The following is a 115,343-nucleotide window of genomic DNA, read 5'->3' on the forward strand; positions in this document are numbered from 1 at the left end:
GGAAGTGGTACCTGAGCTGGATATTCTCTATATGACCCGTGTACAGAAAGAGCGCCTGGATCCTTCCGAATACGCCAATGTCAAAGCGCAGTTTATCTTGCGCGTCTCGGACTTGGCTCGCGCCCGTGACAACTTGAAAGTGTTACACCCACTGCCGCGTATTGATGAAATTGCTATCGAAGTGGATAAAACGCCCTACGCGCACTATTTCCAGCAGGCGGGTAACGGTATTTTCGCCCGCCAGGCGTTGTTGGCTCTGGTATTAAACGCAGATTTGGCTCTTTAAGGGGGAACCGCCATGACTCATGATAATAAACTCCAGGTTGAAGCAATCAAATGCGGTACGGTGATCGACCATATTCCCGCACAAATCGGTTTTAAACTGCTTACACTGTTCAAACTGACGGCTACCGACCAGCGCATCACCATTGGGTTAAACCTGCCCTCTAGAGAGTTGGGGCGCAAGGATTTGATCAAAATTGAGAATACCTTCCTGACGGAACAGCAGGCTAACCAACTGGCGATGTATGCCCCCAAGGCGACAGTCAACCGCATCGATAACTATGAAGTGGTGCGTAAGTTGACCCTCAGTCTGCCAGACCATATCGATGGGGTGTTGACCTGCCCGAACAGCAATTGCATTAGTCGCAGTGAGCCGGTGACCTCCAGCTTTAGTGTGAAATCTCATGCTGGTGAGGTACACCTGAAGTGCCGTTACTGTGAAAAAGAGTTTGAACATCAAGTGGTATTGCAGGCCGATTAAAATCGTCTGTTTTGCCGGGAGTGGTGCTGTTAATATTGTCACCACTCTTTATAATGGTATTTCAAAAATAACGCTACTCAATGGGGTGCCAGCCACTGTTGGTAACGCCAAAAGGGTATCAGGAGAAAAAATGTCACGTAATATTAGTACTGAACTCGCCCCTGCTGCTATTGGTCCTTATGTGCAAGGTGTTGATCTAGGTAGCATGATCATTACCTCTGGCCAAATTCCGGTTGATCCTAAAACCGGCACTGTTGCCGATGACGTTTCTGCTCAGGCTCGTCAATCACTGGAAAACGTGAAAGCGATTGTTGAAGCTGCCGGGCTGAAAGTGGCCGATATCGTTAAAACTACGGTTTTTGTGAAAGATCTTAATGATTTCGCCACCGTTAATGCGACCTACGAAGCTTTCTTTACTGAACACCATGCTCCCTTCCCAGCACGTTCTTGCGTTGAAGTGGCACGTTTACCAAAAGATGTGAAAATCGAAATCGAAGCAATTGCAGTTCGCCGTTAATTCTCATTCGGTGAGATCCAAGATTGTGCAAGCTGCAGCTAACATACCGCAGCTTGCATGATGAATGGGTTACGCCGGATCCCTCCTGTAGGGTACCCGTATTAATGATCTCGGTGAACCCATTAATCTCTACAGCGCCTCCCTTTCTACAACTCGTTATAGGCTGCTTCAACTTTCAACATATAGCGTGGAGCCTGGGGAAAAGGGTGGTGCTTGCGCACATGCCAGTGAAATGCCTCCGGGGAGAGGTTGTTGATCATACTTATGGCTTTTTTACGGTCATTAGAGAAGGTGCGTAATAGCGTTCCTGCGCCATTGGCGTAGGCGACCTCCGTGGCGTAGCGCCGGGTTACCGGGTTTTCAATCCATTTCAGTTGTTGATGTTGCAGGGCACTGATGTAGGCCGCACCCAAATCGATATTGACTTGAGGGTCCCGCAGGTCACTCTCATCTGGGCAACCCCGTTTACCTTTAAAACGGTAGGCATCACAGCCGGCGGTATCTGCTTTTATCTGCATCAGGCCAATAGCGTTTGAGCGGCTGACTGCATCGGGGTTAAAGCCAGACTCGACCTGAATAATGGCCGTGATTAGCTTTTGGTCGACACCATATTCTTTGGCTGCATCTTCAATTTGATAATTATAGGTGTGCTTATTGTGCCCAGAGGTTTGGCTAGAGTTGCCAGTATGCGGAGAGTTTCTGGAACAGCCAGCCAGTACCAACAGCGTCAGCACCAGGGTGAAGCGCGACAAATAAGTTTGTGATCGAGTCATAGAGCTCCATACCACCTGGGTATAAACCCATCAAGTTGAAACGATATCTTTCAATTATATACCCAAATTTATCCAGTGGCAGCTGGGCAATGAAGCGAAAAAAACCGGCCATCAAGGCCGGTTCAAACAAGGTTAATCAACGGAGGTGTCAGTCAGCCGATTAGCGTGCTGCCTGATAAATACGTTCGCTGACTTCCGGTGTGATGTCCTGATGTTCACCCAGGGCGGTCATACCGTGTTCGCGCAATTTGTCGAGGAGAGCCGGGATGGAACTGCCATCGATTTGGTAGTCGGATAAGCGGGTAGGGATCCCCATTTTCTCAAAGAAAGCACGCGTAGCTGCAATGGCACCATCGATACGCTGATCTTCCGAACCGCCATGCAGACCCCAAACGCGCTCTGCGTATTGCAGCAGTTTTTCACGTTTCTGTGCTTTTTTCTCGACTAACAGCGCAGGCATGATAATCGCCAAGGTTTGCCCATGGTCCAGACCGTGCATAGCAGTTAACTCATGACCCAACATATGTGTTGCCCAGTCTTGAGGTACTCCGGCACCGATCAGGCCATTTAAGGCCAGTGTGGCGCACCACATCACGTTGGCACGGACTTGGTAGTTCTCTGGCTCAAGCAGTGCGCGTGGACCTTCTTCCACCAGCGTTAGCAGCAGGCCTTCAGCAAAGCGATCTTGTACTTTGGCATCCACCGGATAAGTCAGATATTGCTCTAGGATATGGATAAACGCATCAACCACACCGTTAGCGATCTGACGTGGAGGAAGTGTATAAGTGACGAGCGGATCGAGGATGGCAAAGCGCGGTTGCACGTAGGATGAGTGGAAGTGCTGTTTGTCACCACTGCTTTTACGGGTGATTACCGCACCACTGTTGGATTCAGAGCCAGTGGCAGGTAAGGTCAGTACACAACCGAGCGGGATGGCATTGGTGACATCAGACCCTACGGTTTTCAGAATATGCCAAGGATCGCTATCGGCCTGATAGTGGGCGGCGGCAGCGATAAATTTGGTGCCATCGGCTACAGAACCACCACCGACGGCCAACAGGAAGTCGATTTTTTCCGCCCGCACGATTTCAACCGCTTTCATCAGCGTTTCATAGGTTGGGTTAGGTTCAATACCAGAGAATTCCTGCACATTGCGGCCAGCCAGCGCACGATAGACTTGGTCCAGTACGCCATTCTTTTTCACACTGCCACCGCCATAAGTGATCAGGATGCGGGCATCTGCAGGGATCTGTTTACCCAGTTCGGCGATCTGGCCTTGACCGAACAGGATCTTGGTTGGGGTATGAAGAATAAAGTTTTGCATGGTTGGATTCTCTCAAGTCTCAGGGAAGCGCTAGCGGCGCAAAAACAGTCGTTGGCTATTGTTAGTCACTTAGCCTGCTCAGGCAATGCATATTTCTCTCAATGTCTTGCCTATTTCTCTTAAACATTGTAGAAAAGGCCTGCTTTTTACGATGTTCTTTGCTGGATTGTTTGGGTGGCAAGAGAAGGGTGATGACTGAAATTGATGAGCGGCGTGGCCGTATGGCGCGCCAGGCAATGGGTTTTGTTCGAGGGAAAGGCTTTATCCCCTCGCCAGTAGCCAAGGTGACAATTCTGTATGCTGACGAGCATTGGCCCCGCCAACCGGTAATGTATGAACCCTGTATTGTGATTATCTTTCAGGGGCATAAGGTGGGGTACTGTGGTGACAAAGTTTTTCAGTACGACCCCCGCAATTATCTGCTGATGACGGTACCGTTGCCATTTGAATGCGAGACTTTTGCCAGCCCGCAGCGTCCGATGGTGGGGCTGGGGATAAGTATTGATGTCCAAATGTTGCAGGACCTGCTGTTTGACATCGGGGACCAGGATTACCTGCTAAAACCACCGGTAGAAAGCAACTGCGTCAATCTTTCTCCGCTGACTGAGGAAATGCTGTGTGCGACCCAGCGCCTGCTGGACGTGATGGAAACACCACTTGATGCTCAGGTACTGGGGCCACAGATTGTGCGCGAGCTGTTGTATTACGTGTTACGTGGTAGTTGTGGTGCATCATTGCAGGAATTGGTTAATCGCCATACTCACTTTAGCCAGATAGCCAAGGCGTTGCGGCGTATTGAAAGCCAGTACGCCGAAAATCTCAATGTGGAACAGTTAGCGAACGAAGTGAATATGAGCGTCTCGGCTTTCCACCATAATTTCAAAGCGGTAACCAACACTTCCCCATTGCAATATGTGAAATCTTACCGCCTGCACAAGGCGCGTTTGTTGATGGTGCATGATGGGTTGAAGGCCAGTACAGCAGCCATTCGTGTAGGGTACGAAAGCGCTTCACAGTTCAGCCGTGAGTTTAAACGCTTGTTCGGGATTACGCCGAGCGATGAGCTCGCTCGGCTGCGGGACAGTAATATCATGGTGGCACAGGGGTAAAGGCACAGGTACCGATAGACTATCAGGAAGCGCTTTTTTTGCGCCAAATGACCATGATGACACCCAATAAACCCAATACCAGTAGCACGATTGGCAGGAGCATGAGTACCGTCATTACCTGATCTTCGTGGAGTTTAACCCAAGGTATCTGACTAAAGGCATAGCCCAGTGAGACCACGAGCCCTACCCAGACCAAACCGCTTAACCAGTTAAAAAACTGAAAACGTGAGTTGCTCAGGCCTGATATTCCAGCGATGGTAGGCAGTAGCGTGCGGACGAAAGCCAGGAAACGGCCAATCAGTAAGGCGGCCAGACCATGGTTGTTAAACAGCATATAGGCGCGTTGGTGGTATTGCGCTGGTAATTGTAATAACCAACCTTTCACCAACTTAGTATGACCCAGCCACCGCCCCTGCAGGTAGCTAAGCCAGCACCCCAGACTGGCGGCGACAGTCAGAATGATCAGTGTCGGGATAAAACTCATCACGCCTTTGGCAATTAATGCGCCAGCCAATAACAGCAAACTGTCACCGGGCAGAAAGGAGGCGGGGAGCAATCCGTTTTCCAGGAACAGGGTGGTGAAAACAACAGCATAAACCACCCAGATTACCTTAGGGTCAGCAAGTGCAGCGAAGTCCTGCGTCCACAGTGCGTGAACAATCTCTCTTAACACATCCATTTTTTGTCCTGTGGTGCTTGGCTTTTTATCATTTAGCCTGCTTTGATACCCTGGTTTATTCAAACAACAGCCAACGTTGAGTAGTTTGAGTCATGACGGAAACAATCATGTGTCTCAGGCTTGGCTTGTAGTGTAACCCGATTAACCTAAGTGGACATTAGACAGAGTGTAATAATATGCTATCCCCGGGTTTTTTAAATTACAAAGGGTTGGCAGCAAGGCAACCAGCATAAACCCAGGGGGCGTTTTTTGATGGCATGACGGTCAATTCACGGCACTGTTTAATCAGCGATACGTGCAAAACCGGCGGCCAGATCGTCAATCAGGTCTTGCACATTCTCTAACCCGATATGTACGCGTACCAGCGTACCAGAGAAATCGACACCACCCGCAGGGCGAATTGCCTTGAGTTCTTCCGGTTGGTTGGCCAGGATCAGTGACTCATAACCTCCCCAGGAGTAAGCCATGCTGAAGTGGCTGAAATTATCCAGATAATTGGCTAATTGTTCACTACTAAGCCGTTTTTTGAGTACAAAAGAGAACAAGCCGTTACACCCGCTGAAGTCGCGGCGATAAAATTCGTGTCCTTTACAACTGGGCAGTGCCGGGTGATTGACCACCGCCACCTCGGGCCGCTGCTGTAACCAGTTCGCAACGGTAATACTGCTTTGTTCATGCTGTTTGAGGCGTACATTGAGCGTGCGTAGGCCACGGCTGGCCATATAGGCGGTATCGGCGTCAACCATTTGCCCCATCAAGTAGGAATACTCACGCAAGCGCTCCCAGCAACGGGCATTGGCTACCGCGGTGCCCAGCATATAATCGGAATGGCCGATGATGTACTTGGTACCTGCCTGAATAGAAATATCAATATCAAACTCCAAGGCTTTAAACAGAACGCCGGCGGCCCAGGTATTGTCGAGCATAATGACGATTTCCGGGTTTACGTCACGAATGGCTTTGACGATAGCCGGGATATCCTGCACTTCCATGGTGATGGAACCAGGGGATTCAAGAAAGACCACGCGGGTGTTCGGTTGGATCAACGCCGCGATGCCGGCACCAATCAGTGGATCAAAATATTGGGTGGTAACGTTCATGCGACCAAGAATGTGGTGGCAGAAGTCTTGGGTAGGCTCATAGGCCGAGCCGGTGACCAAGAGATGATCGCCAGCGCCCACAAAAGAGAGAATGGCATTGGCGACCGCCGCAGCGCCGCAAGGGTAGAGAACACATCCCGCGCCACCTTCCAACTCGGTCATGGCATCCTGAAAAGCAAAGTGGGTCAAGGTGCCGCGACGGCCATAAAACAGTTCACCCTGTGCACGTTTGGCAGTGGCATATTTTTTGGCAGCTACTGACTCAAAGACTAATGAAGAGGCACGTTGCGTTACCGGGTTGACGGAACCTTGGGTATAACGTTTGTTACGTCCCGCGCCGATTAATAGGGTGTCCAGCTTTTTTGACGACATCGTGGTTTTCCTTGTTTTGTCCTGTCCATAGGTTATAACCTTTGCTATATCAGTTAACAAGTGAACCAAACAGCATACCCACCCCCGATGAGACTCCCATCGCCAGAGTGCTCCAGAACGTGATGCGAATAATACCTGGAAGTACAGGCGCTCCGCCGGTTTTTGCCGCAACCCCCCCTAAAATAGCCAGTGAAATCAATGTCGAGAGCGCGATTGCCGTAATGGCCCAATCACTGCTGACCATAAAAGCCACCAAGAGAGGAAGTATCGCTCCGACAGCAAAACTCATTGCAGACGTCCAGGCCGCCTGTAATGGACGAGCGGTGGTGATTTCGGAGATCCCCAGCTCATCCCGGGCATGTGCACCTAACGCATCATGACTCATCAATTTTTCTGCCACTTGTTTTGCCAAGGCCAAATCAAGCCCACGGTGGACATAAATTGAGGTTAATTCACGGTGTTCACCCGGATAATCGGCATGTAACTCCGCTTGTTCTTCCGCCAGTGCGGCTTTTTCAGTATCGGCTTGTGAAGAGACCGAGACATACTCCCCGGCTGCCATCGACATCGCACCTGCAACCAGGCCGGCAATGCCGGTTAACAGAATGGTTTGGTGTGTGGCGTTGGCTGAGGCGACGCCCAATAACAAACTGGCGGTAGAAACAATGCCATCATTAGCGCCAAGCACAGCGGCACGAAGCCAACCAATTTTCTCTATGCTGTGTTTTTCTCTGTGCATGCGGTGACTTCCTTATTAATTACGCTATCCATGGTGATTGAAATTGCCGGAACGACAGGATGACGTGCAAGCTATTTTCTTGAGCATGATAAACACAAAATTCTTCGAATAGCGATAGAACCCCAGGAGCATAGCCCACTATAGAACCAGGACCATTAATTTGGCACGAAACGGCGCAGCACTTGAGATTTCGCCAACCACCAAAGGAAAAGCAATGAAGCACAATGGACCAAGGTATTTCTCAACCAGTGGTATTCAAGGAGATTAAATTTTACAAAGAAGCTAGCAATTAATACGATATAAACATGCAGTATAAATGTATAAAGGGAGTTCTGCCCTAAGGGGACCAGGAACCAACTGAATAGATAGTTCATCGGCCGCCAGAAATAGCTTAAAAAGACATACATGGTGACGAGTAAGGCAATGTCATTGAGTACCCGCAGTGGACCAAGCGCATTTTTTGCAGCCAAGTTATCATACATCCAGTTAACTTGATTGATAGGAATGATATGAAGGAAAAATGATTTCGGTAGAAAGGGGTTAAGACGGTTTTGTGCAATAAAGAGCAAAATAAAGAAAATGACTATCAACAGGCCAATCACAAAAACGCCGAACTTATTTTTTGCCAAAGACATCAGTTCATCTTTATACCAACCACAGCATAAGCCAAGCACATAAATTAATTGCCATGAAAGAATCGGGAAGGCGAACTCAAATTGTGCACTGGTTAAAATAATCCTATTATCTTGATAAATAACATATAGAGCTAAAGATACACCCAGCAGTAACAACGCTTTTTTATGGTAAAGGAGATAGAACATCACTGGGGTGATTAATAATAGATAAAAATAAAGTCCCAGTATCTGTGTCTGGTGAGGGCCTATTTGCAAAAATAAAATGTTATTCAACCAGGATTCTAATGAACCACCGTCAGTGGGATACATTGAGTATGCTGTACCAGAAAATCTTTCCACAAAATGGGTAGTCTCATAGGTGTTGACCCCCATTTTGGTTAGTACCAGGATCGAGAGAATAATCGTGATATTAATAAAATAAAGTGTGACTGCTCTACGTAAAATCGAGTAGGCAACCGTAAGAAAATGATCTCTTTCCAGCTGTTGCTTTTTGAGAAAACCCAGGACAAAACCTGACAAGATGACGAAACCTTCCGCCCCGGTGGTTAACCCAAAACGCTCCCAGGTGAAAATGTTAACCACAGAGGTGATCTCGATATGTGCAGCGACCATCATAATCAGGGCAATACCACGCAGGAAGTCAATCCGCAGATCACGTTTACCCGCTGCTTGGGGAGAGGCGTGATAGGCGAGTGACATCCCTTTAATCGATAACCCTGCTGACAATGACATACATCTCCTAAAGAAAATGTTCATACTCGCCGTTATTCAAGCGCCAGGGGCTGCGCCTGAGTATTAGGTCCATTGCGGGAACGAGATCACCGTATCCAAATCTGTTTAGGCTGATCTGTCGTACTCATCACATGGTTTATTGATGCTCTTGGCAATTCTCACACTTGTTGTGGCAACTCGCCAATTAAGGATTGAGACTCGCATGATGTGTTGTTCACAAACACATTATGTTTTTGCCATGTCATTCAAACCAGCCAGATAGAGTATAACGAGAATTATCACTTATTTAAAAAGAATCTTTAAACATTGGCTGGGGCCTAGGGGGCACGGGCATTGTTGGCGTTATTTGAGTTTGAGATTCAAAAGGCGCAGCTCACAACGAGTAACCATGCCGTTAGATGACCGGAGACAGCTCACATTGTGCATGTTTACTACATGCTGGTTTTTGCTTTTTTTTCAATCAATTGTTAGTTAATCATTTGATTAAAAATGATTTTATATTTTTTTTGCCTGGTTTGCCAACCACAGGTGGCTCAACTATATTTAATCGTTGATTAGCACTTTTTAAGTGATTGAAGTATTTGACATCGCCAGTGAGCGGTGGGCAAGTGAATACTCATTATTTGAAATAAACGGGGCGCTAACTCCTTTTGTTCATGCGAAAAATTTATGTGACAAGGGGGCCCAAGTTTATTCAAGTTGCAGCCAACACCGCTGTAGCTTGAAAGATGAAGGGGATAGACCGTACCCGGGATAGGACATTGGCTTATATGGGATTTTACTTTTCAGCGTTTGAGAAACGGACCCCTCCTGCACCTTTGCGTCACCGCAAGGGGATTGAGTGTGTTTGGCAAATCCTGTCGGTCACCGCGCTGGTGTGTGGTGCAAATTATATCCGCTGGCGCTGGATGGAGTCGTTAAACTATGACGCCCTCTGGTATTCGGTTCCTTTGCTACTTGCTGAAACCTGTGCCTATGTTGGCACCATTTTTTTTACCATCAACCTGTGGAAGTTACAGGACTATAAACGCCAACAACCCCCTGCCACCATAAATCAGTGTCTGGAGCCCTCGGCTCAACATGGTGATGACCGACCAATTAGTGTGGATCTGTTTATTGCCACTTATTCCGAGGATGTTGAACTGGTCCGGTTATCCATCATCGATGCCAATAAGGTGACTGTACCCAACGCGATTAGCTATAAAATCTATGTGCTTGATGATGGGCGGCGAGCAGAAATGCGCCAGGTGGCAGAGGAGGAAGGGGTCAATTATATTACGCGAGACCAAAACACCGGCTTTAAAGCTGGTAACTTGCGTAATGGCATGGAACTCACCGATGGTGATTTTATTATTATCTGTGATGCGGATACGCGCGTTTTTCCTTCGATTCTCTGCGATACATTGGGTTATTTTCGTGACCCAGATGTGGCTTGGGTCCAGACGCCTCAATGGTTTTATGATATTCCAGCAGGCAAACCCTTACCGAAGAAGTTACAACAGCGGTTTGGTAAAGGGGGATATTATTTAGGTAAGGCGGTGGAATCCTGTATTGGGCCTATTACCATTGGGCATGATCCTTTTGCCAATGATCCTCAGATGTTCTACGACATTATTTTAAGACGGCGTAATTGGGCCAATGCGGCGTTTTGTTGTGGTGCGGCATCGATACACCGTCGTGAAGCGGTGATGCAGACAGCGCTGCGAAGATATCATCATGATATTGAAGCTGAAATTGATAAGTACACTGACGATATCGAACATGAAGAATTTAAAACCTCATTGCGCGGGGCGATGCTGAGGCAGGTGGCTAATGAAACAGAATTGATGCCGTATAAGTTTCATGTTTCCGAAGATATTTATACCTCGTTGATGTTGCATGGTGATCATGAACGTCGTTGGCGTTCAGTGATGCATCCCGAGGTTGAATCGAAGATGTTATCACCACAAGACCTGCTTTCCTGGATGATTCAGCGCTTTAAATATGCGGCCGGTTCAGTGGATATCCTGTTCCATGACCGACTGTTCAAACGTGGCAATCTTAACCTTAGTGTGCCGCAGAAACTGATGTATGGTTCGACGTTTATCTCTTATATGGCCTGTATCTGGAATACGATTTTCCTGATTGCCCCGATGATCTATCTTTTTACCGGCATTCCTCCTTTGTCAGTCTATTCGACGCCTTTTTACCTCCATTTTGTGCCTTTCTTTCTGTTGTCGGAGGTGGCTTTTATGTTTGGCACCTGGGGAATTTCAGCCTGGGATGGTAAAGCCTCTTATCTGGGGCTGTTTTCCATGAACTTGCGTGCCATCGATACCGTATTGCGCGGGGAGAAAATCAAGTTTCATGTGACACCGAAAGAGCGGCAACAAGGTAATTTTCTTGGTTTGGTCAAGCCGCAACTGGCGATTGTTGGCGTCACCTTATTGGCCTTGATAGCGGGGGGATTGCAACTTTACTGGGGGAGAATTGAAGATCCCTCTGGTTTTTTAATTAATATTTTTTGGTGCTCGCTGAATATCGCTGCGATGATCCCGATGATCCGTGCGGCACTTTGGCAACCAGAGCCATCCGAAGAGGAGATGCCGGTGCCGGAGGAGATATCCAATGTCAATTAAGCAGGATCTGCTGAAAGCGAGAAGCTATCTTACGGTGATTATTGGTTTTATGTTGGCCTTTAGTATTGTTTTCTATGTTGAAAAGCATACCAATCCGGCGAATATGAAATTGCCGCAACTACAGTTAAGTGAGAACTTCCCCACGCTCCCCACAACGCGCGGGTTGGATTATCAGGAAGCGGTCTGGGCAAGAGTGGCCTGGCAATACTTTGTCAATAATACTCAAGAGAGTGGTTTGGTTAATTCCGCTGACGGTTTGACTTATACCAGCCTATGGGATTGCGGGAGCTATCTATTAGCCCTGATCTCTGCTCATCAACTCAATGTTATCGATGATAAAGAACTTGATGCGCGTATGCAGAAGGCATTAATGGCCTTGAGTTCATTACCCTTGCATCAGGGGAATGTGCCTTATCTCTACTACAGCACAACAGATTTAAAACCGCTTTCGACCGCTTATGATGTTGATTATTCGTTGGTGGATCTCGGGCGGTTGTTGGTCGCGTTCAAGGTGATTATCTGGCGTTATCCGCAATACAATGCCTTAGTTCAGCAAACGGTGAAACATTGGGATCTGGCCGCTTTATTCGATATGGTGAAAGATAATGCCTCACTGAAAAGCCGTCATAAGCAAGCCCATTTTAAGCCCAATAATTATCGCAGCGGTTACGGTTATTCGCTGTATGCCATTAACGGTTTGTCATTAATTAATACTTGGGCTGGAATCGTATTGACGAATAGCCGGCAACAATTTGATTTTATTACCGTCAATGGCATAGACATCCCTGATGATGGTAAGGCGACAATAAGGGGTAAGCCGTATCCTGTTATCAATAGCTTACCTTATATTCTCAGTGGCCTGGAAAATGGTTTTAATACCGAGTCAGCCGAGATTTCATGGCGCATTATTCAGGTTCAGAAGATGATTAACCAGAGTAGTGACAGGCACAGTTACGTTAATATGGGGCTCACGAATATTTTTCCTGTTGTCGGAAAAAAACAACCTAATAGCGGGCAGTTACCATCAACCCAAGATAGTGCGTTACCTCGTAATAAGGTTGCGCTTTCTCTTTCAACGCAAGCCGCCTTTGGCTGGAATGCCTTATTCAGTACTACCTGGACCCAACAGGTCAGGCAGCAAGCAGCAACGCTGTTTGTACCGGGCAGAGGTTGGATTGAGGGAGTGGAGGCACAGAGCCAACAACCCAGCAAGTTAATTACGGCGACAACCAATGCAGTCATTCTGGAAAGTCTGATGTATACGGCTCAAGGAAAGATGGTCTGCTTTGCCTGTCAGAATACAGAAACCGCCTCTGCGGAACAATCTTCAGGATCTCATTAAGGAGCACTCATGCGTTTGCTACCCTTTTATTTGTCACCGCTGAGGTTTTTCAGTCATTTAGTGGTGAGTATGTTGGCAGTGACCACCTTATTAGTGGGGAGTTCGTTCTGCGCACTGGCAGAACAGCAGCTTCCTGCTAAAGATTATCCTGTGCGTCAAGGTGAATTGACTGAGCGTGAAAGAGCCATGGCTAACCGCGCCTGGGAGTATTTCGTCACTAACTATCAACCCACCACTGGGTTGGTGAATGCGGTGGACGGTTACCCTTCTACGACGATGTGGGATACAGCCTCTTACATTGCCGCTGTGGTTGCAGCTCGAGAGTTAGGCATTATAGATAAAGCTGAATTCGACAAACGGATGATCAAGTTGCTGGGGACGCTCAATAGTATCTCGCTATTTCAAAACGAGATGCCGAATAAAGCCTATAACACTATTTCTGCAGAAAAAGTGAACTATATGAATAAGCCAGGCGAGATCGGTTTTTCACCGTTGGATGCTGGCCGCCTGCTGATCTGGCTACGGATCATTAAAGAGCTTTATCCTGAATATGCCAACGGTGTTGATAATGTGGTGCTCAGATGGGATTTCACCAATGCGATAGATGGCTGTGGGACCATGTATGGCGCCATCGTTGGTGGTGATAAGAAGACTATTTATGTGCAAGAAGGGCGGCTTGGTTATGAGGAGTATTCGGCGCGGGGTTTCCAACTTTGGGGGTTTAACACCTGTCAAGCTTCACGCCCTGAACCCTATCAGCTGAAAGATATTTATTGTGTGATGGTGCCTTATGATTCGCGTGATCCTCGTGAACATGAGCAACATAACTATGTGGTGATGGAACCTTTTTTCCTGCAAGGCATGGAGTTTGGTTGGGGTGAAAAGAGAACCGATGTGCAGGAAAAGGCCGCCATTCTTCCTGAATGGGTACATGACTTTGGCGATCGAGTTTACCAAGCGCAGGAAAATCGTTATTTGATCACCGGGATGGTGACCGCCCGTACAGAACACCAGCTAGACCGTGCCCCTTACTTTGTTTATGACACTATCTTTTCAGATGGTTTCGACTGGAACACCATCACGGATAAAGGCAAGTTTGTGCCTGAGTTCTCTGCAGTCTCATTGAAGGCAGCTTTGGGGATGTGGGCGTTATGGCAGTCTTCTTATACTGACCATCTGTTTAATATGATTGAAAATGCCAGTGAGAAAGGCAAAGGATTTTATGAGGGACTTTACGAAAACGGAAGTGGACCAATTAAAACCTTCACCGCGAATAATAACGGCATTATGTTGGAAGCGCTGTTATTCAAAACACAAGGCAGCATCCTGAAATTGAGAGTACAAGATTCGCAAGCGAAAGATTTTGTGCCGTCAATTTGGAACCAAAGGCTATTGAACGTTTTTGAAGAAGATAATAAACGTTTGAATCGGCCCTTTATTTCACCGGATAAAGGTACGCGCAGTTGGTGTGAACGGACCGGGGTGGCATTGCGTGAGGCACCAACTTGCACGGCATGCCAGTGTGCGCAGTGTAGCGAGGATTTGCCCGTTAAACTTCCACCGGCGCTCTCATCATGTACCAAAAAATAACAGGCAAAATACTCCTTTGGCTGCTGTTTGTATTGGTCGTTGCGCTGGTACTGTTTCCAGCGCGCATCCAGCAAGGATGGCAGTATCTTTATCAAGGCGGTTGGCAGTCGCAGGGGCGGCTAGGGCCGCTGACGGCGGAAGAGCGTCAATGGGCAACTATCGCCTGGCGTTATATAGAGAACAATACTCAACCCACAACTGGGCTGGTAAATGGGAGTGACAATTACCCGCTGACGACGGTAGGTCAGATTGGCGACAGCATGATGGCGGTGCTTGCTGCCAAACAACTGGGGGTAATTGAGCCGGCAGAGTATGACCGGCGGATAACCACCTTGCTTGCCACACTACAAGCGTTGCCATTGAAGGATGGCATCGTCAACCGCCATTACCGCACTACCGATGCGGCCATGGTAGATTCAACGGTAAAACCTGCGGCAACAGGGTGGTCAGCGCAGGATATTGGTCGCTTGCTGGTTGCTTTGCGCCTGGTTCGTAATTTATCGCCTGATTATGCTTATTATGTCGATAAAACCGTCGTGAACTGGAACTTTTGCCCACTGTTTGATTCGCAGGGTACCTTGTTGAGTGGCAGGCGCCAGAACGGCAAACTGTCTACCCAAGATGATTTGCGCTTGGGTTACAGCGAATATACCGCCCTGGGATTCCAATTATGGGGTTTTTCTGCCGCCAATAACCTCGCCTTACCGTACAAAAATATTCAGATATATGGCATCCCCTTAGCGATAGATGAGCGTGACCCGCGGACTACTGGGGTGAGTGATGCACTGACTTCAACTCCCTATATCCTGGCTGGGATGGAGTTTCAATGGCAGATACCGGGGAATGCGACGCAGAGCGAGGCGTTGCGCCGCCAGGCACTAAACATGCTTAATGTGCAGCAATTACGTGCCGAAAAAGAGGGAATATTGACTGCACGTGCCGACTTCTCACTGAATGCAGCCCCTTGGACCATTAGCGATACCGTTTTTGCCAGTGGTTTTCCCTGGAATACACTGGATAGTAAAGGGAATTTTCGGCCTGAGTATGCTCAGCTTTCAACAAAAGCACTGTTCGGTATGTGGGCATTGTGGAATACCCCCTATACCGACCAATTGATGCGTCTGGGGCAATGGCATAATGATCCGCAACGGGGCTGGTTTGAGGGGCGTTCCGAGCGGTCGGGTAAATTAAATAAGGCGTTGACGTTGTCAACCAACGCGCTGGTATTGGAGTCCTTATGGTACAAAAGCGCTTATGGTGTGTTGGTACGTGACAACCCTGCTGGTGCCTTTGAACGCATGCGTCAGGAAGTCTTTAATCGCCCAAAAACCTGCTTGCCATTCGAACCGCCAGGTACGATGTGATGACACTGCTGGGGATAACATTCAACACCGTGATTATCACCAGCCGGGATATTTGTTGAGGTATAGAAATGAACCGTCTTAACTTGCTGTTCCCGTTACTGTTGATTGCCGGCTGTGTCCAACAGGCACCTTCAAGTGTGCCACCCTTGGCCGATATCTCACTAAATGGTACTTGGTGTATCAAATTGCCGCCGCCTGCTAGCGCAGATGCACTGCCGTTGTTCAACGACAAAATATGTCAACCGATGCAGGTACCGGCAAATTGGTTCACACAGGGCGTTGATCGCCACGGTGTCGTCTGGTACCAGACGAACTTTTTGTTGCCAACGCTCACCTCGGATCAAATGGCAACGCTGATATTCAATGGCGTTGACTATTCTGCTGATATCACGCTCAATCAACAACCGCTTGGGCAACATAAAGGTTATTTCCAGCGATTTGCCTTCGATATCACGCCAACTGTTGGGGCTCATAACCAGCTATTGGTTAAAGTTGACAGCCCAATTGAAAAGCCTGGTCCCCATTGGTATATGCACAAAACGCTGATCAAGGGGGTACTTGCTCACCATGATACTCGCCCCGGAGGGGCATGGTCGGAGCGTGGACAAGAAGCTAATTCTGGGGGGATATGGCAATCCGTAATGGTACATGTCAGTCGTGGGGCGGTCATCGACAATTTGCTGACTTCTGTGGATTGGCAGGACGGGCTTACCCAGCCTCAAGTCAAGGTTGAGGTTGATTACCGAGCCAATGCTGCGCGTCACGGGGAGCTCGTTATTGAACTGACCCCTGATAATTTTACTGGGCGTTCTTATCGCTTTAGCTATCCGGTTGCCCTTAAACGTTCCCCTGACAAGACACAACAACTGTCATTCAGCCAGAGGGTGCCAAACCCAGCGCTTTGGTGGCCTGCGGGTTATGGTGAGCAGAATCGTTATCAACTCCGAGTCTCACTAAGAGATAGTGATGGCTTGCTTGACCAGCAAACCATTAAGACCGGGTTACGTAAAATCAGCCAGGATAACCTGAATAACAGTTTGTTAGTCAATGATAAGCGGATGTTTGTTCGTGGTACTAACTACATTGGTTCTGTCTGGCTGGGGAGCATGGATGGTGAAAAATACCATCGTGACCTGCAACTGATGCGTGAGGCGAATATCAATACGGTACGTATACATGCACATATTGCGGGTCAGGCGTTGTATGAGCAGGCGGATCGTATGGGCATACTATTGTGGCAGGATTTCCCGCTACAGTGGGCTTATGACGACAGTCCGTCCATTGTTGATGAGGCGAAGCGTCAAGCTAACGACCTGTTACGGCAATGGGGTAACCACCCTTCCATCATCGTCTGGTCTGGGCAGAATGAGCCGCCGTTCGATTCCCCATGGATGAAATCACGTAAGGGGTGGACACCCACACTGAATAAAACGCTGACTGAGCAGGTTGCCCAGGTCTTGAGCCAAGACGATGGGCGGATCGCGCATGCTTGGTCTTCGGTTAATGAGCACCCATGGTTAGGGTGGTACTCCGGTAAGATGCAGGATTATCTCAAGCCAACTCGTAGTCGATATGTGACTGAGTTTGGGGCGCAAGCCCTGCCTAATATAGAGACGCTACGTACCATTATTCCAGCAGATAAGTTATGGCCTGGTACCACCAATGATAAGGCGCCTGGCTGGGATATCTGGCGTTACCATAATTTCCAGCCCAAAAATACATTTGTCATGGCTAAAGTGCCAATGGGCAAAGATATTGAAGAGCTGATTGCCAATACACAAAAATATCAGGCAGACCTGATCCAACTGGCGGCAGAGAGTTACCGTAGGCAACGTTATCAGCCAGTGAACATGCTGTTTCAGTTTATGTTTTCTGAAACCTGGCCTTCCATAAACTGGGCTGTCGTCGATTATCTACGGCAACCCAAGCGGGGATATTACGCACTGCAACGTGCCTATCAGCCAGTGCTACCTTCCATTCAACCGATAACGCAGAACTGGATAGTAGGGCAATGGGGGCAGATTGGTTTGTGGGCGATTAATGATCGTTGGCAGACTTATCCTGATGCAACGCTGCATTGGCGTGTACAGCAGGCAGGTCATGTTATTAGTCAAGGGGCAGAGCGGGTTGATCTGGCGGCAGATAGTGGCCAAAAAGTGATTGAGCTGAAGGTGCGCCCTCGGGGTCAGCAAACCATGGTGGTTGAGGCAGAATTACGTGATAAAGCTGGGAACGTGTTGGGGAAAAACCAATTCTCTTTCAGTAATATCAAGGCGCAATCAGCAAAGGTGAAGTGATCGTTTTCCCAGCAGCTTGAATGACAACGGGGTAGGTTGCCGGGTTATTCAAGTTGCTTACCAGGGAAGCGTCCAGCTAATACTCACCGTTCCAGACCTGAAATTGGCGGTTGAATTACTTTTCCAAGGGTAACGTGTACCACTGTAGTTATCATAACGTATCGAGATAGCACCAGGTTTATAACCGGAATTATAACCGAAGCTGTAGGTGTAGTCAGAGTTCCAAGGCTGTTGTTGGTTTTTATCCGGGTAATAGAAACTAGAAAGCCGCAAAAAATAGTGACCTTTAAGGGTATAACCGCAACTTGCCAATAAAACGTTTTTATGGCGCTTGGTGGCATCACTGACGCTGTCATAATAGCGATAGGAGTAGGTATAACCAACCTGACACCCTATGTTGTCATCTTTATTAATCAACAGATGTTTTTCAATGCCTTCAGGTAGCTCGAATTTATAGGCAGAAGTAAATGACCCAGTCTCAAACTCAGTAATTTGCGAGCCTTTTTGTGGGAAAAAATGGTTATCTTCCGCATAGTTGCTGTATATAAAGCTAAAGGTATTAGGACGCCAGTCATCATAGCCAAAACTGTAAGAAAAACGGGTAGCGTATTTATTCACTTCCTGCAATGGGACATTCACCGTGGTGTTAGCAAAAAAGTTACTTAAGGGTGAATATTGCATGCTGAACAGAGCGCGATGATTCAGCATCTCCCGGGTTTCAGAAGTTTCTCTGCCGGTCGGAAGCGTGATGTCTGATCTTTCTAAGGGAACACTGTAGGTGAGTGCAGTAGAAAATGAAGCTTCACTGCCTGCGAACAGGCGTGACCAGGGGTTAGTAAATACGTTGACTAGCGGCTTTTGAGGGGGGTTGGCTGCTTGTGCCATAGGAAGCCCAAGTGTCGTCAGCAGGCACAAAGTAGATAGCTTATAGACAACGGGAATCAACCGATCATGAGGACAAAATCGATTAATTTTGTGCTTGGCGCTATTCGGCATTCCGGCATACCTGCTGTGACCTATTCTCTGCTCCTATCCTAAGAAAATTTGGTCATATTGTCACACTAAAACAGGCCTATCTTCAAAAATAGCTATTGTCATAACAGGAATGGTGCTTCTTTTGACGCTATTGTGACAATTGCAAGTCAAAATGCTGTTATTTCAGATGCTCGCTATACCAAATAATTTGATTTACCGATCAATTGTAATGCCAGAGACATTTGAAATATCACTAAACGCAGTGAGGGAGGCAATCTTTGGGGGAGAGGGGGCAGAAACCAGAGTCGATGGGTATTGCACCAAAATGAGGCTGTAACGGTAATTTTCCGCACTATAGTGGCCGACAAAATGAGGCACAATAAGGTGCCAATCAATTATCTGAATGGTATTTTTTATTTCCATTTATCAAGAGTCATAAAATAATAGAAATCTAGTGATCTGGATCACATTTTTAGCGGTGGGTCGGAGGACATAAAGGCGCACCCTGAGTTCACTATTATAATTAATGCATAGCAAAATTATAATGAGTTTAAGCATGTGGAAGTTATTCACCAAATATGGTGTTGTTGGTATTTTGAACACGTTGATACATTGGATGGTATTCCTGTATCTGTACTATGATTTACTGCAAAAACAAGCTATTAGTAACTTGGTGGCGTTTGCTATTGCGGTCACTTTCTCATTTTTTGTCAATGCACGATTCACGTTTAAAAGTTACGTGTCGTTGAAGCGCTATGTGCTGTATGTGGCTTTTATGGGGGCCATGAGTTGGTTGGTGGGCGCTTTAGCTGATAATCAGAAGATAAATCCGATACTAACGATGATTATTTTCTCCGCAATAAGTTTAGTGCTCGGTTTCATTTACTCGAAATATATCGTTTTCAGGATAAAGTCCCAATGATAATATCGCTTGTAGTGCCTGTTTTTAATGAGGAAAAGGCAATTCCTATCTTCTATCAGGCTGTACGTAATCAGCCGGAGTTATCGCCGTTTGATATTGAGATCGTGTTTGTCAATGACGGTAGCCAAGACAAGACAGAAGTCGTCGTTAATGAGTTAATTAAGACCGATCCGCTGGTATTGCTGGTCGATCTTTCACGCAATTTTGGCAAAGAACCAGCCTTGTATGCCGGATTGAAGTACTCCACTGGCGATGCCGTTATCCCTATTGATGTCGATTTGCAGGATCCTATCGATATTATCCCTAAATTAATCGAATCTTGGCAGAATGGTGCAGATGTGGTGCTGGCAAAACGGACCGACCGCCAATCAGACAGTCGATTGAAACGGCTCAGCGCCGCCTGGTTTTACCGGATACATAATATCGTTTCCAACCCGGAGATTGAGGAGAATGTGGGGGATTTCCGCCTGATGAGCCGCCAGGTGGTTGATGCAGTCATGATGCTCAATGAACGCAATCTTTTTATGAAAGGTTTGCTCAGTTGGGTCGGGTTTAAAACAGAAGTGGTCACTTATGCTAGAGCTGAACGTGTTAGTGGTACTAGCAAGTTTGGTTTCTGGAAGCTATGGAACCTCGCTTTAGAAGGAATCACCTCGTTTAGCACCATTCCTTTGCGTTTTTGGACCTATATCGGTATGAGCATCGCTTCGTTGTCGTTTTTTTATGCTCTCTATATGGTTATCGATAAAATTGTTAATGACAACCCGGTGGCAGGTTATCCCTCTTTGATCTCTATTGTGTTGTTTTTGGGCGGGATCCAGCTTATCGGGATTGGGGTTCTCGGGGAGTATATTGGCCGCATCTATGTTGAGACCAAACATAGACCACGTTTTATCGTCAAGAGCTTAAAGGGGAAAAAATGAGCCATCTAATGAATAAGCAAATTTCTGCAAGGAATGCCTTTGTCTTTGTTTTAACTTGCTGCTTGCTCTATGCTTTCCCGATTATTTTGGCAGATGTCTATTATCGTGATGACTTTGAAAGGGTGCTAAACCCAGCCGCAGGGTGGTATACGCTCGGGCGCCCCACCGCTGACCTGCTGATGCGGTTATTTTCGTTTAATATTTTTGAGCTTACCGATACCGCACCTTTTACTCTGTTGCTGGGGATTCTGTTTATCTCTTGGGTCCTCTGGACGGTAGCAAAGCGAAATGAAACTCTTTTAACCATCGGTTCTCTTTGCCCCTATATTTTGTTGCTGATTAGTCCATTCTTTTTACAAAACATCTCCTACAAGTATGACAGCCTCCCGATGATTGCTGCACTTGCCATCTCGATACTGGCTTATTTTTATCCGCGAGATAGAGGCGTTAAAAGCTATCTTATTCCCATTGCCTATCTTTTTTTAGCGTTGACGATGTACCAGCCGTGTACCAATATTTTTATTGGTTTATATGGTGTTAACCTATTAGTTGGTTTTAATAAAAATAGCCGTTCACCATTACAAGAGACACTATGGGCAGGTGTAGTGTTATTATCGGCTTATATTTTATATTTTGTTATTATCAATAAAATGCTGGGAATGAGTGGTGGTCGTGATGCCATGGTCCCCTTGCCAGAGTTGGCTGATTATCTTATTAAACATACTAAGATTTTAATTCACTATATTAAGTCTGCTATTACCCGTGAATTGAAAATTATTCTTTATGTTACTTCTTTGTGTGTTGTTTATGCGTTTTTCCTGAATGTTTATAACTTTCTGCAAGATAAACAATGGAGTGTGAGTACGCTGTTATCTTTACTGCTGATGGTGTTGTCGCCGATAGTGATCTTCCTTGCTTTTCTTGGGCCATTGTTTTTGCTTAGGGAAGGGATGACGGATGTTCGGGTGTTATCTGGGGTTTCTGCGACACTATTTCTGCATGGCTATTCTCTCGTTGTGGTTTTGAGAAAGCTAAAACCTAAATGGATGTTGTTAAGTCTGGTTCCGGTATTTTATTTTACTGCGGTGAGTTTCCAATATGCGAATGCGGTAAAAAATCAGCACATGTATGAGGACCGTATTTTCTCGTGGTTGATCTATGACTTGATGGCAGTCAATGCCAATAACCACGGAAAGATTTTTATCAATAACTACCCCGGTACTGCACCTATCACCCAAACTATTATCAACCATCAGGCAATTATCGATTTGATGTATACCCCATCTTATGGCTGGATCTCGAGGCGCACCCTCTATTCTATGGGGCTCAATAATGTCGATTTGGGGTGGGGGGATAACTATGCCGATATGTTGCAAACGGTTTGCAGTGCGTCATCAACACCGCTAAAAGATAATAAGTTTTATACGATTTATGCCGTGGGTGATAATACCTTGGTTTGGTTCAAGAATAAGTTTAAAACCTTGTGCGGTAAACGGTAAACGGTGGCACGTTAAAACGGTTTCAGAATGAAAACGCCCGGCAGAGATGCCGGGCGTTTGAGTTTCAGTGCGGGGTTAACACGACCACCATATTATACCGTGGTTTTACGACGCGCTTTGATACTGTTAATAATCCATTTTTCCACTTCTACAATCAGGAACAGCCCCACCGCTATCATCAGTGTCACGCCCCAATAGAACAGGGGGAGTGGCGCAGTACCGAACAGTGAGTTCATAAACGGTAGATAGATGATGGCCAGTTGCAGCAAGAACAGCACACCACTCACTAACCATAAGCCTTTGTTGAGGAACACCTGGCGGTTGAGTGGGAAACGGTCATTGGTACGGCAGTTGAACATGTAAACCCACTGTGCAGTCACTAATGTTTGCAACAGCACAGTACGGATGAGTTCGCTGCTATAACCGCGCGGCTCCATCCAGGCTTCAAGGATAAAGGCACTGATGGCAATTAAGGTCCCAACGAAGGCGATACGCCAGATAGCGTGCAGATCCAGTACATTACTACCGGGGATCCGCGGCTTACGGTGCATCACGTCTTTTTCTGCCGGTTCATAAGCCAGACCAAAGGATAAGGTGGTCGAGGTGGCCATGTTCATCCATAAGATCTGGATAGGCGTCAGTGGCAGCATGGCACCCATCAGAATGGCGATGATGATCAGTAGCCCTTGCGCCAGGTTGGTGGGTAATACAAACAGAATGGTTTTCTTCAGGTTGTCGTAGACACGGCGACCTTCTTTTACTGCACTGGCAATGGTGGCGAAGTTATCGTCGGTCAATACCATATCGGCGGCCTCTTTGGTCACCTCGGTACCTTTAATCCCCATGGCGATGCCGACGTCAGCCTGCTTCAGTGCGGGAGCATCATTGACACCATCACCGGTCATACCGACGACGCCGCCCTTATCCTGTAAGGCTTTTACCAGGCGTAGTTTATGTTCCGGGCTGGTACGGGCGAAGATATCGTAATGTACTGCGGCTTCTGCCAACGCTTTATCATCCATATGTTCCAGTTGGGAACCGGTGATGGAGTCCTGACTGTTGCCAATACCTAACATGGCACCGATAGCCATCGCGGTTTTCTGGTGGTCGCCGGTGATCATTTTCACGCGGATACCAGCCTGCTGACACTCGGCGATAGCGGCAACCGCTTCTGGCCGCGGTGGGTCCATCACACCGGCGATACCGATAAACACCATCTGTTGGCGAATATCGTTGTGATCCAGTTCGGTTTCGCCGTCAGCGGTGGTTTTGCTGGCAGCCGCCACCATACGCAAACCTTGCTCGGCAAAGCGTGACATCTCCGCTTCCCAATAGTCGCGGCGGAAGGGTTGAACACCCGCATCGGTCAGTTCAAATTCGCATAAAGCGAACAACACATCAGGTGCGCCGGTAAGGAATATCTGATTCTTGCCTGCTACCTGGCTACGTACTGCCATATATTTGTAGCTGGAATCGAATGGAATTTTAGCCACTTGCTGTGTTTGACCGACATCCAGCTCCGCTTTCATGGCCAGCACTTTCAGGGCACCTTCGGTTGGGCTACCGGTGACCCCCCAACGACCATGTTCATCCTGTTTGACATGGCTGTCATTACACAGCGTGATGGCGGTGATAAATTGCGCCAGTGGGGGAATATCCTGCACCTTCACTGGCTGGTTGCTATCACTAGGGAAAATAGCCCCGACAGGCTGGTAGCTTTCACCTTCAACACGGAATGAACGGTCGGCCATGATAACGTTTTTTACCGTCATTTCGTTCATGGTCAGGGTGCCGGTTTTGTCCGAACAGATCACCGTCATTGAGCCGAGTGTTTCCACGGTGGGCAGTTTACGGATAATGGCTCGGTTACGCGCCATGGCCTGCACACCCAATGACAGGATAATCGAGATGATAGCTGGCAAACCTTCAGGAACCGAGGCAACCGCCAGGCTAATCAGTGCCACCAGCAGTTCACTGAACGGCATGTCACGCATTGTGAAGGCAAACAGGAACAGCAACACCATCATCACCAGGATCAGCATAAAGATGCTTTTACCCAGGCGATCCATTTGTTGTAACAGGGGGGTACGCTGAGTCTCAACGGTTGAGATCATCTCGCTGATATGGCCCAGTTCGGTAAAGCCCCCGGTAGCGATGACCACCCCTTTGGCGTTGCCGGCGCTGATGGTGGTACCCGAGAATAGCAGGTTGGTGCGATCGCCAATCATCACTTCATCGGCAATGGGGTCGGTTTGCTTGGATACCACGGTGGATTCACCGGTAAGAATAGCCTCTTCAACCTGCAGATTATGGGATTCCAACAAACGCAGGTCGGCTGGGATTTTATCGCCGGGGCGCAGCAAAACAATATCCCCTGGCACCAGATCTTCAGCGTTCACCGTCTGGTTAATACCATCACGTATGGCGATCGCCTGGCTGGACAGCATGTTACGAATGCCTTTCAGTGATTTCTCGGCACTGTTTTCCTGCACAAAACCGATTAGGGCGTTGATCACGGCAACACCAAGAATCACGACAGTATCGATCCAATGGCCCATGATGCCTTTAAGCAAGGCTGCCGCTAACAAAATATAAATCAGGACATCATTAAAGTGTGCGATAAAACGGATAAACGCACTTTTCCCCGCCTGTTCAGGCAGAGCATTGGGACCATACTTTTTTAACCGTTCAGCGGCTTCTTGAGTACTCAGGCCATTTTGCTGGCTATTTAGCTGTTGAAGTGTGTCTTCAACATTATGTTGGTACCATGGTTTACTCGCCTTGGGCGACTCATGATAGTCATTGGGGGTGTGTTTTGGCATTTAAGGCCTCTCCTAAAGTCAAGCGTACTCAAATTTCAGTCTGTGCTGTCTGCTCTTTAGTCGAAATGTTATTCCATTATTTGTGGCACAGAGAGATGATTGTTGTGTATTTTCAATCAATTCTTTATCAATTATTCCGCTGCATGATAGTCGATAATCAAAAACTTGTCTTATTGATCTCAGCGGACAAAAGCACATTAATACTCCCTGTGCTGTTAAATATGAAAATGCTTCTAAATAAATGTTTTTACAATGTAATTGATTTGTATAACAACGAACGATCTACTATAGAGAACTATAGAACAGAGAATCTATTGCTGTGGTGAAATTTTTCTTATAATCAATCCTGTCATACCCAAGTTTATTCAGGTTGTATCCTAAGGGAGCCAGGCAGTGGTTTCCCGTTATCGGGCGTGAGACACTGCACCCCTAGAAACCACAAGTCCATTGACGGCTGACTGAGTCGGTAATGAGCGTGATTTGTTGCAAGATAACCCAGCGAGGAAAGGTAAGTATGTCCAAGGTGGATAAATGGCGGATTTGGGCGGTAGGGCTGAGCCTTACGGTCTTCTCGAGTGCAGTTGTCGCGGACTCTTTGGATGCCCAACGTCAGCGTTACCTGCAAATCAAGCAGGCTTGGGACAGCAATCAGATGGCGACGGTACAGCAACTGATGCCGACGTTGCAGGATTACCCACTGTATCCTTATCTGGAATACCGCCAATTGGCACAAGATTTGAGCATCGTCAATGTGGCTCAAGTCAGTCAGTTTTTGCAGCGCAACCCAACACTGCCGCCCGCTCAGTCGCTCTCATCGCGTTTTGTGAATGAACTGGCCCGCCGTGAAGATTGGCGTACTCTGCTGGCATTCAGCCCACAGGAACCGAAAGCCGCAGCTGCTCGTTGTAATTACTATTATGCCAAGTGGGTAACCGGTGAGCAGCAAGTTGCTTGGCGTGGTGCCGGGGATATTTGGCTGAGTGGAGAATCGTTGCCGAGTTCTTGTGACAAACTATTCAGCGTCTGGCAGTCGGCGGGCAAGCAAACGCCTGCCGATATTCAGGCTCGGATGAAACTGGCGCTAAAAGCGGGTAACAGTGGCCTGGTAAATGCGTTGTATCGCCAACTCCCGGCTAATGAGCAGACCATGGGGGAGGCACTGGTTCGGTTACAGAATGACCCTGGTACGGTGGAGTCTTTTGCTCGCAGTGCCGGCCCGACAGACTTTACGCGTGCTGCAACCATGATCGTATTTGCTCGCCTGGCGCGTCAGGATGCGGAAAATGCACGGCTGATGATCCCAACGCTGGCCCGTTTGCAGAAAATGAGTGACGGCGAGAAGCTCGAGTTGGAGGAGGCGGTAGCTTGGCGTTTGATGGATAACAATGCCACCTTGGCTCAGACTCAGTGGCGCGATCAGGTGATCTTGCGTAGTCAATCGTCTGCTTTGCTTGAACGTCGAGCGCGTATGGCGTTAGGAATGGGAGATCGTCAGGGGCTGAAAACCTGGCTGGCCCGTTTGCCGCAAGAGTCGCGTGATAAAGACGAGTGGCGTTACTGGCGTGCGGTTCAAATGATTGATGAGGGGCAGCGTAGCGAAGGGGAAGCCACCCTACGCAGCTTGATGCGTGAACGCGGCTTCTACCCGATGGTTGCGGCGCAAAAACTCAATGTGCCTTACCCGGTGATGGTGGAAGTGGCGACCAAGCCAAGAGCCGATTTAGTTAGTAGGCCCGAGATTGACCGGGTACGTGAGCTGATGTACTGGAATATGGATAATCAGGCGCGCAGTGAATGGAGCTCGCTGGTGGCTAGCCATAACCGTGCTGATCAGGAGGCGCTGGCGCGTTATGCTTTTGAGCAGAAATGGGCTGAGTTGAGTGTACAGGCGACCATTGTCGGCAAACTTTGGGATCATCTGGAAGAGCGTTTCCCCATCGCCTGGGAAGCGGAATTCCATCGTGCGACTGAAGATAAAGGTATCACCCCCAGCTATGCCATGGCGATAGCCCGCCAGGAGAGTGCCTGGAACCCGAAAGCCCAATCCCCCGTGGGGGCGGCAGGCTTGATGCAGGTGATGCCGCGTACCGCGGAGCATACCGTGCAATTATATGGCATTCCAGGTTACAGCAGCCCAAGTCAATTGTTTGATCCAAAAACCAATATCACTATTGGTACCCACTATCTTGAGTCGGTATATCAGCAGTTTGGCCGTAACCGTATTCTCTCTTCTGCGGCTTATAATGCCGGGCCATCGAGAGTTAATACCTGGTTGGGTAATACCGAAGGGCGCGTTGACGCAGTGGCCTTTGTAGAAAGTATTCCATTTAATGAAACCCGCTCTTATGTCAAGAACGTGCTGGCGTATGATGCGTTTTATCGTCATTTCATGAATCGACCCGCCAAAGTGTTGACGGATGCTGAGTGGTCAAGGCGTTACTGATAGGGTAGTTGAGTAAATAAGATGCCGGGAAGCCCATGGAGGGCAACCCGCTCTACGCCAACTTGAAAGAGAACCCGGATATGCTAAGCTGCCGTACTAGTTAAATAGTATGGTGAATGTCATGACGCAATTATCCCTTAATGATCCCGCGCTCTCAGAGCAAGGCAATGAGGATTGGCTGCTCTTTGTTGCGCTGTTGAATCATGCGTTCTCACAGGATTTGCACCAACCGTTGCTGCAACTGTTGCTGACACCGGATGAGCGGACTGCGTTGGGTACCCGCGTGCGAATAATTCAGGAACTGATGCGTGGTGAGATGAGCCAGCGTGAGTTGAAGAATGAACTGGGGGCGGGTATTGCCACCATTACCCGTGGTTCGAATAGCTTGAAGGCAGCAAGTCCGGCCTTGAAACAGTGGTTGGAGCAGCAGCTATTAGGAGACACCGACTAGGTCAGTGTCTCCTAATCGATTATTGATGGTGGGTGGTGTTGAGATGTTGGCGATAAATCGGATTATGGAACGGCACTAGTGCCAATAATAATGCCTGATGATAAACGCTGGTACGGCTTAATCTACCATCAGTAAACAGACCAATAGCTCCCCCTTGGCGTTTCACTTCTCTATTCCCGGTGATTAATGCCATTTCATCGCCTAATTCGCTCCCGGCGCGAATTCCCTGTAAAATCGACTCTGGCAACATCAGGCTGGCAGAGCGTGATTCACCACGGGTTATCGGGTTTTCTATTGTCATCCAGGCGAAGGTCATATTGTCCTCGATACCGGCCTCTACGCCGACCCAAAAGTCTGCTTCAGGTCTGACCTGACGAGCCTCCATAACGCGCTGGCGTGAGCCGGTGCGGGTTTCAACATTACCAATGGGCTGCAGTGAGACCCCACTTGCGACGTCAACAGATTCAATGCGACACTGGTCTGCGCCAAAAGTATCTTCAAATGCCAACTGGATGGCTTTAATCTTTGCCGGATTGGTTGTTGCAGCGACAACATGATACATAACAGATTTAGCTTCCTTTACTTAATGTGGGGCTATGCTTTGCCAGTTAGGGTGATGACCCTAGGCGACCATCAGTGCGAAGCAAAACACGGTCAGCCGATAAACTCAAGTTTCACGTGATATAACGGAAAGAAATATGTTACAGGTATACCTCGTTCGCCATGGCGAAACAGAATGGAATGCAGTACGCCGCATTCAAGGGCAGTCTGATAGCCCATTAACCGCCAAGGGCGAACAGCAGGCGCATTGGGTTGGTAAACGCATGAGTCATGAAGGTATTACCCATGTGATTACCAGTGACCTGGGGCGTGCTCGCCATACCGCGCAAATTATCGCGGATGCTTGCGGTTGTGACGTGGTTCTTGATGCTCGGCTGCGAGAGTTGCATATGGGCATTCTAGAAGAGCGCTTGATCGATAGCCTGACACAACCTGAAGAACAGTGGCGTAAACAGATGATTGATGGTACTGCTGAAGCACGGATCCCTCAAGGTGAATCTATGGGGGAGTTAGGGAAACGTATGCGAGCAGCACTGGACAATTGCCTGATGCTGCCGCAAGGGAGTAAACCACTGATTGTCAGCCATGGCATTGCATTGGGATGCTTGATCAATACCGTGCTTGGCTTACCACCCTATGCCGAACGCCGTTTGCGTTTACGCAATTGTTCGTTGTCACGCCTTGACTATCAGCAGAGCCCATGGCTGGCTCCCGGTTGGATTGTGGAAACAACCGGGGATGTCTCACATCTGGACATGTCTGCGTTGGATGAACTGCAACGCTAGCTGATGGCTTAATTCGCCATCCGTCGTCTCAGTGGCCATTGGCTCAAACGGCAAAACTTAACGACGGATCGGGATCAGATAGTCGCAACTCAGTTGGGAAATAGCCTGAGGTATGCGGCGCTCACCTTCCGGGTAGAAGCGTTCAATATCGCACCCTTTGCGCCGGGTCAGTTTTAGTGACGGTAAACAGGAACCGTATAGCATGAGAATAAAGTCTTGCAGTTCAGCGGGGGGCCCTTGGTAGTGGAAAAGGGCATATTCCCCTTGTTGCAGAACGAAAGGCTGACCCACTGCAATTTCTTTTGGCACGTGATGTGGTTCTAGCGCGGTGGTGTATAACACCTCCTGCTCATCCTCTTTTTCCTGACTGGCACGGGAGTGATGCAAACCATAGAGTACGGGTGGCAAGGTTTCGGTCGCCCCTAAGTATTGGCGCCAGTATTGTCTGCGCAATTCGGTACGGAAGCTGGAAATCTGCTCCAAGGTACAGGAGTAACTCTGTGTCTGACCAATCAGATGGAGTTCCGGCATGATGATAAATTCTGGATTTGGCAGCGTAAATGCCTCTAATCGTATCGGTGGACAGATACCTAATGCACTCCAATTCTCAGTGCGGCGATATAAGGCGGGTGTTTGTGCAAACTGCTTTTTGAATGCGCGCGTAAAGGTTTGTTGTGAGTCAAAACGATACTGTAAGGCAATATCCAGAATAGGGCGGCTGGTCAAGCGTAAGGCGACGGCGGCTTTGGATAATCTCCTGGCGCGGATATAAGCACCAATGGCATTTCCCGTGACCTCTTTGAACATCCGTTGCAGATGCCATTTAGAGTAACCTGCTTTTGCCGCAACGTTATCCAACAGTAAGGGGTGGTCCAAATGGCTTTCCAGCCAGTGAAGTAGGTCACGAATGATATTGGCTTGATCCATAGATCTTCCTCGTAAAACTTGAGGGTCGGAACCCGCACTATTTAGGGTGTATCGGTATCATGTCAAAATAGATGATAGAAACGATGTTAACCAGCATAAAACGATGACGATAGGGCATCATAACAACTTTTTTCTTCCGCGACTTCCAAAGATTTTTTTGCTCCCTATGTCAAAAAAAAGGGATGTGAGTCACAATGATCCCGCCTCTGTGACCCGAAGGTATCACTGTTATTAATTTCTGCCCTATCGCTAAATGGGCACCTTTTTTGGAGTTAAGGTAATGAAAAAAGGATGGATACTCTTTTTCAGTTTAGTGGGTTTAACGGCCAATGTTGTACAGGCAGAGCAGGTTGGATCGGTTGATACGGTATTTAAGTTGCTCGGCCCAGACCATAAGATTGTGGTTGAGGCATTCGATGATCCCGATGTTAAAAATGTCACTTGTTATATCAGTCGTGCCAAAACAGGTGGTATCAAGGGGGGGCTTGGTTTGGCGGAAGATACCTCGGATGCCGCAATTTCCTGCCAGCAGGTCGGGCCAATTGTGTTGAGTGACAAAATCAAAAGCGGTAAGACGGAAGGTACGGTGGTATTCCAGAAACGCACCTCTTTGGTGTTCAAGAAGCTGCAAGTCGTGCGGTTTTATGATGCGAATCGTAATGCGTTGATTTACCTTAGCTATTCTGACCGTTTGGTGGAGGGATCGCCGAAAAACGCGTTAAGCGCTGTGCCGATTATGCCGTGGGGTGAAGTTAAATAAGATAAAGGACTATCAAGTTGCAGGACAAAACGGACAGCGTTTTTATCCTGCAGCTTGCATTGATGCGCTTTCAGCAACAATCAGAAGGGATCAATCCTCCAGGTCACCACAGAAGCGATAACCTTCGCCATGAATAGTGGCAATGATTTCTGGCGTGTCTGGCGTGGATTCGAAGTGTTTACGAATACGACGAATGGTCACATCAACAGTGCGGTCGTGGGGTTTGAGTTCGCGGCCCGTCATTTTTTTCAACAATTCACCACGGGACTGGATTTTGCCTGGATTTTCGCAAAAATGCAGCATAGCGCGGAATTCACTGCGTGGCAGCTTGTATTGTTCCCCTGCAGGGCTAATGAGAGAACGGCTGTTGATATCGAGTTCCCAACCATTGAATTGATAGCTTTCAACCAGTTTGCGCTCTTCGCTGGTACTGCCCAGATTCATGGTGCGTGAGAGCAAGTTGCGTGCGCGGATTGTCAGCTCACGTGGGTTGAAGGGTTTAGTGATGTAGTCATCGGCACCGATTTCCAGGCCGAGGATTTTATCGACTTCATTATCACGGCCGGTCAGGAACATCAGTGCAACGCTGGCTTGTTCACGGAGTTCACGAGCCAACAGCAAGCCATTTTTTCCTGGCAGATTGATATCCATGATAACCAGGTTGATATCATTTTCAGACAGAATGTTGTGCATTTCTGCACCGTCGTTGGCTTCATGAACGATGTAGCCTTCCGCCTCGAAAATGCTCTTCAGGGTGTTTCGCGTGACTAACTCGTCTTCGACAATCAGAATGTGCGGGGTCTGCATATTTGCTACCTAAAATTGCTAACAAAATAGATAATACAGGAGTCGTTATTTTCTTCATGAAGGACAGAGATACAGCTCACGTTCCCTTCTTACCAACGACTAAAGTACGTAAACTCGGTTCTTGATGCGCTTTCCACCTATGTCAACAAGATCGCTAGCTTGCGGGGGATGCTATTTTCTACAGCCCCAATGATGCCAAAACGGCGCACATGTTAACCCTATTAACAGCAATATAACAGTGTGTGCCGTATTCATCACCCAACAAAACTACGCTTTGTTGACATATATCAAATTTAATTGTAGCACGTTAACAGTATTGTGAAAAACACCTATGAAAATGCCAAGTTAAGGGACTGCATGACAGATTCTGTGAACGATTCAGCATTGTTAAACAGACGAGGCTAAATGCGCTAGGTTTTTGTTTTGTCGAATATCACAATCTGTTGTTTTTTAATCAAATAAAGGTGTTATTTGCAAAACTGAAAGTTTCCAATTTTTTACTGTTTGAGAAAGGTGTTTAGCGATGTTTTATTAGCATGACATTTTTTATGTTAATGATTTGTGATCTGTGATCAAATGAATTTATCCCTCTATTTAATCAAGTTTCAGTCAGAAAGCGTGAGGTAAATACCAATAACTTTGTCACAGTCAGTGATAGGCGCAGTCATCAAAGCCCTGTAGATTGAATGGCGAGAGGATAACCTCACTTTTACTAGACTCAAGTTCAATGAAGTTGCAGGTAGGCGGCAAGCGAATGAAGCCCTAGGAGCATAGATAGCTATGTGACTAGGGTGAGAGAGCGTAGCAACACCGCTGCAGCGTCATTGGCGACGGGTATATATTGTTGGAGTAGTGATGCAGTTTCATATCGTGTTGGTTGCGCCAGCCCGGCCAGAAAACGTAGGTGCGGCAGCGCGGGCGATGAAAACCATGGGGTTTACTTCCTTACGCATTGTCGACAGTGAGGCTCACTTGCAGCCCGCGGCGCGCTGGGTCGCTCATGGTGCTGGTGATGTTTTAGATGCCGTTCAGACCTATCCTTCTCTGGAACTGGCGCTGGCAGATATTGATTTTACCATTGCGACGACGGCTCGTAGCCGCGCGCGTTTTCATTACTATTGTACCCCGCAGCAATTGGCTGAGCAGTTGATGGAGCGTCAACAATGGGTAGGGCAAGCGGCATTGGTATTTGGCCGCGAAGACTCCGGCCTGACGAATGAAGAGTTGGAACTGGCGGATTTGTTGACGGGTGTGCCGATGGTGGCTGACTATCCGTCCCTTAATCTGGGCCAGGCAGTGATGGTGTATTGCTATCAATTGGCTGAGTTGATGGCTGTCAGTGAGCCGTCGGTTCCCACGGCGGATACCGGTCAATTACAAGCGTTACGCTTACGATTAGAGCATTTATTGAGCATTTTGGACGTAGCAGAAGATCAGAAATTGCGTGACTGGATCCACCAACGGTTAGGTATCTTGCAACAACGGGATATGGTGATGTTGCATACGCTGCTACACGACATCGAAAAAAAATTGATTAAGTAATGGTTGTGTAGTCATTGATTAATCCAGTGATATGCACTATTTTTAAAACCATATTCTTATGTTTTTTTCTGATAATTTACATTTATTCCGTTTTATTGCATAGATTAATCTGTGGGTAGAAAATGAACAAAATAAAAAATAATTTGACTTGGTAAAGAGATTGCTTTAACCAATAGAAGTAACAGAGATATTTATTGAGACAGACAAACAGAATGCGAAACATCAGCCTGAACACCACAATTATTACCACCACCGATACCACAGGTAACGGGGCGGGCTGACGCACACCGAAAATAGAAAAAAAGCCCGCACCTAACCAGTGCGGGTTTTTTTTTGATCTATGCTTCTCGTCATTCAAGCGGTAGCGCGCAACAACTAGGATATGAATTCAGGAGATAAACAGAAATGCGAGTGTTGAAATTTGGTGGAACCTCAGTAGCAAACGCAGAACGTTTTCTGCGTGTTGCCGATATCGTTGAAAACAATGCGCATCAGGGACAGGTGGCTACGATATTGTCAGCGCCCGCTAAGATCACCAATCATCTGGTGGCGATGATCGAAAAAACTGCCGCAGGACAAGATATTCTTCCCAATATGAGTGATGCCCAGCGTATTTTCGCTGAACTACTCAGTGGATTGGCTCAGGCGCTGCCAGGATTTGAATATGACCGCCTGAAAGCCTTGGTTGATCAGGAATTTGCTCAGTTAAAGCAGGTATTGCACGGTGTGGCGCTGTTGGGCCAGTGCCCGGACAGTGTTAATGCCGCCATTATTTGCCGGGGTGAAAAACTGTCAATTGCCATTATGGCGGCAGTATTCAAAGCCAAGGGCTATCCGGTTACGGTGATCAATCCTGTTGAAAAATTGCTGGCGCAAGGGCACTACCTCGAATCAACCGTGGACATAGCCGAATCTTCTGCACGTATTGCGGCCATGGCCATTCCGCATGATCATATTGTGCTGATGGCGGGTTTTACCGCCGGTAACGATAAGGGCGAGTTGGTGGTTCTGGGGCGCAATGGTTCTGACTATTCGGCAGCGGTGTTGGCGGCTTGCCTGCGTGCGGATTGTTGTGAGATCTGGACCGATGTCGACGGGGTGTATACTTGTGATCCGCGTATAGTGCCAGATGCCCGATTGTTGAAATCAATGTCCTACCAGGAGGCGATGGAGCTTTCCTATTTTGGCGCTAAAGTGCTTCATCCGCGTACTATTGCACCGATTGCCCAATTCCATATCCCTTGCCTGATTAAGAATACCGCCAACCCACAAGCGCCAGGTACTTTGATTGGTGGTGCAAGTGTGGATCATGATACTCCGGTGAAAGGTATCACCAACCTGAACAATATGGCGATGATCAACGTTTCAGGGCCGGGGATGAAAGGTATGGTGGGGATGGCGGCCCGGGTGTTTGCCGTGATGTCGCGCGCCGGGATTTCCGTGGTGTTGATCACCCAATCCTCTTCTGAATACAGCATCAGTTTTTGCGTACCGCAGAGCCAGTTACAACGTGCTCGCCGTGCTCTGGAAGAGGAATTCTACCTGGAGCTGAAAGATGGCGTTCTGGAGCCTCTGGATGTGATGGAGCATTTGGCGGTCATTTCGGTAGTGGGGGATGGGATGCGCACGTTACGTGGTATCTCGGCTCGTTTTTTCTCCGCATTGGCGCGCGCTAATATCAACATTGTGGCGATTGCTCAAGGTTCTTCAGAGCGCTCTATCTCAGTGGTGGTAGATAATGATTCGGCGACTACCGGGGTGCGTGTTAGCCACCAAATGCTATTCAATACCGAACAGGTGATTGAAGTATTTGTCATCGGTGTCGGTGGTGTTGGCGGAGCATTGCTTGAGCAAATTAACCGCCAGCAATCTTGGCTGAAACAGAAGAATATCGACCTGCGGGTTTGTGGTATTGCCAATTCACGCGCCATGCTGACCAATGTGCATGGTATTCCGCTTGAAAGCTGGCAAGAGTCACTGGAGGAAGCCAAAGAACCGTTTAATCTTGGTCGCTTGATTCGTTTGGTGAAAGAGTGCCATCTGCTCAATCCGGTCATTGTCGATTGTACTTCCAGCCAGGCTGTGGCTGACCAGTATGCTGATTTCCTGGCTGATGGTTTCCATGTGGTGACCCCGAACAAGAAAGCGAACACCTCATCAATGAGTTATTATCAGCAATTGCGTATTGCTGCTGCTAATTCACGGCGGAAATTCCTCTATGATACCAACGTAGGGGCGGGGTTACCGGTAATCGAAAACCTGCAAAATCTGCTCAATGCCGGTGATGAACTCTTGCGTTTTTCAGGCATTTTGTCGGGTTCACTCTCTTTTATCTTCGGCAAACTGGATGAGGGAATGTCGCTGTCAGCCGCGACCCTGCAGGCTAAAACCAATGGTTATACTGAGCCTGACCCCCGTGATGACCTCTCCGGAATGGATGTGGCGCGCAAGCTGCTTATTCTGGCACGCGAAGCGGGTTATACGCTGGAGTTGGGTGATATTGAGGTTGAATCAGTGTTGCCCGCGTCGTTTGATGCCAGTGGCGATGTGGCGACATTTATGGCCCGCTTACCGGCATTGGATGCCGAATACAGTCGTCGCGTCGCTGCCGCCGCTGAAGAAGGCAAGGTATTGCGTTACGTCGGTGTTATTGAAGATGGCCGTTGTCAGGTGCGTATTGATGCGGTAGATGGCAACGACCCGCTGTATAAAGTTAAAAATGGTGAGAACGCACTGGCATTCTACAGCCGTTACTACCAGCCATTGCCGTTGGTGCTGCGTGGGTATGGTGCGGGTAATGATGTGACTGCGGCCGGGGTATTTGCCGACTTGCTGCGCACACTATCGTGGAAGTTGGGAGTTTAATATGGTTAAGGTCTATGCACCGGCTTCAATTGGTAACGTCAGTGTTGGGTTTGATGTTCTGGGGGCAGCAGTGTCCCCTGTTGATGGTACGCTGCTGGGGGATTGCGTCAGCGTAGAGGCCGCCAGTAGTTTCAGCCTGGAGAATACCGGCCGCTTTGTCAGCAAATTGCCGCCAGATCCGCAAGATAATATCGTCTACCAATGTTGGCAGCGTTTTTGCCAAGAGATTGGTCGCGAAGTGCCGGTGGCGATGCGTTTAGAGAAGAATATGCCGATTGGCTCGGGGCTGGGTTCCAGTGCCTGTTCGGTGGTGGCGGGGTTGATGGCCATGAACGAGTTTTGTCATCATCCACTCGACAAAATGCAACTGCTGGCCCTGATGGGGGAGTTGGAAGGGCGCATTTCTGGTAGCGTACATTATGACAATGTTGCCCCTTGCTATCTGGGTGGCTTGCAGTTGATGTTGGAAGAAGAAGGAATTATCAGCCAGGAAGTCCCCGGTTTTAATCAGTGGTTGTGGGTAATGGCCTATCCGGGGATCAAGGTTTCCACGGCAGAGGCCCGTGCCATTCTGCCGGCACAGTATCGTCGGCAAGACTGCATTAGCCATGGTCGCTATCTGGCGGGCTTTATTCATGCTTGCCATACTCAGCAACCCCATTTGGCGGCCAAGCTGATGCAGGATGTGATAGCCGAGCCCTATCGTACCCGTTTATTGCCTGGTTTTGCCCAGGCACGTCAGGCTTCGCAGGATATTGGAGCACTGGCTTGTGGGATTTCGGGTTCCGGCCCGACCCTGTTTGCCGTTTGTGATGATACGACGACGGCACAACGCATGGCTGACTGGCTGACTAACCACTACCTGCAAAACGACGAAGGTTTTGTTCATATTTGCCGTCTGGATACCGCAGGCGCTCGGAGATTGGGATAACGCATGAAACTGTATAACCTTAAAGACCATAACGAACAGGTTAATTTCGCCCAGGCGATCAAACAGGGCCTGGGTAAACAGCAAGGGCTGTTTTTCCCGCTGGAATTGCCAGAATTTGGCTTGACCGAGATCGATCAACTGTTGGCGATGGATTTTGTCACGCGCAGTAGCAAGATCCTGTCGGCTTTTATTGGCGACGAGATAAGTGAAGAGGCGTTATACCAGCGGGTAAACGCGGCGTTTGCCTTCCCGGCCCCGGTGGCGGAAGTGACAAGTGATGTTGCTTGCCTGGAACTGTTCCATGGCCCAACCCTGGCATTTAAAGATTTCGGTGGCCGCTTTATGGCGCAAATGCTGGCTGAGGTGGCGGGTGATCAGCCAGTGACCATCTTGACGGCGACCTCGGGGGATACCGGTGCCGCAGTGGCTCATGCCTTCTATGGCTTGAAAAATGTGCGAGTGGTTATCCTTTATCCGCAGGGCAAGATCAGTACATTACAGGAAAAACTGTTTTGTACTCTGGGGGGGAACATCCACACCATCGCGATTGATGGCGATTTTGATGCCTGCCAGGCGCTGGTCAAACAGGCATTTGATGACCAGGCATTGAAAGAAGCTATCCATCTGAACTCGGCCAACTCGATCAATATCAGCCGCTTACTGGCGCAAATTTGTTACTACTTTGAAGCGGTAGCGCAATTGCCACAGAGCGTACGTAATCAATTAGTCATTTCCGTGCCAAGTGGCAATTTTGGTGATTTGACGGCGGGGCTGCTGGCTAAATCTTTAGGGCTACCGGTAAAACGCTTTATCGCTGCCACGAATGCCAACGATACCGTACCGCGCTTCTTGGCCTCTGACCAATGGCAACCCCATGCCACGGTGGCGACATTGTCCAATGCGATGGATGTTAGCCAGCCAAACAACTGGCCGCGAGTGGAGGAGTTGTTCCGCCGCAAAAACTGGCCGTTGCAAGCATTGGGCTATGGTGCAGTCAGTGATGAAACCACCAAGGCGGCCATGAGAGAACTGGCAGCGTTGGGCTATCTTTCTGAACCCCATGCGGCAATCGCCTATCGGGTACTGCGTGATCAATTGCAAGAAGGGGAGTTTGGCCTGTTCCTGGGGACTGCGCACCCAGCCAAATTTAAAGAGAGTGTGGAGGCGATTCTGGGCCAGGAGTTGCCATTACCTGAGGCACTGGCAGAGCGTGCCCAGTTACCTCTGTTGTCGCATAACATGCCAGCAGATTTTGCCAAACTGCGCCAATTCCTGATGACGTTGCCAGCTTGATTAAATATGCCATTTGACGGGAGAACGGTGCCATGCTGGTGCCGTTCTCTGTTTTGCTGCGTGTGACTTTATTGCTGCGCACGTTTGAATATTAATTCATTCCCCTTTGATGCGGCTTCATCAAAACAGTAACCCTCCAGATTGAAATCCATCAGCTGTTCGGACTGAGTGAGTCGGTTTTTGATGATGAAACGACTCATCAGCCCCCGTGCTTTCTTGGCATAGAAACTGATTACTTTGTATTGACCATTCTTCTCATCAAGGAATACCGGTTTGATCAGTGAACCCTGCAGTTTGGCGGGTTTCACCGCTTTGAAGTATTCATCCGAAGCCAGGTTCACCACCACATCATCACCCTGCTGTGCAAGGGCTTGGTTGAGATGCTGAGTGATCAGGTCCCCCCAGAAACTATAGAGATCTTTGCCTTGGTGGTTTTCCAGTTTGATTCCCATTTCCAGCCGATAGGGCATCATCAAATCCAGTGGACGCAACACCCCGTACAACCCTGAGAGCATGCGCAGATGTTGTTGTGCGAAGTCGAAATCCTCTTCGCTAAAGTCCTGAGCCTGTAACCCGGTATAAACATCACCTTTGAATGCCAGCAAGGCCTGACGGGCATTATCGGGTGTGAATTTATTTTGCCATTCACCAAAACGCGCAGCATTCAGACCAGCCAGTTTATCGCTGATGCTCATCAGCGTGGCGATTTGTGCTGGGGTCAGTTGACGACAAATGTTGATCAGCTGCTGCGATTGGGTCAGCAACTCTGGTTGCGTAAAACGCTGGGTAGCGAGCGGGCTGTCATAATCCAGGGTTTTGGCCGGTGAAATGATAATAAGCATGGTGATGTCCTGTTGATCAACTTGCAGCTAATGTAGCAAAAAGTGTGTCAGAGCAGGAGGAATAGTGGCGAGTTATTCACATGTGTCAGCGTATGCCACCGTTGAAGACCGGGACGCACAGCGAATGTGCGCCCCGAGATGGTTAATGCGGTTTGTTGTTTTCCCAGATCCCGGGTTCAAGTTGAGGTGATAATTCCGGGAAGCGGCTGGCATCAAAACTGGGGATCTTACCCAGGGTTCGCTGGTAGTTATAATCTTTAGCGACTTTAAGGGCGACACTGGACAACAGTAAGATTGCCGTCAGGTTGGTAATGGCCATCAGCGCCATGGCGATGTCGGCCATTTTCCACACCACGGGCAAATCAGCCAATGAACCGTACATCACCATTGATAAAGCCACACAACGGAAAAGCATCAATCCGGCAGGATGATTGCGCTCAAGAAAGATCAGATTATTTTCTGCGTAAGCATAATTGGCAATAATGGAGGTGAACGCAAAAAAGAAAATCGCCACGGCGATAAACGCCGGCCCCCAGCTACCCAGAGCATAGGCCATGGCCCGCTGAGTCAGGTCGATACCACTGATATTGCCGGCGGACTGTTCGAGCGCGCCAGAGGCGAGAATAATCGCGGCGGTTGCACTGCAAATAACAATGGTGTCGATAAATACACCAAACATCTGCATATAGCCCTGTGAAGCAGGATGAGGGGGATAAGGTGTCGCGGATGCCGCCACATTTGGCGCGGACCCCATACCGGCTTCGTTCGAAAACAGCCCGCGCTGTATCCCTTGCGTCATCGCCTGGGCGATCCCATAACCCATGGCACCTGCCGCAGCTTCCTGTAGGCCGAAAGCACTTTTGACGATCAATGCCAAGATAGCGGGCATTTGGGTAATATTATGACCGATGATCCAAAATGCCAGCAGGAGATAAATGGTCGCCATCAATGGCACGACTTTTTCTGCAACACGGGCGATAGAGCGTATACCACCAAAAATCACCAGGCCGCTCAATAGTGTTAAAGCGATGCCCACATATAACGGATCGAAGTTAAAGGCGACGGCGCTGGCCATGGCGATGGAATTGGCCTGTACGGCGTTAAATACCAACCCGAACGCGATAAGCAGGAAAATAGAGAACAGGACCCCCATCCAGCGCATCCCCAATCCTTTTTCCATATAGTAAGCGGGGCCGCCACGATAGTTGCCCTGATCATCTTTGGTTTTGTAGAGCTGAGCCAGGGTACTTTCAATAAAAGAGGTTGCCATACCGATGAGTGCCACTACCCACATCCAGAAGATAGCGCCGGGACCACCAGCTGTGAGTGCTATCGCGACACCGGTGAGATTACCGCTACCGACGCGGGCAGCGAGTGAGGTGCATAACGCCTGGAAGGATGAGATCCCTGCACTGTCACTTTTCGTGCTGTTTTTCAGCAATGAAAACATGTGGCGGAAGTGACGGATCTGAATGAAACGGGTACGTAAAGTAAAATAGATACCGGTGCCCAGTAGTAAATAGATGAGTACTGAACGCCATAGAACATTGTTGATAAAGTTAATCAGATCTATCACCGACTTCTCCTCATGAAGACTTATAGACCCGTCTCCATTCAAACTGCAGGCTTGCCGCGTGACTCTGCCCATTTGGGCCTATTTCCTTCGGAGCCAGCGCAGGCGCTGTTCAAAACGCGATGCATTTTGTCCTGATACTTGAACGAACTGGGGTATAGCGTCTTATACTAAATTTTATGTAAGTCGCAGCGAATCTCCCTGAAACGTGAACTATAGTGGCTATATTACAGATTGTTTCAACTTAGATTAAGCAAAAAGTCATCATTGATGCCTCTTATGTTGCTTATCGGTAACAGGGACCGGACCGATTCGGCGCGCTGACCCTCACGGTATCTTGCTTAAACCTGGGTATAAAACCGTGGACCCGTCGCCATCATATTCCCTCCTTGCACCGAAGATGCCGCATGTTATCATCGGGGCAAAGCATGGCTGAACAATGCTAAAAGTTTATGCACAAACGATGAGATAATACTAACATGACCGATAAATTAACCTCCCTACGCCAACTGACTACTGTGGTTGCGGATACCGGTGATATTGCGGCAATGAAGCTATATCAACCGCAAGATGCCACCACTAACCCCTCGCTGATCCTCAACGCGGCTCAAATTCCTGAATATCGCCCATTGATTGACAATGCCATTGCCTGGGCGCGTGAGCAGAGCGGTGACCATCAGCAACAAATTGCCGATGCTGCTGACAAACTGGCGGTCAACATTGGCCTGGAGATTCTCAAGCTGATCCCTGGGCGTATCTCCACGGAAGTGGATGCACGTCTTTCTTATGATACGGAAGCCAGTGTTGCCAAGGCCAAGCGGCTGATCAAACTTTATAATGAAGCGGGTGTTGGTAATGAACGCATTCTGATCAAACTGGCTTCTACCTGGCAGGGTATCCGTGCTGCCGAACGTCTTGAAAAAGAAGGCATCAACTGCAACTTGACGTTACTATTTTCTTTCGCCCAGGCACGTGCCTGTGCGGAGGCCGGAGTCTATCTGATTTCGCCTTTCGTTGGCCGTATCCTTGATTGGTACAAAGCCAATGGCGATAAAAAAGAGTTTTTACCTCATGAAGACCCGGGTGTGATTTCCGTCAGCGAAATCTATCAATATTACAAGCAGCACGGTTACAAAACCGTGGTTATGGGGGCGAGCTTCCGTAACGTGGGTGAAATCATCGAATTGGCGGGGTGTGATCGTTTGACCATTGCGCCTGCATTGCTCAAAGAGCTGGCCGAGAGTGAAGGGGCACTGGAGCGTAAGCTCGCCTTTACGGGGGAAGTCAAAGCGCGCCCAGCGCCAATGACTGAACCTGAGTTTTACTGGCAACATAACCTGGATCCGATGGCGGTTGATAAACTGACTGATGGCATCCGCAAGTTTGCCGTAGACCAAGGCAAGTTGGAAAAAATGATTGCCGATTTGCTGTAATCTTTTGATATAAAAATAAAAAGGTGGCTTAGGTCGCCTTTTTTATTCCTGCTATCTATTCGAGAGGCAAACACCCTATACTTCTGCCAGCCATTGACTTGATTGGTTTTTCTCGTCAAGTGAAGGTTGAGTGGGGCGTCAATCCGCCGAAGTCAATCAGCAAAAAAAGAGGTGCACATGAACACATTACATATTGGCTTGGTTTCTATTTCTGATCGGGCTTCTGCAGGGGTTTATCAAGACCAAGGGATCCCAGCCTTAGAAGCTTGGCTGAGTAGCGCGTTAATCACCCCGTTCACTTTGGAAACCAGAGTGATCCCGGATGAGCAAGGGGTGATTGAGCGCACTTTGTGCGAGTTAGTAGATGACGCTGGCTGTCATTTGGTGCTGACCACCGGTGGTACGGGGCCAGCCCGGCGTGATGTTACCCCTGACGCCACATTGGCGATAGCTGACCGTGTGATGCCTGGTTTTGGTGAGCAAATGCGCCAGATTAGCTTGCACTACGTGCCAACGGCGATTCTTTCACGTCAGGTTGGTGTGATCCGCAAGCAAGCATTGATCATTAATTTGCCAGGGCAACCTAAATCGATCAAAGAAACCCTGGAAGGAGTGAAAGATGAGCAAGGAAAAGTACAGGTGCACGGTATATTTGCTAGTGTACCTTACTGTATTCAACTACTTGATGGCCCTTATGTCGAAACTAATCAGACTGTCGTAGCGTCATTCCGCCCTAAAAGTGCAATTATCAATATAAATAGCTAAATTTTACCTATATTTAATACGATATGTTGGGTGGTGTGATGTGGAAATAAATTTCCGTTATAGTAAGGATCTTTTTACAGCAAATCACCAGGTTTTTTCCTACTCTATCTGACGGTATTTTATGCATCACGATAATAATCGCCGATTAAACCGGCAAGATTATAAGACTCTGACCTTAGCGGCCTTAGGGGGCGCGTTGGAGTTTTATGATTTTATCATCTTTGTTTTCTTCGCCGCAGTCATGGGGGACTTATTCTTCCCTGCCGATATACCGGAGTGGTTGCGTCAAGTTCAAACCTTTGGCATCTTCGCCGCAGGCTATCTGGCGCGGCCGCTGGGCGGAATCGTCATGGCGCACTTTGGCGACCTGGTCGGGCGCAAAAAAATGTTCACCCTCAGTATATTACTGATGGCCTTACCTACGCTGGCGATGGGTTTTTTACCGACCTATGCCAGTATTGGTATTGCTGCACCATTGCTGTTGCTGTTGATGCGTGTCTTGCAAGGGGCAGCCATTGGTGGAGAGGTTCCGGGAGCTTGGGTATTTGTCGCGGAACATGTGCCGCGTAATCGCGTAGGTTTTGCCTGTGGCACACTGACCGCAGGGCTGACCGCCGGTATTTTACTGGGTTCGCTGGTGGCTACCGTCATCAATACCACCCTCAGCCAGCAAGCCATTCATGATGGTGGCTGGCGTATTCCATTCTTCCTCGGCGGATTCTTCGGCCTGTTTGCCATGTATCTGCGCCGTTGGTTGCAGGAAACCCCTATCTTTCTTGAGATGCAGGCGCGCAAGGCGTTGGCAGAAGAGTTACCACTCAAGTCTGTGGTGGTTAATCACAAAAAAGCCATCGTGGTTTCGATGCTGCTTACTTGGTTGCTCTCTGCCGGTATTGTAGTGGTGATCCTGATGACCCCCACTTATCTACAGAAACAGTTTAGTATTGCACCGGCATTGTCACTGCAAGCCAACAGCGTGGCGATTGTCATGTTGTTTATCGGTTGTATCCTCAGCGGTTGTGCGGCAGACCGTTTTGGCGCCAGCAAGACGCTGATCGTCTGGAGCCTGTTACTGGCGGGAGCCACTTGGTTCTTTTACCAGTCAGTAGCAACACACCCGGAATGGTTGTTTGCCACTTATGCGTTGGCCGGGTTTAGTGTGGGCGCTGTCGGTGTGGTGCCTTACATCATGGTGCGGTCCTTCCCGGCAGAAGTGCGATTTAGCGGGATTTCATTCTCATACAATGTGGCATATGCCATCTTTGGCGGTTTGACCCCGATATTCGTCACCTTGATCATGCAGTTAACGCCATTAGCACCAGCTTATTATGTGCTGGTGTTAGCAGCCATCGGTCTGCTGCTCGGGGTTTATTTGCACCGAGATCTCAATGGTGAAAAGCCGTTGTTAGATTGATTTGATGCTAGAAAAAGAAAAGCCCAGTCATTACGTTGCTGGGCCTTTTATCTTTGATAACGATTAAGCTTTTATTGCACCAATGGGTAATACAGTACGGCCCAGGCGCTCATTGATGACTTCTGCCATTGCCAGATAAATGGCACTGGCACCGCAGATGATCCCTTCATAACCGGCGAAGGTGAGCAGCCCCTGGTTACCGGTGATGTTACCGATAGCCAGCAGTGCAAACAACAAGGTCAGGCTGGCAAACACGAACTGTAAAGCGCGGTTGGTGTTGAGCGTAGCGAAGAACATAAACAGTGTGAATATGCCCCACAGTGCCAGATAGGTGCCCAGCACGCTGGCATCAGTGGGATCGGCAAGATTCATTCGTGGCAACAACAGAATACCCACTAGGCTTAGCCAGAAGCAGCCGTAAGAGGTGAAAGCGGTTAAACCGAAGGTATTGCCTTTCTTGAACTCAAGAATGCCAGCAAAAATCTGAGCCATGCCACCGAAGAAAATTCCCATACTGATAATGACGGAAGTTAGCGGGAAAAAGCCCGCATTGTGCAGGTTCAGTAAGACAGTCGTCATTCCGAAGCCCATCAGCCCCAAAGGACCAGGATTTGCCAACGTATTGGTTTGCATATGTTCTCTGTGATAACAGGTGATAGATAAATTAATCATTGTTCTGAAGAGTCAATAAGCACAGCTGACTTTATCAGACCGCGCGGGATCATAGTGATCCTGGCGACAGGAAACAATGATCGGAAAGGGATAAAAACGAAATTTTTTTTACGTTGGCCCTTGATGCTGAAGTGGTCGGCCCCATCTTATTGACAACCGCAATTGCTGACCGCGGGTAAATGGCGATATCGGACAGTTGAAAAGCAAAAGATTGCCCGCATATAGGTTAGCAACCTGACCAATTATGAATTTATTAGTGGAGATGTTTAGATGGGTAAAATCATTGGTATTGACCTGGGTACAACCAACTCTTGTGTAGCAATTATGGATGGTGGCAAGGCGCGTGTACTAGAGAACGCCGAAGGCGACCGCACCACACCGTCAATTATCGCCTATACCCAGGATGGTGAAATTCTGGTTGGCCAGCCTGCTAAGCGTCAGGCTGTGACTAACCCACAAAACACCCTGTTTGCGATCAAACGCCTGATTGGCCGTCGCTTCCAGGATGACGAAGCACAGCGTGATAAAGCTATCATGCCTTACAGCATTGTCGCCGCAGACAATGGTGATGCTTGGTTGGAAGTTAAAGGCCAGAAAATGGCTCCACCACAAATCTCTGCAGAAGTACTGAAAAAAATGAAGAAAACAGCAGAAGATTATTTGGGTGAGCCAGTGACTGAAGCGGTAATTACGGTTCCTGCTTACTTTAACGATGCTCAGCGTCAGGCAACCAAAGATGCCGGGCGTATTGCTGGTCTGGAAGTGAAACGTATTATTAACGAACCGACGGCCGCAGCGTTGGCTTATGGTTTGGATAAAGAAGTCGGTAACCGCACCATTGCTGTTTATGACTTGGGTGGTGGTACTTTCGATATCTCAATTATTGAGATCGATGAAGTTGACGGTGAAAAAACCTTCGAAGTGCTGGCAACCAACGGTGATACTCACTTAGGTGGTGAAGATTTCGATAGCCGCTTGATCAACTACCTGGTCGAAGAGTTCAAGAAAGACCAAGGTATGGATTTGCGTAATGATCCGTTGGCGATGCAACGTCTGAAAGAAGCGGCAGAAAAAGCGAAGATTGAGCTCTCTTCCGCTCAGCAGACCGATGTGAACCTGCCGTATATTACTGCAGATGCCAGCGGTCCAAAACACATGAACATCAAAGTGACTCGCGCCAAACTCGAGTCATTGGTAGAAGACTTGGTTGCACGTTCTATCGAGCCGTTGAAAGTGGCGCTGAAAGATGCAGGATTGTCAGTTTCTGACATCAATGACGTGATCCTGGTAGGTGGGCAGACCCGTATGCCACTGGTCCAGAAGACCGTCTCTGACTTCTTCGGTAAAGAACCGCGTAAAGATGTTAACCCGGACGAAGCGGTTGCTGTGGGTGCCGCAGTACAGGGTGGTGTGTTGGCAGGTGATGTGAAAGACGTTCTGTTGTTGGACGTGACTCCGCTATCACTGGGTATCGAGACCATGGGCAGTGTGATGACCCCGCTGATCACCAAAAACACCACTATCCCGACCAAGCATAGTCAGGTGTTCTCAACAGCTGAAGATAATCAGGCTGCGGTGACTATCCATGTCCTGCAAGGGGAACGTAAGCGTGCCAGCGATAACAAATCACTGGGCCAGTTTAATCTGGATGGTATCCAGGCTGCACCGCGTGGTATGGCCCAGATCGAAGTGACTTTCGACATTGATGCGGATGGTATTCTGCATGTTTCTGCTAAAGACAAGAATACCGGTCGTGAGCAGAAGATCACCATTAAGGCTTCTTCTGGTCTGAATGAAGAAGAAATCCAGAAAATGGTGCGTGATGCAGAAGTGAACGCCGAAGCTGACCGTAAGTTCGAAGAGCTGGTACAAACGCGTAACCAGGCGGATCACTTGATCCACGGTACCCGTAAGCAAATTGAAGAAGCAGGCGATAAACTGCCAGCAGAAGATAAAACAGCGATTGAAGCAGCGCTGAAAGATCTGGAAGCGGCTGTGAAGAGCGAAGATAAAGCTGAAATTGAAGCGAAAACTCAGGCTTTGGTGCAGGTTTCCGGCAAACTGTTGGAAATGGCGCAGGCGCAGGCACAAGCACAGGGTGCTGATGCCGGTGCAGACAACGCGGCAAAGAAAGAAGACGATGTTGTTGACGCTGAGTTTGAAGAAGTTAAAGACAAAAAGTAATTGCCCTTAAGCGGGCACGGTGAGGTCATCGACCATAACCGGAAACCAGCACGGGCGTCGAGGTAACTCTGCGCCCGTGCACGCATGTTAAGGGTTAGACAACCAATGGCAAAGAAAGATTATTACGAGGTGCTCGGCGTCACCAAAACGGCAGATGAGCGTGAAATCAAAAAGGCGTATAAGCGTCTGGCGATGAAGTATCACCCTGACCGTAATCAGGATGCTGATGCTGAAGTCAGATTTAAAGAAGTCAAAGAAGCCTACGAGATCCTGGTGGATGATCAAAAGCGTGCAGCCTATGATCAATACGGCCATGCCGCTTTTGAGCAAGGTGGTATGGGCGGCGGCGGTTTTGGCGGCGGGGCTGATTTCAGCGATATTTTTGGTGATGTATTTGGTGATATTTTTGGTGGCGGACGCCGCCAGCGTGCCAGCCGTGGTTCCGATTTACGCTACAACATGGATCTGACTCTCGAAGAAGCGGTGCGTGGTGTGACTAAAGAGATCCGCATTCCTACGTTGGAAGAGTGTGATGTCTGCCACGGTAGCGGTGCCAAGCCAGGCAGTTCACCCATTACCTGCCCGACCTGCCATGGTCAAGGCCAGGTACAGATGCGCCAAGGTTTTTTCAGTGTGCAGCAGGCTTGTCCCCATTGTCATGGGCGTGGTCAGATCATCAAAGATCCGTGCAACAAGTGTCACGGCCATGGTCGCGTAGAAAAATCCAAGACCTTGTCGGTGAAGATCCCGGCTGGCGTCGATACGGGTGATCGTATCCGTCTGGCAGGCGAGGGCGAAGCCGGTGAACATGGTGCACCAGCGGGTGACTTGTATGTTCAGGTTCAGGTGAAAGCGCACCCGATTTTCGAGCGTGAAGGTAATAACCTGTATTGTGAAGTGCCGATTAACTTTGCCATGGCCGCGTTGGGTGGTGAGATTGAAGTCCCTACCTTGGATGGCCGTGTTAAGTTGAAAGTACCGGGGGAAACTCAAACCGGTAAACTGTTCCGTATGCGTGGCAAAGGCGTGAAATCGGTACGGGGTGGTAGCCAGGGAGACCTGCTATGCCGCGTGGTGGTGGAAACACCAGTCCACTTGAACGACAAGCAGAAACAGTTGTTAAAAGAGCTGGAAGAGAGCTTGGGTGGTCCGGCTGGCGATAAAAACAGCCCTCGTTCGAAAAGCTTTTTCGATGGTGTGAAAAAGTTTTTTGACGATCTGACGCGTTAATCAACAATTGAATAGAGCCCCGGTTAAAAAACTGGGGCTTTTTATTACTACCTTTGTTAATTCCCAGAATAAAACTGTGGCATACATCACTGAATGCTCGGTTTTTACGAATTATATTGTGCTTATAAACTGATTTTTTCGAAGTTATTCCTCGCCTATACTCTATGCATTGTCTGACACGCAGGACGATAGCGCCTGGTGATTATCTGGAGTGACTCACAGTGACCAATATTATCCGTCAATTCTTGCGCCAAGAGGCCGCAGGGGGAATTATTCTGATCATCGCTGCCGTAGTGGCGTTGATTATGGCAAATACCCCCTTACAAGGGCTTTATCAAAGTTTCCTCAGCTTGCCAGTAATGGTCAAAATAGCTTCGTTGGAGATCGCCAAGCCATTACTGCTATGGATCAACGATGGGTTAATGGCCATCTTTTTCCTCGTGGTCGGTTTGGAAGTTAAACGCGAATTAATGCAAGGCTCGTTAGCCGGTCGTGACAAAGCTGTTTTTCCAGCAATTGCTGCCTTGGGCGGTATGCTGGCACCGGCATTGATCTATCTATTTTTTAATGGTGCAGATGAAGTCACCCGTCAAGGATGGGCAATCCCTGCGGCGACTGATATCGCGTTTGCGCTAGGGGTGATGGCCCTGCTGGGGAAGCGGGTACCCACCAGTTTGAAGGTATTCTTGTTAGCCTTGGCGATTATTGATGATTTGGGTGTCATCATTATTATTGCCCTGTTCTATACCTATAAGGTGTCGCTGATGGCATTGGCAGTCGCTGCTGCTGCGATAGCCGTGCTGGCGATTATGAACTGGCGTGGGGTAGGCAAAACCTCAATGTATATGATAGTTGGCCTGGTGCTGTGGGTGGCTATTCTTAAATCCGGTGTACATGCGACGCTGGCAGGGGTCATCGTCGGCTTTATGATACCGCTGCAAGCCAAGCATGAGCCTTCTCCTTCGGAAACTCTGGAGCATGAGTTGCATCCTTGGGTGGCTTTCCTTATTTTGCCTTTGTTTGCGTTCGCCAATGCGGGGGTACCATTACAAGGGGTTTCGCTGAGTGGTTTGACGTCACTGTTGCCAATGGGGATTGCCGCAGGGTTATTGATTGGTAAACCACTGGGGATTTTTACCCTCAGTTGGCTGGCGGTGAAACTCGGCATTGCCAAGTTGCCAGAAGACATTAATTTTAAACAGGTATTTGCTGTCGCCATGCTTTGTGGTATCGGATTTACCATGTCGATCTTCATTGCCTCATTGGCCTTTGCTGAGGCGGCGCCGGAACTGATTACCTATTCCAAACTGGGCATATTATTAGGTTCAACCAGTGCGGCGGTGATTGGTTATGTCCTTTTGCGTCAGACATTACCGAAGCGCCAATAAGCGATACCCAAAAACATTCGATTTGCTTGCAGCGGCCCCGATAGGGGCGAGCCTCACGGATGAGGCGAGTAACGACAGCCAGCACCCAAGTAACGTGAAGGATGAAGGGTATAATCTTATTGCAGGTGGGTGATATGCCCGCCTGCAATAAGCATGAATAGGGAAGAAAGCAATGGAGTTTGTCGCTCATCAAGGTGGAGCTTTGTGCTGATAGGGAATTTAAGGAGAACAGCGAGTGAAAATGTCACATATCAACTTTAACCATCTCTATTACTTCTGGCAGGTTTGCAAGGAGGGATCAGTGGTGGGTGCGGCGCAGGCGCTGTTCCTTACGCCGCAAACCATTACCGGTCAGATCAAAGCCTTGGAAGAGCGCCTTGATGGAAAACTGTTCAAGCGCCAAGGGCGTGGCGTGGTGCCCTCTGAACTCGGCCAACTGGTCTTCCGCTATGCGGATAAGATGTTTATGCTGAGCCAGGAAATGCTGGATATCGTCAATTACCGCAAGGAGTCCAACCTGCTGTTTGACGTTGGAGTGGCGGATGCGCTCTCCAAGAGGCTGGTCAGCCAGGTATTGGAAGCTGCGGTGGTTGATAATGAGCAGATCCATCTGCGCTGTTTCGAATCAACCCACGAGATGCTGTTGGAACAGTTGAGCCAGCACAAATTGGATATGATTCTGTCGGATTGTCCTGTCGACTCCAGTCAACAGGAAGGGTTGTTCTCGCTGAAATTGGGTGAGTGTGGGATCAGCTTCTTCTGTCGCCCACCGGTGCCTGATTTACCGTTCCCAGCTTGCCTGGAGCAGCGACGATTACTGATCCCGGGAAAGCGTTCGATGCTGGGGCGAAAACTGCTTAATTGGTTTAATACTCAGGGGATTCAGGTTCAGATCCTCGGGGAGTTTGATGATGCTGCGTTGATGAAGGCTTTCGGGTTGTATCACAATGCGATTTTCGTTGCCCCGACACTGTATGCATTGGACACCTACAAGGATGATAATGTGATGGAGATTGGGCGCATCGATAGCGTGCAAGAAGAGTATTACATTATTTTTGCTGAGCGGATGATCCAACATCCGGCAGTACGACGGGTATGTAACAAGGATTTTTCAGCCCTGTTTACCTTTTAAGCCGATACTGGCTGGAGCTCAAATGTAAAAAAACCGGCCAAAGCCGGTTTTTTTATCAAGCAGAAAACGTAAGACTTACTGCATTGCGTTAATCTGTGCAATCAAGCTCGACTTATGACGTGCTGCTTTATTTTTGTGGATCAGGCCTTTACCTGCCTGGCGATCCACAATAGGTTGCATTTCATTAAATGCGTTTTGTGCTGCTGCTTTGTCGCCAGTTGCGATAGCGGCGTACACCTTCTTAATGAAGGTACGCACCATTGAGCGACGGCTAGCGTTATGCTTGCGGCGTTTCTCAGACTGTACGGCGCGTTTCTTAGCTGATTTGATATTAGCCAAGGTCCAACTCCCAAATATATGCTATTGAGGACAATTCAAAGGCCGAGGAATATGCCCTTTTAGCCTTCGTTTGTCAATGGATTTGTGCAAATAAGCGCCGTTTGTACGGGCGGCACTTGCTACGTTGTGATGGCGCAGGATCTTACCAGTTTCGGCTATGGGAATACAGTGTTTCGCGATAAAAATCGCCATATGATTTGTATCCTGCTCCGCCTGGTGGAGAAGCGACTGGGTATCATACCAACAATAGAGTCTGATTGAGCTATTTTTTGACGATAATTTGAAGGAACATGGGGATAAAACCGTCATCTGGCGGTAATTTGAGGAATTGAAACGGTGGTGAAGGCGCTTTTCCTTCGGTATGGTATGACTATATACATCAAAGGGAACAATCGCCGGTTAACCTTAACCGTTGTACAAGGTATAATCCGCCGATTTCCACTGTTTTGAGCCAGCTATGCAGCTAATTCGTGGCATCCATAATATCCGGGCACACCATCATGGTTGTGTGCTCACCATCGGCAACTTTGACGGCGTACATCGCGGTCACAAGGCGTTGTTGGCACAGCTGAAACAGGTAGGGCACCGCCTTGGGCTGCCGGTGGTGGTAATGATTTTTGAACCGCAACCGTTGGAATTGTTTGCTGCAGATAAAGCACCGGCCCGCCTGACGCGCTTGCGTGACAAGGCCAAATATTTGGCTGAGGCCGGGGTGGATTTCTTGTTGTGCGTCAAGTTTGATCCCCGTTTTGCCGCTCACCCTTCAAAGGCGTTTGTGACTGAACTGCTGGTGGAAAAGTTGGGAGTGAAATTCCTGATGGTGGGCGATGATTTCCGCTTTGGGGCGGGTCGCCAAGGGGATTATCAACTGTTGCAGCAAGCGGGGGAGAAATATGGCTTTGAAGTGGCGAGTGCGTCCACTTTTCGTGAAGGGGATCAGCGTATCAGCAGTACGGCGATTCGCAATGCCCTGCGTGATGATGATTTGCTGCTGGCGGAGACCCTGCTGGGGCACCCTTATCGTATTTCAGGGCGTGTAGTACATGGTGACCAATTGGGGAGAACCATTGGTTTCCCAACGGCCAACCTGCCACTTAAACGCCTGGTTGCACCGGTCAAAGGGGTCTATGCGGTCGATGTTTATGGCCTGGCTCCACAACCTTTGCCGGGGGTGGCCAATATCGGCACTCGGCCTACCGTTGCTGGCGTCCGTCAGCAACTGGAAGTGCATTTACTGGATGTGACTATGGATCTGTATGGCCGCCATCTGGATGTGGTGCTGCGCGCAAAATTGCGCAATGAACAGCGTTTTGCTTCGCTTGATGAACTTAAGCAGCAAATCGCCAATGATGTGGTGACTGCCCGGAAGTTTTTTGGGCTACAGACACCGGCTTAATCTTACCAATCGAAAACGGAACCGAGAATCTAATGAGTGACTACAAGAATACCCTGAACTTGCCGGAAACAGGGTTCCCGATGCGCGGCGATCTCGCCAAGCGCGAGCCTGGCATGCTTAACCGTTGGTATGAACAGGATCTGTACGGGATTATTCGTGCTGCTAAAAAGGGGAAAAAGACTTTTATTCTGCATGACGGCCCACCGTATGCGAATGGCAGTATTCATATTGGTCACTCGGTAAATAAAATCCTCAAAGATATTATTATTAAATCCAAAGGGATGGCGGGCTTTGATTCGCCTTATATTCCCGGTTGGGACTGCCACGGTCTGCCCATTGAATTGAAAGTTGAACAACTTTATGGCAAACCCGGTGAGAAACTGACCCCTGCGGAGTTCCGTCAGAAATGCCGCGAGTATGCAGCCGAACAGGTTGAGGGGCAGAAGCAAGATTTTATTCGCCTGGGGGTATTGGGTGACTGGGATCATCCTTACCTGACCATGGACTTTAAAACCGAAGCCAACATTATCCGTGCCCTGGCTAAAATCATCAGCAATGGTCATTTGCTCAAGGGGGCCAAACCGGTTCACTGGTGTACCGATTGTGGTTCTTCCCTGGCAGAGGCAGAAGTTGAATATTACGACAAAACTTCACCTTCTATTGATGTCACTTTCCAGGCGGTTGATGCCGCTGCGGTTGCCGCCAAGTTTGGCGTAACACAGGTTGATGGCCCAGTTTCTTTGGTGATCTGGACCACCACACCATGGACCTTGCCTGCCAACCGTGCGATTTCGCTGAACCCGGAATTTGCCTATCAATTGGTACAAGTTGATGGTCAATGCCTGATCCTGGCGGCGGATCTGGTGGAAAGTGTGATGCGGCGTGCGGGCATTACCCAGTGGGCGGTGCTTGGCGCCTGCCAAGGTAGTGAGCTAGAGTTAATGCGTTTCACCCATCCGTTTATGGGCTTTGATGTGCCGGCGGTTCTGGGGGATCACGTCACGTTGGATGCGGGTACCGGTGCCGTCCATACCGCACCAGGCCATGGCCCGGATGACTTTGTGATTGGCCAGAAATATGGCTTGGAAGTGGCTAACCCGGTTGGGCCGAATGGTTGCTATCTGACGGGGACTTACCCCTCACTGGATGGCAAATTTGTGTTTAAGGCCAATGATCTGGTGGTGGAGCTGTTACGCGAAAAAGGTGCGCTGTTGCATGTTGAAAAACTGCAGCACAGCTATCCCTGCTGCTGGCGCCACAAAACGCCGGTTATTTTCCGTGCCACGCCACAATGGTTTATCAGCATGGATCAGCATGGATTGCGTAAACAGTCACTGGAAGAGATCAAAGGCGTGCAGTGGATCCCCGATTGGGGCCAGGCACGTATCGAAATGATGGTGGCTAATCGTCCCGATTGGTGTATCTCGCGTCAGCGCACCTGGGGTGTGCCAATGTCTCTGTTTGTTCATAAAGAGACGGAGCAGCTTCACCCACGTAGTGTTGAGCTGATGGAACAGGTTGCCAAGCGTGTTGAGCAAGAGGGAATTCAGGCTTGGTGGGATCTGGATGCTGCCGAGATCCTCGGTGCGGAAGCCGCAGATTATGTCAAAGTGCCGGATACTTTGGACGTATGGTTTGACTCTGGTTCAACCCATGCTTCAGTGGTGGATGTTCGCCCTGAGTTCAACGGCCATGGCGCTGATATGTATTTAGAAGGGTCGGATCAGCATCGCGGTTGGTTTATGTCATCGCTGATGATTTCCACCGCCATGAAAGGCAAGGCACCTTATAAAGAAGTGTTGACCCATGGTTTTACTGTCGATGGTCAGGGCCGCAAAATGTCCAAGTCTATCGGTAACACCATTAGTCCTCAGGATGTGATGAACAAACTGGGGGGGGATATTTTACGTTTGTGGGTGGCATCGACGGATTACACTGGCGAGATCGCAGTTTCTGACGAAATCCTCAAACGTGCAGCGGACTCTTACCGCCGTATTCGCAATACGGCGCGTTTCTTGCTGGCAAACCTTAACGGCTTTGATCCTGCGACCGATTGTGTTGCCGCCGATGAAATGGTGGTCTTGGATCGTTGGGCAGTGGGCCGCGCATTGGCGGCGCAGCAGGATATCGAGCAGGCCTATGCCAACTATGATTTCCATGAAGTGGTACAGCGGCTGATGCAGTTCTGCTCGGTGGAGATGGGCTCTTTTTATCTGGATATCATCAAAGACCGTCAATATACCGCGAAGAGCAACAGTGTGGCTCGTCGCAGTTGCCAGACCGCCCTGTTCCATATTGCTGAAGCGCTGGTGCGTTGGATGGCACCGATCATGTCGTTTACTGCGGATGAAATCTGGGGCTTCCTGCCAGGCAAACGTGCGCCGTATGTCTTCACTGAAGAGTGGTACAGTGGCCTGTTTGGTTTGGCTGAAGGGGAGAGCATGAATGATGCATTTTGGGCTGAACTGCTGAAGGTACGCGGTGAAGTGAACAAAGTGCTGGAACAGGCGCGTGCAGACAAACGCATTGGTGGCTCACTGGAGGCGGCGGTGACGCTGTATGCAGACAATGACTTGGCGGCTTGCCTAAATAGCCTGCAGGATGAGCTACGCTTTGTGTTGCTGACCTCATCCGCCAATGTGGCACCTTTAGCGTCAGCTCCGGCGGATGCACAGCAGAGCGAATTGCTTAAAGGGTTAAAAATCGCTTTCAGTACCGCAGTGGGTGAGAAATGCCCACGTTGCTGGCATTACACCACGGATATTGGCCAGACCGCAGAACACGCGGATATTTGTGGCCGCTGTGTGACTAACGTCGCTGGTGATGGCGAAAAACGGCACTATGCCTGAGAACTAACGATACCCAGAATAATTCTAGTTGCTTGTAGGCGGCAACCCCGTGAGGGGCGAGTCTCATGGATGAGACGAGTAATCGCCGCCAACACCCAAGCAGCTTGAAGGATGAAGGGTATATGGCTGAGAGCAATGACCTAATGAGTAGACCGATAAGTTCGACCGGCTTGCGCTGGCTATGGTTGGTGGTGGTGGTACTGGCGTTGGATTTAGCCAGTAAGCTGTGGATTTTGAATAATTTTGAGCTGGGCCAACTCCAGCCATTGTTCCCGTCATTCAACTTGTATTATGCGCGTAATTACGGTGCCGCATTCAGTTTCCTTGCGGACCATGGTGGTTGGCAGCGCTGGTTCTTTGCGGGTGTCGCCATTGCTATTGTGGTGGTCCTGCTGGTGATGATGTATCGCAGCAGTGCCCAGCAGAAGCTCAACAATATCGCCTATGCGTTTATTATTGGTGGTGCGCTCGGTAACCTGTTTGATCGTCTATGGCATGGTTTTGTCGTCGATTTTATCGACTTCTATATCGGTAATTGGCATTACCCGACCTTTAACCTGGCGGACTCCTTTATCTGTATAGGGGCTGTGATGATCGTACTGGAAGGGTTCCTGCCAGCGAAGAAACGTGCCAGCAGTGAAGGGAAGTAATATGACAGCTCAGGTTAACAGTAGTAGTGCGGTGTTGGTGCATTTCACGCTGAAATTGGAAGATGGCTCAACGGCGGAGTCTACCCGAGGCAACGGTAAACCTGCGCTGTTTCGCCTGGGGGATGGCAGCTTGTCCGCCCCCTTGGAGCAGCAACTTATTGGTCTGCGGGTGGGTGATAAATGTGCTTTTACCCTGCAACCGGAAGCGGCATTTGGGGCAAAGAATCCAGACTTGATTCAGTTCTTCTCGCACCGTGATTTCATCGATACCGGGGTGCCAGAGGTGGGTACCATCATGCTGTTTACCGCCATTGATGGCAGTGAAATGCCTGGTGTGGTGCATGAAGTGGCTGAAGACTCTGTCACCGTCGATTTCAACCATCCGTTGGCGGGTCACCCAGTCCTCTTTGATATTGAAGTATTGGAGATTGATCCACAGCAGGAGAAAACAGATGCAAATATTGCTGGCTAATCCGCGCGGTTTCTGTGCCGGGGTTGATCGTGCGATTAGCATTGTGGAACGTGCGTTGGAGATTTATGGCGCACCGATTTATGTGCGCCATGAAGTGGTACATAACCGCTATGTCGTCGATAGCCTGCGTGAACGCGGGGCGATATTCATTGAAGAGATCGCCGAGGTGCCTGATGGTTCGATCCTGATCTTTTCTGCCCACGGTGTTTCACAGGCGGTACGCGCTGAAGCCAAAACCCGTGAACTGACGATGTTGTTTGATGCCACTTGTCCGTTGGTGACCAAGGTGCATATGGAAGTGGCACGAGCCAGCCGCAAGGGGACTGAGGCGATCCTGATTGGTCATGCTGGGCACCCGGAAGTGGAAGGCACGATGGGGCAATACAGTAACCCGCAGGGGGGAATGTATCTGGTTGAGTCACCCGAGGATGTCTGGAAACTGCAGGTAAAGAATGAGTATAACCTCTGTTTTATGACCCAGACGACACTCTCTGTGGATGACACTTCGGATGTGATTGATGTATTGCGTGAGCGTTTCCCGAATATTATCGGCCCGCGGAAAGATGATATTTGTTATGCCACCACTAATCGTCAGGAAGCAGTACGTAATCTGGCGGCACAGGCGGACCTCGTCCTGGTGGTGGGGTCGAAAAACTCGTCGAACTCCAACCGCTTGGCTGAATTGGCTCAACGTGTAGGTAAACCTGCCTATCTGATCGATTCTGCCGCTGATATTCAAGAAGCCTGGTTGCAAGGGGGTGGCAACATTGGGGTTACCGCGGGGGCTTCTGCGCCAGACGTGTTGGTTCAGGAAGTGATCAGTCGTTTGAAGATATTGGGTGGCAAAGACGTTCATGAGCTTAGTGGTCGTGAAGAGAACATCGTGTTTGAAGTACCCAGAGAACTGCGGCTGGACATTAAGCAGGTCGACTGAGTGCTGAAGAATGGCTAGTGATCAAAAAGAGAGCAGAGTATGACTAATTCACAGATCCGCATTGCCGTCGCTGGTGCTGGTGGACGTATGGGGCGTCAATTGATTCAAGCGCTACAGCAGGCACCAGGCGTGGTGTTAGGTGCTGCTATGGAGCGCTCAGGGTCAAGTCTGGTGGGCTCAGATGCCGGTGAGTTGGCCGGGGTAGGGGTGCTAGGTGTGACTGTCACTGATGACCTGGCAAAGGTGGTCAATGATTTTGATATTTTGATCGACTTTACTCGCCCAGAAGGCACGTTGACTCATTTGGCATTCTGTGTGGCTCATCATAAAGGTATGGTGATTGGCACCACCGGTTTTGATGATGCGGGTAAAGCCGCCATCCAAGCCGCTACTCAACAGATTGGCATTGTATTTGCCGCTAACTTCAGTGTCGGGGTCAATGTGATGTTGAAACTGTTGGAGAAGGCCGCCAAGGTGATGGGTGATTATACGGATATCGAAATAGTGGAGGCACATCATCGCCATAAGGTTGATGCGCCTTCCGGTACTGCGCTAGCGATGGGCGAGGCGATTGCCGGGGCATTAGGCCGTGACCTTAAAGAGTGTGCGGTTTACCAGCGTGTTGGTCATACTGGCGAACGAGATCCGAAGAGCATCGGGTTTGCCACTATCCGGGCTGGCGACATTGTGGGTGAGCATACCGCGATGTTTGCCGATATCGGCGAGCGGGTGGAAATTACGCATAAAGCTTCAAGCCGTATGACTTTCGCCAATGGTGCCGTCCGTGCGGCTATTTGGGTTTCTGCGCGGCAAAATGGGTTATTTGATATGCGCGATGTGCTCGGATTAGAGCAGTTATAATATTTTAAATCCCCTTTCTTTTAAGGTTTTTTTTCTAATTACATGAAAATAGGGCAATAATCCAATTGCCCTATTTTTTTATGTGAAAATAGGCTTTATGGTTTTAATTTTCACTCTAATGTCTATTTTTAATGTTTATCTTGCTTATTTGTTCATTTCTAGACCATTTGATCTCATCTTATCTAGACGGCTACCTTTTAAAACCTATTTTTATGCTATTTCTTATTGCAACCGTTTTCCAGCCCGAGTTTTTGTGTGTTTTCGAGGTTGTGGGTTAAAATAAATCGTAAGGTGGACAAAATTAATGTAAAAAAGGGGGCTTTTTGTAGACAAGACCAGCACTCATCATTAGAATGCGCGCAATTTGCCAAAAATCAGCTGTGATGGCGTTTTTGGCATTGATTTAGAGTGTGACATATGAATTAATATGCAAATAATGTGACTTATTATTCCTTGGAGGGTGTTTTGATCAAATCAGCGCTATTGGTTCTGGAAGACGGAACCCAATTCCATGGTCGGGCCATTGGGGCGGAAGGTTCGGCAGTGGGGGAAGTGGTCTTCAATACGTCGATGACCGGTTATCAAGAAATCCTCACTGACCCCTCCTACTCCCGCCAAATCGTTACTCTTACTTATCCCCATATCGGCAATGTTGGCACCAATCATGCTGACCAAGAATCCTCCTCTGTTCATGCTCAAGGCCTGGTTATCCGCGACCTTCCTCTCATTGCCAGCAACTACCGTAACGAAGAAGGGCTGTCGGCCTACCTTAAGCAGCATAATATTGTCGCCATTGCCGATATTGATACGCGCAAACTGACGCGTCTGCTGAGGGAAAAAGGGGCACAAAATGGCTGCATCATGACTGGCGATGCTGCTGATGCTGAGCTGGCACTGCAAAAAGCCAAGGCTTTCCCCGGTTTGAAGGGGATGGATCTGGCGAAAGAGGTCACCACCAAGGATGCATACCCTTGGTTGCAAGGCAGTTGGACCCTGGCTGGGGATTTGCCAGCTGCCAAATCAGTAGATGAACTGCCTTACCATGTGGTGGCTTATGATTACGGTGTAAAACGCAATATTCTACGTATGTTGGTGGATCGTGGCTGTCGTCTTACGGTGGTTCCTGCTCAGACTCCGGCTGCAGATGTGTTAAAAATGAAGCCAGACGGCGTGTTCCTGTCCAACGGCCCGGGTGACCCAGAACCTTGTGATTACGCCATTAACGCTATCAAACAGTTGTTGGAAACCGACATTCCACTCTTCGGTATCTGTCTTGGACATCAACTACTGGCGTTAGCTAGCGGGGCGAAAACCACCAAGATGAAGTTGGGTCATCATGGTGGTAACCACCCGGTGCAGGATCTGGATAATCAACGGGTGATGATCACCGCGCAGAACCACGGTTTTGCTGTAGATGAAAATAATTTGCCATCGACTCTGCGGGTCACTCACAAATCGCTGTTTGACCATACGGTGCAGGGAATTCATCGCATCGATAAAGCAGCATTTGGTTTCCAAGGGCATCCAGAAGCCAGCCCGGGCCCCCATGATGCGGCACCGCTGTTTGACCACTTTATTGAACTGATTGAATCTTATCGTTCCAACGCCAAATAATCAGGAGCCATACAACATGCCAAAACGTACAGATATAAAAAGCATCCTGATCCTCGGTGCCGGTCCGATTGTGATTGGCCAGGCGTGTGAATTTGATTATTCCGGTGCACAAGCCTGTAAAGCACTACGTGAAGAGGGTTACCGCGTTATTCTGGTTAACTCCAACCCCGCGACCATCATGACTGACCCAGAAATGGCGGATGCCACCTATATTGAGCCAATTCACTGGGAAGTGGTGCGCAAAATCATCGAAAAAGAGCGCCCAGATGCGGTCTTGCCAACCATGGGTGGGCAAACAGCACTCAACTGTGCTCTGGAGCTGGAGCGCCAAGGGGTGCTGGCTGAATTCGGTGTCACCATGATCGGTGCTACTGCCGATGCTATCGATAAAGCAGAAGATCGCCGCCGTTTCGATATTGCCATGAAGAAGATCGGCCTGGATACCGCTCGTTCTGGCATCGCGCATAATATAGATGAGGCGTTGGCGGTTGCGGCTGATGTGGGGTTCCCTTGCATTATTCGCCCATCATTCACTATGGGAGGAACCGGTGGGGGTATCGCCTATAACCGTGAAGAATTTGAAGAGATCTGTCAGCGTGGTCTGGATCTCTCTCCTACCAACGAGCTATTGATTGATGAATCGCTGATTGGCTGGAAAGAGTATGAAATGGAGGTGGTGCGCGATAAGCATGATAACTGCATCATCGTCTGCTCCATCGAAAATATCGATGCGATGGGCATCCATACCGGTGACTCTATCACCGTGGCACCCGCGCAGACCCTGACCGACAAAGAGTATCAAATCATGCGTAATGCCTCGATGGCGGTGTTGCGCGAGATCGGCGTTGAAACCGGCGGTTCTAACGTCCAGTTTGCCGTCAACCCGAAATCCGGCCGTTTGATCGTGATCGAAATGAACCCTCGTGTCTCCCGCTCATCAGCGTTGGCATCGAAAGCCACGGGGTTCCCGATCGCCAAGATCGCCGCGAAGTTGGCAGTAGGTTATACCCTTGATGAGTTGATGAATGATATCACCGGTGGCCGCACGCCAGCTTCCTTTGAGCCTTCCATTGACTATGTAGTTACCAAAATCCCGCGTTTTAATTTCGAAAAATTTGCCGGTGCCAATGATCGCCTGACCACCCAGATGAAGTCTGTGGGGGAAGTGATGGCAATTGGCCGTACCCAGCAGGAATCATTGCAGAAAGCACTGCGTGGGCTGGAAGTGGGCGCCACCGGTTTTGATCCTAAAGTGAGCCTTGATGACCCTGAGGCGCTGACCAAAATACGTCGCGAACTTAAAGATGCCGGTTGTGATCGTATCTGGTATATCGCTGATGCTTTTCGTGCCGGTCTGTCGGTGGATGGTGTGTTCAACCTGACTAATATCGATCGCTGGTTTCTGGTGCAGATTGAAGAGTTGGTGCGCCTTGAAGAGCAGGTGGCTGAGTTGGGCATCAACGGTTTAAACGCCGGTTTTATGCGCTTGCTGAAGCGTAAAGGTTTTGCTGATGCGCGTTTGGCCAAATTGGTCGGGGTTTCAGAAAATGAAATCCGCAAGTTGCGCCATGGTTTCAATCTGCACCCGGTTTATAAGCGGGTCGATACCTGTGCTGCGGAGTTTGCTACCGATACCGCCTATATGTACTCCACTTATGAAGAGGAGTGTGAAGCCAATCCATCCCATGACCGTCCGAAAGTGATGATCTTGGGGGGCGGCCCAAACCGTATTGGCCAGGGAATCGAATTCGACTACTGCTGTGTGCACGCCGCGCTGGCATTGCGTGAAGATGGTTACGAGACCATTATGGTCAACTGCAACCCGGAAACTGTCTCCACCGACTACGATACTTCGGATCGTCTCTACTTTGAGCCAGTGACGTTAGAAGATGTGCTGGAAATTGTACGTATCGAGCAGCCAACAGGCGTTATCGTGCAGTATGGTGGGCAAACTCCGCTGAAACTGGCGCGTGAGCTGGAAGCCGCTGGTGTGCCGATTATTGGTACCAGCCCGGACGCGATTGATCGTGCGGAAGATCGTGAGCGCTTCCAACAGGCTGTCCACCGCTTGGGGCTGAAGCAACCCGCCAATGCCACCGTGGCCACTATTGAGCAGGCGGTAGAAAAAGCCGCAGGGATTGGTTATCCGCTGGTAGTGCGCCCCTCTTACGTGCTGGGTGGCCGCGCCATGGAGATCGTTTACGATGAAGTTGATCTCCGTCGTTACTTCCAGAATGCGGTGAGTGTCTCCCATGATGCTCCGGTACTGTTGGATCGTTTCCTGGACGACGCCGTAGAAGTGGATGTCGATGCCATCTGCGATGGTGAGCGCGTGTTGATCGGTGGCATCATGGAGCATATCGAACAGGCTGGCGTACACTCTGGCGACTCGGCTTGTTCCCTGCCAGCCTATACGTTGAGCCAGGATATCCAGAATGTGATGCGCCAACAGGTGGAAAAGTTGGCGTTTGAGCTGCAGGTCCGTGGTTTGATGAACGTCCAGTTTGCAGTGAAAAACAACGAAGTGTACCTGATTGAGGTCAATCCGCGCGCTGCCCGTACCGTTCCGTTTGTTTCCAAAGCCACTGGGGTCCCTTTGGCGAAGGTAGCGGCACGAGTGATGATCGGTAAATCGCTGGCTGAGCAGCAGGTAACCGAAGAGGTTATCCCACCGTATTACTCGGTGAAAGAAGTGGTCCTGCCATTTAATAAGTTCCCGGGTGTTGACCCGATTCTGGGGCCAGAAATGCGTTCGACAGGGGAAGTGATGGGGGTTGGGGCTACCTTTGCTGAAGCTTTCTCCAAGGCGATGCTGGGCAGTAACTCCGGTATGAAAAAACAGGGGCGTGCGTTGTTATCAGTACGTGGGGGTGACAAAGCCCGCGTGGTGGACCTGGCAGCCAGCCTGCTCAAACAGGGTTTTGAACTGGATGCCACTCATGGCACCGCCATCGTACTGGGTGAGGCAGGGATTAATCCCCGTTTAGTCAATAAGGTGCATGAAGGGCGGCCACATATTCAGGACCGCATCAAAAATGGCGAGTACACCTATATTGTTAACACCACCGCGGGCCGCCAGGCTATTGAGGACTCCAAACTGATCCGTCGCAGTGCGTTGCAGTATAAAGTACACTATGACACCACACTTAACGGTGGTTTTGCTACCGTGATGGCATTAAAGGCCGATCCTACTGAACAGGTGACTTCGGTACAGGAATTACATGCCCGAATCAGTAAATAACTGAACGTTCTAAGTTGCAGGTAGGGGATATCTACCTGCATCTTGCAGGGTGAGGTGTTTAGCTGCGGTGGGCGTTCATTCAGGGAGTACAATGGGCAATATGAAACGGGAATTGACGGTGGATCTACCCAGTGTCAATCAGCAGCAACGTGAGATTACGCGCCTTTGTATTCAGTGCGCGTTGCTACTGTTACAACATGGTGCGGAAAGCATGGTGGTGGAGCAGCTCTCTACTCGCCTGGGCTTGGCACTGGGGATGGACAGTGTGGAAAGCTCCATTTCGGCCAATGCGGTGGTGCTGACCACGATCAGCAATGATGCCTGCCTGACGACAACACGTAAGAATGTTGATCGCGGCATTAATATGCAAATTGTTACTGAGGTGCAGCATATTGTGATCTTGGCTGAACACCGTTTGGCGGATGCCCAGACGGTTGCCCGGCGCTTTAACAAGATCGTTCCACTGCGTTATCCACGCTGGCTGGTGGTGTTGATGGTGGGGTTGTCCTGTGGCTGCTTCAGCATGCTCAATGGTGGCGGCCCTGATGCCTTTGTGGTCACTTTTCTGGCCAGTGGTCTGGCCATGTTTGTGCGCCAACTATTGACTGCCCGCCATTTGAATCCGTTGATCAATTTCTGTTTGACGGCGTTTGTTGCCACCTCGGTTTCTGGTTTACTGCTGCGTTTACCTGTTTTTAGCCAAACCTCCAGTGTGGCGATGGCCGCCAGCGTTCTGCTGCTGGTGCCCGGGTTTCCATTGATTAATGCCGTGGCTGATATGTTTAAAGGCCATGTGAATACTGGGTTGGCGCGTTGGGCGATGGCCACTTTATTGACCCTGGCAACCTGTATCGGCGTGGTGATGGCCATGTCGTTATGGCAATTGCGGGGGTGGGCATGAACCTATTATGGATGTTACTGCAGGATATGTTGTTGGCTGCGGTACCTGCCTTGGGTTTTGCCATGGTATTTAATGTGCCCGCTCGTGCCTTGCGCTATTGCGCTTTACTGGGTGCATTAGGCCATGGTTCCCGTATGCTGATGATGCATTTTGGGATGAATATCGAGTGGGCTTCGTTTTTGGCCGCCATTCTGATTGGTATTATTGGTATCAGTTGGTCACGTTGGTTGCTGGCTCACCCCAAGGTGTTTACCGTGGCGGCGGTGATCCCGATGTTTCCGGGCATCTCTGCTTATACCGCGATGATCAGCGTGGTAGAAATCTCCCATCTTGGCTATAGCGAAGCATTGATGTCGGTAATGATTTCCAATTTCCTTAAAGCTTGTTTTATTGTCGGTGCGCTATCTATCGGTTTATCTGTGCCCGGCTTATGGTTATATCGCAAACGACCAGGGGTTTAAGGTTGTTACTGTAGGCTTAACACCCTCAGGTCTTATCGCGTAAATGAGACAAAACCCTATCGACGGCGAATAGCGCTTTACGTATAGTGTGGACGATTTTGCCATCTACTCTATCGCCAAGTTTGTTCAGGTTGCAGCTAACACCGCTGCAGCTCAAATGACGAAGACATACAGGGTTATATAATGATTATCAGCCTGATTGCCGCTTTGGCAGCAGACCGCGTTATTGGTATGGAAAATACCATGCCATGGCACTTACCCGCAGATTTAGCATGGTTCAAACGTAACACGTTGAATAAACCTATTATTATGGGTCGTAAGACGTTTGAGTCGATAGGTCGTCCGTTGCCAGGCCGCCAGAATATTGTTTTAAGCAGCCAGCCAGGCAGTGACCAGAGTGTGACTTGGGTAACCTCGTTGGAGCAGGCATTGACTGCCGCGGGGGATGTGGAAGAGGTCATGGTGATTGGTGGTGGCCGGGTTTATGAGCAGTTTTTGCCACGGGCTAACCGGTTATATTTGACGCATATTGATGCTGAAGTGGAGGGGGATGCCCACTTTCCGGATTACGAGCCCGATGAGTGGGAAAGCTCATTCAGTGAATTTCATGATGCAGATGAACTGAATTCTCACTGTTATTGTTTTGAGATTTTAGAACGTCGCTAAGTCTTTCTGATAACCCCTTCCTGGTAACCCACTGTGGGTCTTGCCTATCCGTGGGGGGGTATCCAGCTTACCAGGCTTGAGTAAAAGAGACTCACTTGGGTGACAACCGCAGAGCACCATTATTGGCCATTGTTTGTGGCTAATGCTTGTGACTATTGTTTGTGACCATGGTTTGGCCTGCGGTTGCTTAATTAAATGCCGGTGAGTAAATTCTGACCATCGAGCGTTGCGCGTTGGCTAGCCGGTTGGGTAAAAAACTGTTTATCTTCCCAACGTAACATGGTCAGTTCCCCGCCCCAGCAACAACCGGTATCTAGAGCAATAATACCTTCAGGTGTGCCGTTACCTTCCAGTGAAGCCCAGTGACCGAAAATAACGGTGTAATCGGGGTCAACTTGGCGAGGGAGTTCAAACCAGGGCTTCAACATGGAGGGAGCATCAGTGGGGGCATCTTTACAAATCATGTCCAACTGCCCGTTAGGGAAACAATAGCGCATACGCGTCAGCGCATTGGTGCTAAAACGCAGGCGTGCCAGCCCAATCATCTCTGGGGACCAGTTATTTGGCATATCGCCATACATCGCATCAAGGAATAACGGGTAGCAGTCGCTACTTAATACGGCTTCAACTTCACGGGCACATTGTTGCGCGGTGGCAATATCCCACTGTGGAGTGATGCCTGCATGCCCCATAATCAGTTTACGCTGGTGGTCAACTTGCAGAATGGGTTGACGCCGCAGCCAATTGATTAACTCATCACTGTCGGGGGCTTCTAGTAAAGGCGTCAGATTGTCTTTCGGTTTATTACGGCTAATGCCGGCATAGATAGCCAGCAGATGTAAATCATGGTTACCCAACACCATACGCACTGCTGGGCCGAGTGAACGCACATAACGCAGCACCGCGAGCGAATCTGGCCCGCGGGCAACCAAATCACCGGTTAACCACAGTTGATCCTGGTGTGGCTCGAAATTAGCTTGAGCTAACAGCGCTTGCAGTTCATCAAAGCAACCATGAACATCGCCGATAAGATAGGTTGCCATATTAGTGGATCAGCGTAGGGATGGCTAAGCGGAAGACTGGGATAGCTGTACGAAATGGCTTACCTTGGTGATCCACCATTTCGTAGTGACCTTCCATAGTACCGAGCGGTGTTTCGAGTACCGCACCGCTGGTATATTGAAACTCGTTACCGGGTAGGATAAGGGGCTGTTCGCCGATCACCCCTTCCCCTTGTACTTCAGTTTGGCGGCCATTACTGTTGGTAATTAGCCAGTAACGCCCCAGGAGTTGCACGTTAAAACGCCCCAGGTTACGGATAGTAACGGTATATGCGAAGACGTAACGCTCCTCTTCAGGTATTGATTGTGACTCCACATAAATACTCTGAATTTGGATACATACACGGGGCGAATCAATCATGGTCATGACTCCTTTATTGCGCTGGCACCTGCTGGGTTGTAAGCCAGTTTGCCAGCTTACAGTACTGCGCGACAGAAATATTTTCTGCTCGTAATGCCGGATCAACACCCAATTCCATCAGTTGCTCTGGGGTAAACAACTCACCCAGGCTATTGCGGATGGTTTTCCTGCGTTGGTTAAACGCCTGGGTAGTAATACGGCTTAACATGCGCACATCATGCACCGGATGTGGGATTGTCGCATGGGGTACCAAACGAACCACCGCTGAATCGACCTTAGGTGGTGGAGCGAAGGCGGTAGGCGGCACTTCCAGTACCGGAATGATATTGCAGTAGTATTGTGCCATCACGCTCAGCCGGCCATAAGCTTTGCTGTTTGGGCCAGCCACCAGGCGATTGACCACTTCTTTTTGCAACATAAAATGCATGTCGCGAATAGCCGAAGTATAGCTGAAAAGATGGAACATCAGCGGTGTTGAGATGTTATAAGGCAGGTTACCGAACACTCTCAATGGTTGACCTACTTGTTCAGCCAACTCGGCGAAGTTCACCGTCATCGCATCTTGCTGATGGATGGTCAGCTTATCTTTTAACTGGGGATGATTGGCCAAGCGAGCGGCCAGATCACGGTCCAGTTCGATCACCGTCATATGATCCATACGTGCAGCAACAGGTTCGGTTAAGGCACCCAAACCTGGACCGATCTCAAGAACTGCTTCACCCGGTTGTGGATGAATCGCTGAGATAATGCTATCGATGACAAACTGATCGGTTAAAAAGTTTTGTCCAAAACGTTTGCGGGCAAAATGCCCTTGGTGGACTCTATTATTCATTAGAATTAATTATCATTTCAATGGCGAGATTTAAGGCTGTTTTGAAACTACCGGCATCGGCAGTGCCGCTACCAGCCAGTTCCAATGCAGTACCATGGTCGACCGAGGTACGAATAAAGGGCAAGCCAAGGGTGATATTTACCGCCCGACCAAACCCTTGGTATTTTAATACTGGCAAACCTTGGTCGTGATACATTGCCAGCACGGCATCGGCATGTTGCAGATATTTCGGTTGGAACAGGGTATCAGCAGGTAGCGGCCCAACCAGTTGAATGCCGCGCTGACGCAACAATTCGAGTGCGGGAATAATAACATCCAGCTCTTCACGCCCGATATGACCATTTTCCCCGGCATGCGGGTTAAGCCCACAAACATAGATTTGTGGCTGCGCAATGCCGAATTTGGTTTTTAGATCATGATCGAGAATGGTGATCACTTCATCCAGACTCTGCAGGGTAATCGCCCCGGGTACAGCCAATAACGGCAGATGGGTGGTGGCCAGCGCAACACGCAACTCTTCGGTAGCCAACATCATCACGACGCGTTCACAGTGGCTACGTTCGGCGAAGAACTCAGTGTGTCCGCTAAACGGCAAACCGCCATCATTGATGACCCCTTTGTTAACCGGGCCGGTTACCAGAGCAGCAAATTCACCGCTCAGACAGCCGTCACAGGCGCGAGCCAGAGTTTCTACAACATAGCTACTGTTCGCTACGTTTAGCTCACCGACCACCACCGGTGCTCGGGCCACAACGGGCAATACCGTTAAACTACCGGCTTGCTGTGGTTGAGCTGGCTGTCCGGGTTGATACTCTCTCAACGTCAGGGGTAATGACAATTGGCGGGCACGCGCAAGCAATAAGGCCGGATCGGCACACACCACTAACTCAACAGGCCAATCCTGCTGTGCCAGTGTGGTGACCAAATCCGGCCCCACCCCGGCGGGTTCACCGGGGGTAATCACGATACGCTTAGTGTTGTGCATTGCTGCCATTGAGGATCTTCACATAAGCTGAAGCACGGAGTTCCTGCATCCAGGTTTGTGCTTCCTCAGCAAATTTGCGGTTGAACAGCATGCGGTAAGCGCGATCTTTCTGTGCGGCATCAGTTTTATCCACTTGGCGAGTATCGATCAATTGGATCAGGTGCCAGCCAAAGGCAGAGTGAACCGGTTCACTGATCTGGCCTTTCTGCAACCTCAGTAGTGCATCACGGAAGGCAGGATCATAAGCATCTGGCGAACTCCAACCCAGATCTCCACCTTGTAATGCTGAACCAGGATCTTGAGAAAGTTGCTTGGCTTCGTCTTCAAATTTGGCTTTACCACTCTTGATGGCGGCAGCCACAGCCTGAAGTTTCGCCTGCGCTTGAGCGTCGGTCATCACGACAGACGGTTTCAACAGAATATGGCGCGCATGTACTTCGGTGACGGAAATTGACTGGTTGCCACCACGTAGATCGTTAACTTTCAGGATGTGAAAACCAACACCGGAACGGATAGGACCGACCACATCCCCTTTTTGGGCATTTACCAACCGTTCTGCGAACAGTGTAGGCATTTCCTGTAGTTTACCCCATCCCATCTGGCCACCTTTCAGGGCCTGTGAGTCGGCGGAGTAGGTGATGGCTAATTTACCGAAATCTGCGCCACCATTAACTTCACCCACCAAGCGCTTTGCCAGTGTTCCAGCTTGGTTAACTTGCTCTTGAGTCGGGTTTTCTGGCAACGGTATCAGGATATGACTGATGTTAACCTCGGTATCTCCGCCATTTTGAGCACCGACCTGTTGGGCCAATGCCTCAACTTCCTGTGGCAGGATGTTGACACGACGGCGGACTTCATTGTTACGCACTTCAGCGGTCAGCATTTCCTTGCGGATTTGTGCGCGGTAGGTGTTGTAGTTTAAGCCTTCATAGGCCAAACGGCTGCGCAACTGATCAACAGACATTTTGTTCTGGGCGGCAATATTGGCAATCGCTTTATCCACATCGGCATCGCTGGCGGTGATACCCATTTTTTGCGCCATCTGCAACAGAATATTATCCATGATCAGGCGTTCAATGATTTGCTGACGAAGTTCGCTGTCACCAGGCAACTGTTGCCCTTCTTGCTGCGCGTTGCGTTTCACCGATTGTAATAAACCGTTCACATCGCTCTCGAGTACCACCCCGTTATTGACCACGGCGACGACTTTATTGACCTCTTGCGGCGCTGCGAATGCCGTATTGGCACAAACCACCAATCCGAGAAGAAACGCTTTCCAGTTCTTCATACATTTCCCGTTATTTAATCCGCAATTGCGGGTGAAAGTTTTTATTTTCAATCTGTTATACCTGTCCTGGGCATAAAATACATCAGAATGCACGTTGATAAGGCAGAATGCCTGCACGTAACATTCCGTTAGTACCCAGGCTGTGATCGTTACCTAGGCCACGGAGTTCAACACTGACTGTATACCGATTATCATATTTACTGCTTTGGTTGACATTATCCCACTCAGTGATCTTACGTTCATAACCGAGATTAATTGCCCAACAACAAGTGTTATAGCGCAGGCCTACCAAGCGGTTTGCCGTCTGTTGGGCCCGGGTATCATAATAATAACCTGCCACCACCGCCCAACGATCAGCGACTGGCCAGCCACCGATCAAGCCAACTTGTGAAATACCTTCCTGATAGCCTGGGTTGCTGATATTTGGCAACGTAGTAGCAATATACTCTGGGCTGGCATAGCGGTAGTTTAATTGCACTACGCGATTTTCGTCCTGACGATATTCCACTACCGCATCACCTAACGCAAAGCTGCTCAGGCGGGTATCATATTGCACACCCCCTCGCATGCCCCAACGTTGATCGATCTTCCAATAAGTATCACCCGCCCAGACAACACTGCCGGTATCATTATTGTTATCAAAGTCGCGATATTGCTCCCCAGTACGTGAATGGCTGAGATAGTAGATTTGACCCACAGAAACGTTAAAACGTTCCACTGACTCATCATCATAAATTCGCGAGGTGACCCCGGTTGCTAAACGATTTTGCGATGCAATACGATCTAACCCACTGTAGGAGCGGTCACGGAACAGACCAGAATAGTCCGTCTGTAGCAGTGTTGAGTCATAGGTATAAATATTGCCTTGATCGCGATATGGCACGTAGAGATACTGCACCCGTGGTTCGATGGTCTGGGTATAGTCTGGTGACAAGGCCATGCCTCGCTCAAAAACCACTTTGCCATCGGTTTTAAACTGTGGCAGCAGGCGATTGACTGACTCATCCAGATCTGAATGTGCCGCAAAACCGTTTGGAATATCTTGTTGGAAATGAGTTGCCATCACTTTGGCTTGAGTATTCAGACTCCCCCAACTGTTACCTAATGGTAGGCTCACTGCCGGCTCAATATGCCAGCGAGTGGCTTTCGGGTTATCCGGGTTGACGGTAGTGAACTTGGCGACCTGGGCGTAAGTATGCAGGTCAAAGGGGCCAATATCTGTTTTGTAATAGTTGATATCCAACTGCGGTTGAGAACGGTAGGCATTTTCGTTACCGCCCGCAGGGAAAACCTGGAACTGCCTGGATGACAGCGCGGTATCCCAGTTTTCATTGGCGTAACCGAGACTGAATTTTTGCGTTGCGTAACCGTCAGTGGTGGTTCCATATTGTGAGGTGAGATCCGTAAAGTAATAAGAATCACTGACTCTGGTGTAGTCAACGTTAAAACGCCACACATTGGCCATTACGCCGCTATGGCCCCAGTAAAACAGCCAACGCTTACTGTCATTGGATTCGCCATGGTCGTTCTCATATTGACGATCACTGGGCAGCCAATCCAGGGCAATAGTCCCCAGACCGGGTTGCAGCAGATAACGGAACTCGTTCTGCCACTGCAGGCCACGCTCTGTCATATAGTGTGACGTAATAGTGGCATCAAAGTTGGGAGCAATGTTCCAGTAATAGGGCAACAGGAATTCGAAACCATTATTGCTACTATATTTGGCGTTCGGGATCAGAAAACCTGAACGGCGCTTGTTGCCTATCGGCAATTGCATATAAGGGCTGTAGAACACCGGCACATTACCAATCTTGAAGCGGGCATTCCATATTTCGGCAACTTGTTCTTCTCGGTCCTGGATAACTTCAGATCCGACCACGCTCCAGCTGTTATCTCCTGGCAAACAGGAGGTAAAGGAGCCATTTTCCAAAATGGTATAGCGGTTTTCACCACGCATCTTCATTTTGTCGGCTTCGCCGCGCCCTTGGCGCCCCACCAACTGGTATTCACCCTGATAAACATCAGTATCTTTGGTGTTCAGGTTTGACCAGGCTTTCGGGCCTTTCAGTTTGATCTGATTATCCGCGTAATGCACATCACCGGTGGCGGTGACGGTGCGGATAGGGTTCGGTTGACCCTCTTTTTGTGTTTGGTTCAGATCAACTTGTTCGGCTAGCAGCCTGCTGTTGCCTTGTTCAATATCCACATTGCCGGTGAATTGGGCATTATCAGGGAAATTGGCATGGGCGCTCTCAGAACGAATGGTGACAGGTAAGCTGTCAGGAGAGCCGGTAACAAGGGGCTTATCGTAAATAGGTACACCGAGCATACATTGCTCAGTCAAGTCAGCGACGGCATACTGGCTATAAATTGCTGACCAAATCAATGTGGCCAGCAGTGTGGGGAAACATTTTTTCATACGCGTTTTTTGGTGTTCCGTTATCCGAAGCGTCATGTCCAGCAAATGATTCAGAGACTATATCATGCATCAACGTTGCGCTAGTGTTATACCTTTCATACGTCAAATTGCTTGAGTGTTGCTTGCATCCGTTCGCACCAGTCACATCGTAGGCGCTTGAATGACGACAAGTATAAACCTTGCTGTCGACAACACCGACGTTAGGCGTAGCGATAAATGACAGGTATGATAATCGAATTCTTGGAAAAAATCGCCTTACCCCTTGCGTATAAATAAGGGAATTACACCAAAATAATTGGAGTTCATCCTGGTAAGGCGGCAACACTTCAATCAACCCGTGGTGTGCGATTGACAATTTACAGTTGGGGAGTCTATGCAGTATTGGGGAAAACTACTCGGAGTGATTATCGCTGTCTGGTCTGGAGCGGGATTCTGGGGGATTATTTTAGGGCTGATTATCGGCCAGATGATTGATACTGCGCTTTATAACAAACGCAACCAGGGTTTTTTTGCCAATCAGCAAGCGCGGCAGGCGCTATTTTTCCGTACCACTTTCCAGGTTATGGGGCACCTGACTAAATCGAAAGGGCGGGTGACCGAGGCGGATATCCAAATAGCCAACCTGTTTATGGACCGTTTGCAACTGCATGGCGAGGCCAGAACCGCGGCACAGCAAGCTTTCCGTGAGGGTAAGCAGAATCAATTTCCATTGCGGGAAACATTACAGCAATTGCGCAGTATCTGCGTGGGTCGTTTTGACTTGATTCGGATGTTTTTGGAAATTCAAATCCAGGCGGCATTTGCTGACGGTTCACTCCATCCCAATGAGCGGGATGTCCTGTATGTCATTGCCGAAGAGCTGGGGATTTCACATAGCCAGTTCGATCAGTTTCTCAACATGATGGAAGGTGGTCGTCAGTTTGGTGGCGGCCAGGGGCAGCACAGTTACGGTTCCCAAGGGGGGTATCAACAGGCCCAACGGGGCCCGACGCTACAGGATGCCTGCAAGGTCTTGGGCGTTAACAGCAATGATGATGCCGCTGTCATCAAACGTGCCTATCGCAAACTGATGAGCGAACACCACCCAGATAAACTGGTGGCGAAAGGATTACCGCCACAAATGATGGAAATGGCCAAACAGAAAGCGCAAGAAATTCAGGAGGCTTATGACTTGATTAAACATGAAAAAGGCTTCAAGTAGCCGCACAGAGCATGACTCAGATATAGGGCATGAGTCCGGTATTAAGCCGGCGCTTAGAAATCGGCGTCGGCTCGGAAATTCATGGATGTGTGGAACTCTGGGTGAGTTATGCGCAACTCTTGGGCATGTAGTTGTAGGCGCTCTGCCATGGCTTTGGCCTCGGGGTGCGCGTAGAAGCCATCCCCGAGGATCGGGTGCCCCAATGCCAGCATATGAACACGCAATTGGTGGGAGCGCCCGGTGATCGGGGTCAGTTTTACTCGCGTACTGCCATCCGCATCACGGGAAAGCACCTGATAGTGGGTTTGCGCGGCTTTACCGGTGGTAAAACAGACTTTCTGCAGCGGACGGTTCGGCCAATCACAAATCAGCGGCAAATCCACTAATCCTTCGTCTAATTCTATATGGCCCCAGACCCGGGCAATGTAGCATTTCTCTGGTTCACGCTCACGGAACTGACGCTTTAGCTCACGCTCAGCAGCCTTGGTTAGCGCGACAACAATCACCCCACTGGTCGCCATATCCAGACGATGTACCGATTGCGCTGCGGGAAATTCTGCCTGGACACGTGCCAGCACACTGTCATGATTTTCTGGTGCTCGCCCCGGTACAGAAAGCAACCCGCTGGGCTTATTGACCACGATAATATGCTGGTCTTGGTAAATAATGTTCATATTTATGGTTCTTTACTTGGCTTTTTTGTTTTATTTTATGGGGTTAACGGAAAATTCAAATATTTGCATGCTCGCTTTATCTCATCACCAGCACAGTTAACCAACGTAATTGAGGTAACCAACCCCACTGATGTAGACAAAGCGGATGAGGGTGAAAACCGGAGATGACCAACCACGGGTGGAACTAGTGGCGCATTCTACGCGAACTCTGTGCTGCTGACGAGTTTGCTCTTGGGTTTGGCGAGTGGGATGAAAATAAGGCTAACTTGGTATGGTTTGCGTCAGCGAGTTTGATGTAGGAAAAGGGGATACTGGCCTCGATGCCGGTAGGGGTGGGCGTATTGTATGCCCCAGTGAACTCCCTGGAAAACTGTAATTTTGGTAAAACTATCCCTCCCCTTGCTTGGAGCAGCGCTAATACTGATTTTTTATTTCTTAAATAAAACTAAGAGTGTTTCTTTTCTAAGCTTAACAAGTAAAGACCTTCAATGATTGGAGTGCCCACACCAGCAGTTATTGGGTATTCTTCAGAATGTCCGGTAAATTCATAGCCGCGTCGATTGTAGTATGCAATTAGCTCTTGGCGTGAGGAGAGAACTGACATTTTAAATACTTTGGCAGAGTACTTCGTCACTGCGATTGATTCAGCAGTTGCAAGCATGTGTTTACCAATGCCGTTACCCTGTATCTCTGGATCAGTTGCTAACATACCTATATAGCAGGATTTATTATCCACACACTCAATATGTACACACGCTACTATTTTATCTTTATCACGCATTACTAATATTGTGGAGTCACTATTTAGTATGGTTATAACTTGTTCAGCGGTAATTCTAGAACCAGAAACCAGCCCCGCCTCATGAGTCCAGCCCTTTATAGTTGCATCAGGACGATAAGCCATGTTAACTAAATTCATGATGCGTTCTGCATCTGCAACACATGCCTCCTCAATGTAAGCGTTCATAAAGATCCTTTTATGTATTTATGAATTTCATAGTATATACATATCACAAGAGGTCTAACAAGAAAATATGTGTTTTTAATGTATGGAGACCCTACCATTTTCATTCGAAGTTAAAAATAGAGGTTATGCGGCCATTAATGGTGGCTTTCCGCTAGTGACTATATGTGGTCGTTTATGATTGTAAAACAAAAGCTATTAAATTTTCACCAGCTTTATTCTGTCGGTGGGCGTGAGCAACTATGGTATGCACTGTACCTTTTTCGTTAATAGGCTATTCGACCAGGTATTAGCCGATTCCCAAAAATATTTACCAATAAACCAGCAATAATCACGAGGGCACCGATAATTTGTTGGGAAGAAAATTTTTCTCCCAGTATTAACGCGGCACTCAAAATACCGATAACGGGCACAAGTAATGATAGCGGGGCAATACGCCATGTTTCATAGCGGCTTAACAGCGTTCCCCAGATAGCATAGCTGATGATCGTGGCAAAAAATGCCAGATAAATTAAAGCGATAATTGTTTTACCGTCAATATGCATAAAGCTATAAATAATTGTAGCTTGACCTTCAAACAGCCATGAACAGACGAAAAATGGGACTATCGGCACCAACGCACTCCAAACAACCAATGACATTATTGGAACTTGGCGGTCACGCATGATCACCTTATTCGTAATGTTGCCCAAGCCCCATGAGAGAGCAGCAGCTAACGTTAGCGCCATTGTAGTTAATGTGACGCCCCCAGAACGTAGCCCTTCCATACCCGAGATAGCCAGAATAAACATGCCGATTGTCGCAATCAAAATTCCGGTAATATGGTTCCACTTCAATTTTTCGCCAATTATCAATGCTCCTAACAAAATGGTAAAGAAGGCTTGTGCTTGTATGACTAACGATGCCAACCCTGCAGGCATGCCAATTTTGATTGCTAGAAATAAAAAGGAAAATTGGCCAAAGCTAATGGTCATACCATACGCCACTAACCAGCGGATCGGTATTATAGGTGGTTTGATAAATAACATGGCCGGAAATGCTACCAGAGCAAAACGTAAGCCTGCCAATAAAAAAGGCGGCATCGTATGTAATCCCATTTTAATAACCACAAAGTTAATTCCCCACGTAATGATCACAGAAAGTGCTAAAAGTATATCTCTAATCGACATGATTTTTTATCCTTACATCATCTCTATCACTTGAAAGTTAAACTACTATCAATGTAATTTCTTTTATAGGCACAGATCGGATCGAAATGGAGTGGAACAGATGGCTATTGAGAACGCAAAACAAGGACGGTCAGTCAGCCGATATCGTGATATTACTGAACGGATAAAGCAGGCAATTGATGCAGGAGTATTACCTCCTAATACGCGTCTGCCTTCAGTGAGAACATTAGCTACTCAGTACCAAATTAGCCTGACCACAGCACTAAAAACCTTGCGTACGTTGGAAGATGAACATTACGCAGTGGCAAAACCCAAATCTGGTTTTTTTGTTGTGCCACAGCGGCAGGCTCTGCAAGAGAGAGCTATCGTTGTCGAACAACCACATGAAATTGCGCCACTTGATGAGCAATCGGAACTGCACATGGCAATGGTTGGTGATAATTGCCGTGTCCGTTTGGATCTAGCCAACGGTGATAGCTCTTTGTATCCTATAAAAAAGCTAAGTTTGATCATGCGTCAGCTTGGTTACAGGAAACCATTTTTGCTTGGGGATACGGTAAAAGGTACCGGCTATGCCCCTTTAAAAGTAGAAATATCCCGACGAGCGCTAGACTATGGATGTAATATCAATCCAGATAACATTCTGGTTACCAACGGATGTATTGAAGCGTTATCCCTCTCTCTTCGTGCAACAGTCAAATCGGGAGACGTGGTTGCTGTTGAATCACCATGCTATTTTGTTTTATTACAAATGTTACGTAATCTCAATTTGCGTGTCATTGAAGTTGAGGCCTGTAAAGAGGGTTATGTTGATAGTGAAAAGTTGGTTGCGCTTTTCCAGAGAAAAGTCATTAAGGCATTTGTTACCCTCGCCAATATTAATAATCCTTTGGGTAAAATAATACCCAATGAGGAAAAAGCATACATCACACGACAAGCTGATGAAAATGATGTGATCATTATTGAGGATGATATTTTTGGCGATACGGCGTTTGATGATAAACGTCCTTTCCCAATGAGGGCTTTTAGTCCGCACGTTATTCTTTGTAGTGGCTTTTCTAAAACTGTAGCACCTGGTATACGTGTTGGTTGGGTTCATAGCAACAACTACATGCGTAAAATCACCTCATTAAAATATACATCAACTATGGGTTCATCAATATTGCCACAGGCAGCTATTAACGAATTACTAAGGAATGGCGGATATGATGCTCATCTACGTCAGCTAAGGCGAGAGTTGGCGAGCCAAATTGGTAAGATCCGCCATGCTGTACTGCGAGATTTTCCCCCAGGAACTCAGGTTTCACAGCCTGAGGGCGGGTATGTACTGTGGGTAGAAATGCCGCAGAAAGCCCTAAATGTGAGAAGCCTGTTTATAAAGGCTCGCGCTGCAGGGATCGGAATTGCTCCAGGGCATATTTTTGCTACGGACAGTCGTTATGATCACTGTTTCCGGTTGAACGCCGGTTTTGGTTACAACGATGAAGTTGATCAAGCGATAACACAACTTGCACAATGGTGTTCTCAATCACTGAAAGAACCTAAGTGACTCATCAAAAGAGTCATATTTGAGAGCTAACGTTGAGTCGCAGTTATTTTGACTGGTTATCGGACTGGATAAATTAGTGCATTAGCATGGGATAATGATTTTCATATTCTGTCAGCTTTGATGTGAGGGAGTTTTGCACATTAAGAATGTTATTTAATTCATATTGGGAGAATGCCGGGTAATCATTCTGGCATCACTTAACAGGCTCACGTCCGTGAGCCTGTTTATTAACCATCATTAATGCGCTTTACGCAGAGCCTTCACCTGTTCGGCGGTGATATCACCCGGTAAGCCTCCCCAGGTTACACGCAGATAATTGACCAACTCTGCAATTTGCGCATCATCCAGCCGATCGGCAAAACCCGGCATGCTTTGCATACTTTCGTTGCCAGGGAACTGTTGCGCAGGCAGGCCATCCAACACGGAGACGATCAGATTCTTACCGTCTGGCTGGCGTAAAGTGGAATTATCGCGCATCGCCACAGCGACATGGGGTTTGCCGGCACCATCGCGCTCATGGCAACCCGAACATTGGTCAAGATACGTGATGCGCCCGGCTTCATTGCCCTGGCCGATTTTCACAGCCACCGCCTGGGGTGGTTTGTCGCCCATCAGATAAGTTGCCAGTGCCCGATGATCTTCCGGCGTTAAATGACGGGTACTGAGCGCCACCACGGTATGCATTTCGCTGAAAGCGGAGCCCTGTGGCGCTATGCCGGTACTCAGGAAGCGAGTCATATCTTCTAGCGTCCAGCCGCGCTGTGCCAGCCCTTGCGGGGTAAGGTCCGGTGCGGTAAAGCGCCCCAGATTGCCACCCTGCATTGGCTTGCTCAATTCCATCTGCCCAAACATGCCTCGTGGCGTATGGCATTCGCCACAGTGGCCGAGCACATCAGCAAGATAGCGACCGCGCAGCCATTCGGTAGAAGCGCCCTGTGAACTTGCTGGCAACGGATCGCTGCTACGGAACAGCAAATTCCAGCCGATCATCGCCATACGCTGGTTGAACGGGAATGGCATATCGTTTTTCGGCGTGGCGACATCTACCGCAGGGCGTGACATCAGATAGGCGTAAATGGCATCAGCATCTTCACGTGTCATCCCTTTGTAGGATGTGTAAGGCATCGCCGGGTACAAATGGCGCCCCCCTGGCGCAATCCCTTGGGTTAGTGCCAGGAAGAAATCATCTTTAGTCCAGTGGCCAATGCCGTGGTCTGCAGAAGGTGTCAGGTTACTGCCGTAAATCGTGCCGAACGGTGTCTCCATGGGATAGCCACCCGCCAGCGGTGCACCACCGGTAGCGGTATGGCAAGCCGCACAGTCGGCAGCCTGCGTTAGGTAACGCCCACGGGCAATCTGCTCGCTACTGGAGGTAACCTGCTGGACCGGACCGTCATAGCGGCGATTTTCCCGCCACCACAGTACGGCGATCACGATAGCCACAATTAACAGGATCCACAGTGCCAAACGTTTTTTCATCACGCCGTCTCCTTAAGCAAGCCTGGCGTTTTCAACACCACGTCACGCACCGCTTGGTAATAACGCACATAGCCAGTACAGCGACAAATATGATTCTCTAAAGCCTGAGCAATCGCCTCTTCTAACTGTTCGCGCGGGATCGGTTCACGTTTGAGTTGCTCAACAAAAATGGTCGCCGCGTTAACAAACCCCGGCGTGCAATAACCGCACTGGAAGCTGTAATGCTCGAGGAACGACTGCTGGATCGGCGAGAGTTCAACGGATTCCCCTTTGCTATCCACTGCCGCATGCCCCTCAATGGTGCGTATTTGCTTGCCATTGAAGAAGTGAGCGCCGGTAATGCAGGTACGAATCTCTTCGCTGGTACCGCTAGGATGATCGAGGATCGCGACACAAGCATGGCAAATCCCTTGGCCACAACCGAGACGCGAACCGGTGAGATCGAGGTATTCATGAAGAAAATCGATCATCATCAAACCTTCCGGCACTTCGATGGGACCGAGCTGTTTACCGTTAACGGTAAGGGTAATAGGGTGGGTTTTAATGCTCATGGTAATACCTCAAGAATATTCTCGGCACGGACAGGCAAATCACGGAAACGGTGCCCAGTAGCATGGGCGATGGCGTTAACCAGTGCGGCAACCACTGGGATCATCACCACTTCCGCCATCCCTTTCGGCGGATCGGTTTCCGACAACGCAGGCAGGATGTCACCGGTCTGTTTCCAGACCGCCACGTCACTGGCGCGCGGTAAATGGTAACGGTTAAAGTTCCAGGTGCCGTTACCCGGCCCGTCTTCGTATAATGGTTGATATTCATGCAACGCATGGCCAATCCCCATCGCTAACCCGCCCTGCAATTGGCCGGAAACCAGGGCTGGCACAATCAGATTGCCGCACTCCATAATCGAGTGATGGTTCAATAGTTCAACCTTGCCGGTAGCGATATCCACCGCCACTTCGGCCAACGTGCCGACGGCACTGTAATAGGTCACTGCGGCGTTGTTACGCTGGGTCGGCGGATAAAAAGCCTGTTCACGCGCCATGGTCTTGAACTCACCGTCACCCAGGCGCACCGCCAGCCCGTCGATGGGTAAGCGCTCACGTTGGTTATTCAGCATGAATTCTGCTTCAGCCCACTGCCAGCGATTGAATACATGCACCACTGCACCAGTCAGAAGCCCCATCTGGTGGGCTTTCTTTGCTAATAGCTCCAGTGGCAAGATCTGCATCCCGGCCGCCGTCAAGCCCCCTTCAACCCAGCGAGCCTCTTCTTTGCGTACCACCAGCGGAGCCGCCTGGCCACCACCAATGCCGGACTGCCAGATCGCCAACGCGGCTGGCCATATCCCTTGTTCGAACACCAACCGTGCCGCTTCACGCGTGCTGTGCGAGAAATAGTAAGCTGAGTTACTGGCGCTGGAAGGTGAGCAATAACTGGGTGTCCAATTGGGGTTGGTTTGCAGCTTGTCCTGCTCTTCCTGCGACATCAGGTAAGGGTCGCCACTGGTCACCATCGGTAATAATGACCAATCGGTCACCGAGAAATTAGCCACATCGGCCGGTTTACCCAGCCATTGCGCACACAGCACGGACTGCGAGGTGGACATGCCTGTGCCCATTTCAGCCCCGCTGTGGTAAAGCGTAATGCGCCCATCGTCACTCAATTCCACCCGGGCAAAGGAGGTTTCGGCCCCCGTGCCAAAGTCTTTTTGTACACAACCGAAGCCTACGCCATAGCGTTTACCTGGGTTCTGGCGTTCAAACGCCACTTTACGTTCGGCACGTTTAAGCCACATTTCATGCTGTGCGGCCTTCTCTAACACTTCGTCGGCGCGAATCGCCCCCGCCGGGATCGCCCCTTGGGTATTTTTCATGCCGGATTTCAGCACGTTGCGCAAGCGGAACTCGATCGGATCGAGTTTCAGCTCCTCTGCCAATTCATCGATCATCATTTCGGTGGCAGCCATGCTTTGCAGCGTGCCGTAACCACGGGCAGAACCAGCATCAATGGCACGAGACGCCAACCCCACCGCCGAAAGGTCACTTTTCGGGAAATAGTAAATCGACTGTGCCGCAGTGGCCGCCACCATCACCACCGAAGGCGTAAAGTTGCAGCGCCCACCACCGTCTGCCGTCATCGAACCTTGGAACGCTTGCAACACCCCCGTTTGCTTATCAACCGCGATACGGTAGTTCATATCGAAAGCGTGACGTTTGATGGATGTCTGGAACTGCTCAAAGCGGTCATTGGCCAGCCGCACTGGTAGCCCATCGCCATAAAGCGCTGCAACAGCACCGTAATACGGGAAGTTATAATGGTCTTTTGAACCGTATCCGACGGTATAGCAAGGGTGCAGGATCAACTGTTTTACCGGCTGAAGGCGTTTAGCCAACATGTGCGGCATTTGTTCAGCCACCTCTTGCGGAGACTGAGTCGGGATCACCAAATGTAGCGTTTGGGTTGCAGGATCAAACCATCCATTGGCGTTATCCGGTTCCAACGCCGAAGTATCAGCGGATTGTGTGGTATAGCGTCGTGACATCACCAGCCAGTCAGTAGGTGGGGATTGCAGTTGCTGGTCAATCATACCGGCGTAATACATCCCCTCCTGATCCAGTTTGCCGCCCTCGCGCCCTTCCGGCCATACCGGCAAGTGCCTTCTCATTGCCAGCGGGAAGATTGGGCTGTCCTTGAGACTGGAGAAGCGATCGTCATCAGAAGATTGAGCGCCACCAACGCGCACAAAGCGGAAGCTACCCCAAGGGTCGCGCTCTAACGGACCGGTTTCACTGCCATATTGGATCACTTCATCGCGGAATTTCAGCTTGTCTTTGGCAAAGCGGAAACGGGCAAAATCATGATAGATCAGGATCGCCACCGCTTGGCCAAGGTAGGCTGGGGTTTTCCCCGTCGGCAGCAGCATATCGTCGCCGTAGAATTCCGGGAAGGCCAGGCCATCACGGGCCAGATCTTCTGACGTCACCAAGCGATCCGGCTGCAGGTCATCACCGAGCAGGGAGAGATCGATACCGGTAAACAAGCGATCGGCTTTCGTCACCCTGAGAATAAAAGCATGTGCCTGCTTTTGCGGCCAGTGCGGCATATCGACCGCACGGATGTCACGGGCAAACACTTTCTGCCCCATCACTTTGGAGCGGCCATCAATGCGATAGCGGATGCGTCTGGCATGGGCATCCCAATTGGGTGATTGCAGGATCCTCTGTTCAAATAGCGCAGCATAGGCACGGCTGTAGAGGGGAGCGAGGTAAACAGATATCCCTGCAATCACGCTACCTTTGATGAAACGGCGTCGTGACAGGTCGAAATTGCTCATAAAGTGTCCTTGATATCTTTATATATCCACTATATCTCCCTGCAACTAATAACACCGAGACTGGGGAGGTAAGGGCTAATTCGTTTTTTTTCAGCAGGTTCGTTGCGCAACTGCATGGAATCTTGCTGGAGACGCTATAATCATATGCTTATAAAAGAAATTATGTAAGAATTAACATTCTGCTTTCAAAAAAATCACATATAAAAACACGTGAATTCTTTGCAGGGAGCATGACTTGCGCAATAGCGGTTAGATAAGATGGCAACAGATATTGTGATGCTCGTTACCGGACATCATGAACACGTTATCCAGGCTGATAAATTCAAGCCCACCGTATTTGAACATAACCTTCTGCCATCACCGCTGGCAGCGAACGAGTAAATTCATTGATGCAACACCTTGATATCAGCGTAGTCAGCCAGGCGATAAACTGGCTAGAACAGCAGCCAGTGTGGTTGTGTACCGTGCTGAACACTTACGGATCCTCCCCCCGTTCCCCTGGCGCGCTGATGGTGGCCACCCGCGATGGGCACTATTGTGGCTCGCTGTCCGGTGGTTGTGTGGAAGAGGATTTTCTACGCCGTTTAGCCGCCGGTGAATATCAAGCTGCCAGCCAAGTGATCCGTTACGGCGCGGGCGGATTGGCCCCTAACCTTGCTCTCCCTTGCGGTGGCGTTCTGGATGTCTTGATCGAGCACCTGTCCGCAGGTGATGCCAGCATCCGTTATATACGTACCATTGCCGATGCGTTGGCTGGTCACCATGCTTTGATCAAACGCCTGACCTTACCCAATGCCTGTAACAGTCTGGAAACCACCCAATTTGTCAGCACGAGCCAAGTGGTACGGGATCAGCAAACCATCACATTACATATTGCCGCAGCGCCACGGTTATTGATTGCCGGTCTTTCCAGCGTTGCGCTGTTTTGCGCCGATTTTGCCAGCGCATTAGGCTTCGAGGTTCTGGTGTGCGAAAACCGGCCAGAAGCGCTGGAAAACTTCGCCAGCCAGCTCAAGCCCCCCATCACTTTACTACGCCAGTTTCCGGCAAAGTTTATTGAACAAGGGGGATGCCACGCCAATACGGCGATCGTGGCGCTGACCCACGATCCGCGCATGGATGATTTAACGCTGATGGAGGCTATCCATACCCCGGCGTTTTATATTGGTGCGATGGGTTCTCAACGAAACAGCGAGCACCGCCGCCAACGGCTCAAACAGATTGCAGAATTTAGCCCCCAGGAACTCGCGCGTATCCATGCCCCTATCGGCTTACCGCTCGGCAGTAAAACGCCGGCAGAGATTGCGCTGGCGGTGATGGCTGATATTGTGCAACAGAAAAATCAGATTCGCTGATGGATTGGTGTTTGGGCGGGGCTCAGTGCCGGGTTTAGGCATACCCCGCTCGTTGCCGGGCGGCTGTCTATCTTTCGGCTGATTGAGGTGTTTCAGTCGGTTACGCAACGTCAGGTTTTCACGCTCAATATGTTGTCTATATGACTGACCAAGGTGACATTGCAACGATGCTGTTTGATTAATGGCTGCTGACTTGCAAATTCCGAAAGTAACCTCGTGTGCCGTCATCGACCCATAAGCCAACACGACCTGACTGCCCTGCGTATTTGAGGTCGGTCACATGGAGAACTTCTATACCATCAACGCTGGCGCGCAAATCAGAACCTTTGATCGCCAAGCGTAAGTGATACCAACGTCCTAGCGCTACCGGAGCCGCTTTTTCGTATTTACCGGGGGTTTCCTGACGGGAGACATTAAAGTGAAAGTTTGGGTGTGCTACATATTGCACCGCTCGTTTATCACGAGGTGCTGGGGGCGGTGGCTGATTTAATGTGCCATTAGCCATACGTAGATAAACGGCTTCATAAGTATCGGGATTTTCGTTCACGTGAAATGCTATTCCGACAAAGCCTCGTGCATCAGCTTGTCCTTTGCCATTGATCTCTGCGGCAATATCTAACTCAATGATGCCATCCCTAAACGGGATATCTGCAATAGCATAGGTTGGCCCATTGGCACCCACATCACCAGCGAGAATACGCTGCTGTACATCGGGGGCTAATTCCACGGCTATAGCATCCTTCCCCGCAAACTGTACGGGTTGAATGACAACACTATGCGGTTTATATGCGCCATTGCTAATGGTTGTTACAGCCTGCAGGCTCTCAGCTAATGCTGTGTGAACATTTAAAGAAAAAAGGCAGATGGCGGTAACCCATAATGGCAGCGCAAATATATAGCGAAACAGTGTTGGTTTCATTTGGTTAGCGACTCAGTCGAAATAGATAAATTCACGATGCTGCGGAATAGGCCTCTTAGCCACAGCAATCAGCGTTAAAGGGCGGTAATGCTGCGAAGTTTATCCAAATTCAAAGTCATTCAAGTCGCTGAGAGGCGATAAGCTCAGGAGCCTACAGGCAACTTGAATCAACTTGGATATAGAATTATTTCGCGGACAGTTGACGCACCGCGCTCATCCAATCTTCCACATGGTAAGAACGCTCGATTTTACCATTTTTCACAGTGTGGATATCGATAGACATGATCTTGAAGCTTTTGCCCCCATAAGGTACTCCCATAAATTCATTAGCGGGTGTGCCAGAGGCTTCACCACGAACAATAATACGGTTACCGTCGACCAGCAGTTCTTTGATTTCCCATTTCAAATTTGGGATCACTTTGCCAAAGCCTGCAATGCCCGCAGCCACTTTCTCACGTGGTTTGCACTCATCATTGCCACTACAAGACACCCATTCTGGCGCGGTAGCCTGCAAAATAAGCTTTTCAGCATTTTTACCGGGGGCGGCGTTCAGTGCATCGTAAAATGGCGCGACTATCGTTTGCGCCTCCGCAGGGGCAAGGTTTTTCGCTTGAAGCCCCAGAGACACAAATGTGCCGGTCAGTAACGTGGCTCCACAGACCAATCGTAGGTAAAACGCAGATTTTGTCATTATTCTCTCCATGAAAATTTAGATACGAAACCGATTTTATGGCATAAGATAAGATGAATATAATGAATATTATTAACACCTCATGAATAAAATTGATTTAAGAAAAGTGGATCTGAACCTGCTGTTATTGTTCGAGACGTTAATGCGCGAAGGTAGTGTTTCCAAGACGGCCGAACAATTAGGGCGTACACAGTCTGCGATTAGTCATGCGCTTGCACGTTTACGGGACCAATTGGGTGATCCGTTATTGGTTAAAGTGGGCGGGCGGATGCAACCGAGTCCCTACGCACTGGAGTTGGTAGAAGAGGTTCGCCCCATTTTACGCAGTATTGAGCGTATCTTGAGTCCACGTGAAGCTTTTGATGCAGCAACCTCGACTCGACGTTTTCGCTTGGTTGTTCCCGATTTGGCTATGAATTTGTTTTCTCACCTGATGCAACGTATTCAGCAAGAAGCACCCAATATATTGATTGAGTGGGATATTCCAAAAGTCAGTACGCCTGTAGATGTTGCTGAGGGGCTGGTTGATTTGGCGTTATTGCCAGAAGCGATCCCAAAGCCAGAGGGGGTCGCTTCAATGAGGGTAGGGGATTTTAAGTGGGCGTGTTTTATGCGAGTGGGGCATCCTGCGCTGCAACGTTGGGGTAAAAAGGCATGGGCTGGTTGGCCCCATATTGTGGTTGGCATCGGTGACCGGGTACATAATCCAGTGATATCTGCAGCAGAAAAAGTCAAATTGCAGCGAAGAACGGGTCTTGTGGTACCAACGTTTGGTGCTGTGGCCCCCTTATTGGCGCAAACCAATATGCTCACCACCTTACCTGTGATTGTTTTGGCCGATGCGATGGAGCGTTTTGAATTACAGGTAAAGCCCGTTCCATTTGCTATACCGGATATGCCACATGTATTAGCTTGGAGTACCCGTTTGAACAATGACCCAGCCAGCCAGTGGTTACGGGAGTGTTTTGCCGAAATTTATCAGGCCAAGCTGGCTGAGGCAGGAAAGCTGTTTTGAATTTATCGCCTTTGATTTAAGCACGAGAAGGTTAGCATTTGCCCATTCACCAAGTCTAAACCATCAGCGTGACGATGAAATTGGTGAGGCCATGGCTGAAATAATCACCATTACCTCAGCACGTAGCCAATGATTTCTTCGAGATCCGATGAGCTTTTTGGGCAGGGGTCATACGCTAAAGAAGGTTCGTATTGCTAATCCTGATGATTTTCTTAAAGAAAAATTATTTTTAAACTGATGTGAATTATTTCTTTCATAAGACTGTAATATAAGGTGGTTAGCATAGGCATGAAATGGGTATAGCCTGTGATAATGTATTTGTCTGGTTTTTTGGATAAAGCAACCTTGATTTAAATGACGTTTAAAATTTATTATTAATCCTAATTTACCAAAGGAGAGTGTAATGAGGAGCAATACAATAGTTAATTTTAGCACTGCGGCATTAAGTGCGATGTTATTAATTGGCTGCGATGGTGATACCAAGTATGAGACAAAAACGGAATATATCAAAGGTGATACCGAATATGTTACAAAAACGGAATATATCGACCCAGAGCTAAAACCCATTAAATCACCGGTAATCATTGCACACAGAGGTGCAAGCGGATATTTACCTGAGCATACATTAGGGGCTTATGAGTTGGCAGTTAAAATGGGTGCTGAATACATTGAGCCTGATCTCCAATTAACAAAAGATGGGGTGCTTGTCGCTGTTCATGATAATACTTTAGAGCGGACAACGGATGTTTTAGATCGCTTTGGTGCTAGAAATGGTTCTACTAATGTAGGGGAGTACACCTTAGCGGAGATCAAACAGCTTGAAATGAAGCTAAACGGTACAGCTAAATATACTTATCCTGGTTTTACGCCAGTATCCGATGAGCCCTTTAAGGTTCCTACTTTTGATGAAGTGATTCAGTTGGCTCAAAGGCTGTCAAAAGAGACAGGAAAAGAGATTGGTATCTACCCAGAAGCCAAACTGAAAGATGAAGTCCAAGAGGATAAAATATTAGAATCATTGGAGAAATATGGTTACACTGAAAAAAGTAAAGTTTTCATTCAATCTTTTAGTGCGGAAACATTAAAAAGCTTAAAAAATAAAATGCAAAATAGAGGGTATTTATTACCACTGGTACAACTGGGTAATGCGGTTGATAGTGGCTTTAATGATACTGATTACAGTGCCAATTTAGGTGTAGATTGCCAAGATTACTGCGTCCTTACACAAGACAATCCCCCACAGGTGATTCGTCTGGCGGATATAAAAGAATACGCGCCAAATATTGGTGTATCTCTCTCCACCTCTAAAGCATTGACAACAAGTTCAAGTTGGCCTCTATATACACCTGGACTTTATACATATGCTCATGATCTTGGTATGACGGTAACCGGCTGGACGTTTAATAAATCAAGGGCAGATGCTCTGTCTATTGCTGAATATTTGGGTTTCTTTGAATTGGGAATGGATGGATTTTTCTCAAATTACCCTGATATAGCCGTTGAAGCAAAGACGATATTTATCGAAACACAAAAACGCTTGCCTACTGAGAGCCAAAATAAATAATCAGTCACAGTAAGTTAATCGAGTAATAAAGTAATGGTAATAGGCTTTATATCCAAAATAATTTGATTTGCTTGTAGGCGGCAACTGAGTGAAAAATCGGTCAGGACCGATTTGAACGCCGCTCACGTTAGCCGGTAAGGGGCGAGGTCCACGGATGGACCTCGTCATGTAACTAACAGCGCTGTAGCTTGATTGGCGACGGCTATCAACGTTAATTGATCAACACCGTCAATACGGCAGAGCCCGTAAAGTCACCCGCAACAGGTACCGCGTTGGGTTGATAAATAGAGCGAATAAGAATATTTTTATTCCCAGAGGAGCTAGCTGTGGTGGCAGAATATTGGTTATAAATATTGTCACTGGGTATATCAAAGAGTAGCTGACAAGTCCCCCCTGGCCCGCATTGTGTATAATTTTCGCTCTTGCCGCTGACGGGATTACTCCCCTTTAGGGAAAAACTCGCCGACGCCGGTGACGTGCAATTTAACCCTAACGTGTAATCTTTGGATGGGTAAGCGGTAACACCTTGCTGCAACATAATGGGTCCATGATTAATATTAATGTCACTACCGCCACTACTCAACGAACATTCCGCTTGAACAGTGGCTCGTATATTAATGTACTCTGGGCCAGCAGATAACAGCAAATTAGCTATTTCGCTATTAAACGAGGAGGCAGGGGGGCGGGCGATGCCCGGATAATAAACAGTGTGTACACCGGCATAGATAGGCAGGCGAATATTATAGACTCCCGCGATGGGATTTCGTAATCTGTATGATATACCGCCGAAAAAGTTATTTGGTCTATCGACCTGAACTTGGCTCCCTGGGTTAGGGCAGGCAATGTCAGGTGATTGGCTATCAACCGTCAATAGCTGATCTGAAGCCCAAAGAGTATAGCCGGGAGGAACAGGAACATTAGTTACCTCTGCAATCGTGTTGTTGGGATGGGTAAACGTCATTCCTTGCGCAACGCTTACATTGGGTATCAGCAGCCAAAATCGACTATTTACATTTCGGTACGTAACAGAGGCTACATCGCACTTTGTCGCCAGAACATTAGCATTCGTCCGTGAGAAAAATAATCTTGGATATAAAAAAACGGGGACGGTAACGTTGGATATGCCAATATCAAAATTATTAGCTGGATTGACCCAGCCGGTATAAACAACGCTGACATAATCCGCTTTGGTTAACGGTGGAAAAAGTAATGTCAATAGCAGTAATGGCAATCTTATCTTCATGATTAATATTCCTGTTGTCATTCTATTCACCGATGGAAATATACTCCTTGTTCTTCAAGTCGCCGGTGCTGTAGCTGCTTTCGCCTGCTCCCTGAGTCTCACCTCACTCTAGGGCACTGTAAGCTATACAAATGAACTTGGGTATAAATTTGCAGTGCATGAAGTATAGTGCTACTGACCTTGTGAGGTAACCATAATGTAAATGTGTTCTATTGATGATTTAATGATGCATTTAATATAAAAAAAGTCACCAATGGGTTTTATATTCTATAAAAAATATTTATTTGAAGTATAACGCTGAAAAATAAAAAAATAGAGGTGAGATTTTGGGGGTGAAAAAGTCCTTTTTTATCGCAGGTACCCGGTTCTTTCTAAGCCTGGTTCCTAATGAGGTGCGGCAAGCGAGTGAGGCCCTAGCATAGATAACTATGTGACCAGGGCGGGCGACAAACCCGCCTGGGGCGGATTTTAACGCCGTTCACGTTAGCCGGTAAGGGGCGAGGTCCACGGATGGACCTCGTCATATAGCTAACAGCGCTGTAGCTTGATTGGCGATGGCTATCAACGTTAATTGATCAACACCGTCAATACGGCAGAGCCCGTAAAGTCACCCGCGACAGGTACTGCGTTGGGTTGATAAATAGAGCGAATAAGAATATTTTTATTCCCAGAGGAGCTAGCTGTGGTGGCAGAATATTGGTTAAAAATATTGTCACTGGGTATATCAAAGAGTAACTGACAAGTCCCCCCTGGCCCGCATTGTGTATAATTTTCGCTCTTGCCACTGACGGGGTTAGTCCCCTTTAGGGAAAAACTCGCCGACGCTGGTGACGTGCAATTTAACCCTAACGTGTAATCGTTGGATGGGTAAGCGGTAACACCTTGCTGCAACATAATGGGGCCATGATTAATATTAATGTCACTACCGCCACTACTCAACGAACATTCTGCTTGAACAGTGGCTCGTATATTAATGTACTCAGGGCCAGCAGATAACAGTAAATTAGACACTTCTCTATCAAAAACGGCGGCAGAGGGCCTGCTGGTGGTTGAAGTATAAATAAACTGCATACCGGCATAGATTGGCAGCCGAATATTATAGGCTCCCCCGATGGGATTTTGTAATCTGTATAAAATACCGCCGAAAAAGTTACTTATCCTGTCGATGTTAGCTATGCTGCCCGGGCTGGGGCAAGGAATATTAGCATTTGGCTGAGGCATGTTTGTTAACAGTTCCCCTGAAGCCCAAAGTGTATAGCCGGGTGGAACGGGAACATTAGTTATCTGCGTCAGCCCCGCGTTGGAGTTATGGATAAAATTCATTCCTTGCGCAACCGTTTCATTGGGCACCAGCAGCCAAAACCGACGATGTACATACGAGGCAGGAAAAGAGACTACATCGCATTTTGCCGCCTGGGCGCTACCATTAGTCCGTGTGAGAAATATATTTTGATATAAAAAAACGGGGACGGTAAAGTTGGATATGGCAATATTAAGATTATTAGCAGGGTTGACCCAACCGGTATAAAAAACGCTGACATAATCCGCTTTGGTTAACGGTGGAAAAAGTAATATCAATAGCAGTAATGGCAATCTTATCTTCATGATTAATATCCCTGTTGTCATTCTATTCACCGATGGGAATATCCCCCTTGTTCTTCAAGTTGCTGGTGCTGGTAGCTGCTTTCGCCTGCTCCCAGAGTCTCACTCCACTCTAGGGTACTGTAAGCAATGCAAATGAACTTGGGTATAAATTTGCAGTGCGCGGAGTATACTGCGACTGACCTCGCGAGGTAACCGTGATGGCAATGTGATCTATTGATGATTTAATGATGCATTTAATATAAAAAGCATCGCCAATGGGTTTTATATTCTATAAAAAATAGTTATTCGAAATATAACGCTGAAAATAGAGGTGAGGTTTTGGGGGTTAAAAAGTCCTTTTTTATCGTAGGTGCCCGGTTCTTTCTAAGCCTTGCCCTAATGAGGCGCGCCAGCAGCGTTCATATCTATTATTTGGGGTATATAGCGGGGGATTGCGGTACACGTTAAACGTGAATCGTGAATCAATCCCCCCATAAGTAGGTTACTGGTGAGATACTACCACCAGGCGGATGGCATCCAACCGCCACCCTGCCTCGTTCAGGTTAGCCAGCACTTGCTTGCGGTTTAATTCCAGCGCTTCCACTTCGTCATCACGGATATTGGGGTTGACCGCCTTCAGGGCTTCCAAACGGGCCAGTTCGCTACTCAAATTATCATCGGCTTGCTGTTTGGCTTGTTCGATCAACTCCCGAGCTTGTTGTTCCAGCAGGTTTTCAGCCTGCAATATCATGCTATGCACTTCCTGCTGCACGGCATTGACCAACTTGCTGGACGTATTGCGGTTAACGGCATTTAACTGGCGGTTGAAGCTTTCAAACTCCACTTGTGCTGCCAGGTTATTACCTTTGCGGTCCATCAGCAGGCGGATTGGCGTCGGCGGCAGAAAGCGGGTCAGTTGCAGTTGTTTCGGCGCTTGTGCTTCAACCACATAAACCAGTTCCACCAACAGTGTTCCTACTGGCAGTGCCTTGTTTTTTAACAGGGAGACTGCGGTACTGCCCATATCGCCGGAGAGGATTAGGTCCAGACCATTGCGAATAATGGGGTGCTCCCAGGTAATAAATTGGGCATCCTCACGGGATAACGCCTGTTCCCGGTCGAAGGTGACGGTACAGCCATCTTGCGGCAGGCCCGGGAAGTCTGGCACCAGCATATGGTCGGAAGGGGTTAGGACAATCAGGTTATCACTGCGATCTTCTTGATTGATGCCGACAATATCAAACAGATTCAGCGCAAAATTTATCAGATTGACGTCATTATCCTGCTCCGCAATGGTGTTAGCCAGTGCCTGGGCTTGCTCTCCACCGTTGGAGTGCATTTCCAGCAGACGATCACGCCCTTGCTCTAACTGCGCTTTGAGTTGGTTGTGTTGCTGACGACAACGATGAATAAAATCATCCAGGTCAGCCTGCTCGTGCGGTGCCGCCAGGTAACCCATTAACTGCTGGTAGCAACTGTCATAAATCGGCCTGCCAGTGGGGCAGGTATGTTCGAAAGCATCAAGCCCTTCATGGAACCAGCGCCCCAACACCGCTTGGGCGGTATTTTCCAGATAAGGCACCATGATTTGGATATCATGCATCTGGCCGATGCGGTCCAAACGACCAATACGCTGTTCCAGCAGGTCTGGGTTAAAGGGCAGATCAAACATCACCAAGTGACTGGCAAACTGGAAGTTACGCCCTTCGGAACCGATTTCAGAGCACAGTAACACTTGTGCCCCTTCTTCTTGTGACGCGAAGTAAGCCGCAGCGCGGTCACGCTCAATGATTGATAACCCTTCATGGAAAACCGCTGCGCGGATTGCTTCCCGTTCACGTAACACTTGCTCCAGTTGCAGTGCTGTGGCGGCTTTGGCACAAATCACCAGCACTTTTTCATGGCGGTTAGCCACCAAATAATCCAACAACCATTCAACCCGAGGGTCAAAATTCCACCAGGTGGCGTTTTCCCCTTCGAACGCCTGATAAATTTGTTCAGGGTAGAGTAGGTCACGGGCGCGAGCTTCAAGGGTTTTATTCGCGCTCATGATGCCAGAGACTTTAATGGCGGTTTGATACTGCGCGGGGAGCGGTAGCTTGATTTGGTGCAGATGACGGTGAGGGAACCCCTTCACGCCATTGCGGCTATTACGGAACAGGATACGGCTGGTGCCGTGGCGGTCCATCAGCATGGTGACCAGCTCTTGCCGTGCTTGCTGGCGATTATCGCTGTTACTGTTGGCCGCTTTAAGTAATGGCTCAATGTCTTGTTCGTCGATCAGTTCACCCAGCAGGTTGAGTTGATCATCCGTCAACCGTTCGCCGCTTAATAACAGGGCGACTGCATCCGCCACCGGATGGTATTTTTGTTGTTCAGCGACAAATTCTGCATAGTGATGAAACCGGTTGGGATCCAGCAGGCGCAGGCGGGCAAAGTGACTTTGCTGACCCAGTTGTTCCGGGGTGGCGGTTAATAGCAGTACGCCAGGGATCTCCTCTGCCAGTTGCTCAATAACTTGGTATTCGCGGCTGGGGGCCTCTTCACTCCAGGCCAGATGATGAGCCTCATCCACCACCAGCAGATCCCATTGGGCATCAGCTAACTGAGCAAGGCGTTGGCGGTTACTGCGCACAAAATCCAGCGAACAGATGACCAGTTGCTCGGTTTCGAAGGGATTGCTGCTATCCAGCAAGGCTTCGCTATAGCGGCTATCGTCGAACAGCGAGAAATAGAGATTGAAACGGCGCATCATTTCCACCAGCCACTGATGCTGCAAGGTTTCCGGTACTACGATCAATACGCGTTCGGCGCGGCCAGCCAGCAATTGCTGATGAATAATCATCCCGGCTTCAATGGTTTTACCCAACCCCACTTCATCTGCCAATAACACTCGCGGAGCGTGGCGTTGGCCGACTTCATAGGCAATATGCAATTGGTGCGGAATTAAGCTGGTACGCATGCCGCGCAAACCGGCAAACGACAGGCGATATTGTTCACTTTGGTATTTGCGGGCGCGGAAACGCAGGGCAAAGCGATCCATACGATCAATCTGCCCGGCAAACAGGCGGTCTTGTGGTTTGCTGAAGGTCAATTTACTGTCCAGCAGCACTTCACGCATGGCGACGCCGCTTTCCTGCGTATCCAGACGTGTGCCGATATAGGTCAGCAGGCCGTTCTCCTCTTTGACTTCCTCCACTTGCAACTGCCAACCTTCGTGGTTGCTGATGGTATCCCCCGGATTAAACATGACACGGGTGATGGGAGAGTGGTTTCTGGCATAGAGGCGGTTTTCACCGATAGCAGGGAACAATAGGGTAACCATACGGGTATCCAGTGCTACCACGGTACCCAATCCCAATTCGCTTTCTGTATCGCTGATCCAGCGCTGACCAAGTGTAAAAGGCATAATTTGTTGGCTCGATTTTTATTAAGTTAGTCCCGTCACCGGATAATAGTGACTTATACCCATCGTCATTCAAGTTGCAGCGACTTGCTTGATTTATAAGCTACGCTTCATTTGCCGTCTGGCAGCAACATGAATGAATTGGGGTATCGGCGCTTGCAAGGCGCACAAAATTCAGAAGGGCGCTATGGTAATGGAAGGTAGCGCATACGTCACCTGCCAAACCGAATGATTTTGCTGCTTCATCGCAATGTATCCCCCTGTTTATTCTAGTTGCAGCTTTCATCTCTGCCACTTGAAGAGGAGTGGCGATCTATCTCTCCTCAGAACAACCCCATCTGCCCGGTGATCAGGGTGGCGAAGTCATCATGTAGAAAGGGCAGGATAGCGTCAGCGACCGGTTGAAGTTGACGTTCAAGATAGTGATTGTAATCAATGGGGGAGTGCCGGGTTTCCAGCGGCTCAGGCCCGGCCAGGGTCATTACATAGCTGATCCAACCGCCGTTTTGATATTGTAAAGGCCGCCCTTGTTGGCGATTGTACTCATCAGCAATACGTGCTGCGCGCGCATGAGGGGGGACGTTGCGTTGATAATCGTCCAGCTTACGCCGCAGACGTTTGCGATACACCAGTTGGTCGTCAAATTCTCCGTTGAGGGTTTTAGCCACATACTCGCGAACAAACCCCTGATAAGGCTGCTGTTTGAAGATGCGCTGATAAAGTTGCTGCTGAAATTGCTGAGCCAGTGGCGTCCAGTCAGTACGCACGGTTTCCAGCCCCTTGTATACCATGTTTTCACTGCCATCGGGCTGGATACTCAACCCAGCGTAACGTTTTTTACTGCCTTGCTCGGCACCGCGGATAGTCGGCATCAAAAAGCGTGAGTAATGGGTTTCGAACTCCAATTCCAGCGCACTATCCAAGCCATATTGTTGTTGCAGATGTTGCTGCCACCATTGGTTGACGTGGGCAGTCAATTGCTGGCCAATCTCGACTGCCTGCTGTTCGCTATGGGCTTTTTTGAGCCAGACAAACGTCGAGTCGGTATCGCCATAAATCACCTGATAACCCTGTTCTTCAATCAATTGCCGGGTTTGGCGCATGATTTCATGACCCCGCAAGGTTATGGAAGAGGCCAGCCTTGGATCAAAAAAGCGACAGCCACTGGCCCCTAACACGCCATAAAACGCGTTCATGATGATCTTCAGGGCTTGTGACAGCGGTTTGTTATGCTGCTGTTTAGCCACTTCACGCCCGTGCCAGATCTGGCGAACGATCTCCGGCAGGCAGTGTTTGCTGCGTGAGAAACGAGCTTGACGAAACCCCGGTACTGAAAATTGATCGTCAGGCTGCTGCATCCCTTCCACCAGGCCGACTGGATCGATCAGGAAGGTGCGGATAATAGAGGGGTAGAGGCTTTTGTAATCCAGTACCAGTACCGAGTCGTACAGGCCAGGCTGTGAGTCCATCACAAAACCGCCTGGGCTATGTTCCTCCGGTAATTCCCCTTGATTCGGGGCGACATAGCCTTGCCGATGCATGCGCGGAATATAAAGATGGCTGAATGCGGCGACTGAGCCCCCGCTGCGGTCGGCGGCCAACCCGGTTACTGTTGCTCGCTCTAACAAGAAGGGCAGCAATTCGGTTTTGGCAAAAATACGGGTTACCAGCTCACAATCTTTCAGGTTATAACGCGCCAGAGCCGGTTTATCTTCAGCAAAGCGGCGGTCAATTTCTGCCATACGCTGATAAGGGTTGTCGATGGATTTCCCTTCCCCAAGTAGCGTCTGAGCAACATATTCCAGGCTGAAAGAGGGGAAATTCCAGGTTGCCGACTTTAGTGCTTCGATGCCGTCAATAATCAAGCGCCCAGCCGCCGAAGCAAAGAAGTGATTCTGTTTGAAACCATGTTCACGCCATTCCAGCAGGTTCCCATCACGGCCAAAATGAAGTGGGATCTGATAACGTTCAGCATGCTTCTGTAGCACTCGCAGGTCGAATTGCACCAGATTCCAACCAATGATGGCATCAGGGTCATGCTGTTCCAGCCACTGGTTCAAGCGCTCCAACAACTGTGGGCGGCTATTGCAGTACTCCAGGTCGAAATCCAGCGGTTCGTTACTGCCATTAGCCGGGCCAAGCATGTACACCTGGCGTTGACCACAGCCCTCCAGGGCTATCGAGTAAAGCTCACCGTGGGCGGTGGTCTCAATGTCCAGTGAAACCAGTTTTAACGGCGGGCGATAGTGGGCCAAGGGTTTCATCTGGCCATTAAGCCACAGATTATTTGCGCTAGGTTGACCATTGAACCACACCGGAGCAGTGATAAAACGCTCCATCAGGTAGCGGTCTGGTGGGCGGATGTCGGCCTCAAAAACCTGAACTCCCGCTTCTTTTAGCCGTTTTTCCAACTTAAGTAACTGACGATACTGGCGACAATAGAGGCCAATCACCGGGCGGTGGTGAAAATCCAGTAGCTGCAGGGGTTTTAGCTCGATATGACGCTCTTCTCGCAACAACAATTCTGCTTGCTGACGCTGTTCGGCAGGAAAAAACGCCACTGAGGTTTGGGGGGGCAGCCGTAGCCGTTGTGGCCCTTGGTCAGTGGCCAACCAGAATTCAACTTCGGTACCGGCTGGGGTATCACGCCAATGGCGAGTGAGTACAAAACCTTGTTGGGGAGCGGTCATATTATGTTTATCGTTTTTCAAGCCGTAGCATGCGGATACCAGAGTATCGCTACGGCTTGAAATCCGCTAACAGAAACTACTGGAAGAACGCCTCCAACTGTTCAAATACCCGAATATCTTCGTTATGGCGTTTCACTTGTAGTACATCTTCCAGTTTTTCTACCTGGCTAATCATCTGCACCAGACGCTGATCATCCGCCACCAGTAGCCAAATGCGACTCTGTTGGCCATCTTTGAGTGGCATACACAAAATACCTTCGACGTTAAATGCGCGGCGGGCAAACAGTCCGCAGACGTGCGTCATCACGCCGGGATGGTTACGCACCGCCAGTTCCAGGATCACTTGTGGATTTTTTTGTAGTGATTGCATGGTTTATTCTCCAATCATTTCAATGTTGGCAGCACCTGGTGGCACCATTGGGTAGACTTTTTCATTAATATCAATCAGGGCGTGGATCAGGCAAGGGCCTGGGCGCTGGATCGCCGCCATCAAGGCTGCTTGTGGATCCTCTGCGGCATTTAAATCACAGGTATCCAGGCCAAAACCGGCGGCAATTTTCAAGAAGTCGGTCTGCTTGGGATAAGCGGCGGCAAAGATATGCTGCTGATAAAACAGCGTCTGCTGCTGATGTACCAGCCCTAACGCCTGATTGTTCATCAGAATGATTTTTACATCCAGGTTGTGTTCAACTGCTGTTGCCATCTCTTGGATATTCATCATCAGGCTACCGTCCCCGGAAAAACACAACACTTTACGTTGTGGTTCTGCCAGTGCGGCACCGATGGCGGCGGGCAGGCCAAAGCCCATCGTGCCCAAACCCCCGGAGGTTTGCCATTGGCGCGGGCGGCTTAATGGGTAAGCCTGGGCCACCCACATTTGATGCTGACCCACATCGGTGGTGATAATGGCATTTTCATCTACGCAGCGAGCAGCGGCTTTGACTAACCCATAATGACTCAACGGGTTCTCGACATTCGGCATATTGAGCGGGAACTCTCGCTTCAGATCGTTCACTATTCTCAGCCACTGACTACGGGGTTGTGCTTCGATCAACGGTAACAGTTGTTGCAGTACCTGGTTAACATCACCATGAATGGCGATATTGGCCTGTTTGATTTTACCCAGTTCGGCACGATCAATATCCACATGAATAATATTGGCATTCGGGCAAAATTGCTCGGTTTTACCGATCGCCCGGTCATCGAAACGGGCACCCATGACGATTAACAGGTCGGCTTCCTGCAGGATAAAGTTGGTACTGCGTGCTGCGTGCATCCCTAACATGCCTAAAGATAATGGATGCTCTACAGGCATCGCCCCCAGTGCCATTAACGTCATGGTGGTCGGCAGGTTGGCTCGTTCGGCCATCTCCAGTGCTGGCTGGTGAGCCTGTGAACTGATAATGCCACCCCCCAGATAGAGAATCGGGCGCTTAGCCTGGTTGATCATCGCGGCGGCCTGTTCAACCTGATGACGGTCAAAGGCCGGTGGCGTGTCCGGTACCGCAATCGGGGGTAATTGATCCCAGGTAATTTCGGCGGTTTGAATGTCTTTCGGGATGTCGATCCATACTGGGCCCGGGCGACCAGACTCAGCGATGCGGAATGCATCACAGATTACCTGTGGCAATTCGCGGATATCACGGACCAAATAGTTATATTTGGTGATAGGGATAGAAATACCGTAGGTATCGACTTCCTGAAAGGCATCGGTGCCGATCATTGAGGAAGAAACCTGGCCGGTGATACACACCAGCGGAATGGAGTCGAGTTTGGCATCCGCAATGGCTGTCACCAGATTGGTGGCACCAGGGCCACTAGAGGCGATACAGACCGCGGCTTTGCCATTAGCACGCGCCATGCCTTGCGCCATAAAGCCAGCGCCTTGCTCATGGCGGGCCAGAATATGCCGGATGCGCGTGCTTTGGCTGAGCGCATCATACAGCGGCAGTGCGGCACCGCCGGGAATACCGGCAATGGTGGTAATACCTTGACGTTCCAACAGATGAACGACCAACTCTGCGCCAGTTAAGCGCTGGCCTTGGTGAGGCGTGCCCGAAATTGCCATGTACCTATCCTTTTCTCAGGGCCGGTTCACATTCTGGGCAGGGGACTAAAACAAGAAACCCCGCCCGGTTTGCGCCGGCGGGGTTTGGGAATCGTTGTGTTGATTCGGACCCTACGGCGCACTGCCGACGACCACCACCACACACACGACGACCACCGCGGCTGGTAGCGCGGTTCTTAGTAGGGTCGAAGTCAGCGAGGATGTGATCACAGGGAACCTTATCATCATTAGTAAAAAACAGGATTTCATAAAACCATAAGTGAATTGTTCGCACAACAGATTTATCAACGCAGGAGAAAAAACGCGACTTGGATCACGACTTGGTGGTGATGCCTAATATCCTGGCCTCTGGGGCATGCCCTTCCACCAGCGCCTGAGTTGAGCCGTCATAATAAATATGCCCATCCACCACCAGCAAGGTACGTGGGGCGATGCGCATGGCATCTTCAATATTGTGCGACACCATCAATAGCGTGAGCTGGCGTTGCTGACAGACGTCTTGTAGTAATTGCAGCATTTCACTACGTAGCGCCGGGTCAAGGGCAGAAAACGGCTCATCAAGCAACAGAATCGGTTGTTGGCGCACCAGGCAGCGAGCCAGCGCAGTACGCTGCCGTTGTCCGCCGGAAAGTTGCGATGGCAGGCGTTGCAGTAGCTCCTCTATCCCCACCTGTTGAGCGATCTGCGCCAACTGCTGTTTTTGCGCCTTATTTAACCGTAACCCCGGATCCAGCCCCAAACCGATATTTTGCATCACCGTCAGGTGAGCAAACAGATTGTTTTCTTGAAACAGCATTGATACCGGGCGTTTAGCCGGGGCGCTAGTGGTATGGTCGTGACCATTGAGCAGCAGCTTGCCACTGGCCGCAGGAAGAAAACCGGCAATCAGATTAAGCAGGGTACTTTTGCCCGCCCCACTGGGGCCCAGCACGGCGACCCGCTCTCCAGGTTGTATGCGCAGGTCAAAACGCATCGGCAGGTGTTGATACAGATAAGTCAGTTTTTCAAGTGTCAGCATGGCGGCCTGGTAAGCGTTCAATCAAGGTAAATAGCAGGAAGCACAACAACAGTAACAACAGCGCAGTGACCGCACCATCATTATTCCGATAGGCACCAATCTGCTGATAAAGGTAAAACGGCAAAGTACGGAATTGTTCGTTACCGAATAAGGCGACCACCCCGAAATCACCAATTGACAATACACAGGAAAAAGCCAGCGCTTGCGTTAGGGGGCGCTTCAGGGCTTTCAGCTCAATCCAGCGTAGCCGTTGCCAGCCATGGATATCGAGTGACAAACAGAGCGGATTGTAACGTTCTGCCAGGTCACGCATCGGGTTTTCCAGCACTTTCAGCGCATAAGGCACCGCCATTAACGCATTGGTCAGTATCACCAACCCATAAGGGGAGTGGGGTAAGCCGATAGTATCGCTTAATAATAGGAAGAAGCCGGTAGCCAAGACGATCCCGGGCATTGCCAGGATCACCATACCACTGAGTTCCAGTGTCTGGCTCCAGGCCGCTTGGTGCCGTAATTTGAGTTCACGGCTGCTCCATAGCAACATCATGGTGAGCACCAGGCATAACAAGCCAGCGCCGATGGCAATACGCAATGAAGTGAACAGTGCCTGCCATAAGATGGGTTGTTGCAACACTTCAAGCAGCGCCTGGTTGGCACCATCGATAATAATCGCCAGCAGTGGAGGTAACAGCAGCAACAGGGCCGCGCTAATTAACAGGGTATCGCTGATGCGTTGCCAAAGACTATCTTCTGGGTTGAACCAGCTTTGTGCTCGGGTATGGCCAACAGGTAATGCCTGGCTGAAGTGCTGGCAGAGTATGACCAATCCCAGGCAGAACCCCAGTTGGATTAATGCCAGTAGGGCCGCTCGGTTAAGATCATAGTCGTAACTTAATGCCTGATAAATCGCCAACTCGATGGTGGTGGCTTGTGGCCCACCACCTAATGACAGCACGGTGGCAAAACTGGCAAAACAGAGCATAAACACTAAAGCAGCACTGGGGAAAAGTTGGCGGCGCAGTGCTGGCCACTCGACAAAACGGAACTGCTGCCAGCCGTTCATGCCCAGTTGAGCGGCTAGCTGACGTTGTTCACTCGGAATGTTCTCCAACGCCTGGAGTAATAAACGGGTCGCCAGTGGCAGGTTAAAGAACACATGGGCCAGCAAAATACCTTGCAGTCCATAAGGTGAAAAATGGTAATCCACCCCTAGCCAGGCGCATAGGGCCGCCACCCAACCTTGCCGACCATACACGCTCAGTATGCCGAACACCGCCACCAACACCGGTAACACCAGGGTCATGGCGCATAGACGTAGCAGCAAATTACGGCCTGGGAAGCGCCGACGATACAGTGCCCGGGCAAGCCAGATGGCGGGGAAAACAGAAAACAGGGCCGATAGCAGCGCCTGCCAAAAGGTGAAACGCACCACATGCCACAAATAACGGTCTTGCCACAGGTTAGGCCCGCTGCTTCCAGGGGCGTGCCGCCATAGAGAACCCATGGCGGCTAACGCAATAAGCAGGATCAGGCCTGCGGCGAGCAGCCCAGGCCATAACCAGGCGGCGATCAGTGGCTGACGGCGGTTTGCCATGCCTGAACCCAGTTACCACGTTGCTGTGCTACTTCTTCTGAACTGAATTGCAAAGCGGTTTTCGGCACCATTATCTGTTCGAAATCCGCCGGGAGTGGCGTATTGGTGACTGGATACATCCAGTTACCCGTTGCGATGGTGTTTTGGAATGCCGGTGAAACCATAAATTGCATAAAACGTTCTGCCAATTCAGGCTGCTTACTGGCTTTCAGCCGGCCCGCTACCTCCACTTGCAGATAGTGACCTTCACTAAAGTTTGCTGCGGCATAGTGGTCTTTTTTCTCTTCGATCAGGTGATAGGCTGGGGAGGTGGTATAACTGAGCACCATATCACTTTCCCCTTTCAGGAACAGGCCATAGGCTTCGCTCCAGCCTTTGGTGACGGTGACGGTTTTCTTTGCCAGTTGTTGCCAGGCTTGTGGTGCATCGTCTCCATAGACTTTCTGCATCCATAGCAGCAGTCCAAGCCCCGGGGTACTGGTGCGAGGATCCTGATAGATGATCTTCCAGGGCTGATCGCTACTCACCAGTTCTTTTAAGCTTTTCGGTGGGTTTTTCAGTTTGTTTTTGTCATAGACGAAAGCAAAATAGCCATAGTCATAAGGCACGAAAGTCTGGTCGTGCCAACCGTCTGGGATATTGAACTTGCTGATGTCCACCTGGCTGGCGGTGAACAGACCGGTTTGCTGGGCGGCTTGTAGAAGATTGTTATCTAACCCCAGAACCACATCGGCGGCGCTGTTGCTACCTTCCATTTTCAGGCGATTAAGTAATGAAACGCCATCTTCCAGCGCGACGAATTTCAACTCACAATCACAATCTGCTTCAAACGCTTTTTTTACTGCTGGGCCAGGGCCCCAGTCGGCAGCGAAAGAATCATAGGTGTAGACCGTCAGTGTTGGCTTCGCCAAGGCTGGCATGGTTAATAACAGTAATAAACAAGGTAGGTATTTCTTGACCACTTTGCACTCCTGAAAAATAAGGGGCAAAGGTATCTGAGGGCGGGTTCACTAGCTTATTTCAAATTACCCAATAGCTTAGTCAGCATCTTGGCTAATTCAGGTGCTTACCTGTTGGTAGCCACTGGAAATTGATAGCAGATCAACAACGCAGTACTCAAATCCCTCCGCCGGTATTGACCGGATCAGGTTCGACGGGTGTACTCTCAGCGGAAAAACTGGCTGTGCAGGTGTTGCATCGTATTGAGCAACAGCCCGTTGCGTTTCAGGCAACGATGGGGATTTTCCGCACCCCGTTGAGACGGCGCTATTGTAAAGGCTAATGGATGCGGGTGAAAGCCGATTATCCCATGTGCCGTAAAAGAACAGTTCCTTAGGGGGGCGGTCAAACTTCGGGTGGTGCAAACCAGGCAGATTTAAAGTCAAACCAGCCCAGCGTATTCATTCGCACTCCGCGCATGCTGCATTGACCATGCAGTTGTAACCAGTGATGAAACAAAGGGTGCAACTGATGGCTGCTCACTAGCCGCTGGCTGAATTCTGCAATTGATAGGCGGTTATCTCGCCATAATAGGGCATTTTGTGCCATATCTTCATTCAGGCAATGCTGAATCAACGGTAATTCATACAGCGTAGCAAACAGGGAAAACTCCAGTGGTAGCGTAAAGTTGGCACTGCCCAGCCACAGATCACTTTCTGCCTCGCCTTGATGCCAGGCGTCGTAGCTGATGGTTTGTACCTTGAGGGTGATGTGGTGTTCTGCCAGCAGCGACCTAATGGCTTGCTGGATGGCATGAAACTCGGAGTGTTCACCGTAGAAGGTCAGTGTCAGTGTGGTCAGGTTTGCTGGTTTTTGAGGGGGCTCGAAGGTGCGGTTATGCAACCAGCGTGGCAACATACCATAGGCCGGTGCCCAGTACCGTTGATAGATTGAACTTGCATGGTTAAGCAGTGCAATAGGGTTGAACAACGCACAGAGCCAATGGCGGATTTCGGCATCTGAAGCCAGAGGGGAGCGCTGATCAAACAGTAGAAAGTAGCAGCCTTCTTCTAGCCGGTTTTCCAGTTCATTTTTACCGCTATCATCCCCCTGTAGCTGTACACCGGGATGGATCAGTTCTTCTGCCACTTCCGGTAATAGCCAGATATTAACTTCATCGATGAGGGCGCGATAACCGAAATAGTCATCAAAAGCATGAATTTTCATCTGGCCGTGATGATTGCGCACCACCCGGTAAGGCCCGGTACCCACCGGGTGGCGGGAAAAGTCTGGCAGGCTTTGCCATTCCCGGGGCAGGATCATGGCGTGTACACTTCCCAGCAGCCAGGGCAACCAATAGTCAGGGGTATGGAGATGGACATCAATAACATAAGGGGTAGGGGAAACCACCCGGTCAATATGTGAAAACAGGGGCAGAGAAATAAGACGGCTTAGTGAATAGGTGACATCCTCCATTTCCAGCTCGCGGCCATGATGAAAATGAATCGCCGGGCGCAGATAAAAACGCCAATGTAACGGGTTGATGGTTTGCCAATGATGTGAGAGGTCCGGTTCGAGTTCCCCATTTTCCTCATTTATGCGAGTTAACCCATTGAAAATCTGCCGGGCCAGATGGGTTTCCGAGCGGCGTAGCGCTGAACCGGGCAGCAGATTGTCAAGTTGGCGATAGTAGAGGACCCGCAAGATATGCTTACCTTGGCGGAAGCTGCGTCCTAACTGAGAGAGCAGCATCTGGCGCACCACATTTTTATCGCCCACCAGTTGAACCAGTTGATCGATGCGATCCTGTTCCAATAACTCTTCAGCTCGTTGTTGCTGTAAGGCCAGACCGGTGTAATGAAAATTTAAGCGTGAGCGTTTACCGCGCCCGGATTCGGCTTGCCAGCTCAGCCAGCCTTGTTGTTGCATGGTACTGAGTAGTGAACGGACATGGCGGCGTGAACAGCAGAGTACTTGTGCCAGTTCTTGCAGTGTGGTTTCAATAGATTGCCCGTGGCAGTGTTGCCATAGGCGAATAAACTGTTGTTGCAAGCGCGAAGTGGACATAAAAGAGGAACTCTCTGGGTGCAATTCGTCAATTTATCTTTCCCTATATTACGCTGATAATGTGGTTAGTTGAAACAGCGGAGGGAGATTGATGAACCTTTTTTTAGCCAAACAATTTTATCAGGGCTATTTCGCTAATATCGAACAACAGAAAGCCAATTGGCTGAAGGCGGTGCCGATGGAGGCGCGCTTGAATATCCTCGCCCACTTGTTGCAGTGGGATATCCCATCACTGAATGATAAAGAGAGTCGCGGACGGTAACAGTTTCTGAGTAATGGTGTTTTTCACCAGCCAGTGGGGAGACTCACTGGTTTTTTTATTGTCCCCCAGCCGCCGCCATTCAAGCCGTATTCTCTTTTTCTTCCGTTTTAGAATGTAATCCTCTGATTTTTGCAACGCCAAAGATGACACGCGGCATAAATATTGTTGAGCTGGCTAGGGTATGGGAGAAAATAGGGGGGATGAAAAGTACAGGAAGTGTGACGGGGGATGTGTCACGCCACTGTTACTTCATGTATTTTATTGAGAAAGAGTCGCTTAACGCCCTAGAATAAGAGTGATTTAGCGCCCGAGTTATACGCAATTTACCATCTTGTTGACAAGATGTTAATCAACCTATATTCCAGCTCATTTAAGTTGCCGGTAGTTAATACTCCAGCAGTTTGAAGCACGGCGGGGATAAAAAATGGATATGTTATGGATAAACTGACTCCCCTAAAGATTGTACCTTCCCTCTTCGCCGTTATTGTCGCTCTACTTATCTGGTTTGTGATCCCGGTACCTGAAGGGGTTACTCCTAATGCTTGGCATCTGTTGGCGTTATTTATTGGTACCATCATTGCCATCATTGGTAAGGCGATGCCCATTGGTGCGGTTTCCATCATTGCTATTGCGTTGGTGGCGCTGACTGGGGTGACTAACCCCGATAAACCCGGGGCGGCATTGGATGATGCGCTGAGTGGTTTTTCCAATCAACTTATCTGGTTAATTGGCTTCTCGATGTTGATCTCTCTGAGCCTCAGTAAGACTGGCTTAGGGGCACGTATCGGCTATTACTTTATTTCTCTGTTTGGCAAAAAAACGCTGGGGATAGCTTATGCCATCACCTTGGCAGAAACCGTTATTGCACCAGTAACACCAAGTAATACGGCGCGTGGTGGTGGGATTATCCACCCTATCATGAGGTCCATTGCCGATAGTTTTGGCTCTAAGCCAGAATTACAGACGTCTGGCAAGATTGGTCGTTATCTGGCGTTGGTGAACTACAATGCTAACCCGATCACCTCAGCGATGTTTATTACCGCCACAGCACCTAACCCATTGATTGTTAATTTAATCGCCAAAGGAGCAGGTTCGCAATTCGAGCTTACTTGGACCATGTGGGCGGTAGCCGCCTTGTTACCCGCTATCTGTTCGCTGGTGGTGATGCCGTTAGTGATTTATATGCTGTATCCGCCGGAAATTACAAAAACCCCTGATGCACCTGGTTTTGCGCAGGATAAACTGCGGGAACTAGGGGCGATAACGTTATCAGAAAAGATCACCTTGGGTGTATTTCTCTTATTGTTGCTGCTATGGGCCGGTGTCCCCGCCATGATTTTTGGCGCAACTTGGGCAGTTAACCCCACAACGACAGCAGCCGTTGGCTTATCTATCTTGCTGATAACCGGGGTGCTGAGTTGGGACGATGTGCTCAAAAACAAAGGGGCCTGGGATACCGTGGTCTGGTTTGCTGCGTTGGTGATGATGGCGACTTATCTCGGTAAACTCGGGTTAATCGCTTGGCTTTCACAAACGGTGGGGGCGGGCATTGGGCATCTGGGGATGAGTTGGATTGGTGGAACCATTTTACTCACGCTGGTTTATCTCTATTCACATTACTTTTTTGCCAGTACCACCGCCCACGTTACCGCCATGTTTGCCGCTTTCTTTGCCGCAGGTATTGCCCTTGGTGCTCCGCCAGCACTGCTGGGGTTGATCTTGGCTTTCTCTTCTTCACTGATGATGTCATTAACCCACTACGGGACAGGCACCGCACCGATTATCTTTGGGTCTGGTTATACCACTCTGGGGGAATGGTGGAAAACGGGCTTTGTGATGAGCGTCGTTAACTTGCTGATCTGGATAGTGATCGGCGGTTTTTGGTGGAAGTGGTTGGGTTACTGGTAAGCAGGTTAATGTTCACCCGCCATTAAGGCGGGTGATCTATACCCGTCGTCAATAAAGCTGCAGCGGTGTTGGCTTTCCTCACTCACCCCAGTCACTTGGTAGGCCAAGCTCCTGGGGATTCGCTGTGTCGCCGCCTACCTGCAACTTCATTGAACTTGAGTCTAGTCGTACTCAGTTCAGAAATGCTGGGCGCTGAGCTTCAAAGCGCGCGATATCCGCTTCGTGCTGTAACGTTAATCCGATACTGTCCAAGCCGTTAATCATACAATGACGACGGAAGCTGTCGATCTCAAACGGGTAACTTTTACCTCCTGCTGTCACTGTCTGGTTTTCCAGATCGACGACAAACTCGCAACCCTCTTGCTCGGCCACCAGTTTGAATAAGGTGTCGACATCTTGCTCACTCAACCTGACGGGTAACAGTTGGCTGTTGAAGGCATTACCGTAAAAAATATCCGCGAAACTCGGCGCGATCACTACTTTGAAACCGTAATCGGCCAAAGCCCATGGCGCATGTTCGCGGGATGAGCCACAACCGAAGTTTTCACGCGCTAACAGGATGCTGGCTCCCTTATAGCGGGGTTGGTTCAGGACAAACTCCGGGTTGGGTTGCTGACCGGCATCATCCAGAAAGCGCCAGTCGTTGAACAGGTGTTGACCAAAGCCAGTACGCGTGACTTTTTGCAGAAACTGTTTCGGGATAATGGCATCGGTATCGACATTGGCTGCATCCAGAGGGACCACCAAGCCAGTATGTTGAGTAAATTTAGCCATGATGGTGCTCCTTAGTGCAATTCACGAATATCGGCAAAATGGCCGCTAACAGCAGCGGCAGCCGCCATTGCCGGGCTGACCAGATGGGTACGTCCACCACGGCCCTGACGCCCTTCGAAGTTACGGTTGCTGGTAGAGGCACAACGTTCACCTGAATTCAGGCGGTCATTGTTCATCGCCAGGCACATAGAACAACCAGGCAAACGCCATTCAAAACCGGCTTCGATAAAGATCTTGTCCAGACCTTCTTTTTCGGCCTGCGCTTTTACTGGGCCAGAGCCGGGTACCACAATGGCTTGCACACCAGCGGCGACTTTGCGCCCTTTGGCAATAGCGGCAGCGGCACGCAGATCTTCAATACGTGAATTGGTACAGGAGCCGATGAATACTTTGTCGATTGGCACCTCGGTCAATTTTATGCCGGCTTTCAGATCCATATAAGCCAGTGCTTTCTCGGCAGAAGCACGTTCAACCGGGTCACTGAATGACTCAGGGGCAGGGATCACCTGATCGATGGCAATGACCTGGCCTGGGTTAGTTCCCCAAGTGACTTGGGGGGCGATCTCTTCTGCACGCAAGGTCACCACGGTATCAAACTTGGCATCCGCATCAGATTTCAGCGCGCGCCAATAGGCCACTGCCTGCTCCCAGTTTTCACCTGTTGGGGAGAATTGACGCCCTTTGAGGTAATCGAACGTGGTGTCGTCTGGTGCAACCAAACCTGCCTTGGCCCCCATTTCTATTGCCATATTACACAGCGTCATACGGCCTTCCATGCTTAAGCCTTCGATGGCTTTACCACAGAACTCGACAACATGGCCTGTGCCACCCGCACTGCCAATTTTGCCGATGACCGCCAGGACAATATCTTTGGCCGTAATGCCTGGCGCGGCGTCGCCAGTTACTTCAATTTTCATCGCCTTGGCTCGCCCCTGTTTCAAGGTCTGAGAAGCCAGTACGTGTTCCACTTCAGAGGTGCCGATACCAAAGGCTAATGCACCAAAGGCTCCGTGGGTTGCCGTATGGGAGTCGCCACAGACGATGGTCATCCCTGGCAGCGTCATCCCCTGCTCAGGGCCGATCACATGCACGATCCCTTGGAAAGGGTGGTTCAGGTCATACAGTGAAATACCGAATTCTGCGCAGTTCTTAATCAACTCTTGCATCTGAATACGCGCCATTTCACCACTGGCATTGATATCTTTGGTCTGGGTTGAAACGTTATGATCCATGGTGGCAAAAGTTTTGCCTGGCTGACGCACTTTACGCCCCATGGCGCGCAGGCCATCGAATGCCTGTGGAGAGGTGACTTCATGCACCAGATGGCGGTCGATATAGAGCAACGGGGTTTCGTTTGGCGCTTCATGGACGACATGAGCGTCGTATAATTTTTGATATAAGGTTTTGGCCATGATTTATGCCCCTTGAGCCACTAAACGAGCAATGATATCGCCCATTTCATTTGTCCCTACTGCTTTACCTGCACCAGCCAAATCGGCGGTACGGTAACCCTGTTCCAATGCCTGATTGATCGCGCGCTCAATCGCATCTGCCGCTTCATCTGCACCCAGGCTGTAACGCAGCAACAGGGCTGCAGACAGAATTTGTGCTATTGGGTTGGCAATATTTTTACCTGCGATGTCAGGAGCAGACCCCCCAGCGGGTTCAAATAGGCCAAAACCTTGCTCGTTGAGGCTGGCAGAAGGCAACATGCCCATTGAACCGGTGATCATGGCGCACTCATCCGACAGGATATCGCCGAACAGGTTGGAACAGAGCAACACATCAAACTGCGAAGGATCTTTCACTAACTGCATGGTGGCGTTGTCGATATACATATGCGACAGCGAGACATCGGGATAGTCCTTTGCCACTTGGGTGACCACTTCACGCCACAGAATCGAACTTTGCAGTACGTTGGCTTTATCAATGGACGTCACTTTACTGCGGCGCTTACGGGCAGCTTCAAAGGCGATATGGGCGATACGCTCTATCTCAAAGCGGTGATACACCTCGGTATCAAACGCACGCTCGTGCATCCCTTGCCCTTCACGTCCTTTCGGCTGGCCAAAGTAGATACCCCCGGTCAGTTCACGAACGCACAGAATATCGAAGCCACGTGCAGAAATATCGGCACGGAGCGGGCAGAACTCCTCCAAACCTTGGTACAGCCGCGCAGGGCGCAGGTTACTGAACAGTTTAAAGTGTTTACGCAGTGGTAGCAGCGCACCCCGTTCAGGTTGCTCTGCGGGTGGTAGATGTTCCCACTTGGGGCCACCGACGGAACCGAACAGAATGGCATCAGCTTGCTCACAGCCGCTCAAGGTCGCCGCGGGCAGGGGAGTGCCATGGTGATCGATAGCCGCGCCACCAACATCATATTCGTCAGTGGTAATGCGGATGCCAAAACGTTCGCGAACTGCGTCCAGCACCTTATGTGCCTGAACCATTACTTCTGGGCCGATGCCATCTCCGGGCAAAACGGCAATATGGTAAGTCTTTGTCATGTTCACATGGTTTCCTGATTATTTTACTGTTTAGTTTGCAGCAGACGCTGTTTCTCTTTTTCGACCTGCTGTGAGCGCCAGATACTATTTAATGCGTGCATCATTGCTTTGGCTGAGGACTCCACAATGTCTGTCGCCAAGCCGACGCCATGGAAGCGGCGACCTTGATAAGAGACCACGATATCAACCTGCCCCAATGCATCTCGCCCCTGCCCCTTAGCGGTGAGCTGATATTTTACCAGTTCAATCGGGTATTCCGTAATGCGGTGAATCGCTTGGTAGACGGCATCCACTGGGCCGTTACCCGTCGCGGCTTCTGCTATCTCTTCATCGCCGCACATCATTTTGACAGATGCGGTAGCCATTATGCTGCTGCCAGACTGCACACTGAAATATTCCAGACGGAAATGCTCTGGCTCTTCCTGTTGTTTATTGATGAAGGCCAAGGCTTCCAGATCGTAATCAAACACCTGGCCTTTTTTGTCGGCCAATTGCAAAAATGCGCTGTACAGATCGTCCAGATCGTAATCTTGCTCCTTATAGCCCATCTCTTCCATACGGTGTTTTACCGCCGCCCGGCCTGAACGTGAAGTCAAATTTAACTGCACATCTTTCAGACCGATGGTTTGCGGTGTCATGATTTCGTAATTTTCACGGTTCTTCAGGACACCATCTTGGTGAATGCCGGAAGAGTGTGCAAAAGCGTTGGCACCCACAATCGCCTTGTTAGCCGGGATCGGCATATTACATAACTGACTGACTAACTGGCTGGTACGGTAAATTTCCTGGTGGTTGATGTTGGTGTGCACCTTCATGAGGTCAGAGCGCACTTTGATCGCCATGATCACTTCTTCCAATGAACAGTTGCCGGCGCGCTCGCCAATGCCGTTCAAGGTCCCTTCAACCTGACGGGCCCCTGCCTGCACTGCAGCAATAGAGTTGCCTACTGCCATGCCCAGGTCATCGTGACAATGGACAGAAATAATAGCCTTATCAATATTGGGTACGCGATCATACAAGGTAGTGATAATGCCACCAAACTGATTGGGGGTTGTGTAACCGACCGTATCGGGAATGTTGATAGTCGTCGCCCCGGCGTTGATGGCGGCTTCTACCACGCGACACAAATTGTCAATGGGGGTTCGGCCCGCATCTTCACAAGAGAATTCAACATCATCGGTATAGTTGCGCGCTCGTTTGACCGAACGAATGGCCATATCCAGCACTTCATCGAAAGAACGTTTTAATTTTGATTCAATATGAAGGGTAGACGTGGCCAGGAACACATGAATACGAAATGCCTCGGCAACGCGTAATGCTTCAGCGGCGACATCAATATCTTTATCGACACAACGAGCCAAGCCGCAAACCCGGCTATTTTTAATCTGACGGGCGATGGTTTGTACTGATTCAAAATCCCCTGGTGAGGAGACCGGAAAACCGACCTCCATCACATCAACCCCCATTCGCTCAAGCGCCATGGCGATCTGGATCTTTTCCTTAACGCTCAGGCTGGCTTGCAGTGCCTGTTCTCCATCACGCAATGTGGTATCGAAAATAATGACTTGTTGGCTCATCTGCTGGTTCCTTGTCGTGTTTTTTCACGCTAAGCGGGTAAAAAAAAACCCGCGCATTAGCGCGGGTTTCTACAGTGGTTGGACTGAGTTAGCTTTGAACCTCGTCCACCAGCATACCGCGCAAAGAAAATGCGTTTAGTAGTAGGCTTAGTAGACGATGAAAACGGATCATAGCGGTCAGCTTCTCAAAAATATTTCGTTGCCTAATTTGATACTTTATTGACTGTACGATGTCAACTTATGATTGAAAAAAAGCGGGTAAAAAGTGGAGTATGGGCTTCACTCATCTCGCTGATGCTTTTGAATTGGCGTTTTTTTAAGCTAGGAAAAAGCGTGTTTTACACTATTTCAGCAGGAGATGGTTGAACAAGGGGGCGGAGTGATTTATTAATTTTTTGTCTCCAGTTTGCTATTTACATCAATTTTGGTATGGGAATAAAATTAAAATTGCGATTTTTTTAGCATAAATGACACGAATGTTGTGCTATTTGATTGATTATCAATGCGGCAGAGTTTAAATTCCTGTTAGCAAAAAATCGAGTAAGTCTGATCGATGTGTATAATTTCGAAAGTAATTATATTCATAGCATCAATCAGTTGGCTTTTTATATCAGTTATTTATATCTATATAGACTAAATAATTCGAACTAATAGGAAGGCGTTAAGTGTCGTTAAGATCGAGCAAGTGCCGATTTTAACCGCGCTGGCGCTAACCTATGGAGAGCATCAGGGTGAGGGTTTATAAGTCCAGGAGCATGATAGCTGAGTGCCTAGGGTGATGAATTTACCGGTGGTAGATTTGAATGTCGCTAATGTACAGGCAAATTGAAGTATAACAAGCATATGGCGTTGGAATGATTAGGTGTTACCTTGAGTATATTATTCCTGTCAGATGTTGATAATTACCTGCATGGGACTTAGTGGGGTTAGAAATGTCCGAAAATAATTCAGAAGATATTTTATTAAAAAAGACCAGTGATATTAATTTGCGCGGTGTTGATCTTAATTTACTGACGGTTTTTGATGCAGTCATGCAAATGCAAAATATTACACGGGCGGCAAATTCATTAGGGATGTCACAACCAGCGGTGAGTAACGCAGTGGCACGCCTGAAGGTGATGTTCAATGATGAGCTCTTTGTACGCTTTGGTCGTGGCATAAAACCCACCAGACGTGCATATCAACTCTTCGGCCCAGTTCGCCAGGCGTTGCAACTGGTGCAGAATGAATTGCCTGGCGCTGGGTTTGATGCTTTGAGCAGTCAGCGTCATTTCAAACTCTCAATCTGCAGCCCATTGGATATTCGATTAACTGCAAAAATAATTAATAGTATCAAAGAAATGGCTCCGGGCGTGCAACTGCAGACTCAGTCTTATCTGAACCATAATATCGAACATCAATTACGTTATCAGGAAACGGAGTTTGTGATCGCTTATACCCATTTTGGGCATGCGGAACTGAAAAGTATCGCGTTATTTGACGATGAGCTCACTCTGGTAGCGGCTAAATCACACTCGCGCTTGGCGGGCAGTGTGACGCAAGAGGAAATGCTCGCTGAGCAGCATGCAGTCATCTCTATGGATCGCTTTTGCTCTTTCAGTAAACCCTACTATCTTGATACTGCTTTACAAAGAAGCATTACCCAGCAATGTACCGATCTGTTTAGTGTACTGAATATCGTGGCAATGACCGAAATGGTAGCCATTACCCCACGTTGGTTTGCTGAGCAACATGCCAAAGAGCTGAACTTAAAATTGCTGGCATTACCTTGGGAAAAAAACAGTGTGACCTGTTATCTTTCTTGGCATGAGTCTGCCGAGCGTGATAAGGGCCACCAATGGATGAGGTCTGTGCTTGGTCAATCCGGTTTATTGTGTTAATTAAGTATTCAGGCTTATGCAGATTGCGGCCGACAACCCTAGCCGCTTGAATGGTGACGGGGATATATAATATTTTGGGGTAATTCCCTGTAACGGGCGCTATGTTTTAGCGTCAGATAAGCTCTGTAAGCCTGGAGGCAAACCCATGGAAATGTTGTCAGGAGCTGAGATGGTAGTCCGATCATTAATTGATCAGGGCGTTCAGCATATATTCGGCTATCCGGGCGGGACGGTGCTCGATATCTATGACGCCTTGCATACGGTTGGTGGGATTGACCATATTCTGGTGCGGCATGAGCAGGGGGCGGTGCACATGGCTGACGGCTATGCGCGCGCAACGGGCAAAGTAGGGGTGGTGCTGGTCACCTCTGGCCCCGGTGCCACCAACGCGATTACCGGGATTGCCACCGCTTATATGGACTCCATTCCGCTGGTGGTCCTTTCCGGCCAGGTTCCCACTTCACTGATTGGTTATGATGCTTTTCAGGAGTGCGACATGGTGGGGATCTCCCGCCCGATAGTGAAACACAGTTTCCTGGTCAAGCGTGCCGAAGATATTCCTACGGTATTGAAAAAAGCGTTCTATCTGGCGGCTACCGGGCGTCCAGGGCCAGTGGTTGTCGACCTACCCAAGGATGTTGTCTCTCCCGCCGTTAAAATGCCTTATTCCTACCCGCAAGATATCAGCATGCGTTCTTATAACCCGACGGTACAGGGTCACCGAGGGCAGATAAAGCGGGCATTACAGACTATTCTGGCGGCTAAAAAACCGATTATGTACGTGGGTGGCGGGGCGATTAATTCAGCCTGTCATGACGAACTGCTGCAACTGGCAGAAACACTGAACTTACCGGTGACCTGTACCTTGATGGGATTAGGGGCATTCCCGGGGTCACACCGTCAAAGCGTGGGTATGCTGGGCATGCACGGCACCTATGAAGCAAATAATGCCATGCACCATTCAGACGTGATTTTCGCCGTCGGGGTGCGTTTTGATGATCGAACTACCAACAATCTGGCCACCTATTGTCCGAATGCCACCGTGTTACATATTGATATAGATCCGACTTCCATTTCAAAGACCGTAGATGCCGATATTCCGATCGTCGGGGATGCCAAGCAGGTACTGACACAAATGTTGGATCTGTTGCCGCAAGATGGTAAAGGGCAAGACGTTGATGCGCTGTGTGACTGGTGGAAAACCATTGAGCAGTGGCGAGCGCAAGATTGCCTGAGTTATGACAAAAACAGTGGCACCATCAAACCTCAAGCAGTGATTGAAACGCTATACCGCCTGACCAAAGGTGAAGCCTATGTGACTTCAGATGTGGGGCAACATCAGATGTTTGCCGCGCTCTATTATCAGTTCGATAAACCTCGCCGTTGGATTAATTCCGGTGGCCTGGGAACCATGGGCTTTGGCCTACCAGCAGCACTCGGCGTGAAACTGGCGCTACCCGACGAAACGGTAGTGTGTGTGACTGGC

The 115,343-nt window shown here is 49.2% G+C and carries 93 protein-coding genes, 1 riboswitch and 1 other annotated feature (2 of these 95 cut by a window edge); of the genes, 49 read left to right on the forward strand and 44 right to left on the reverse strand.

Translation table 11 applies throughout. The features are described from left to right. The 3 genes from pyrB to ridA form a co-directional block, all read left to right on the forward strand. A protein-coding gene (gene pyrB, locus AC2A06_RS01890; RefSeq protein ID WP_484379173.1) for an aspartate carbamoyltransferase crosses the window boundary here: on the forward strand, positions 1 to 286 show its 3' end. Its footprint begins 650 nt before the window's first position; 286 of the gene's 936 nt are visible here — the last part of the coding sequence; its start codon lies off the left edge, out of view; the stop codon is at positions 284 to 286. A gap of 12 nt (positions 287 to 298) precedes the next feature. Further along, positions 299 to 763, forward strand: coding sequence for an aspartate carbamoyltransferase regulatory subunit (pyrI, locus tag AC2A06_RS01895; RefSeq protein WP_023489652.1), 465 nt, complete (start codon positions 299 to 301; stop codon positions 761 to 763). Between the two features lie 130 nt (positions 764 to 893). Further along, positions 894 to 1,280, forward strand: a complete 387-nt coding sequence (gene ridA / locus AC2A06_RS01900) for a 2-iminobutanoate/2-iminopropanoate deaminase (protein ID WP_473196086.1) — start codon at positions 894 to 896, stop codon at positions 1,278 to 1,280. A gap of 146 nt (positions 1,281 to 1,426) precedes the next feature. On the opposite strand, the gene AC2A06_RS01905 is transcribed toward ridA, so the two are convergent. Continuing rightward, positions 1,427 to 2,053, reverse strand: a complete 627-nt coding sequence (locus AC2A06_RS01905) for a transglycosylase SLT domain-containing protein (RefSeq protein WP_484379174.1) — start codon at positions 2,051 to 2,053, stop codon at positions 1,427 to 1,429. A gap of 160 nt (positions 2,054 to 2,213) precedes the next feature. Continuing rightward, on the reverse strand, positions 2,214 to 3,377 hold the full coding sequence (yqhD, locus tag AC2A06_RS01910; protein ID WP_484379175.1) for an alcohol dehydrogenase: 1,164 nt from the start codon (positions 3,375 to 3,377) through the stop codon (positions 2,214 to 2,216). A 191-nt stretch (positions 3,378 to 3,568) separates the two neighbouring features. Between yqhD and AC2A06_RS01915 the strand changes: the two genes are divergently transcribed. Then, complete coding sequence (locus AC2A06_RS01915) at positions 3,569 to 4,486, forward strand: AraC family transcriptional regulator (RefSeq protein WP_473196084.1); 918 nt, start codon at positions 3,569 to 3,571, stop codon at positions 4,484 to 4,486. 22 nt (positions 4,487 to 4,508) lie between these two features. Here the strand turns inward: AC2A06_RS01915 and AC2A06_RS01920 are convergent, their stop codons facing one another. From AC2A06_RS01920 to opgC, 4 genes are all read right to left on the reverse strand, one after another. Next, positions 4,509 to 5,165, reverse strand: coding sequence for a DedA family protein (locus tag AC2A06_RS01920; protein ID WP_484379176.1), 657 nt, complete (start codon positions 5,163 to 5,165; stop codon positions 4,509 to 4,511). A gap of 281 nt (positions 5,166 to 5,446) precedes the next feature. Continuing rightward, on the reverse strand, positions 5,447 to 6,637 hold the full coding sequence (metC, locus tag AC2A06_RS01925) for a cystathionine beta-lyase (protein ID WP_484379177.1): 1,191 nt from the start codon (positions 6,635 to 6,637) through the stop codon (positions 5,447 to 5,449). Between the two features lie 49 nt (positions 6,638 to 6,686). Then, a complete protein-coding gene (locus AC2A06_RS01930; protein WP_484379178.1) occupies positions 6,687 to 7,376 on the reverse strand; it encodes a VIT1/CCC1 transporter family protein in 690 nt (229 codons plus the stop codon). A gap of 155 nt (positions 7,377 to 7,531) precedes the next feature. After that, entirely contained in the window at positions 7,532 to 8,710 is a 1,179-nt protein-coding gene (gene opgC / locus AC2A06_RS01935) for an OpgC domain-containing protein (RefSeq protein ID WP_484379179.1), read from the reverse strand. Positions 8,711 to 9,513: 803 nt separating this feature from the next. Here opgC and AC2A06_RS01940 point away from each other — a divergent pair. The 5 genes from AC2A06_RS01940 to AC2A06_RS01960 all read left to right on the forward strand — a co-directional run bounded on the left by AC2A06_RS01940 (position 9,514) and on the right by AC2A06_RS01960 (position 17,954). Beyond that, entirely contained in the window at positions 9,514 to 11,361 is a 1,848-nt protein-coding gene (locus AC2A06_RS01940) for a glycosyltransferase family 2 protein (RefSeq protein WP_484379180.1), read from the forward strand. Beyond that, positions 11,351 to 12,703 carry a DUF3131 domain-containing protein gene (locus AC2A06_RS01945; RefSeq protein WP_484379181.1) on the forward strand — a complete coding sequence of 451 codons (1,353 nt, stop codon included), beginning with the start codon at positions 11,351 to 11,353 and terminating at the stop codon, positions 12,701 to 12,703. Before AC2A06_RS01940 ends, AC2A06_RS01945 begins: the two co-directional genes overlap by 11 nt. 9 nt (positions 12,704 to 12,712) lie before the next feature. Beyond that, positions 12,713 to 14,293, forward strand: coding sequence for a DUF3131 domain-containing protein (locus AC2A06_RS01950; protein WP_484379182.1), 1,581 nt, complete (start codon positions 12,713 to 12,715; stop codon positions 14,291 to 14,293). Beyond that, positions 14,278 to 15,657 carry a DUF3131 domain-containing protein gene (locus AC2A06_RS01955; protein WP_484379183.1) on the forward strand — a complete coding sequence of 460 codons (1,380 nt, stop codon included), beginning with the start codon at positions 14,278 to 14,280 and terminating at the stop codon, positions 15,655 to 15,657. Before AC2A06_RS01950 ends, AC2A06_RS01955 begins: the two co-directional genes overlap by 16 nt. A gap of 68 nt (positions 15,658 to 15,725) precedes the next feature. Beyond that, positions 15,726 to 17,954, forward strand: a complete 2,229-nt coding sequence (locus tag AC2A06_RS01960; protein WP_484379184.1) for a glycoside hydrolase family 2 protein — start codon at positions 15,726 to 15,728, stop codon at positions 17,952 to 17,954. Between the two features lie 57 nt (positions 17,955 to 18,011). On the opposite strand, the gene AC2A06_RS01965 is transcribed toward AC2A06_RS01960, so the two are convergent. Next, complete coding sequence (locus AC2A06_RS01965) at positions 18,012 to 18,950, reverse strand: hypothetical protein (RefSeq protein ID WP_484379185.1); 939 nt, start codon at positions 18,948 to 18,950, stop codon at positions 18,012 to 18,014. Between the two features lie 535 nt (positions 18,951 to 19,485). Between AC2A06_RS01965 and AC2A06_RS01970 the strand changes: the two genes are divergently transcribed. The 3 genes from AC2A06_RS01970 to AC2A06_RS01980 are packed head-to-tail and all read left to right on the forward strand — an operon-like array spanning position 19,486 to position 22,273. Beyond that, positions 19,486 to 19,851 carry a GtrA family protein gene (locus AC2A06_RS01970; RefSeq protein WP_484379186.1) on the forward strand — a complete coding sequence of 122 codons (366 nt, stop codon included), beginning with the start codon at positions 19,486 to 19,488 and terminating at the stop codon, positions 19,849 to 19,851. Continuing rightward, positions 19,848 to 20,774, forward strand: a complete 927-nt coding sequence (locus AC2A06_RS01975; RefSeq protein ID WP_037386388.1) for a glycosyltransferase family 2 protein — start codon at positions 19,848 to 19,850, stop codon at positions 20,772 to 20,774. The genes AC2A06_RS01970 and AC2A06_RS01975 overlap by 4 nt, the downstream gene beginning before the upstream one ends. Before the next feature lie 8 nt (positions 20,775 to 20,782). Further along, positions 20,783 to 22,273, forward strand: coding sequence for a glucosyltransferase domain-containing protein (locus AC2A06_RS01980; RefSeq protein ID WP_484379187.1), 1,491 nt, complete (start codon positions 20,783 to 20,785; stop codon positions 22,271 to 22,273). A 92-nt stretch (positions 22,274 to 22,365) separates the two neighbouring features. Here AC2A06_RS01980 and AC2A06_RS01985 read toward each other — a convergent pair whose 3' ends face one another. Then, complete coding sequence (locus AC2A06_RS01985) at positions 22,366 to 25,095, reverse strand: cation-transporting P-type ATPase (protein ID WP_484379188.1); 2,730 nt, start codon at positions 25,093 to 25,095, stop codon at positions 22,366 to 22,368. Positions 25,096 to 25,618: 523 nt separating this feature from the next. Between AC2A06_RS01985 and sltY the strand changes: the two genes are divergently transcribed. Next, entirely contained in the window at positions 25,619 to 27,538 is a 1,920-nt protein-coding gene (sltY, locus tag AC2A06_RS01990) for a murein transglycosylase (RefSeq protein WP_484379310.1), read from the forward strand. A 121-nt stretch (positions 27,539 to 27,659) separates the two neighbouring features. After that, entirely contained in the window at positions 27,660 to 27,989 is a 330-nt protein-coding gene (gene trpR, locus AC2A06_RS01995; protein WP_023489662.1) for a trp operon repressor, read from the forward strand. Positions 27,990 to 28,008: 19 nt separating this feature from the next. Here the strand turns inward: trpR and yjjX are convergent, their stop codons facing one another. After that, entirely contained in the window at positions 28,009 to 28,551 is a 543-nt protein-coding gene (gene yjjX, locus AC2A06_RS02000) for an inosine/xanthosine triphosphatase (protein WP_023489663.1), read from the reverse strand. A 136-nt stretch (positions 28,552 to 28,687) separates the two neighbouring features. Here yjjX and gpmB point away from each other — a divergent pair, with 136 nt between their 5' ends. Further along, the gene (gpmB, locus tag AC2A06_RS02005; RefSeq protein WP_484379189.1) at positions 28,688 to 29,335 is read left to right on the forward strand and encodes a 2,3-diphosphoglycerate-dependent phosphoglycerate mutase GpmB; all 648 of its coding nucleotides are present in this window, start codon (positions 28,688 to 28,690) and stop codon (positions 29,333 to 29,335) included. Between the two features lie 57 nt (positions 29,336 to 29,392). Here gpmB and robA read toward each other — a convergent pair whose 3' ends face one another. Next, on the reverse strand, positions 29,393 to 30,262 hold the full coding sequence (gene robA / locus AC2A06_RS02010) for an MDR efflux pump AcrAB transcriptional activator RobA (protein WP_484379190.1): 870 nt from the start codon (positions 30,260 to 30,262) through the stop codon (positions 29,393 to 29,395). Between the two features lie 280 nt (positions 30,263 to 30,542). Here robA and creA point away from each other — a divergent pair, with 280 nt between their 5' ends. Further along, positions 30,543 to 31,022 carry a protein CreA gene (gene creA, locus AC2A06_RS02015; RefSeq protein WP_484379191.1) on the forward strand — a complete coding sequence of 160 codons (480 nt, stop codon included), beginning with the start codon at positions 30,543 to 30,545 and terminating at the stop codon, positions 31,020 to 31,022. A gap of 90 nt (positions 31,023 to 31,112) precedes the next feature. On the opposite strand, the gene arcA is transcribed toward creA, so the two are convergent. Further along, complete coding sequence (arcA, locus tag AC2A06_RS02020) at positions 31,113 to 31,829, reverse strand: two-component system response regulator ArcA (protein WP_023492762.1); 717 nt, start codon at positions 31,827 to 31,829, stop codon at positions 31,113 to 31,115. An 855-nt stretch (positions 31,830 to 32,684) separates the two neighbouring features. Here arcA and AC2A06_RS02025 point away from each other — a divergent pair. The 5 genes from AC2A06_RS02025 to thrC all read left to right on the forward strand — a co-directional run bounded on the left by AC2A06_RS02025 (position 32,685) and on the right by thrC (position 38,460). Then, positions 32,685 to 33,371, forward strand: coding sequence for a tRNA/rRNA methyltransferase (locus AC2A06_RS02025; protein WP_037386395.1), 687 nt, complete (start codon positions 32,685 to 32,687; stop codon positions 33,369 to 33,371). A gap of 212 nt (positions 33,372 to 33,583) precedes the next feature. Further along, a complete protein-coding gene (thrL, locus tag AC2A06_RS02030; protein WP_071998276.1) occupies positions 33,584 to 33,652 on the forward strand; it encodes a thr operon leader peptide in 69 nt (22 codons plus the stop codon). Further along, positions 33,591 to 33,707: a sequence feature (Thr leader region), on the forward strand. (Overlaps the previous gene by 62 nt.) A gap of 69 nt (positions 33,708 to 33,776) precedes the next feature. Next, positions 33,777 to 36,236, forward strand: coding sequence for a bifunctional aspartate kinase/homoserine dehydrogenase I (gene thrA / locus AC2A06_RS02035; protein WP_023489768.1), 2,460 nt, complete (start codon positions 33,777 to 33,779; stop codon positions 36,234 to 36,236). A gap of 1 nt (position 36,237) precedes the next feature. Beyond that, complete coding sequence (thrB, locus tag AC2A06_RS02040; RefSeq protein ID WP_484379192.1) at positions 36,238 to 37,167, forward strand: homoserine kinase; 930 nt, start codon at positions 36,238 to 36,240, stop codon at positions 37,165 to 37,167. A gap of 3 nt (positions 37,168 to 37,170) precedes the next feature. Beyond that, positions 37,171 to 38,460, forward strand: coding sequence for a threonine synthase (thrC, locus tag AC2A06_RS02045; RefSeq protein WP_484379193.1), 1,290 nt, complete (start codon positions 37,171 to 37,173; stop codon positions 38,458 to 38,460). Positions 38,461 to 38,528: 68 nt separating this feature from the next. Here thrC and yaaA read toward each other — a convergent pair whose 3' ends face one another. Together yaaA and AC2A06_RS02055 are read right to left on the reverse strand one after the other, a co-directional pair. Continuing rightward, the gene (yaaA, locus tag AC2A06_RS02050) at positions 38,529 to 39,302 is read right to left on the reverse strand and encodes a peroxide stress protein YaaA (protein WP_484379194.1); all 774 of its coding nucleotides are present in this window, start codon (positions 39,300 to 39,302) and stop codon (positions 38,529 to 38,531) included. Positions 39,303 to 39,444: 142 nt separating this feature from the next. Beyond that, a complete protein-coding gene (locus AC2A06_RS02055; protein ID WP_484379195.1) occupies positions 39,445 to 40,878 on the reverse strand; it encodes an alanine/glycine:cation symporter family protein in 1,434 nt (477 codons plus the stop codon). A 476-nt stretch (positions 40,879 to 41,354) separates the two neighbouring features. On the opposite strand from AC2A06_RS02055, the gene tal reads away from it, so the two are divergent. From tal to AC2A06_RS02070, 3 genes are all read left to right on the forward strand, one after another. After that, positions 41,355 to 42,308 carry a transaldolase gene (tal, locus tag AC2A06_RS02060; protein WP_023489763.1) on the forward strand — a complete coding sequence of 318 codons (954 nt, stop codon included), beginning with the start codon at positions 41,355 to 41,357 and terminating at the stop codon, positions 42,306 to 42,308. A gap of 177 nt (positions 42,309 to 42,485) precedes the next feature. Further along, entirely contained in the window at positions 42,486 to 43,073 is a 588-nt protein-coding gene (gene mog, locus AC2A06_RS02065; protein WP_484379196.1) for a molybdopterin adenylyltransferase, read from the forward strand. A gap of 121 nt (positions 43,074 to 43,194) precedes the next feature. Continuing rightward, the gene (locus AC2A06_RS02070; protein WP_484379197.1) at positions 43,195 to 44,487 is read left to right on the forward strand and encodes an MFS transporter; all 1,293 of its coding nucleotides are present in this window, start codon (positions 43,195 to 43,197) and stop codon (positions 44,485 to 44,487) included. Between the two features lie 63 nt (positions 44,488 to 44,550). Here AC2A06_RS02070 and satP read toward each other — a convergent pair whose 3' ends face one another. Continuing rightward, the gene (gene satP, locus AC2A06_RS02075) at positions 44,551 to 45,120 is read right to left on the reverse strand and encodes an acetate uptake transporter (RefSeq protein WP_023489760.1); all 570 of its coding nucleotides are present in this window, start codon (positions 45,118 to 45,120) and stop codon (positions 44,551 to 44,553) included. A gap of 309 nt (positions 45,121 to 45,429) precedes the next feature. On the opposite strand from satP, the gene dnaK reads away from it, so the two are divergent. The 4 genes from dnaK (at position 45,430) to nhaR (ending at position 51,093) form a co-directional block, all read left to right on the forward strand. Further along, positions 45,430 to 47,343, forward strand: coding sequence for a molecular chaperone DnaK (dnaK, locus tag AC2A06_RS02080; protein WP_484379198.1), 1,914 nt, complete (start codon positions 45,430 to 45,432; stop codon positions 47,341 to 47,343). A 105-nt stretch (positions 47,344 to 47,448) separates the two neighbouring features. Next, on the forward strand, positions 47,449 to 48,573 hold the full coding sequence (gene dnaJ, locus AC2A06_RS02085) for a molecular chaperone DnaJ (RefSeq protein WP_484379199.1): 1,125 nt from the start codon (positions 47,449 to 47,451) through the stop codon (positions 48,571 to 48,573). Between the two features lie 221 nt (positions 48,574 to 48,794). Next, positions 48,795 to 49,961 carry a Na+/H+ antiporter NhaA gene (gene nhaA, locus AC2A06_RS02090; protein WP_484379200.1) on the forward strand — a complete coding sequence of 389 codons (1,167 nt, stop codon included), beginning with the start codon at positions 48,795 to 48,797 and terminating at the stop codon, positions 49,959 to 49,961. Between the two features lie 235 nt (positions 49,962 to 50,196). After that, positions 50,197 to 51,093, forward strand: coding sequence for a transcriptional activator NhaR (gene nhaR, locus AC2A06_RS02095; protein ID WP_037386400.1), 897 nt, complete (start codon positions 50,197 to 50,199; stop codon positions 51,091 to 51,093). A gap of 75 nt (positions 51,094 to 51,168) precedes the next feature. Here the strand turns inward: nhaR and rpsT are convergent, their stop codons facing one another. Next, positions 51,169 to 51,432, reverse strand: a complete 264-nt coding sequence (rpsT, locus tag AC2A06_RS02100) for a 30S ribosomal protein S20 (protein ID WP_023489415.1) — start codon at positions 51,430 to 51,432, stop codon at positions 51,169 to 51,171. Positions 51,433 to 51,889: 457 nt separating this feature from the next. Here rpsT and ribF point away from each other — a divergent pair, with 457 nt between their 5' ends. The 11 genes from ribF (at position 51,890) to folA (ending at position 65,477) form a co-directional block, all read left to right on the forward strand. Next, positions 51,890 to 52,828: a bifunctional riboflavin kinase/FAD synthetase gene (gene ribF, locus AC2A06_RS02105; protein WP_484379201.1), complete on the forward strand. Its 939-nt coding sequence runs from the start codon at positions 51,890 to 51,892 to the stop codon at positions 52,826 to 52,828. Positions 52,829 to 52,860: 32 nt separating this feature from the next. After that, positions 52,861 to 55,677: an isoleucine--tRNA ligase gene (ileS, locus tag AC2A06_RS02110; RefSeq protein ID WP_484379202.1), complete on the forward strand. Its 2,817-nt coding sequence runs from the start codon at positions 52,861 to 52,863 to the stop codon at positions 55,675 to 55,677. A gap of 143 nt (positions 55,678 to 55,820) precedes the next feature. Continuing rightward, complete coding sequence (gene lspA / locus AC2A06_RS02115; RefSeq protein ID WP_037386435.1) at positions 55,821 to 56,327, forward strand: signal peptidase II; 507 nt, start codon at positions 55,821 to 55,823, stop codon at positions 56,325 to 56,327. A 1-nt stretch (position 56,328) separates the two neighbouring features. Next, complete coding sequence (fkpB, locus tag AC2A06_RS02120; protein ID WP_473196063.1) at positions 56,329 to 56,799, forward strand: FKBP-type peptidyl-prolyl cis-trans isomerase; 471 nt, start codon at positions 56,329 to 56,331, stop codon at positions 56,797 to 56,799. Further along, positions 56,780 to 57,733, forward strand: coding sequence for a 4-hydroxy-3-methylbut-2-enyl diphosphate reductase (gene ispH / locus AC2A06_RS02125; RefSeq protein WP_473196062.1), 954 nt, complete (start codon positions 56,780 to 56,782; stop codon positions 57,731 to 57,733). Before fkpB ends, ispH begins: the two co-directional genes overlap by 20 nt. 39 nt (positions 57,734 to 57,772) lie before the next feature. After that, positions 57,773 to 58,594 carry a 4-hydroxy-tetrahydrodipicolinate reductase gene (dapB, locus tag AC2A06_RS02130; RefSeq protein WP_484379203.1) on the forward strand — a complete coding sequence of 274 codons (822 nt, stop codon included), beginning with the start codon at positions 57,773 to 57,775 and terminating at the stop codon, positions 58,592 to 58,594. A gap of 465 nt (positions 58,595 to 59,059) precedes the next feature. After that, entirely contained in the window at positions 59,060 to 60,208 is a 1,149-nt protein-coding gene (carA, locus tag AC2A06_RS02135) for a glutamine-hydrolyzing carbamoyl-phosphate synthase small subunit (RefSeq protein WP_023489408.1), read from the forward strand. 16 nt (positions 60,209 to 60,224) lie between these two features. Next, on the forward strand, positions 60,225 to 63,449 hold the full coding sequence (carB, locus tag AC2A06_RS02140; protein WP_484379204.1) for a carbamoyl-phosphate synthase large subunit: 3,225 nt from the start codon (positions 60,225 to 60,227) through the stop codon (positions 63,447 to 63,449). A gap of 100 nt (positions 63,450 to 63,549) precedes the next feature. Continuing rightward, positions 63,550 to 64,350, forward strand: a complete 801-nt coding sequence (locus tag AC2A06_RS02145; protein WP_037386437.1) for a threonine/serine exporter family protein — start codon at positions 63,550 to 63,552, stop codon at positions 64,348 to 64,350. Continuing rightward, entirely contained in the window at positions 64,347 to 64,811 is a 465-nt protein-coding gene (locus AC2A06_RS02150) for a threonine/serine exporter (RefSeq protein WP_037386403.1), read from the forward strand. The genes AC2A06_RS02145 and AC2A06_RS02150 overlap by 4 nt, the downstream gene beginning before the upstream one ends. A gap of 183 nt (positions 64,812 to 64,994) precedes the next feature. Then, positions 64,995 to 65,477 carry a type 3 dihydrofolate reductase gene (gene folA, locus AC2A06_RS02155; RefSeq protein ID WP_473196059.1) on the forward strand — a complete coding sequence of 161 codons (483 nt, stop codon included), beginning with the start codon at positions 64,995 to 64,997 and terminating at the stop codon, positions 65,475 to 65,477. 191 nt (positions 65,478 to 65,668) lie between these two features. Here the strand turns inward: folA and apaH are convergent, their stop codons facing one another. From apaH to lptD, 6 genes are all read right to left on the reverse strand, one after another. Next, on the reverse strand, positions 65,669 to 66,520 hold the full coding sequence (gene apaH / locus AC2A06_RS02160) for a bis(5'-nucleosyl)-tetraphosphatase (symmetrical) ApaH (protein ID WP_484379205.1): 852 nt from the start codon (positions 66,518 to 66,520) through the stop codon (positions 65,669 to 65,671). 1 nt (position 66,521) lies between these two features. After that, on the reverse strand, positions 66,522 to 66,899 hold the full coding sequence (apaG, locus tag AC2A06_RS02165) for a Co2+/Mg2+ efflux protein ApaG (RefSeq protein ID WP_023492454.1): 378 nt from the start codon (positions 66,897 to 66,899) through the stop codon (positions 66,522 to 66,524). A gap of 13 nt (positions 66,900 to 66,912) precedes the next feature. After that, a complete protein-coding gene (gene rsmA, locus AC2A06_RS02170; protein ID WP_484379206.1) occupies positions 66,913 to 67,731 on the reverse strand; it encodes a 16S rRNA (adenine(1518)-N(6)/adenine(1519)-N(6))-dimethyltransferase RsmA in 819 nt (272 codons plus the stop codon). Continuing rightward, complete coding sequence (pdxA, locus tag AC2A06_RS02175) at positions 67,724 to 68,716, reverse strand: 4-hydroxythreonine-4-phosphate dehydrogenase PdxA (protein WP_484379311.1); 993 nt, start codon at positions 68,714 to 68,716, stop codon at positions 67,724 to 67,726. Before pdxA ends, rsmA begins: the two co-directional genes overlap by 8 nt. After that, positions 68,703 to 70,004 carry a peptidylprolyl isomerase SurA gene (gene surA / locus AC2A06_RS02180; protein WP_484379207.1) on the reverse strand — a complete coding sequence of 434 codons (1,302 nt, stop codon included), beginning with the start codon at positions 70,002 to 70,004 and terminating at the stop codon, positions 68,703 to 68,705. Before surA ends, pdxA begins: the two co-directional genes overlap by 14 nt. A gap of 82 nt (positions 70,005 to 70,086) precedes the next feature. Further along, positions 70,087 to 72,423 (reverse strand): LPS assembly protein LptD, encoded by a 2,337-nt coding sequence (lptD, locus tag AC2A06_RS02185; RefSeq protein ID WP_484379208.1) that lies wholly within the window; start codon positions 72,421 to 72,423, stop codon positions 70,087 to 70,089. Positions 72,424 to 72,796: 373 nt separating this feature from the next. On the opposite strand from lptD, the gene djlA reads away from it, so the two are divergent. After that, a complete protein-coding gene (djlA, locus tag AC2A06_RS02190) occupies positions 72,797 to 73,624 on the forward strand; it encodes a co-chaperone DjlA (RefSeq protein ID WP_484379209.1) in 828 nt (275 codons plus the stop codon). Between the two features lie 53 nt (positions 73,625 to 73,677). Here the strand turns inward: djlA and rluA are convergent, their stop codons facing one another. From rluA to AC2A06_RS02205, 3 genes are all read right to left on the reverse strand, one after another. Next, positions 73,678 to 74,298 (reverse strand): bifunctional tRNA pseudouridine(32) synthase/23S rRNA pseudouridine(746) synthase RluA, encoded by a 621-nt coding sequence (gene rluA / locus AC2A06_RS02195; RefSeq protein ID WP_484379210.1) that lies wholly within the window; start codon positions 74,296 to 74,298, stop codon positions 73,678 to 73,680. 445 nt (positions 74,299 to 74,743) lie between these two features. Then, complete coding sequence (locus tag AC2A06_RS02200) at positions 74,744 to 75,265, reverse strand: GNAT family N-acetyltransferase (RefSeq protein WP_484379211.1); 522 nt, start codon at positions 75,263 to 75,265, stop codon at positions 74,744 to 74,746. A 263-nt stretch (positions 75,266 to 75,528) separates the two neighbouring features. Then, on the reverse strand, positions 75,529 to 76,431 hold the full coding sequence (locus AC2A06_RS02205; protein WP_484379212.1) for an EamA family transporter: 903 nt from the start codon (positions 76,429 to 76,431) through the stop codon (positions 75,529 to 75,531). Between the two features lie 100 nt (positions 76,432 to 76,531). Here AC2A06_RS02205 and AC2A06_RS02210 point away from each other — a divergent pair, with 100 nt between their 5' ends. Further along, positions 76,532 to 77,980, forward strand: coding sequence for an aminotransferase-like domain-containing protein (locus tag AC2A06_RS02210; protein WP_484379213.1), 1,449 nt, complete (start codon positions 76,532 to 76,534; stop codon positions 77,978 to 77,980). Between the two features lie 237 nt (positions 77,981 to 78,217). Here the strand turns inward: AC2A06_RS02210 and AC2A06_RS02215 are convergent, their stop codons facing one another. From AC2A06_RS02215 to AC2A06_RS02225, 3 genes are read right to left on the reverse strand one after another with little or no spacing between them, the layout of a single operon-like run. Further along, positions 78,218 to 79,459: a c-type cytochrome gene (locus AC2A06_RS02215; RefSeq protein WP_484379214.1), complete on the reverse strand. Its 1,242-nt coding sequence runs from the start codon at positions 79,457 to 79,459 to the stop codon at positions 78,218 to 78,220. After that, positions 79,459 to 80,010: a (2Fe-2S)-binding protein gene (locus AC2A06_RS02220; protein ID WP_484379215.1), complete on the reverse strand. Its 552-nt coding sequence runs from the start codon at positions 80,008 to 80,010 to the stop codon at positions 79,459 to 79,461. The genes AC2A06_RS02215 and AC2A06_RS02220 overlap by 1 nt, the downstream gene beginning before the upstream one ends. Beyond that, positions 80,007 to 82,796, reverse strand: a complete 2,790-nt coding sequence (locus tag AC2A06_RS02225; RefSeq protein ID WP_484379216.1) for a xanthine dehydrogenase family protein molybdopterin-binding subunit — start codon at positions 82,794 to 82,796, stop codon at positions 80,007 to 80,009. Before AC2A06_RS02225 ends, AC2A06_RS02220 begins: the two co-directional genes overlap by 4 nt. Before the next feature lie 258 nt (positions 82,797 to 83,054). Here AC2A06_RS02225 and AC2A06_RS02230 point away from each other — a divergent pair, with 258 nt between their 5' ends. Continuing rightward, positions 83,055 to 83,177, forward strand: coding sequence for a hypothetical protein (locus AC2A06_RS02230; protein ID WP_484379217.1), 123 nt, complete (start codon positions 83,055 to 83,057; stop codon positions 83,175 to 83,177). A gap of 8 nt (positions 83,178 to 83,185) precedes the next feature. Beyond that, positions 83,186 to 84,151 carry an XdhC family protein gene (locus AC2A06_RS02235; protein WP_484379218.1) on the forward strand — a complete coding sequence of 322 codons (966 nt, stop codon included), beginning with the start codon at positions 83,186 to 83,188 and terminating at the stop codon, positions 84,149 to 84,151. A gap of 178 nt (positions 84,152 to 84,329) precedes the next feature. Here the strand turns inward: AC2A06_RS02235 and AC2A06_RS02240 are convergent, their stop codons facing one another. Both AC2A06_RS02240 and AC2A06_RS02245 read right to left on the reverse strand, forming a co-directional pair. After that, positions 84,330 to 84,878: a 3-keto-alpha-glucoside-1,2-lyase-like domain-containing protein gene (locus AC2A06_RS02240; RefSeq protein ID WP_484379219.1), complete on the reverse strand. Its 549-nt coding sequence runs from the start codon at positions 84,876 to 84,878 to the stop codon at positions 84,330 to 84,332. A 376-nt stretch (positions 84,879 to 85,254) separates the two neighbouring features. After that, on the reverse strand, positions 85,255 to 85,761 hold the full coding sequence (locus tag AC2A06_RS02245; RefSeq protein WP_484379220.1) for an ester cyclase: 507 nt from the start codon (positions 85,759 to 85,761) through the stop codon (positions 85,255 to 85,257). An 82-nt stretch (positions 85,762 to 85,843) separates the two neighbouring features. On the opposite strand from AC2A06_RS02245, the gene AC2A06_RS02250 reads away from it, so the two are divergent. Beyond that, a complete protein-coding gene (locus AC2A06_RS02250) occupies positions 85,844 to 86,776 on the forward strand; it encodes a LysR family transcriptional regulator (protein ID WP_484379221.1) in 933 nt (310 codons plus the stop codon). A 403-nt stretch (positions 86,777 to 87,179) separates the two neighbouring features. Then, a complete protein-coding gene (locus AC2A06_RS02255; RefSeq protein WP_484379222.1) occupies positions 87,180 to 88,340 on the forward strand; it encodes a glycerophosphodiester phosphodiesterase family protein in 1,161 nt (386 codons plus the stop codon). Between the two features lie 211 nt (positions 88,341 to 88,551). On the opposite strand, the gene AC2A06_RS02260 is transcribed toward AC2A06_RS02255, so the two are convergent. From AC2A06_RS02260 to sgrR, 11 genes are all read right to left on the reverse strand, one after another. Next, a complete protein-coding gene (locus tag AC2A06_RS02260; protein ID WP_484379223.1) occupies positions 88,552 to 89,583 on the reverse strand; it encodes a hypothetical protein in 1,032 nt (343 codons plus the stop codon). 567 nt (positions 89,584 to 90,150) lie between these two features. Further along, positions 90,151 to 91,188: a hypothetical protein gene (locus AC2A06_RS02265; RefSeq protein ID WP_484379224.1), complete on the reverse strand. Its 1,038-nt coding sequence runs from the start codon at positions 91,186 to 91,188 to the stop codon at positions 90,151 to 90,153. 481 nt (positions 91,189 to 91,669) lie between these two features. Next, positions 91,670 to 94,576, reverse strand: a complete 2,907-nt coding sequence (gene rapA / locus AC2A06_RS02270; protein ID WP_023490583.1) for an RNA polymerase-associated protein RapA — start codon at positions 94,574 to 94,576, stop codon at positions 91,670 to 91,672. A gap of 320 nt (positions 94,577 to 94,896) precedes the next feature. Beyond that, entirely contained in the window at positions 94,897 to 97,263 is a 2,367-nt protein-coding gene (locus AC2A06_RS02275) for a DNA polymerase II (RefSeq protein ID WP_484379225.1), read from the reverse strand. 76 nt (positions 97,264 to 97,339) lie between these two features. Then, positions 97,340 to 97,633 (reverse strand): acetolactate synthase small subunit, encoded by a 294-nt coding sequence (gene ilvN, locus AC2A06_RS02280; RefSeq protein ID WP_473196039.1) that lies wholly within the window; start codon positions 97,631 to 97,633, stop codon positions 97,340 to 97,342. Positions 97,634 to 97,636: 3 nt separating this feature from the next. After that, positions 97,637 to 99,331 (reverse strand): acetolactate synthase large subunit, encoded by a 1,695-nt coding sequence (gene ilvB / locus AC2A06_RS02285; protein WP_484379226.1) that lies wholly within the window; start codon positions 99,329 to 99,331, stop codon positions 97,637 to 97,639. Positions 99,332 to 99,442: 111 nt separating this feature from the next. Continuing rightward, entirely contained in the window at positions 99,443 to 99,556 is a 114-nt protein-coding gene (gene ivbL, locus AC2A06_RS02290) for an ilvB operon leader peptide IvbL (protein WP_369794375.1), read from the reverse strand. A gap of 88 nt (positions 99,557 to 99,644) precedes the next feature. After that, positions 99,645 to 100,349: a thiamine ABC transporter ATP-binding protein ThiQ gene (thiQ, locus tag AC2A06_RS02295; RefSeq protein ID WP_484379227.1), complete on the reverse strand. Its 705-nt coding sequence runs from the start codon at positions 100,347 to 100,349 to the stop codon at positions 99,645 to 99,647. Next, on the reverse strand, positions 100,336 to 101,943 hold the full coding sequence (thiP, locus tag AC2A06_RS02300; RefSeq protein WP_484379228.1) for a thiamine/thiamine pyrophosphate ABC transporter permease ThiP: 1,608 nt from the start codon (positions 101,941 to 101,943) through the stop codon (positions 100,336 to 100,338). The genes thiQ and thiP overlap by 14 nt, the downstream gene beginning before the upstream one ends. After that, positions 101,919 to 102,905, reverse strand: coding sequence for a thiamine ABC transporter substrate binding subunit (thiB, locus tag AC2A06_RS02305; RefSeq protein WP_484379229.1), 987 nt, complete (start codon positions 102,903 to 102,905; stop codon positions 101,919 to 101,921). Before thiB ends, thiP begins: the two co-directional genes overlap by 25 nt. Before the next feature lie 141 nt (positions 102,906 to 103,046). Then, positions 103,047 to 103,208: riboswitch (TPP riboswitch) on the reverse strand. Positions 103,209 to 103,287: 79 nt separating this feature from the next. Beyond that, complete coding sequence (gene sgrR / locus AC2A06_RS02310; protein WP_484379230.1) at positions 103,288 to 104,949, reverse strand: HTH-type transcriptional regulator SgrR; 1,662 nt, start codon at positions 104,947 to 104,949, stop codon at positions 103,288 to 103,290. Positions 104,950 to 105,040: 91 nt separating this feature from the next. On the opposite strand from sgrR, the gene sgrT reads away from it, so the two are divergent. Both sgrT and AC2A06_RS02320 read left to right on the forward strand, forming a co-directional pair. Next, positions 105,041 to 105,211: a glucose uptake inhibitor SgrT gene (sgrT, locus tag AC2A06_RS02315; protein ID WP_484379231.1), complete on the forward strand. Its 171-nt coding sequence runs from the start codon at positions 105,041 to 105,043 to the stop codon at positions 105,209 to 105,211. 435 nt (positions 105,212 to 105,646) lie between these two features. Then, entirely contained in the window at positions 105,647 to 107,119 is a 1,473-nt protein-coding gene (locus tag AC2A06_RS02320; protein ID WP_484379232.1) for a DASS family sodium-coupled anion symporter, read from the forward strand. A 171-nt stretch (positions 107,120 to 107,290) separates the two neighbouring features. On the opposite strand, the gene leuD is transcribed toward AC2A06_RS02320, so the two are convergent. The 4 genes from leuD to leuA are packed head-to-tail and all read right to left on the reverse strand — an operon-like array spanning position 107,291 to position 111,977. Further along, positions 107,291 to 107,893, reverse strand: a complete 603-nt coding sequence (gene leuD / locus AC2A06_RS02325; protein ID WP_023491727.1) for a 3-isopropylmalate dehydratase small subunit — start codon at positions 107,891 to 107,893, stop codon at positions 107,291 to 107,293. An 11-nt stretch (positions 107,894 to 107,904) separates the two neighbouring features. Further along, complete coding sequence (leuC, locus tag AC2A06_RS02330; protein WP_484379233.1) at positions 107,905 to 109,305, reverse strand: 3-isopropylmalate dehydratase large subunit; 1,401 nt, start codon at positions 109,303 to 109,305, stop codon at positions 107,905 to 107,907. Between the two features lie 3 nt (positions 109,306 to 109,308). Beyond that, positions 109,309 to 110,400 (reverse strand): 3-isopropylmalate dehydrogenase, encoded by a 1,092-nt coding sequence (gene leuB / locus AC2A06_RS02335; protein WP_023491724.1) that lies wholly within the window; start codon positions 110,398 to 110,400, stop codon positions 109,309 to 109,311. Positions 110,401 to 110,423: 23 nt separating this feature from the next. Beyond that, positions 110,424 to 111,977: a 2-isopropylmalate synthase gene (gene leuA / locus AC2A06_RS02340; RefSeq protein ID WP_023491723.1), complete on the reverse strand. Its 1,554-nt coding sequence runs from the start codon at positions 111,975 to 111,977 to the stop codon at positions 110,424 to 110,426. A 932-nt stretch (positions 111,978 to 112,909) separates the two neighbouring features. On the opposite strand from leuA, the gene leuO reads away from it, so the two are divergent. Both leuO and ilvI read left to right on the forward strand, forming a co-directional pair. Beyond that, on the forward strand, positions 112,910 to 113,857 hold the full coding sequence (gene leuO, locus AC2A06_RS02345) for a transcriptional regulator LeuO (RefSeq protein WP_484379234.1): 948 nt from the start codon (positions 112,910 to 112,912) through the stop codon (positions 113,855 to 113,857). Between the two features lie 145 nt (positions 113,858 to 114,002). Then, positions 114,003 to 115,343: the 5' portion of an acetolactate synthase 3 large subunit gene (ilvI, locus tag AC2A06_RS02350; RefSeq protein ID WP_484379235.1), read on the forward strand. Its footprint extends 378 nt past the window's final position; the window shows 1,341 of its 1,719 coding nt (coding positions 1-1,341); it begins with the start codon at positions 114,003 to 114,005; its stop codon lies beyond the right edge, outside the window.

The organism is Serratia sp. HNCC26DJ244 (genome assembly GCF_057180565.1).

Bases quoted from the DNA above. Each gene is read 5' to 3' on its own strand.
- pyrI (WP_023489652.1), top strand. From the start codon at position 299: ATGACTCATGATAATAAACTCCAGGTTGAAGCAATCAAATGCGGTACG.
- ridA (WP_473196086.1), top strand. From the start codon at position 894: ATGTCACGTAATATTAGTACTGAACTCGCCCCTGCTGCTATTGGTCCT.
- AC2A06_RS01905 (WP_484379174.1), bottom strand. From the start codon at position 2,053: ATGACTCGATCACAAACTTATTTGTCGCGCTTCACCCTGGTGCTGACG.
- yqhD (WP_484379175.1), bottom strand. From the start codon at position 3,377: ATGCAAAACTTTATTCTTCATACCCCAACCAAGATCCTGTTCGGTCAA.
- AC2A06_RS01915 (WP_473196084.1), top strand. From the start codon at position 3,569: ATGACTGAAATTGATGAGCGGCGTGGCCGTATGGCGCGCCAGGCAATG.
- AC2A06_RS01920 (WP_484379176.1), bottom strand. From the start codon at position 5,165: ATGGATGTGTTAAGAGAGATTGTTCACGCACTGTGGACGCAGGACTTC.
- metC (WP_484379177.1), bottom strand. From the start codon at position 6,637: ATGTCGTCAAAAAAGCTGGACACCCTATTAATCGGCGCGGGACGTAAC.
- AC2A06_RS01930 (WP_484379178.1), bottom strand. From the start codon at position 7,376: ATGCACAGAGAAAAACACAGCATAGAGAAAATTGGTTGGCTTCGTGCC.
- opgC (WP_484379179.1), bottom strand. From the start codon at position 8,710: ATGTCACTCGCCTATCACGCCTCTCCCCAAGCAGCGGGTAAACGTGAT.
- AC2A06_RS01940 (WP_484379180.1), top strand. From the start codon at position 9,514: ATGGGATTTTACTTTTCAGCGTTTGAGAAACGGACCCCTCCTGCACCT.
- AC2A06_RS01945 (WP_484379181.1), top strand. From the start codon at position 11,351: ATGTCAATTAAGCAGGATCTGCTGAAAGCGAGAAGCTATCTTACGGTG.
- AC2A06_RS01950 (WP_484379182.1), top strand. From the start codon at position 12,713: ATGCGTTTGCTACCCTTTTATTTGTCACCGCTGAGGTTTTTCAGTCAT.
- AC2A06_RS01955 (WP_484379183.1), top strand. From the start codon at position 14,278: ATGTACCAAAAAATAACAGGCAAAATACTCCTTTGGCTGCTGTTTGTA.
- AC2A06_RS01960 (WP_484379184.1), top strand. From the start codon at position 15,726: ATGAACCGTCTTAACTTGCTGTTCCCGTTACTGTTGATTGCCGGCTGT.
- AC2A06_RS01965 (WP_484379185.1), bottom strand. From the start codon at position 18,950: ATGCCGAATAGCGCCAAGCACAAAATTAATCGATTTTGTCCTCATGAT.
- AC2A06_RS01970 (WP_484379186.1), top strand. From the start codon at position 19,486: ATGTGGAAGTTATTCACCAAATATGGTGTTGTTGGTATTTTGAACACG.
- AC2A06_RS01975 (WP_037386388.1), top strand. From the start codon at position 19,848: ATGATAATATCGCTTGTAGTGCCTGTTTTTAATGAGGAAAAGGCAATT.
- AC2A06_RS01980 (WP_484379187.1), top strand. From the start codon at position 20,783: ATGAATAAGCAAATTTCTGCAAGGAATGCCTTTGTCTTTGTTTTAACT.
- AC2A06_RS01985 (WP_484379188.1), bottom strand. From the start codon at position 25,095: ATGCCAAAACACACCCCCAATGACTATCATGAGTCGCCCAAGGCGAGT.
- trpR (WP_023489662.1), top strand. From the start codon at position 27,660: ATGACGCAATTATCCCTTAATGATCCCGCGCTCTCAGAGCAAGGCAAT.
- yjjX (WP_023489663.1), bottom strand. From the start codon at position 28,551: ATGTATCATGTTGTCGCTGCAACAACCAATCCGGCAAAGATTAAAGCC.
- gpmB (WP_484379189.1), top strand. From the start codon at position 28,688: ATGTTACAGGTATACCTCGTTCGCCATGGCGAAACAGAATGGAATGCA.
- robA (WP_484379190.1), bottom strand. From the start codon at position 30,262: ATGGATCAAGCCAATATCATTCGTGACCTACTTCACTGGCTGGAAAGC.
- creA (WP_484379191.1), top strand. From the start codon at position 30,543: ATGAAAAAAGGATGGATACTCTTTTTCAGTTTAGTGGGTTTAACGGCC.
- arcA (WP_023492762.1), bottom strand. From the start codon at position 31,829: ATGCAGACCCCGCACATTCTGATTGTCGAAGACGAGTTAGTCACGCGA.
- AC2A06_RS02025 (WP_037386395.1), top strand. From the start codon at position 32,685: ATGCAGTTTCATATCGTGTTGGTTGCGCCAGCCCGGCCAGAAAACGTA.
- thrA (WP_023489768.1), top strand. From the start codon at position 33,777: ATGCGAGTGTTGAAATTTGGTGGAACCTCAGTAGCAAACGCAGAACGT.
- thrB (WP_484379192.1), top strand. From the start codon at position 36,238: ATGGTTAAGGTCTATGCACCGGCTTCAATTGGTAACGTCAGTGTTGGG.
- thrC (WP_484379193.1), top strand. From the start codon at position 37,171: ATGAAACTGTATAACCTTAAAGACCATAACGAACAGGTTAATTTCGCC.
- yaaA (WP_484379194.1), bottom strand. From the start codon at position 39,302: ATGCTTATTATCATTTCACCGGCCAAAACCCTGGATTATGACAGCCCG.
- tal (WP_023489763.1), top strand. From the start codon at position 41,355: ATGACCGATAAATTAACCTCCCTACGCCAACTGACTACTGTGGTTGCG.
- mog (WP_484379196.1), top strand. From the start codon at position 42,486: ATGAACACATTACATATTGGCTTGGTTTCTATTTCTGATCGGGCTTCT.
- AC2A06_RS02070 (WP_484379197.1), top strand. From the start codon at position 43,195: ATGCATCACGATAATAATCGCCGATTAAACCGGCAAGATTATAAGACT.
- satP (WP_023489760.1), bottom strand. From the start codon at position 45,120: ATGCAAACCAATACGTTGGCAAATCCTGGTCCTTTGGGGCTGATGGGC.
- dnaK (WP_484379198.1), top strand. From the start codon at position 45,430: ATGGGTAAAATCATTGGTATTGACCTGGGTACAACCAACTCTTGTGTA.
- dnaJ (WP_484379199.1), top strand. From the start codon at position 47,449: ATGGCAAAGAAAGATTATTACGAGGTGCTCGGCGTCACCAAAACGGCA.
- ribF (WP_484379201.1), top strand. From the start codon at position 51,890: ATGCAGCTAATTCGTGGCATCCATAATATCCGGGCACACCATCATGGT.
- ileS (WP_484379202.1), top strand. From the start codon at position 52,861: ATGAGTGACTACAAGAATACCCTGAACTTGCCGGAAACAGGGTTCCCG.
- lspA (WP_037386435.1), top strand. From the start codon at position 55,821: ATGAGTAGACCGATAAGTTCGACCGGCTTGCGCTGGCTATGGTTGGTG.
- fkpB (WP_473196063.1), top strand. From the start codon at position 56,329: ATGACAGCTCAGGTTAACAGTAGTAGTGCGGTGTTGGTGCATTTCACG.
- ispH (WP_473196062.1), top strand. From the start codon at position 56,780: ATGCAAATATTGCTGGCTAATCCGCGCGGTTTCTGTGCCGGGGTTGAT.
- dapB (WP_484379203.1), top strand. From the start codon at position 57,773: ATGACTAATTCACAGATCCGCATTGCCGTCGCTGGTGCTGGTGGACGT.
- carB (WP_484379204.1), top strand. From the start codon at position 60,225: ATGCCAAAACGTACAGATATAAAAAGCATCCTGATCCTCGGTGCCGGT.
- AC2A06_RS02145 (WP_037386437.1), top strand. From the start codon at position 63,550: ATGAAACGGGAATTGACGGTGGATCTACCCAGTGTCAATCAGCAGCAA.
- AC2A06_RS02150 (WP_037386403.1), top strand. From the start codon at position 64,347: ATGAACCTATTATGGATGTTACTGCAGGATATGTTGTTGGCTGCGGTA.
- folA (WP_473196059.1), top strand. From the start codon at position 64,995: ATGATTATCAGCCTGATTGCCGCTTTGGCAGCAGACCGCGTTATTGGT.
- apaH (WP_484379205.1), bottom strand. From the start codon at position 66,520: ATGGCAACCTATCTTATCGGCGATGTTCATGGTTGCTTTGATGAACTG.
- apaG (WP_023492454.1), bottom strand. From the start codon at position 66,899: ATGATTGATTCGCCCCGTGTATGTATCCAAATTCAGAGTATTTATGTG.
- rsmA (WP_484379206.1), bottom strand. From the start codon at position 67,731: ATGAATAATAGAGTCCACCAAGGGCATTTTGCCCGCAAACGTTTTGGA.
- pdxA (WP_484379311.1), bottom strand. From the start codon at position 68,716: ATGCACAACACTAAGCGTATCGTGATTACCCCCGGTGAACCCGCCGGG.
- surA (WP_484379207.1), bottom strand. From the start codon at position 70,004: ATGAAGAACTGGAAAGCGTTTCTTCTCGGATTGGTGGTTTGTGCCAAT.
- lptD (WP_484379208.1), bottom strand. From the start codon at position 72,423: ATGAAAAAATGTTTCCCCACACTGCTGGCCACATTGATTTGGTCAGCA.
- djlA (WP_484379209.1), top strand. From the start codon at position 72,797: ATGCAGTATTGGGGAAAACTACTCGGAGTGATTATCGCTGTCTGGTCT.
- rluA (WP_484379210.1), bottom strand. From the start codon at position 74,298: ATGAACATTATTTACCAAGACCAGCATATTATCGTGGTCAATAAGCCC.
- AC2A06_RS02200 (WP_484379211.1), bottom strand. From the start codon at position 75,265: ATGAACGCTTACATTGAGGAGGCATGTGTTGCAGATGCAGAACGCATC.
- AC2A06_RS02205 (WP_484379212.1), bottom strand. From the start codon at position 76,431: ATGTCGATTAGAGATATACTTTTAGCACTTTCTGTGATCATTACGTGG.
- AC2A06_RS02210 (WP_484379213.1), top strand. From the start codon at position 76,532: ATGGCTATTGAGAACGCAAAACAAGGACGGTCAGTCAGCCGATATCGT.
- AC2A06_RS02215 (WP_484379214.1), bottom strand. From the start codon at position 79,459: ATGAAAAAACGTTTGGCACTGTGGATCCTGTTAATTGTGGCTATCGTG.
- AC2A06_RS02220 (WP_484379215.1), bottom strand. From the start codon at position 80,010: ATGAGCATTAAAACCCACCCTATTACCCTTACCGTTAACGGTAAACAG.
- AC2A06_RS02225 (WP_484379216.1), bottom strand. From the start codon at position 82,796: ATGAGCAATTTCGACCTGTCACGACGCCGTTTCATCAAAGGTAGCGTG.
- AC2A06_RS02230 (WP_484379217.1), top strand. From the start codon at position 83,055: ATGGCAACAGATATTGTGATGCTCGTTACCGGACATCATGAACACGTT.
- AC2A06_RS02235 (WP_484379218.1), top strand. From the start codon at position 83,186: ATGCAACACCTTGATATCAGCGTAGTCAGCCAGGCGATAAACTGGCTA.
- AC2A06_RS02245 (WP_484379220.1), bottom strand. From the start codon at position 85,761: ATGACAAAATCTGCGTTTTACCTACGATTGGTCTGTGGAGCCACGTTA.
- AC2A06_RS02250 (WP_484379221.1), top strand. From the start codon at position 85,844: ATGAATAAAATTGATTTAAGAAAAGTGGATCTGAACCTGCTGTTATTG.
- AC2A06_RS02255 (WP_484379222.1), top strand. From the start codon at position 87,180: ATGAGGAGCAATACAATAGTTAATTTTAGCACTGCGGCATTAAGTGCG.
- AC2A06_RS02260 (WP_484379223.1), bottom strand. From the start codon at position 89,583: ATGAAGATAAGATTGCCATTACTGCTATTGACATTACTTTTTCCACCG.
- AC2A06_RS02265 (WP_484379224.1), bottom strand. From the start codon at position 91,188: ATGAAGATAAGATTGCCATTACTGCTATTGATATTACTTTTTCCACCG.
- rapA (WP_023490583.1), bottom strand. From the start codon at position 94,576: ATGCCTTTTACACTTGGTCAGCGCTGGATCAGCGATACAGAAAGCGAA.
- AC2A06_RS02275 (WP_484379225.1), bottom strand. From the start codon at position 97,263: ATGACCGCTCCCCAACAAGGTTTTGTACTCACTCGCCATTGGCGTGAT.
- ilvN (WP_473196039.1), bottom strand. From the start codon at position 97,633: ATGCAATCACTACAAAAAAATCCACAAGTGATCCTGGAACTGGCGGTG.
- ilvB (WP_484379226.1), bottom strand. From the start codon at position 99,331: ATGGCAATTTCGGGCACGCCTCACCAAGGCCAGCGCTTAACTGGCGCA.
- ivbL (WP_369794375.1), bottom strand. From the start codon at position 99,556: ATGATAAGGTTCCCTGTGATCACATCCTCGCTGACTTCGACCCTACTA.
- thiQ (WP_484379227.1), bottom strand. From the start codon at position 100,349: ATGCTGACACTTGAAAAACTGACTTATCTGTATCAACACCTGCCGATG.
- thiP (WP_484379228.1), bottom strand. From the start codon at position 101,943: ATGGCAAACCGCCGTCAGCCACTGATCGCCGCCTGGTTATGGCCTGGG.
- sgrR (WP_484379230.1), bottom strand. From the start codon at position 104,949: ATGTCCACTTCGCGCTTGCAACAACAGTTTATTCGCCTATGGCAACAC.
- sgrT (WP_484379231.1), top strand. From the start codon at position 105,041: ATGAACCTTTTTTTAGCCAAACAATTTTATCAGGGCTATTTCGCTAAT.
- AC2A06_RS02320 (WP_484379232.1), top strand. From the start codon at position 105,647: ATGGATAAACTGACTCCCCTAAAGATTGTACCTTCCCTCTTCGCCGTT.
- leuD (WP_023491727.1), bottom strand. From the start codon at position 107,893: ATGGCTAAATTTACTCAACATACTGGCTTGGTGGTCCCTCTGGATGCA.
- leuC (WP_484379233.1), bottom strand. From the start codon at position 109,305: ATGGCCAAAACCTTATATCAAAAATTATACGACGCTCATGTCGTCCAT.
- leuB (WP_023491724.1), bottom strand. From the start codon at position 110,400: ATGACAAAGACTTACCATATTGCCGTTTTGCCCGGAGATGGCATCGGC.
- leuA (WP_023491723.1), bottom strand. From the start codon at position 111,977: ATGAGCCAACAAGTCATTATTTTCGATACCACATTGCGTGATGGAGAA.
- leuO (WP_484379234.1), top strand. From the start codon at position 112,910: ATGTCCGAAAATAATTCAGAAGATATTTTATTAAAAAAGACCAGTGAT.